The 115,343-nt window shown below is 39.4% G+C and carries 104 protein-coding genes and 5 pseudogenes (2 of these 109 running past the window's edge); 57 read left to right on the forward strand and 52 right to left on the reverse strand.

Going from position 1 to position 115,343, the window contains the following annotated elements:
* Positions 1-238 carry the 3' portion of an ATP-grasp domain-containing protein gene (locus MSKOL_RS13060; RefSeq protein WP_048156906.1) on the forward strand. The gene continues 977 nt to the left of window position 1, outside the view, so only the last 238 of its 1,215 coding nucleotides appear in the window; the start codon falls outside the window, past its left edge; it ends in the stop codon at positions 236-238.
* Between the two features lie 200 nt (positions 239-438).
* Here the strand turns inward: MSKOL_RS13060 and MSKOL_RS13065 are convergent, their stop codons facing one another.
* The gene (locus MSKOL_RS13065) at positions 439-801 is read right to left on the reverse strand and encodes an STAS/SEC14 domain-containing protein (protein WP_048121550.1); all 363 of its coding nucleotides are present in this window, start codon (positions 799-801) and stop codon (positions 439-441) included.
* Between the two features lie 567 nt (positions 802-1,368).
* On the opposite strand from MSKOL_RS13065, the gene MSKOL_RS13070 reads away from it, so the two are divergent.
* On the forward strand, positions 1,369-3,093 hold the full coding sequence (locus MSKOL_RS13070) for a SulP family inorganic anion transporter (protein ID WP_048156907.1): 1,725 nt from the start codon (positions 1,369-1,371) through the stop codon (positions 3,091-3,093).
* A 122-nt stretch (positions 3,094-3,215) separates the two neighbouring features.
* Here the strand turns inward: MSKOL_RS13070 and MSKOL_RS21145 are convergent, their stop codons facing one another.
* Together MSKOL_RS21145 and MSKOL_RS21150 are read right to left on the reverse strand one after the other, a co-directional pair.
* The gene (locus MSKOL_RS21145) at positions 3,216-4,226 is read right to left on the reverse strand and encodes a hypothetical protein (RefSeq protein ID WP_231592236.1); all 1,011 of its coding nucleotides are present in this window, start codon (positions 4,224-4,226) and stop codon (positions 3,216-3,218) included.
* A 36-nt stretch (positions 4,227-4,262) separates the two neighbouring features.
* Complete coding sequence (locus tag MSKOL_RS21150; RefSeq protein ID WP_231592237.1) at positions 4,263-5,780, reverse strand: alpha-amylase family glycosyl hydrolase; 1,518 nt, start codon at positions 5,778-5,780, stop codon at positions 4,263-4,265.
* 412 nt (positions 5,781-6,192) lie between these two features.
* On the opposite strand from MSKOL_RS21150, the gene MSKOL_RS13085 reads away from it, so the two are divergent.
* The 3 genes from MSKOL_RS13085 (at position 6,193) to MSKOL_RS13095 (ending at position 8,331) form a co-directional block, all read left to right on the forward strand.
* Positions 6,193-7,122: an ATP-binding cassette domain-containing protein gene (locus MSKOL_RS13085; protein ID WP_369799547.1), complete on the forward strand. Its 930-nt coding sequence runs from the start codon at positions 6,193-6,195 to the stop codon at positions 7,120-7,122.
* Positions 7,123-7,125: 3 nt separating this feature from the next.
* On the forward strand, positions 7,126-7,962 hold the full coding sequence (locus MSKOL_RS13090; RefSeq protein WP_048156910.1) for an ABC transporter permease: 837 nt from the start codon (positions 7,126-7,128) through the stop codon (positions 7,960-7,962).
* Positions 7,963-8,043: 81 nt separating this feature from the next.
* Entirely contained in the window at positions 8,044-8,331 is a 288-nt protein-coding gene (locus MSKOL_RS13095; RefSeq protein ID WP_231592238.1) for a UBP-type zinc finger domain-containing protein, read from the forward strand.
* Between the two features lie 134 nt (positions 8,332-8,465).
* Here MSKOL_RS13095 and MSKOL_RS13100 read toward each other — a convergent pair whose 3' ends face one another.
* Both MSKOL_RS13100 and MSKOL_RS13105 read right to left on the reverse strand, forming a co-directional pair.
* Positions 8,466-8,939, reverse strand: coding sequence for a hypothetical protein (locus MSKOL_RS13100; protein WP_231592239.1), 474 nt, complete (start codon positions 8,937-8,939; stop codon positions 8,466-8,468).
* 276 nt (positions 8,940-9,215) lie between these two features.
* Positions 9,216-9,845: a GDSL-type esterase/lipase family protein gene (locus MSKOL_RS13105; RefSeq protein ID WP_048156912.1), complete on the reverse strand. Its 630-nt coding sequence runs from the start codon at positions 9,843-9,845 to the stop codon at positions 9,216-9,218.
* A gap of 368 nt (positions 9,846-10,213) precedes the next feature.
* Here MSKOL_RS13105 and MSKOL_RS13115 point away from each other — a divergent pair, with 368 nt between their 5' ends.
* The 5 genes from MSKOL_RS13115 to MSKOL_RS13135 all read left to right on the forward strand — a co-directional run bounded on the left by MSKOL_RS13115 (position 10,214) and on the right by MSKOL_RS13135 (position 15,288).
* The gene (locus MSKOL_RS13115; RefSeq protein WP_048156915.1) at positions 10,214-10,924 is read left to right on the forward strand and encodes an SDR family NAD(P)-dependent oxidoreductase; all 711 of its coding nucleotides are present in this window, start codon (positions 10,214-10,216) and stop codon (positions 10,922-10,924) included.
* A gap of 281 nt (positions 10,925-11,205) precedes the next feature.
* Entirely contained in the window at positions 11,206-11,916 is a 711-nt protein-coding gene (locus MSKOL_RS13120) for an SDR family NAD(P)-dependent oxidoreductase (protein ID WP_048121563.1), read from the forward strand.
* Between the two features lie 52 nt (positions 11,917-11,968).
* Positions 11,969-12,637, forward strand: coding sequence for a phosphoribosyltransferase (locus tag MSKOL_RS13125; RefSeq protein WP_048156917.1), 669 nt, complete (start codon positions 11,969-11,971; stop codon positions 12,635-12,637).
* 930 nt (positions 12,638-13,567) lie between these two features.
* Complete coding sequence (locus MSKOL_RS13130) at positions 13,568-14,602, forward strand: inorganic phosphate transporter (protein WP_048156920.1); 1,035 nt, start codon at positions 13,568-13,570, stop codon at positions 14,600-14,602.
* The gene (locus MSKOL_RS13135) at positions 14,599-15,288 is read left to right on the forward strand and encodes a TIGR00153 family protein (protein ID WP_048121569.1); all 690 of its coding nucleotides are present in this window, start codon (positions 14,599-14,601) and stop codon (positions 15,286-15,288) included. Before MSKOL_RS13130 ends, MSKOL_RS13135 begins: the two co-directional genes overlap by 4 nt.
* A gap of 198 nt (positions 15,289-15,486) precedes the next feature.
* On the opposite strand, the gene MSKOL_RS13140 is transcribed toward MSKOL_RS13135, so the two are convergent.
* Entirely contained in the window at positions 15,487-15,711 is a 225-nt protein-coding gene (locus MSKOL_RS13140; protein WP_048156926.1) for a hypothetical protein, read from the reverse strand.
* A gap of 162 nt (positions 15,712-15,873) precedes the next feature.
* Here MSKOL_RS13140 and ilvD point away from each other — a divergent pair, with 162 nt between their 5' ends.
* On the forward strand, positions 15,874-17,535 hold the full coding sequence (gene ilvD / locus MSKOL_RS13145; protein ID WP_048121574.1) for a dihydroxy-acid dehydratase: 1,662 nt from the start codon (positions 15,874-15,876) through the stop codon (positions 17,533-17,535).
* Positions 17,536-17,680: 145 nt separating this feature from the next.
* Here ilvD and MSKOL_RS20365 read toward each other — a convergent pair whose 3' ends face one another.
* A complete protein-coding gene (locus MSKOL_RS20365) occupies positions 17,681-17,848 on the reverse strand; it encodes a hypothetical protein (protein WP_156151092.1) in 168 nt (55 codons plus the stop codon).
* Between the two features lie 23 nt (positions 17,849-17,871).
* Positions 17,872-18,669: a winged helix-turn-helix domain-containing protein gene (locus tag MSKOL_RS13150; protein ID WP_048156929.1), complete on the reverse strand. Its 798-nt coding sequence runs from the start codon at positions 18,667-18,669 to the stop codon at positions 17,872-17,874.
* 163 nt (positions 18,670-18,832) lie between these two features.
* Here MSKOL_RS13150 and MSKOL_RS21660 point away from each other — a divergent pair.
* The 4 genes and pseudogenes from MSKOL_RS21660 to MSKOL_RS13165 form a co-directional block, all read left to right on the forward strand.
* A pseudogene (locus MSKOL_RS21660) lies at positions 18,833-18,958 on the forward strand (hypothetical protein); the annotation flags it as partial.
* Positions 18,959-19,727: 769 nt separating this feature from the next.
* Entirely contained in the window at positions 19,728-20,015 is a 288-nt protein-coding gene (locus MSKOL_RS13155; protein WP_048156931.1) for a hypothetical protein, read from the forward strand.
* Positions 20,016-20,140: 125 nt separating this feature from the next.
* A complete protein-coding gene (locus MSKOL_RS13160) occupies positions 20,141-20,347 on the forward strand; it encodes a type II toxin-antitoxin system HicB family antitoxin (RefSeq protein ID WP_048121586.1) in 207 nt (68 codons plus the stop codon).
* A complete protein-coding gene (locus MSKOL_RS13165; protein ID WP_048121588.1) occupies positions 20,340-20,555 on the forward strand; it encodes a type II toxin-antitoxin system HicA family toxin in 216 nt (71 codons plus the stop codon). The genes MSKOL_RS13160 and MSKOL_RS13165 overlap by 8 nt, the downstream gene beginning before the upstream one ends.
* 603 nt (positions 20,556-21,158) lie before the next feature.
* On the opposite strand, the gene MSKOL_RS13170 is transcribed toward MSKOL_RS13165, so the two are convergent.
* From MSKOL_RS13170 to MSKOL_RS13180, 3 genes are all read right to left on the reverse strand, one after another.
* Positions 21,159-21,890 carry a M48 family metallopeptidase gene (locus tag MSKOL_RS13170; RefSeq protein WP_048156933.1) on the reverse strand — a complete coding sequence of 244 codons (732 nt, stop codon included), beginning with the start codon at positions 21,888-21,890 and terminating at the stop codon, positions 21,159-21,161.
* Positions 21,887-24,106: a type I restriction endonuclease subunit R gene (locus MSKOL_RS13175; protein ID WP_369799548.1), complete on the reverse strand. Its 2,220-nt coding sequence runs from the start codon at positions 24,104-24,106 to the stop codon at positions 21,887-21,889. Before MSKOL_RS13175 ends, MSKOL_RS13170 begins: the two co-directional genes overlap by 4 nt.
* 451 nt (positions 24,107-24,557) lie before the next feature.
* Positions 24,558-25,289: a sulfite exporter TauE/SafE family protein gene (locus MSKOL_RS13180; protein ID WP_048156935.1), complete on the reverse strand. Its 732-nt coding sequence runs from the start codon at positions 25,287-25,289 to the stop codon at positions 24,558-24,560.
* Between the two features lie 704 nt (positions 25,290-25,993).
* Here MSKOL_RS13180 and MSKOL_RS13185 point away from each other — a divergent pair.
* The 4 genes from MSKOL_RS13185 to MSKOL_RS13200 all read left to right on the forward strand — a co-directional run bounded on the left by MSKOL_RS13185 (position 25,994) and on the right by MSKOL_RS13200 (position 28,428).
* Positions 25,994-26,743 (forward strand): hypothetical protein, encoded by a 750-nt coding sequence (locus MSKOL_RS13185; protein ID WP_048156938.1) that lies wholly within the window; start codon positions 25,994-25,996, stop codon positions 26,741-26,743.
* 101 nt (positions 26,744-26,844) lie between these two features.
* Positions 26,845-27,087, forward strand: a complete 243-nt coding sequence (locus tag MSKOL_RS13190) for an SHOCT domain-containing protein (RefSeq protein WP_231592240.1) — start codon at positions 26,845-26,847, stop codon at positions 27,085-27,087.
* Between the two features lie 785 nt (positions 27,088-27,872).
* On the forward strand, positions 27,873-28,079 hold the full coding sequence (locus tag MSKOL_RS13195; protein ID WP_048121657.1) for a heavy-metal-associated domain-containing protein: 207 nt from the start codon (positions 27,873-27,875) through the stop codon (positions 28,077-28,079).
* Between the two features lie 100 nt (positions 28,080-28,179).
* Positions 28,180-28,428: a heavy-metal-associated domain-containing protein gene (locus MSKOL_RS13200; protein ID WP_082091139.1), complete on the forward strand. Its 249-nt coding sequence runs from the start codon at positions 28,180-28,182 to the stop codon at positions 28,426-28,428.
* A 523-nt stretch (positions 28,429-28,951) separates the two neighbouring features.
* Here the strand turns inward: MSKOL_RS13200 and MSKOL_RS13210 are convergent.
* Positions 28,952-29,308: a helix-turn-helix domain-containing protein gene (locus MSKOL_RS13210; RefSeq protein ID WP_048156944.1), complete on the reverse strand. Its 357-nt coding sequence runs from the start codon at positions 29,306-29,308 to the stop codon at positions 28,952-28,954.
* 123 nt (positions 29,309-29,431) lie between these two features.
* Between MSKOL_RS13210 and MSKOL_RS13215 the strand changes: the two genes are divergently transcribed.
* From MSKOL_RS13215 to MSKOL_RS13235, 6 genes are all read left to right on the forward strand, one after another.
* On the forward strand, positions 29,432-30,196 hold the full coding sequence (locus MSKOL_RS13215) for a P-loop NTPase (protein WP_048121653.1): 765 nt from the start codon (positions 29,432-29,434) through the stop codon (positions 30,194-30,196).
* 40 nt (positions 30,197-30,236) lie between these two features.
* Positions 30,237-30,881 (forward strand): flavin reductase family protein, encoded by a 645-nt coding sequence (locus tag MSKOL_RS13220; RefSeq protein ID WP_048156946.1) that lies wholly within the window; start codon positions 30,237-30,239, stop codon positions 30,879-30,881.
* A 589-nt stretch (positions 30,882-31,470) separates the two neighbouring features.
* Positions 31,471-31,677: a heavy-metal-associated domain-containing protein gene (locus MSKOL_RS13225; RefSeq protein ID WP_048156949.1), complete on the forward strand. Its 207-nt coding sequence runs from the start codon at positions 31,471-31,473 to the stop codon at positions 31,675-31,677.
* Positions 31,678-31,895: 218 nt separating this feature from the next.
* Positions 31,896-32,042 (forward strand): hypothetical protein, encoded by a 147-nt coding sequence (locus tag MSKOL_RS19440; RefSeq protein ID WP_231592654.1) that lies wholly within the window; start codon positions 31,896-31,898, stop codon positions 32,040-32,042.
* A gap of 42 nt (positions 32,043-32,084) precedes the next feature.
* Positions 32,085-34,952, forward strand: coding sequence for a heavy metal translocating P-type ATPase (locus tag MSKOL_RS13230; protein WP_048156951.1), 2,868 nt, complete (start codon positions 32,085-32,087; stop codon positions 34,950-34,952).
* A 74-nt stretch (positions 34,953-35,026) separates the two neighbouring features.
* Complete coding sequence (locus MSKOL_RS13235) at positions 35,027-35,290, forward strand: hypothetical protein (protein WP_048156953.1); 264 nt, start codon at positions 35,027-35,029, stop codon at positions 35,288-35,290.
* A gap of 399 nt (positions 35,291-35,689) precedes the next feature.
* On the opposite strand, the gene MSKOL_RS13245 is transcribed toward MSKOL_RS13235, so the two are convergent.
* Together MSKOL_RS13245 and MSKOL_RS13250 are read right to left on the reverse strand one after the other, a co-directional pair.
* Entirely contained in the window at positions 35,690-36,238 is a 549-nt protein-coding gene (locus tag MSKOL_RS13245) for a rubrerythrin family protein (RefSeq protein WP_048156958.1), read from the reverse strand.
* A gap of 160 nt (positions 36,239-36,398) precedes the next feature.
* Positions 36,399-36,698 carry an Hsp20/alpha crystallin family protein gene (locus tag MSKOL_RS13250; RefSeq protein WP_048156961.1) on the reverse strand — a complete coding sequence of 100 codons (300 nt, stop codon included), beginning with the start codon at positions 36,696-36,698 and terminating at the stop codon, positions 36,399-36,401.
* An 812-nt stretch (positions 36,699-37,510) separates the two neighbouring features.
* On the opposite strand from MSKOL_RS13250, the gene MSKOL_RS13255 reads away from it, so the two are divergent.
* Complete coding sequence (locus tag MSKOL_RS13255; protein ID WP_048121637.1) at positions 37,511-37,840, forward strand: phasin family protein; 330 nt, start codon at positions 37,511-37,513, stop codon at positions 37,838-37,840.
* A 40-nt stretch (positions 37,841-37,880) separates the two neighbouring features.
* On the opposite strand, the gene MSKOL_RS13260 is transcribed toward MSKOL_RS13255, so the two are convergent.
* Entirely contained in the window at positions 37,881-38,147 is a 267-nt protein-coding gene (locus MSKOL_RS13260; protein WP_048121635.1) for a hypothetical protein, read from the reverse strand.
* Positions 38,148-38,577: 430 nt separating this feature from the next.
* Entirely contained in the window at positions 38,578-39,597 is a 1,020-nt protein-coding gene (locus MSKOL_RS13265) for an OmpH family outer membrane protein (RefSeq protein ID WP_048156962.1), read from the reverse strand.
* A gap of 264 nt (positions 39,598-39,861) precedes the next feature.
* On the opposite strand from MSKOL_RS13265, the gene MSKOL_RS13270 reads away from it, so the two are divergent.
* The 5 genes from MSKOL_RS13270 (at position 39,862) to MSKOL_RS13285 (ending at position 44,647) form a co-directional block, all read left to right on the forward strand.
* Positions 39,862-40,878, forward strand: a complete 1,017-nt coding sequence (locus MSKOL_RS13270) for a MarR family transcriptional regulator (RefSeq protein WP_231592241.1) — start codon at positions 39,862-39,864, stop codon at positions 40,876-40,878.
* A 133-nt stretch (positions 40,879-41,011) separates the two neighbouring features.
* On the forward strand, positions 41,012-41,173 hold the full coding sequence (locus MSKOL_RS20370) for a hypothetical protein (protein WP_156151093.1): 162 nt from the start codon (positions 41,012-41,014) through the stop codon (positions 41,171-41,173).
* 113 nt (positions 41,174-41,286) lie between these two features.
* Positions 41,287-41,790: an amino acid-binding protein gene (locus tag MSKOL_RS13275; protein ID WP_048121629.1), complete on the forward strand. Its 504-nt coding sequence runs from the start codon at positions 41,287-41,289 to the stop codon at positions 41,788-41,790.
* A gap of 26 nt (positions 41,791-41,816) precedes the next feature.
* Positions 41,817-42,812 carry a homoserine dehydrogenase gene (locus tag MSKOL_RS13280; protein ID WP_048121626.1) on the forward strand — a complete coding sequence of 332 codons (996 nt, stop codon included), beginning with the start codon at positions 41,817-41,819 and terminating at the stop codon, positions 42,810-42,812.
* A 128-nt stretch (positions 42,813-42,940) separates the two neighbouring features.
* Positions 42,941-44,647 (forward strand): ATP-dependent DNA ligase, encoded by a 1,707-nt coding sequence (locus tag MSKOL_RS13285; protein WP_048156967.1) that lies wholly within the window; start codon positions 42,941-42,943, stop codon positions 44,645-44,647.
* 173 nt (positions 44,648-44,820) lie between these two features.
* Here the strand turns inward: MSKOL_RS13285 and MSKOL_RS13290 are convergent, their stop codons facing one another.
* Both MSKOL_RS13290 and MSKOL_RS13295 read right to left on the reverse strand, forming a co-directional pair.
* Positions 44,821-45,186, reverse strand: coding sequence for a hypothetical protein (locus MSKOL_RS13290; protein ID WP_156151094.1), 366 nt, complete (start codon positions 45,184-45,186; stop codon positions 44,821-44,823).
* A 250-nt stretch (positions 45,187-45,436) separates the two neighbouring features.
* Complete coding sequence (locus MSKOL_RS13295; protein WP_048156973.1) at positions 45,437-46,060, reverse strand: UPF0228 family protein; 624 nt, start codon at positions 46,058-46,060, stop codon at positions 45,437-45,439.
* Positions 46,061-46,656: 596 nt separating this feature from the next.
* Between MSKOL_RS13295 and MSKOL_RS13300 the strand changes: the two genes are divergently transcribed.
* On the forward strand, positions 46,657-47,415 hold the full coding sequence (locus MSKOL_RS13300) for a winged helix-turn-helix domain-containing protein (RefSeq protein WP_048156978.1): 759 nt from the start codon (positions 46,657-46,659) through the stop codon (positions 47,413-47,415).
* A 282-nt stretch (positions 47,416-47,697) separates the two neighbouring features.
* Here the strand turns inward: MSKOL_RS13300 and MSKOL_RS13305 are convergent, their stop codons facing one another.
* The 5 genes from MSKOL_RS13305 to thiC all read right to left on the reverse strand — a co-directional run bounded on the left by MSKOL_RS13305 (position 47,698) and on the right by thiC (position 52,414).
* Positions 47,698-48,039 carry a hypothetical protein gene (locus MSKOL_RS13305; RefSeq protein WP_048156980.1) on the reverse strand — a complete coding sequence of 114 codons (342 nt, stop codon included), beginning with the start codon at positions 48,037-48,039 and terminating at the stop codon, positions 47,698-47,700.
* Between the two features lie 126 nt (positions 48,040-48,165).
* Positions 48,166-48,573: a hypothetical protein gene (locus tag MSKOL_RS13310; protein ID WP_048156983.1), complete on the reverse strand. Its 408-nt coding sequence runs from the start codon at positions 48,571-48,573 to the stop codon at positions 48,166-48,168.
* A gap of 358 nt (positions 48,574-48,931) precedes the next feature.
* Positions 48,932-49,522, reverse strand: coding sequence for a UPF0228 family protein (locus MSKOL_RS13315; RefSeq protein ID WP_048158364.1), 591 nt, complete (start codon positions 49,520-49,522; stop codon positions 48,932-48,934).
* Between the two features lie 330 nt (positions 49,523-49,852).
* Entirely contained in the window at positions 49,853-50,344 is a 492-nt protein-coding gene (locus MSKOL_RS13320; protein WP_048158365.1) for a UPF0228 family protein, read from the reverse strand.
* A gap of 783 nt (positions 50,345-51,127) precedes the next feature.
* Entirely contained in the window at positions 51,128-52,414 is a 1,287-nt protein-coding gene (thiC, locus tag MSKOL_RS13325) for a phosphomethylpyrimidine synthase ThiC (protein ID WP_048121619.1), read from the reverse strand.
* 697 nt (positions 52,415-53,111) lie between these two features.
* Here thiC and MSKOL_RS13330 point away from each other — a divergent pair.
* On the forward strand, positions 53,112-55,682 hold the full coding sequence (locus MSKOL_RS13330) for a DNA topoisomerase (protein ID WP_048156986.1): 2,571 nt from the start codon (positions 53,112-53,114) through the stop codon (positions 55,680-55,682).
* Between the two features lie 162 nt (positions 55,683-55,844).
* Here the strand turns inward: MSKOL_RS13330 and MSKOL_RS13335 are convergent, their stop codons facing one another.
* The 3 genes and pseudogenes from MSKOL_RS13335 to MSKOL_RS20775 form a co-directional block, all read right to left on the reverse strand.
* A complete protein-coding gene (locus MSKOL_RS13335) occupies positions 55,845-56,468 on the reverse strand; it encodes a 30S ribosomal protein S3ae (protein WP_048121615.1) in 624 nt (207 codons plus the stop codon).
* A 639-nt stretch (positions 56,469-57,107) separates the two neighbouring features.
* A pseudogene (locus MSKOL_RS20770) lies at positions 57,108-57,290 on the reverse strand (serine--tRNA ligase); the annotation flags it as partial.
* Between the two features lie 52 nt (positions 57,291-57,342).
* Entirely contained in the window at positions 57,343-57,480 is a 138-nt protein-coding gene (locus MSKOL_RS20775) for a hypothetical protein (protein WP_231592242.1), read from the reverse strand.
* A 271-nt stretch (positions 57,481-57,751) separates the two neighbouring features.
* Here MSKOL_RS20775 and MSKOL_RS13345 point away from each other — a divergent pair, with 271 nt between their 5' ends.
* Both MSKOL_RS13345 and MSKOL_RS13350 read left to right on the forward strand, forming a co-directional pair.
* The gene (locus tag MSKOL_RS13345; RefSeq protein WP_048156992.1) at positions 57,752-57,943 is read left to right on the forward strand and encodes a hypothetical protein; all 192 of its coding nucleotides are present in this window, start codon (positions 57,752-57,754) and stop codon (positions 57,941-57,943) included.
* A 680-nt stretch (positions 57,944-58,623) separates the two neighbouring features.
* Positions 58,624-59,883: pseudogene (locus tag MSKOL_RS13350) on the forward strand (IS110 family transposase).
* Positions 59,884-60,168: 285 nt separating this feature from the next.
* On the opposite strand, the gene MSKOL_RS13355 reads toward MSKOL_RS13350, so the two are convergent.
* Entirely contained in the window at positions 60,169-61,824 is a 1,656-nt protein-coding gene (locus MSKOL_RS13355; RefSeq protein ID WP_048156994.1) for an AarF/ABC1/UbiB kinase family protein, read from the reverse strand.
* Positions 61,825-62,661: 837 nt separating this feature from the next.
* Here MSKOL_RS13355 and MSKOL_RS13360 point away from each other — a divergent pair.
* From MSKOL_RS13360 to MSKOL_RS13395, 8 genes are all read left to right on the forward strand, one after another.
* A complete protein-coding gene (locus tag MSKOL_RS13360) occupies positions 62,662-62,994 on the forward strand; it encodes a transcriptional regulator (protein WP_048156998.1) in 333 nt (110 codons plus the stop codon).
* Positions 62,995-63,190: 196 nt separating this feature from the next.
* Positions 63,191-64,267 carry a hypothetical protein gene (locus MSKOL_RS13365; RefSeq protein ID WP_052725492.1) on the forward strand — a complete coding sequence of 359 codons (1,077 nt, stop codon included), beginning with the start codon at positions 63,191-63,193 and terminating at the stop codon, positions 64,265-64,267.
* A gap of 85 nt (positions 64,268-64,352) precedes the next feature.
* Positions 64,353-65,741 (forward strand): MarR family transcriptional regulator, encoded by a 1,389-nt coding sequence (locus MSKOL_RS13370; protein ID WP_052725495.1) that lies wholly within the window; start codon positions 64,353-64,355, stop codon positions 65,739-65,741.
* Between the two features lie 873 nt (positions 65,742-66,614).
* On the forward strand, positions 66,615-66,950 hold the full coding sequence (locus MSKOL_RS13375; protein ID WP_048121672.1) for a hypothetical protein: 336 nt from the start codon (positions 66,615-66,617) through the stop codon (positions 66,948-66,950).
* A 617-nt stretch (positions 66,951-67,567) separates the two neighbouring features.
* On the forward strand, positions 67,568-68,521 hold the full coding sequence (locus tag MSKOL_RS13380) for a winged helix DNA-binding protein (RefSeq protein ID WP_048157002.1): 954 nt from the start codon (positions 67,568-67,570) through the stop codon (positions 68,519-68,521).
* Positions 68,522-69,113: 592 nt separating this feature from the next.
* Positions 69,114-69,275 carry a symporter small accessory protein gene (locus MSKOL_RS20780; protein ID WP_197078769.1) on the forward strand — a complete coding sequence of 54 codons (162 nt, stop codon included), beginning with the start codon at positions 69,114-69,116 and terminating at the stop codon, positions 69,273-69,275.
* A 197-nt stretch (positions 69,276-69,472) separates the two neighbouring features.
* Positions 69,473-71,134 (forward strand): sodium:solute symporter, encoded by a 1,662-nt coding sequence (locus MSKOL_RS13390; protein WP_048157010.1) that lies wholly within the window; start codon positions 69,473-69,475, stop codon positions 71,132-71,134.
* A 373-nt stretch (positions 71,135-71,507) separates the two neighbouring features.
* Positions 71,508-73,640, forward strand: a complete 2,133-nt coding sequence (locus MSKOL_RS13395; protein ID WP_048157013.1) for a hypothetical protein — start codon at positions 71,508-71,510, stop codon at positions 73,638-73,640.
* 436 nt (positions 73,641-74,076) lie between these two features.
* Here the strand turns inward: MSKOL_RS13395 and larA (MSKOL_RS13400) are convergent, their stop codons facing one another.
* The 3 genes from larA (MSKOL_RS13400) to larA (MSKOL_RS13410) all read right to left on the reverse strand — a co-directional run bounded on the left by larA (MSKOL_RS13400) (position 74,077) and on the right by larA (MSKOL_RS13410) (position 78,338).
* The gene (gene larA / locus MSKOL_RS13400; protein WP_048157015.1) at positions 74,077-75,336 is read right to left on the reverse strand and encodes a nickel-dependent lactate racemase; all 1,260 of its coding nucleotides are present in this window, start codon (positions 75,334-75,336) and stop codon (positions 74,077-74,079) included.
* A gap of 212 nt (positions 75,337-75,548) precedes the next feature.
* Positions 75,549-76,811 carry a nickel-dependent lactate racemase gene (gene larA / locus MSKOL_RS13405; RefSeq protein WP_048121681.1) on the reverse strand — a complete coding sequence of 421 codons (1,263 nt, stop codon included), beginning with the start codon at positions 76,809-76,811 and terminating at the stop codon, positions 75,549-75,551.
* Between the two features lie 264 nt (positions 76,812-77,075).
* On the reverse strand, positions 77,076-78,338 hold the full coding sequence (larA, locus tag MSKOL_RS13410) for a nickel-dependent lactate racemase (protein ID WP_048157018.1): 1,263 nt from the start codon (positions 78,336-78,338) through the stop codon (positions 77,076-77,078).
* A 1,113-nt stretch (positions 78,339-79,451) separates the two neighbouring features.
* Between larA (MSKOL_RS13410) and cooS the strand changes: the two genes are divergently transcribed.
* Entirely contained in the window at positions 79,452-81,356 is a 1,905-nt protein-coding gene (cooS, locus tag MSKOL_RS13415; protein WP_048158367.1) for an anaerobic carbon-monoxide dehydrogenase catalytic subunit, read from the forward strand.
* A 304-nt stretch (positions 81,357-81,660) separates the two neighbouring features.
* Here cooS and MSKOL_RS13420 read toward each other — a convergent pair whose 3' ends face one another.
* On the reverse strand, positions 81,661-82,353 hold the full coding sequence (locus MSKOL_RS13420; protein ID WP_048157022.1) for a metal-dependent hydrolase: 693 nt from the start codon (positions 82,351-82,353) through the stop codon (positions 81,661-81,663).
* 319 nt (positions 82,354-82,672) lie between these two features.
* Here MSKOL_RS13420 and MSKOL_RS13425 point away from each other — a divergent pair, with 319 nt between their 5' ends.
* Positions 82,673-83,857: a DUF2117 family protein gene (locus tag MSKOL_RS13425; protein ID WP_048158368.1), complete on the forward strand. Its 1,185-nt coding sequence runs from the start codon at positions 82,673-82,675 to the stop codon at positions 83,855-83,857.
* Here the strand turns inward: MSKOL_RS13425 and MSKOL_RS20375 are convergent.
* The 5 genes and pseudogenes from MSKOL_RS20375 to MSKOL_RS13445 all read right to left on the reverse strand — a co-directional run bounded on the left by MSKOL_RS20375 (position 83,814) and on the right by MSKOL_RS13445 (position 86,058).
* Positions 83,814-83,987: a hypothetical protein gene (locus MSKOL_RS20375; RefSeq protein ID WP_156151095.1), complete on the reverse strand. Its 174-nt coding sequence runs from the start codon at positions 83,985-83,987 to the stop codon at positions 83,814-83,816. The two genes, MSKOL_RS13425 and MSKOL_RS20375, sit on opposite strands and share 44 nt — an antisense overlap.
* A 173-nt stretch (positions 83,988-84,160) precedes the next feature.
* Positions 84,161-84,802 carry a PIN domain-containing protein gene (locus MSKOL_RS13430; RefSeq protein WP_048157026.1) on the reverse strand — a complete coding sequence of 214 codons (642 nt, stop codon included), beginning with the start codon at positions 84,800-84,802 and terminating at the stop codon, positions 84,161-84,163.
* Positions 84,795-85,166, reverse strand: a complete 372-nt coding sequence (locus tag MSKOL_RS13435) for an STAS-like domain-containing protein (RefSeq protein WP_048124048.1) — start codon at positions 85,164-85,166, stop codon at positions 84,795-84,797. The genes MSKOL_RS13430 and MSKOL_RS13435 overlap by 8 nt, the downstream gene beginning before the upstream one ends.
* A gap of 101 nt (positions 85,167-85,267) precedes the next feature.
* The gene (locus tag MSKOL_RS13440; RefSeq protein ID WP_048157029.1) at positions 85,268-85,723 is read right to left on the reverse strand and encodes a DNA polymerase ligase N-terminal domain-containing protein; all 456 of its coding nucleotides are present in this window, start codon (positions 85,721-85,723) and stop codon (positions 85,268-85,270) included.
* A pseudogene (locus MSKOL_RS13445) lies at positions 85,716-86,058 on the reverse strand (ferritin family protein). Before MSKOL_RS13445 ends, MSKOL_RS13440 begins: the two are co-directional and overlap by 8 nt.
* A gap of 508 nt (positions 86,059-86,566) precedes the next feature.
* Between MSKOL_RS13445 and MSKOL_RS13450 the strand changes: the two are divergent.
* From MSKOL_RS13450 to MSKOL_RS13460, 3 genes are all read left to right on the forward strand, one after another.
* The gene (locus MSKOL_RS13450) at positions 86,567-88,801 is read left to right on the forward strand and encodes a lectin like domain-containing protein (RefSeq protein ID WP_231592244.1); all 2,235 of its coding nucleotides are present in this window, start codon (positions 86,567-86,569) and stop codon (positions 88,799-88,801) included.
* A gap of 747 nt (positions 88,802-89,548) precedes the next feature.
* Positions 89,549-90,214 (forward strand): hypothetical protein, encoded by a 666-nt coding sequence (locus MSKOL_RS13455; RefSeq protein WP_048157032.1) that lies wholly within the window; start codon positions 89,549-89,551, stop codon positions 90,212-90,214.
* A 78-nt stretch (positions 90,215-90,292) separates the two neighbouring features.
* Positions 90,293-90,568, forward strand: a complete 276-nt coding sequence (locus MSKOL_RS13460; RefSeq protein ID WP_048157034.1) for a hypothetical protein — start codon at positions 90,293-90,295, stop codon at positions 90,566-90,568.
* 657 nt (positions 90,569-91,225) lie between these two features.
* Here MSKOL_RS13460 and MSKOL_RS13465 read toward each other — a convergent pair.
* Entirely contained in the window at positions 91,226-92,140 is a 915-nt protein-coding gene (locus MSKOL_RS13465; RefSeq protein WP_048157037.1) for a DUF2156 domain-containing protein, read from the reverse strand.
* Between the two features lie 233 nt (positions 92,141-92,373).
* Between MSKOL_RS13465 and MSKOL_RS13470 the strand changes: the two genes are divergently transcribed.
* Complete coding sequence (locus MSKOL_RS13470; protein ID WP_048157038.1) at positions 92,374-92,910, forward strand: GNAT family N-acetyltransferase; 537 nt, start codon at positions 92,374-92,376, stop codon at positions 92,908-92,910.
* A 238-nt stretch (positions 92,911-93,148) separates the two neighbouring features.
* On the opposite strand, the gene MSKOL_RS13475 is transcribed toward MSKOL_RS13470, so the two are convergent.
* The 5 genes and pseudogenes from MSKOL_RS13475 to MSKOL_RS13495 form a co-directional block, all read right to left on the reverse strand.
* Positions 93,149-93,559, reverse strand: a complete 411-nt coding sequence (locus MSKOL_RS13475) for a DUF3303 domain-containing protein (RefSeq protein WP_048157041.1) — start codon at positions 93,557-93,559, stop codon at positions 93,149-93,151.
* A gap of 345 nt (positions 93,560-93,904) precedes the next feature.
* Positions 93,905-94,087: pseudogene (locus MSKOL_RS21155) on the reverse strand (YkvA family protein); the annotation flags it as partial.
* 769 nt (positions 94,088-94,856) lie between these two features.
* Positions 94,857-96,026: an ABC transporter permease gene (locus MSKOL_RS13485; RefSeq protein WP_048157044.1), complete on the reverse strand. Its 1,170-nt coding sequence runs from the start codon at positions 96,024-96,026 to the stop codon at positions 94,857-94,859.
* Positions 96,027-96,167: 141 nt separating this feature from the next.
* Entirely contained in the window at positions 96,168-97,337 is a 1,170-nt protein-coding gene (locus MSKOL_RS13490) for an ABC transporter permease (protein ID WP_048158370.1), read from the reverse strand.
* Between the two features lie 25 nt (positions 97,338-97,362).
* Entirely contained in the window at positions 97,363-98,511 is a 1,149-nt protein-coding gene (locus MSKOL_RS13495; protein WP_048157053.1) for a hypothetical protein, read from the reverse strand.
* Between the two features lie 285 nt (positions 98,512-98,796).
* Between MSKOL_RS13495 and MSKOL_RS13500 the strand changes: the two genes are divergently transcribed.
* Together MSKOL_RS13500 and MSKOL_RS13505 are read left to right on the forward strand one after the other, a co-directional pair.
* Positions 98,797-99,435, forward strand: coding sequence for a TetR/AcrR family transcriptional regulator (locus MSKOL_RS13500; RefSeq protein ID WP_048157055.1), 639 nt, complete (start codon positions 98,797-98,799; stop codon positions 99,433-99,435).
* 254 nt (positions 99,436-99,689) lie between these two features.
* On the forward strand, positions 99,690-100,277 hold the full coding sequence (locus MSKOL_RS13505; protein ID WP_048157058.1) for a TetR/AcrR family transcriptional regulator: 588 nt from the start codon (positions 99,690-99,692) through the stop codon (positions 100,275-100,277).
* A 3-nt stretch (positions 100,278-100,280) separates the two neighbouring features.
* On the opposite strand, the gene MSKOL_RS20380 is transcribed toward MSKOL_RS13505, so the two are convergent.
* From MSKOL_RS20380 to MSKOL_RS13525, 5 genes are all read right to left on the reverse strand, one after another.
* Positions 100,281-100,505, reverse strand: a complete 225-nt coding sequence (locus MSKOL_RS20380) for a hypothetical protein (RefSeq protein ID WP_156151097.1) — start codon at positions 100,503-100,505, stop codon at positions 100,281-100,283.
* Positions 100,483-101,166, reverse strand: coding sequence for an ABC transporter ATP-binding protein (locus MSKOL_RS13510; protein WP_048121719.1), 684 nt, complete (start codon positions 101,164-101,166; stop codon positions 100,483-100,485). Before MSKOL_RS13510 ends, MSKOL_RS20380 begins: the two co-directional genes overlap by 23 nt.
* Positions 101,167-101,488: 322 nt before the next feature.
* Positions 101,489-102,658 carry an ABC transporter permease gene (locus tag MSKOL_RS13515; RefSeq protein WP_048157061.1) on the reverse strand — a complete coding sequence of 390 codons (1,170 nt, stop codon included), beginning with the start codon at positions 102,656-102,658 and terminating at the stop codon, positions 101,489-101,491.
* A gap of 164 nt (positions 102,659-102,822) precedes the next feature.
* On the reverse strand, positions 102,823-103,992 hold the full coding sequence (locus MSKOL_RS13520) for an ABC transporter permease (RefSeq protein ID WP_048157063.1): 1,170 nt from the start codon (positions 103,990-103,992) through the stop codon (positions 102,823-102,825).
* Positions 103,993-103,997: 5 nt separating this feature from the next.
* Positions 103,998-105,167: a hypothetical protein gene (locus MSKOL_RS13525; protein ID WP_048157066.1), complete on the reverse strand. Its 1,170-nt coding sequence runs from the start codon at positions 105,165-105,167 to the stop codon at positions 103,998-104,000.
* A gap of 522 nt (positions 105,168-105,689) precedes the next feature.
* Between MSKOL_RS13525 and MSKOL_RS13530 the strand changes: the two genes are divergently transcribed.
* On the forward strand, positions 105,690-106,784 hold the full coding sequence (locus tag MSKOL_RS13530; RefSeq protein ID WP_048158371.1) for a hypothetical protein: 1,095 nt from the start codon (positions 105,690-105,692) through the stop codon (positions 106,782-106,784).
* Positions 106,785-106,966: 182 nt separating this feature from the next.
* The gene (locus tag MSKOL_RS20385) at positions 106,967-107,164 is read left to right on the forward strand and encodes a hypothetical protein (RefSeq protein WP_156151098.1); all 198 of its coding nucleotides are present in this window, start codon (positions 106,967-106,969) and stop codon (positions 107,162-107,164) included.
* A 29-nt stretch (positions 107,165-107,193) separates the two neighbouring features.
* On the opposite strand, the gene MSKOL_RS13540 is transcribed toward MSKOL_RS20385, so the two are convergent.
* From MSKOL_RS13540 to MSKOL_RS13555, 4 genes are all read right to left on the reverse strand, one after another.
* Positions 107,194-107,877, reverse strand: a complete 684-nt coding sequence (locus MSKOL_RS13540; RefSeq protein WP_048121730.1) for a DUF5591 domain-containing protein — start codon at positions 107,875-107,877, stop codon at positions 107,194-107,196.
* 356 nt (positions 107,878-108,233) lie between these two features.
* Positions 108,234-109,415 (reverse strand): aminotransferase class I/II-fold pyridoxal phosphate-dependent enzyme, encoded by a 1,182-nt coding sequence (locus tag MSKOL_RS13545; protein ID WP_048157068.1) that lies wholly within the window; start codon positions 109,413-109,415, stop codon positions 108,234-108,236.
* Positions 109,416-109,495: 80 nt separating this feature from the next.
* Positions 109,496-109,987, reverse strand: a complete 492-nt coding sequence (locus MSKOL_RS13550; RefSeq protein WP_048157085.1) for an Lrp/AsnC family transcriptional regulator — start codon at positions 109,985-109,987, stop codon at positions 109,496-109,498.
* Between the two features lie 70 nt (positions 109,988-110,057).
* Positions 110,058-110,435, reverse strand: a complete 378-nt coding sequence (locus tag MSKOL_RS13555) for a 30S ribosomal protein S8e (protein WP_048157087.1) — start codon at positions 110,433-110,435, stop codon at positions 110,058-110,060.
* 573 nt (positions 110,436-111,008) lie between these two features.
* Between MSKOL_RS13555 and MSKOL_RS13560 the strand changes: the two genes are divergently transcribed.
* Positions 111,009-111,335, forward strand: coding sequence for a DUF6951 family protein (locus MSKOL_RS13560; protein WP_048121738.1), 327 nt, complete (start codon positions 111,009-111,011; stop codon positions 111,333-111,335).
* Positions 111,336-111,553: 218 nt separating this feature from the next.
* Here the strand turns inward: MSKOL_RS13560 and MSKOL_RS13565 are convergent, their stop codons facing one another.
* Entirely contained in the window at positions 111,554-111,964 is a 411-nt protein-coding gene (locus tag MSKOL_RS13565; protein WP_048121740.1) for a PaaI family thioesterase, read from the reverse strand.
* Between the two features lie 216 nt (positions 111,965-112,180).
* Here MSKOL_RS13565 and MSKOL_RS13570 point away from each other — a divergent pair, with 216 nt between their 5' ends.
* From MSKOL_RS13570 to MSKOL_RS13580, 3 genes are all read left to right on the forward strand, one after another.
* Entirely contained in the window at positions 112,181-112,882 is a 702-nt protein-coding gene (locus tag MSKOL_RS13570) for an isoprenylcysteine carboxylmethyltransferase family protein (protein WP_052725502.1), read from the forward strand.
* A 342-nt stretch (positions 112,883-113,224) separates the two neighbouring features.
* Entirely contained in the window at positions 113,225-114,316 is a 1,092-nt protein-coding gene (locus MSKOL_RS13575; protein WP_048121742.1) for a hypothetical protein, read from the forward strand.
* 387 nt (positions 114,317-114,703) lie between these two features.
* On the forward strand, positions 114,704-115,343 hold the 5' portion of the coding sequence (locus tag MSKOL_RS13580; protein WP_197078770.1) for an ion transporter. The gene runs 233 nt beyond the window's last position; the window shows 640 of its 873 coding nt (coding positions 1-640); it begins with the start codon at positions 114,704-114,706; its stop codon lies off the right edge, out of view.

The raw sequence follows: 115,343 nt of genomic DNA on the forward strand, positions 1-115,343 counted from the left end.
TTTGAAGGATGTAAAGGCTTTTGATTACGAAAAACTGCTTTCAGACTTCGAAAAGCCTCTGGAACTCAGAAAAGCGGATCATGAAACACGCGGCTACTTCGGGTACATGTTTACCGAAACCAGAGACAGTAGCTGGAGCGAGATTGAAAGGATTCTGAAATCGGACTTGAGGGAATATATCACTCTCAAAGAAGCAGTGCCTGCAAGTTCTGTGCTCAAAAATAATGTTCAAAAATAAAGATCATTAAAGAAGTAGCTATAAATTTGCTCATTCAAAATAGCGAAGAGCCTTGATTTGTAACCTATCATTTTTATGAAGGTTCATTCACTGATTTTATTCACTGATTTTATTCACTGATTTTATTCACTGATTTTATTCACTGATTTTATTCACTGATTTTATTCACTGATTTTATTCACTGATTTTATTCACTGATTTTATTCACTGATCCATGTTTCTGCTTCAAGAAGCTCTTCATTCTTATAGGTCCTCACTGGAAAAGGAACAATAAACTTAATGATTTCAACGGCGACATCCATCCAGTCCACGTCTGAAACAACTGCAATCTTTTCAAAGGCTGTAATGTTCAGTATGCCAACCTTGGCGTCCTCCAGCATGGCATTAAGGGTAAACCACTCAAGTTCCTTATCCATGTGATAAAGAATACGAACCTTACCGTACATCTTGATTTTTTCCTCAACAGCAGGAATTAACACATTTTTGTAGTCATCTCCAGTTACTTCTCCACTCACATTGACTGCTACGACATTTCCCGGCAAACCCTGCATAATCTCTATCATTTAACTCCCCCTTTAGTATACAAGAACTGTAGCGCCCCACATGTTCAAATGTTTTTTCCTGCAAATTGCTGTCCGAGAGCAATTCAATAATTTTCTTAGCCTCATGACATTAGAGTTTTGAGTTTTTGAGTTGGTTTTTGAGTTGAGTTTTTAGTTGGTTTTTGAGTTGAGTTTTTGAGTTGGTTTTTGTAGTTGAGTTTTTGAGTTAGTTTTTGAGTTGAGTTTTTAGTTGAGTTTCTAATTTATTAATTTGAATGAATATAAACTTTGACTCGGACCATTATATTCATATCATATTCAAAAGACTCATCATGATAAATGAATCGGACTTAAGCGGTTGAAATGAAAAAACAATAGCATCATAACCAGAAGTTGTTGAATGAAGAGATATACAAATCAATAGAAACGAATCGATAATTATAATTAAAGTTGTAGGTCTAAACATATGACCTGAAGGATAAGATCAAAGGTTTGCAAATCCAGGCGGATACTAGGCTGGTTTGATATATCCGTCATTCAAGGATTTCAATCAAAAAATTACCTTATTGTAAGGAGATTAGAACGAATATGAAACCTGCGCAGAATTCCAGAAGATCTTTTCATTTTTCCCTCTTTCAAGGAATATTACCCCTCAACTCCAAACAGATACCCCTGGAAATTATCGCAGGGATAACATTCGCAGCGTTTGCCATCCCCGAAGTTATGGGATACACTAAAATTGCAGGCATGCCTGTAGTTACTGGAATCTACACGATCCTGTTTCCAATGTTAGCTTTTGCCATTTTTGGTTCATCCCGTCATCTTGTCGTTGGCGCCGATTCAGCAACCGCGGCAATTATAGCAAGCGGACTGACAACGATAGCCGTGCCTGGATCTTCCCAATACGTCGCATATGCGAGCGCAATCGCCCTACTCGTAGCAATCTTGCTTTTCCTTGGAGGCCTGTTCCAGCTTGGTTTTCTCGCTGACTTCCTCTCCTACACGGTCCTGATAGGATTTCTCACAGGTGCTGGTATCTACATCTCTATATCACAGATTAGCGGGATGCTTGGGATACCTTCAGAACCGGATGGGACATCTGTGCAGATTATCTCTTTAGTAAGAAACCTCTTTCTTACAAATACCCCCACGCTCCTGGTCTCATTATCCGTAATCGGGGTTATTGTTCTTGGCGAAAGGATCAGCCACAAATTTCCAGGTTCACTAATAGCGATTATTGGCGCAATTGCTGCAAGCCGGATATTAGACTTTTCTTCTTACGGGATTAGCGTCCTTGGCACAGTACCACAAGGCCTGCCGCAAATTTCTATTCCTCAAATCCCGCTTTCAAATCTACCAGATATTTTCAACATATCCGTTTCTTGTTTTATTATTATCCTTGCCCAGAGTGCTGCAACATCTCGTGCTTATGCCATTAAGTTTTCCGACACTTTTAATGAAAATACAGACCTCATCGGATTGAGCCTTGCTAACGCAGCAGCAGGGATATCAGGGACTTTCGTTGTCAACGGCAGCCCAACCAAGACTGAAATGATTAAAAATGCAGGAGGTAGGACACAGCTTACTCAGCTCACAACGGTCTTAACTGTTATATTAGTCCTGTTGTTCTTTACCAGGCCATTCGCCTATTTACCCACAGCCGTACTTTCGTCTATGGTATTCCTCATTGGTCTGCATCTTATCGATATCGAAGGGATGACCGCCCTTCACAGACAGCGGCCTGTCGAGTTTGCTGTCGCTTTGATAACGGCTATAACGGTCGTAGTTATAGGTGTCGAGCAGGGAATCCTTATAGCTATTATACTCTCGATCATTGCTCACCTGCGCCATAGTTACAGGCCACTTAACCTTCTGCTTGTTCCAAAGGCAGGAGGGGCTATGAAGACATTTCCACTGGAAAGTGGGCAGCAAGCTGTTGAAGGACTGTTAATCTACCGTTTTGGTTCAAACCTCTACTTTGCTAACGAAGACCGCTTTGCGGAAGATATAATAGATCTTGCCATAAAAAATGGCTCACTTAAATGGTTTTGCATTTCTGCCACAAACATTGGAGATATCGATTTCACTTCCGCAGAGACGCTCAAAAAAGTGTATATCCAACTGCAAAAACTGGACATTACTCTTGTATTAAGTGAAGTAGTACAGCCTGTGATGAGTGAGCTGGATAAAGACGGCATAACCCAAATGATTGGTAAAGACCATATCTTTGAGTCAGTTCAGGATGTTATAGAAGCATATAAAAAATCAACAGATAGTTCGTCACATAGATCTACAGATAATTTTTCACAATAATTTTAAAGCTCCAACTTTTTCCAGTGCCTGGAATTTCTGCACTGTAATCCTTTTTGCACTGTAATCTTTTTTCACTGAAATCCTTTTTCACTGTAATCCTGTTTTTACACTGTAATTCTTAGTCACTGTGATCGTTTTTTTACACTGTAATTCTTAGTCACTGTGACCCTTTTTTTAGGCAGTCGCTTTGAAATTAGCACAACTACACTCCTGCCCTGCACAATGTAGCTCTTCCCGTTGACCTGGATTTCTTCTCCGGCTTTGGCAATTTCCTGAGGAGAAGGCAAGAAAGTATCGACTGCTCTATACCAGTTTCTACTTATACATTTGAGTTCCGGAATTTCGAACTCAAGAGGCTCCCAGTACATATTCATCATAACATGTATATCTTCTTCGTCTCCGGGTTCTCCCATGGTAAAAGAAAGGGCTCTTGCATGAGGGTCGTCCCAGCCTGGACTGTAGAGCTTGCACCAGTGCCAGGAAATATCTTTTAGCCCACGTTCGTTTTCCTTGCCTGTAAAATATCGGGGGCGAAGGATGGTAGTATGGCGTTTTCGAAAATCAATCATCAATTTCCAGAAGCGGAGCATATCGCGATTTTTCTCTACTAAGTTCCAGTCAAACCAGCTGGTCTCATTGTCCTGGCAATAAGCATTGTTGTTGCCTTTCTGAGTGCGTCTGACTTCGTCTCCCATGCAAATCATCGGAACTCCTATAGACAGCAACAGAATTGCAGCGAAATTTTTGATCTGCCTTTCCCGCAAGGTTTCGATCTCCAGGTCTTCGGTCTCTCCCTCAACCCCGCAGTTCCAGCTCAAATTATTGTCAATTCCATCCCTGTTATTTTCCCCGTTAGCCTCATTGTGTTTATGGTTATACAAAACAAGGTCGTTAAGTGTAAATCCGTCGTGGCACGTCACGAAATTAACACTATTGATCGGAAGCCTTGATTCGGACTGGTAGAGGTCAGGGCTCCCGGCAATCCGGCTTGCAACCCTCCTTACAAGCCCGGGATCTCCTCTTACAAAGCGGCGGATCTCATCCCGATAATAACCGTTCCATTCAGCCCACCTCGGGCCCGGGAAGTATCCTACCTGATTGAGTGCAGCTGCGTCCCAGGCTTCAGCAATCACTTTTATGTATCCGAGAGCATCGTCAAGTTCAATCTGCTATATAACAGGGGGATACTTCATAACCTTCCCATCGGTATCCAGCGAAAGGATAGAACCCTCATCAAACCGAAAACCATCAACATGCATCTCTTCTGCCCAGTATTTTAGGCAGTCTACTATCAGCTTCTGGGGAATAGGATGGTTGCAGCTCACTGTATTTTCACAACCCGAATAATTGCTGTAGTATTGCTTGTCAGGTTCCAGGAGATAATATATGCTGTTATCTATACCCTTGAAAGAAAATACCGGGCCCAGGTTGTCTCCTTCGGCTGTATGGTTAAAGACCACATCAAGAATTACCTCAATTCCAGCTTTGTGCAGAGCTCTGACCATGTCCCTGAATTCTTCCATATGAGCTCCGTACTCAGGATTCACACAATAGCTGCTGTGAGGCGCAAAAAAACATATCGGGTCATAGCCCCAGTATTGTTTTCTTCCGTCAAGGCTTGTTGCATCATCAAAATCAAAGACAGGCATTAATTCTACAGATGTAATGCCAAGTTCCTTGAGATATGGAATTTTTTCAATTACTCCTGAAAATGTACCGGGCGCTGTGACTCCTGATGTTGGAGATCTGGTAAACCCGCCTACATGCAGCTCATAGATGATGGTTTCATTCAGTTCTTGCAGCCTTTTTTTGCTGTAGAGCTTTTCGCCCATTCCGGGCATCTCATATATCTTTTCTGCAGTTATGTGGCTGTTATTTCCCCATTTGTAGTGGGACATATCAATTACCACGCTGCGCATAGAAAAAGCAAGGTTGTCTCCTGGCATGCAAGCTTTTTCTCTGTTCCAGAGTGCTTTGTTGTTTCCTTTAGAATAAGGATCTATCAGGACTTTATCCCCGTCAAAACGGTATCCTCTGGAGGGATCAAGAGGACCGCCTATCCGATATGCATAGTGGACTCCAGGCTTAAGGCCCCGCACATATACATGCCAGAAGTGAAATGTTTTATTAAGGGCAATACTTGTGGCTTCAGTGATTTCAATACTTGTAGCTTCGGTGGTTTCAAGATCCTCGGAAACTTTAACTGAATTCTCAATATTTTTAATATCCCCAGAAACCTTAACTGGATTTTCAATACTTTCAATATCCTCGGAAACCTTAACTGAGCTCGCAATATTTTCAATATCCTCGGAAACCTTAACTGAGCTCGCAATATTTTCAATATCCTCGGAAACCTTAACTGAGCTCGCAATATTTTCAATATCCTCGGAAACCTTAACTGAGCTCGCAATATTTTCAATATCCTCGGAAACCATAACTGAATTTGCAATATTTTTAGAATGAGTAAATTCTCCAACTCTGTTTGTGTAAAGGATAAGAGCAGGTTTCAGATCATCACATCTGTGAAAAAGCAGAAGTTCAACGTAATCTGCATGTTCGGAATAAATCGAAAAATTTACTCCATCTTCATCAGGCGTTGCCCCAAGAGGATGGGGATATCCCCTTTCGATAACATAGCGATACTTCTTAAAAGTCTGTTCGTGATCCGTATACAATTCTCCTAACATTTTTTGGCTCTAGAAGCATCCCTGAAGTTCTGCAAACTGTAACTCAAATCAAACTGTGGCTTAGATTATCCAGCTTTTCAGCCGTTGACAGACTACCTGCTAACTAACCTGTTTACTTTCTTTTCTCCTTTTAAGCAAATAATTTTTGCTGCCTTTATCTATTCAGGCTCGCAAAAGAGCCATTTCACGAAATATTCCTTTCCAGTAGCCCTTAAGAATTCATCTGTGGCTTTCGATACTTAGATATGGTTTTATCCATATTTATTAACCAGTTTACTTTCTACAGAAATTCAGGCAAAATACCTATTTATCAATGAAAGTTTCATTTCCTTTATAGATAGAAACAGAGGGAGTACTGGTTCTGGAAGACAATATCATAGAAGTAACTAACCTTGAATATTTTTTCGGCGAGATAAAAGCCGTCGATAACATCAGTTTTACGGTAAGAAAAGGGGAGATATTTTCTTTTCTCGGGCCAAACGGAGCTGGGAAGAGTACTGTAATTAATATTCTTACCACTCTCCTGCCTATGCAGAAAGGAAGAGTAACTATTGCAGGCCATGATTTGAGAACTGAACCTGAAAAAGTAAGGGAATCAATAGGGATTGTCTTTCAGGAGTTGACTCTTGACAGGGATATGACTGTTCGGGAGATTCTGGAATACCACGGAAGGCTCTATTCCATGCCAAAAGCTCAAAGGCAGGCGCGTGTTGACGAATTGCTAAGTCTGGTCGAGCTTGAAGCAAAGAGGGATGTTCTGACAAGATACCTGAGCGGCGGAATGAAGCGCAGGCTTGAGATTGCGAGGGGACTCATGACCCGCCCGAGAGTGCTTTTCATGGACGAACCTACAATCGGGCTTGACCCTCAGACAAGAATCAGAATCTGGGATTACGTAAAAGACATCAACCGGCAGGGCACAACCATTTTTCTGACAACCCATTATATGGACGAAGCCGACCAGCTCAGTAACAGGATAAGCATCATAGATCATGGGGAAATCATTGTCACAGGCAAGCCCTGGGAGTTAAAAAATGCACTTGGTGAAGATCTTATATATCTCGAAACAAGTGATAACAGGGAAGCTTCCAGTCTGTTAATGAAACTTGATACTGTAAAAGGAATTCGAGACAAAGCAAAAGGAATAATTGCTATGGTCAATATGGACGGTACCTACCTGCTGCCTGAGATCATGGATAAACTTCGGAACGGGGGTATTAAGATCAGGGCCGTAAACCTCAAAAAACCATCAATGGATGACGTTTTTGTTCATTATACCGGAAGGGAGATCAGGGATACGGGGACCGAAAAAACGATTGTGGCAAAACCAGGAAGGCGTTAAGAGATGCATAAAGGCTTTCTTACCATATACTGGCGTGACATGCTACGGTTTGTCCGGTTCCGAACTCTCCTGTTTACTTCCCTTGTCCAGCCTGCACTCTGGCTAGCTTTTTTCGGAGTAGCAATGTCAAACAACTTTGAAAGGCTTACTGCAACTATGCCGGTTATTCCCGGGGTGAGAGTTGTGGGATACCTGACTTTCATAGGTGCAGGCGTTATTGCCATGACCACACTTTTTACAAGCCTTTTTGGGGGGACAGTGCTGCTTTTTGACAAAAACTGGGGGCTTATGCGGGAGACCCTTTCAAGTCCTCTTCCAAGAATCCATATAATCATAGGGATAGGACTTTCAGCCATGACAAAATCCTTTATCCAGGCTACTGTGATCATGGTTTTTGGGCTTTTACTGGGAGTCCAGTTTTTTGAAGGCTACACAGTAACACAGATTCTGGTTTCACTCATCGGGATCATGCTTTTTGTAGGGATATTTTCTCTCGGGTTTCTTTTCCTTTCGGCTGCAATAGCAATAACAATGGAAAGCCCGGAAGGGATGCAGGCTGTAATAACCCTGCTTACTATGCCTTTCTTTTTCACGAGCAATGCACTTTACCCTGCAAATTCATTTCCTCCTGTGCTCCGGGCTCTGTCCACAGTCAATCCTCTCACACACCTTGTCAGCGGAATAAGGTATTTTGCAATAGGGAGTGAATTTTCGTCAATTGGACTCCGTTATACTTACACTCAGGGAGAGGTTATTGTCTCCTTCCTGGCTCTCCTGGCTTTTGCGGGAATAATGTTTCTTATTGCAAGGTGGAGGTTTACCAGGGTTACAGTTACGTAATTTCAATACTGCTCATTTTTAACGCTGTAAAGATAAAAATAAAAAGGAAAAGTGGGAGGGTAAAGTGGGAGGATAAACACTATGGTCTGTACAGGGAGGATAAACACTATGGTCTGTACACACAGAACTATGATAAAAATTAAAAACATAGAGCAGGGCTCAAAGGGTTGTGAGGAATGCCTGAAAAGCGGAGATAGCTGGATACACCTGAGGGTTTGCCTGACCTGTGGACATGTGGGCTGCTGTGACCAGTCAAAAAATAAACACGCAACAAAGCACTTTGAAGAAACCGGGCATCCTGTAATCCAATCTTTCGAGCCAGGTGAGGACTGGAAGTACTGTTATATTGATCGCCAGTATCTTGAGTAAAAGTACAACGCGAATGTCAGGTTTTCGAATAATGCTTTGCGTTGCCAGGGTGAAAAATTTTTGGTACTGTAATAACAGGAAAACATTTTGAAATACGATAACTACTATCTTTTTTGAATCCGCATTCTCTACAGCTAATCCTTTTTAGATCCAGCCTGGAAGTAATTAGAATTTTTTGCGGGAATTTTCCCTGATGCTTTTCCATCTAGAGCTTTTACCCAATTTTCCCCGTCCCATTTTTTCCAGTGCATCATTATCATTGCACGGTTTAACAAAAGTTCTTCCCCTGAGTCTATGAAATCGTTTCCATTCTTGAGTCCATGTTCGAAAGTATATCTCAGGCGTCCAGAGTACCATTCCAAAAATCGTGAGAATGCTTCGAATTTCGATATTCTCAGATTATGCATAAAGAATGTGATACAGATTTCTTGAAGTTGATCTTGTCTCGGTAGCCAGATATAATTAATAGAATTATTTCCAGGATCGAGTAAAACCTCAATTTTTTCAAAAGCTGGATTATAAACAAAATCACCGGATTGGAATACCCACTTCTGCTGAATTTCCTTCGCTAGTGAGCACATTCTGATATACTTCTCTGATGTGTCCATTTCAACCAACCTCAAAAGGAAATATCGAGTAATGGTTAAAAGGTTCACCTGAGCTATGTGAAAGTATTAACCTTAAATGGTTAATATGATCGACCTTAAATGGTTAATATGATCGACCTTAAATGGTTAATATGATCGACCTTAAATGGTTAATATGATCGACCTTAAATGGTTAATATAATAGACCTTAATTGGTTAATATAATAGCCCTTACAAGGTAATCACTATTTTTTGCAGTTGTTTTGTGTTTCAAACCTATGATGGCACCAGTTACCTCTAGTGTTTAAACAAATTGATGTCAATCGAATTTCCCATAGCAACATAACCAGCAGCGTTTGGATGGCACCCATCTCCAGAATCGTACTCTTGTCTCAGATTATCATGGCCATCATCCAGCACAGAGTTGAAATCTATCACTTTATAGCCTTGTACATTTGAATATGATAGAATCCACTTGTTCAGGTTGTTTGTTTTTATTTTCAAATTCCGTGGAACATAAGTCATTGGTGTGATTGAGCAAAGTACTGGTGTAATTCCATTTTGTATGGAATTCTTGCACATTGCAGCTAGATCATCTTCAATAACCTGTTCAGGCTGTCCAAGGAGAAGGTCATTGATACCGCCCATTATTATAACAAAATTCGGATGGTGTGATATCACATCTCTATCAAACCTGGCTAGCATCTCGTAAGTCTGATCTCCGCACTCACCAGCGTTGTGTATTACTGCTCCAGACAATCGTGATTGCAATATTGAAGGATATGAAGTCCCATTTCCACAAAAACCGTATGTGATGGAATCACCCATACACACTACAGATATTTTATTGTTATTTAGTGCATTATTTTTTAGTGTATTATTTCCGATGTCTGCATGACCAGAAAGGGATATAGATGACACAAACATGAGTTGTTATATATTCAGTGTATTCATAAATTTTCTTCTCATATTCGACTCGTAAATCTGGATTAACTTCAAAGCTTTTGCCATTTTCTCAGGGCTGATGGAGGGATCTTCACATAATCTCAGACGCACTGGAGCGTCAAAAATGGTACAACCCAAAACGAAATATTATTCGTCTGCCGGAATTCGCACCAGAATTCTGAATAAAAGGCTGACAACCGAAGAAATTGAGAATATCAAAAAGCTCATTCTCGCGAGAAGAACTTCTTTTCAGAAACTTAATTTCCAAAAATATATCCCTTTTTTCTCCGTTTTATATTTTATTTAATAAAAAATAATTATATAAATATAAACCGATAAAAGGAGTAGCAATGAGTTTAGCAGGTCAAACAGCTCTTGTAACTGGGGGGAGCAAAGGGATAGGAAGAGCTATCTGCCTTGCTCTGGCAAAAGAGGGAGCAAACGTCGTTATTGCAGCAAGGAATGAGAGTGAAATCAAAGAGATCGTAAATAAATTAAAAGCAATGGGCAGTAAAGCCATGGCTGTCCAGGCTGACGTGCAGAATGAAGAGGACGTAAGACGCCTGATTTCAATGACAATTGACAAATGCGGCAGGCTTGATATCCTTATCAACAACGCAGGAGTGGCTTACAAAAAGAAGCTGGAAGATACCACCCTGGAAGAGTACGAACAAATGATGGATACCAACTTAAAAGGAGTTTTTCTCTGCACAAAGTATGCGATTCCATACGTCAGAGAGAGCAATAATGGAAAAATAATCAATATATCCTCGGTAGGAGGATTACACGGGCTTCCGAATTTTTCCGTATACTCTGCCTCAAAATTTGGAGTAAACGGAATAACAGAATCTATTGCGTCCGAGTTAGAAGGAGAAATAAAAGTCTACGCTATCTGCCCTGGCGCTGTGGATACGGGTATGTACAGGTCACTATTTTCGGACAGGCCTTCGCTCAAGCCAGAGCACATCGCAGAAAAAGTGCTGGAACTTGCCTCGCCTGATTCAAAAGTTACATCAGGGAAGATAATCGAGATGCAGGCTCTTCCAGTCCCTCAGCTTTAATTATAAATACCAAGGAGCAGGCCTCCGACAACTATAGGACAGTTATGGGACAGTTATGGAACAGTTCTGGCAGACTTATAACAGATAGCTCTGGCAGCTTTATAGTACCTAAATCATCTTTTTGCCAGGTCTTCTGCATTCTTTTGCCGGAATTTCCTTTTCTTTTTAAGAGATAGCTCTTAATTGCAGTTTAGAAATAGTGCTTCCAAAATTATATCCTTATCCTGCTTGACAATTAATAAAATGACTGTAGAGTGACTGCTGACTGTAGAGTGACTGCTATGAGATTGAAAGGCCAGACAGCTATTGTAACCGGTGGGGGAAAAGGAATTGGCAGGGCCATCTGCCTGTCACTGGCAAGAGAAGGAGCCAACATTGTAATTGTTGCAAGAACCGAAAGAGAAATTAGAGAAACTGCCAGGCTGGTGGAGAGGGAAGGGAGAAGGGCCCTTGCAGTAAAGACCGACATTCGAAAAGAAGATGAAGTCATAAACATGATTTCAGAGGCAGTAAATGCTTTTGGAAAAATTGATATCCTCGTGAACAATGCAGGAGTGGCATACAGGAAATATCTTGTAGAGACTTCAACTGAAGAATATAATGAGATTATAGATACAAACGTGAAAGGTATGTTTTTCTGCACAAAATACGCTCTTCCTCACCTACTTAAAAGAGGAGAAGGCAGGATTGTAAATATATCTTCTGGAGCGGGAAAGCATGGCATACCGAAGCTTTCGATATATTGCGCTTCAAAATTTGCAGTAATTGGTTTTACAGAGTCTCTTGCTTACGAAGTCGGAGGTGGGCTTCAGGTTTATGCAGTCTGTCCTGCAGGTGTGGATACCGACATGTACCGCTCGCTTTTTTCAGATGAGCCTGTTCTCAAGCCTGAAGATGTTGCAAACAAAGTGTTGGAACTTTGTTTACCAGAAACCGTTCTTCCTTCAGGTTCTTCAGTAGAAATTTACAGGCGGCCTATGAGGATATTTTGATTTTAATATTTGTACGGAAAAAAGGCATAATTTTTGAATACAAGGTGGAAACATGTTCAAAAACCGTAAAGATGCAGGGGAAAAGCTTGCAAAAGCTCTTGAAAAATACAGGATCGAGAATCCTATTATTCTTGCAATTCCACGTGGGGGAGTGGAAGTTGGACTGCAGGTTGCAGCGAAGCTGAATACCGATTTTTCTCTAATTATTTCAAGGAAACTACCTTTCCCGGACAATCCTGAAGCCGGATTCGGGGCAGTAGCCGAGAACGGGAGTACGTTTATTTTAGAAAATGCACACAACTGGCTTTCAGGAGAAACCATTGAACGGATAAAACAGGAGCAAATTGCTGAGATTGAAAGGCGCATAAAAGCTCTCAGAGGAGGAAATTCCCTGTCCGAGCTTGAGGGAAGAACTGTAATTCTAATTGATGACGGCATTGCAATGGGCTCTACAATGCGGGCAGCCATTGAACTTTGCAAAAACAGGAAGGCCAGAAAAATAGTGGTTGCAGTGCCTGTAGCAGGAGTAGAGGTCGCAGAAGAGCTTCAGAAAATAGTAGATGAGCTCGTGGTGCTTGAGATTCCTGCATATTTCAGGGCTGTTGCTCAGGCTTACGAGAGATGGTACGATGTTTCGGATGAAGAGGTGCTGGACCTGCTCAGAGAGAATATCAGGAAAAAAGAACTGAAAGATCAGGAATTTCATGAGCTTGAAACCTGAAAAATATCTTCCTCTACTGTTCTATATCAAATGATCTGTATAGTTAAATGATCTATGCTGTTAAATGATCTCGACTGTCAAATGATCTCAGTGTTTGCATAATTTCTGTCAATTAATTCATATTAAATAATCCATTTGAATAACTATGGAAATATTATATAATTAGTAATCTTAAAAAACCAAATTCTCTTACATTAATACTCTGTTACATTAATACTCTATTATAGTACTCTATTACAATTAGTAATTATGCAATAACTTCTCTGCTTTTCCAGAATGAAGTTCTGGAGCAGATTTAGAATCCTTCCACAAAATATATCCAAAGACTTCTTTTTTAAAATTAAACATTTTTATTGAAGTTCTGGAGCAGATTTAGAATCCTTCCACAAAATATATCCAAAGACTTCTTTTTTAAAATTAAACATTTTTATTGAAGTTCTGGAACAGATTTAGAATCCTTCCACAAAATATATCCAGAGACTTCTTTTTCAGAATTAAACATTTTTATTGAAGTTCTGGAAAGGCATATCCGAATAAAAACTTTACGTTATTTTGAATAACGGAAAAGCTTTGTTCTCTTAGAGTTTGTCCATGTTATCTTCAGATAGGAGATTTAAAGCCGCTAACCCTGAGGTAAAGAGAATATGAATATATCAAAAATAGTTGTATATAGATCTATAGATTATATAGAGCGCTCGAAAATATATGGAAACTATAAAATATAATGAAATGGTCTGAAATAGCATACAAGCTCAGAATTAAGAGAAGTGTTCAGGAATTAATGAAAATAATAAATCTTTGGATAAATGAACAGATAAACTTATTATAATAACTAAAAATCGGAGTTTATGGTTATTATTAGTTAAAGGTTATAATTATAATTATAATTACTAAAAGATTTGAGGTTTAATATTTCTGGAGCAGAAAAAAATGGATGTACTTATCATAGCGCTTATTTTAGCGGGCCTTTATATGGCCTGGAATATAGGGGCAAATGACCTCGCAAATGCTATGGGGACTTCAGTTGGAACAGGATCCTTATCAATCAAGCAAGTGATTGTTATTGCTGCTGTTTTTGAACTTTTAGGCGCCGTATTGTTCGGTGGACGAGTAACCTCTACAATTGCCAATGGGATTGTCCCCATCAGCATCATTGGCAAAGTCCACCCAGGTATTGTGGCGGTCGGGATGTTGGCTGCGATTCTTGCGGCAAGTTTCTGGGTAACTCTCACCACTTTTTATAACCTTCCCGTTTCAACCAGCCATTCCATAGTTGGTTCAGTGCTCGGCTTCGGGCTGATTGCGGCTTACAATGGAACGATCTCTTTTTCTGAAATCCACTGGGGAGAGCTTCTGAAAATTGTCGCCAGCTGGTTTATCTCGCCAGTTCTTGGAGCGGTTTTTGCTTATCTGACCTTTTCTCTAATAAGAAAAATCTACCTTCATAGAGCTATAGACCTGCCTTTTGTTGAGAAAAAATTCATATCCTTACAACTCATTACTGGTTGTTATATTGCATTTGCACACGGGTCAAATGACGTAGCAAATGCGATTGGTCCTCTCTGTGCAGCACTTAATGTTATGGGAGTTTCAGGGACAGAATCCGGAATTCCTCTCTGGGTGCTTTTACTGGGAGGTCTTGGAATGGTAATAGGAATGGCCACCTGGGGCTATAAAGTAGTTCTAACAATTGGCTCAAAGATTACGCAACTTACTCCTACACGTGGTTTTTCTGCCCAGTTCGCAACAGCGACAGTGGTTTTGCTTCACAGTTACAGTTCCCTTCCGATTTCGACTACACATACTCTTGTCGGCTCGGTTATAGGGGTTGGACTTGCAGGCGGGATTGCAGCCGTTGACCTGCGCGTGATCTGGAAAATTATTTCTTCCTGGGTAGCAACAGTTCCTATAGCCGCACTTACATCGGCATTGATCTTTGTAGGATTAAAGGTGATCTTTTTATGAAAGACTACATCCGTTCTGTCCTTGACGTGGTTGCTGAATCTCCCTTTTTGCCTCTGGAAACACACGCAAAAAAGGGAGTGCTGGCAGTTGAAAAGCTGGCTGAAGCAATGGAAGCCTACTGTGCAGGAAACCAGTCCATTCTGGAGGAGAGAACAGATGAGATTGACAAACTGGAACATGAGGCTGATAAACTCAAACAGAAGATAAGAGCAAGCATTCCCTCATCAGTAAGGTTGCCCGTGAATAAAAAAGACCTCCTTTCCTTTCTTAAGCAGCAGGACTCTATTGCGGATTATGCTCAGACGGCTGCCTACTGGATGACCCTTCGGTCCTGTAAGGATGTCCCTGAGGAAATCAAAAAAGGCTTTCTGGAACTGATGAACACCTCCCTGAAGACTGCAAGGCTTTACGATGAACTTGCTGGCGCACTTTACAAGCTTCTCGCAACTTCCTTCAGCAAGGAAGAAATCAAAGAAACTATGACCATCATCCCTGAAGTCGAAAGACTGGAACATGATGTGGATGTGCTTGAAACCGCACTCCTGAAAAATATCTTCGAATACGAGGATGTTCTCGGAGGCGCAGGCGTCTGCCACCTTATGGGACTTGTCGAAAGAATAGGAGGCATCGCTGATAAATCCGCAAGCGCTGCTGACCGTCTGAGGACAATGATTCTCAGAAGATAACTTTTTAGTTATCATCTTTTTACAACACATTTTCCTTTTCGGCTATAACATTTACCGTATCCTCTTCAAATTGAGTGGAAATCCCTCAATTTCCATTCAATGAACTTTTTTCTCTGATGAGTTGATCCAGAGGAGCCAGAGATGGTATCTCGAATTTGTTGGCGAATCTATCACATAGAATCTGTCACATAGAATCTATTATATAGAATCTGTCACATAGAATCTATCACATATGTACTGATATGTATTTACACCCAGTCTCTTTGCTGTCTGAAAAATCGTCATAAATGTGTCATTTGCCTTTGTTCCTTTCTCTGTTATGGTTTGAAAGCTCACATCTCTTTTTCTGACCTTTGCTCTCGCCGCCAGTTCCACCACATTATTATGCAGTGGAACCTCTGGCAGAACCAGTACCTTTAACAAATGTTCCCTGCTTTCCTTCTCCTCAGCGATTCTTTCATCCAGCTGTTCATATCCTGTTTCTTTTTTACAAGTCTTTCCTCCCCAACCTGTTTATACTATGAAGTTTTTTCCTATCTATACATTATACTTAGTTTTCATCATGAAACTTTAAGGAGATTTAGAATGAGAAGCGATATCATCAAAGAGGGACCTGAACGTGCTCCCAACCGTTCACTTCTGAAAGCGACAGGAGTCACAGATTCCGAGATGAGGAAACCATTCATCGCAGTCGTTAATTCCTGGAACGATATAATTCCTGGCCATATTCATCTGAATAAACTTGCTGAGGCTGTAAAAGCCGGAATCAGGAACGCCGGGGGAGTTCCTTTTGAATTCCATACTATAGGAGTATGTGATGGAATCGCAATGGGACATGAGGGTATGAAATATTCCCTTCCCAGCAGAGAAGTTATTGAGGACACGATAGAGATTATGGTTAAAGCCCATCAGTTTGATGGGATTGTCCTTATTCCCACATGTGACAAGATTGTGCCAGGTCACCTTATGGCAGCAGGCAGGCTTGATATCCCTGCAATTGTCGTAACCGGAGGGCCTATGCTTCCGGGTTATGTTGATGACAAATATACAGACCTGATCTCAGTTTTCGAAGGAGTGGGCGCTTACAGTGCAGGCAAACTCTCAGAACTTGATCTTAAAAGGCTTGAAAATCTTTCCTGCGGAGGAGCCGGGTCCTGTGCAGGGATGTTTACCGCAAATACCATGGCCTGTGTAACCGAAGCACTTGGCCTGAGCCTTCCTGGCTGTGCAACTGCTCACGCAGTGGATGCAAAAAAGGTCCGGATTGCCAAGGAATCAGGTGAGCGTATCGTCGAAATGGTTAAAGAAAACCTGACTCCCAGAAAACTTGTCACTTTGAAGTCTTTTGAAAATGCAATTATGGTAGACATGGCAGTCGGGGGGAGCACAAATACTACTCTGCACCTTCCTGCCCTTGCCCATGAATTCGGGCTGAATCTCCCTCTTGAAAAATTTGATGAGTTGAGCAGGACAACACCCCACCTGATCTCGCTTCGCCCTGGCGGCCCTAATTTCATGCTACACTTTGACAGAGCAGGTGGAGTTCAGGCAGTCATGCAGAGGCTTTCCTCCAAACTTCACCTGGATCAGCTTACAGCAAATGGCAAAACTATCGGGGAAAACCTGAACGAGTTTGAGATTATTAACCCAAAACTCAATAAAGATATAATTGCAACTCTCGACAAGCCTATCCATGCCGAAGGGGGAATTGCAGTCCTTAAAGGCAACCTTGCCCCTGACGGTTCGGTCGTAAAACAGGCAGCCGTTGACCCTAAAATGCGCGTTTATACAGGCCCTGCCAAAGTTTATGACTGTGAAGAAGCTGCTATGGAAAGTATCCTTGCAGGCAATGTAAAACCTGGAGATATTGTAGTTATCCGCTACGAAGGCCCAAAAGGCGGCCCTGGAATGAGGGAAATGCTTGCAGCTACAGCCGCAATCGGAGGCATGGGCCTGCTGGAGTCTGTGGCTCTGATAACTGACGGGCGCTTTTCCGGAGGAACACGCGGACCATGTATAGGGCACGTCTCTCCTGAAGCCAGCGAAGGAGGGCCAATTGCTCTGGTAAAAGACGGGGATATGATAGAGATTAATATTCCTGAAAGAGTTCTGAACCTTAAAGTCCCAGAAGAAGAGCTTGCGAAAAGAAAAGCGGCATTCGTACCTCCAAAAAAGGAAGTTACAGGCTACCTTGCAAGGTACCAGCGTTCCGTTCACTCTGCAAATACAGGCGGAATAGTGGACTAAGCTTTTCAAGGTTATTTAAAAACTTTATATCGGAAGGGTTCATCCTTCCTCTTTTTTAACCCTCTTCAGCAAATGAAGAATATTTGTTCTTACAAGTAAATAAACCGCCCTGGCTCCGTTCGGCATCTTCACCATAATAGCCGCCTTAACCGCAACCGTTGCGTCGGTTGATCACAAACCGTTGCGCCGGTTTATCACGCCGATAGGGTTTGGGGATAAGGTTATCAGACTCAAACGGTTCTTGGGGTTTTCGGTCAAGCCTTTTTTCAAAAGGGTTGCGGGCAAGCAGTTGTTTGAAAAGGCTTGCGGGCAAGCAGTTTTTTGGATAGGCTTGATTTATTCATGTGGTATTTGTGTAATCTGGATAGAATTCTTGAGCAACTCATCAAAAAGCTCACTTCCAAACTGGAGGGCTGAAGGCTCGTAACTTATCAGGCTTTCCCTATCGAAATGCTTCTGACTTTTCGGGAAAAGGGAAATCATGACAAATCTGTCGGTTGCGGTTAGATTTGCGATCCGGAGTTCTCCAGAGTACAGGAAAAACTTCACGCTCTCGAATGTCAGTATATTCTGGAGGTCTTCGAAGTAATCCTTAGAATAGTGCTCAAAAACAGGGCCGGACATGAGAAAGGAAAGCTTGACTCCATCTCTGGCAAGTTCCTTACACATAGAAATAAGCGAGGGGTCAAAATAGGCTATACATTCAAGAATACTACTCGATTTAGAGAGGTTTTCAACGATCTCTGGATCAAGTTCAAACATCCTGTCCAGATCTGGCTGAATCAGGTCACACTTTCCGAGTTCTCCAAGCCGCCTTCGGAAAGAAGAGGGAATTCCCTGAAAATCTCGTTCAGCCCAGTAATCAAAATTGTCCTCGAAGACATCAATTATGCTGACAAGAGGCTGCATCTTTTCAACAAGGACTTTTCCTATAAGTGAAAGGCTGTAGATTTTGTCTTCCTGAACGACCAGGGATTTTTCTTTTAATTTTTTTATTTGAGGCAAAATGGCAGTGGACGTTACCTCAAGGGCTTCCTTGATCTCATCTATGTTTTTCGGACCGCCTTTCAGAAAGAGCAATAACTGCTTTCGCTTGTCGGAAAGAAAAATCAACTCTAGAAGTTCGAATTGCAACCCTTTTCAGTCTCCTATTGAATTATATATAGCTAAATAGATTAAAGCTGTCAAAGATATATAAGTTACTACTGTTTTCAACTTTTTAAGTGGATGACTTTATTAAAATTATATATTTGTTGGGAGGATTGGTCAAATAGACTGAACTTAAAAATTAGTAGATGAAATTGGGATTGAGATAAGAATGGCTCATTATCCAGCACATACCTCGAAATACAGCCCAATAGAGCGCAGGTTATTCTGTCATGTCACAAATGCCTGTAAAGAGTGCCGTTTTCAGCATTATTGATGTGGTCAAAAGCCTTGTTAATAAGACTTCTATATCAACAGGACTTAAAAGTGTTATCGACTATCAAGGACAAAATGTATGAAACGGGAAGAAAATTAAGTGGAACCTTCAAGGAAAACATGAAAATTGTATTTAATGATTATTTGGGGAAGTGAAATTATAAAGCAATTCCCAATGTGAAAACATGAAGTTATTTGGCATGAAAGTATCTCTAATTTCGCACTCCTGACCCTCATTCAAAATTTCTGATTATATGGGACACCAACATCACATTTTTGTCCTGTTAAATTTGGGTCAGTGTCCGGAATATGAACTTGAGAATTCTATGCCTTCATGTAATGTCAGGTTCCTCTTTCTTTACAATAATGAAGATTTCACTAATTATTTCATTAGAATACCCCGCTAGCTTGCTTGGGGTGCGCCAGCTCAACTTTGATTTGAAAATTTGCAGTGATTATCTCAACTGAAGCTTAGGAAAATGTCTTCTGGAAGTTATCAATGAAGCCAAAAGGCCAAAGAGTTTGAGAAATTTCAAAAAGATACGTTTGAGTAATCAGGGAAATTTTCAGAAAAAACGATAGCAGAAAAACATTTTGAAAATTGACAGGACATCTGCGGAGTCGGATAAAAGTAATATTAATTCCATTCTACTATTGAATTCCATTTCACTGGTTGAAAAAGCCGGCTTGACGGCTGCAAGAAAAAGGTTACTGAAAGGAATTAATAGTAGTGCCCTTATAATCAGATTTACCGAACCAAGGAGAAGATAATGCCTACAAAAGAAGAGATAGAGAGCCAGATTATGGACCTCTGGGACGAGATCTTTGATCTTGACGACAAAAGTCAGGAAGAATTAGAGGCTAAGTATGCAGAATGGCGGGAAGTAGAACCGCGACTGGACGAAGGGGTAGATGAACTCGTAATACATATTGAGTCAATGAAAGGAATCAGTGAAGAAAGCCTGCTTATCTACAAAGAGGTTAAAGAAATCAAAATAAGGTACAAGCAGCAGAAGGATGAGATACAGGCAAAAATAGATGCGCTGAAGAAAGAATAAGAAAAGATATAAAGATGTCACTGTTTGATTTTTCAGGATAAAGGTTGGAAGTCTGCCGTTTATCTACAACGCTAAAATCATCAGAGGCAGAGTATATTAAATATCAAAATTACCAATTATTCTTTATGCGGTTTACAATCAAACTTGAAGAATCTGAGGACGGAGGCTATACTGCCCAGTGCCTCGAAATTCCTGCTGCTATTAGCGAAGGAGATACTAAAGAAGAGGCACTTGAAAACATTAAGGAAGCTATTCAGCTTGTCTTGGAAGTAACAAGAGAGCAAGCTCAGGTACTGGGAGAAATCGCTACTGTGGAGGTTTCAGTTGGCTAAATTGCCTTCGACTTCCGGAAAAAAGGTTATAAAAGCTCTCGGAAAATTGGGTTTTGTCGTTGTAAGGCAGAAAGGAAGCCACGTAATTTTGCAAAGAGAATCAAACCTGGTCACCGTACCACTTCACGACCCTATTAAAAAATCTACATTAAACGCAATCCTGAAACAGGCTGATGTTTCACTTGAGGAGTTGCTTGAGCACCTTTAATTTTAAGTAACTTTTTTGAACAGCTTAATTTTGTGCAAGATTTGATTGACTGAAACGGGGATTTTCGATTGCCTTCAGATGGGACAACGCAGAGTATATTTCAAATAGAGCTCATCCCAAAACCAATTTCATTCCCAAATCGATATACTATTTTCATGTTAGAAATTAGAGCGATTATTCAAAATTCAAGGTTTTGGGATAGGCTCATAGACTACCTAATTATTTCTATAAAAATATATTTCCCGCGCGTACTGTTCCCCTCTTCCCCACCTACCGTTTTTTAGTTTTTGATCCTTCCCAAACCGATCCGCGACAGAATCTCTAGATCGTGAAATTCTCAAACCGGACCCCTGAATGTAAAATTTTTGAAAGAGACCGGGAATTCATAAGATATTTGTTAAAAGCGTCCGGAAGTGGTTTTGGAATTTACTGAAAATCTCTCTTGAGGAACTGGGTGATGTGAAGGAGGTATTTTTTACTTTCTGGGATCAGGGGGGTTGAGGATATTGAGATTGTGCAGGAGAAAAAAAGGAAGGAAATAGTGGTATTTGGTGGAAAGGAGGAGTGAAATTTAGATTAGCGTTTTTGATCTAAATTGTGACATCATAATACATATCTCCATCCTTCCTTTCGTAAGGATTCCTTTCGGAGCTCATAGTCAGGCATAATTAAACGAAGACTCTTCCAAAAATCTGATGAATGACTTTTATATTTTATATGGCAGAGCTCATGAGCTATTACATATTCGATTTGTTTCATAGGGGCCATGATTATTTGAACATTGATCCTAATTACATTGTCTTTTGAGCAACTACCCCACCGCTTTGCTTGAGATTTAACTTTTAATGAAGGGGGACTAATGTGAAGTTTTCGAGAGTAAGTCTGTGAAATTTCTCTTAGTTTTTTCTCAGCATGTTCAACGTACCACTTCCAAAGTACACCTCTTACTAACTGCTGACGGTTCTCTTGAGGTGTATCTTTAGGGATAGTAACCTCAAAGAATCTTCCTTTTAATCTGATAGAAACTTCAAAATTTTCTGAAAGAATTTTCAGGCGATATTGTCGGCCCATATATAGAAATGTCTCACCGCTAACATATTCTTTGGATGAATCAAACTGCTGGATGTGATCAAACCACTCTAACTTTTTAAGCACCCAATCAGCCTTCCTTTTCACTACCTCTCTGATGGCTTCAGGAGTTAAATTGGAAGGAGCAAGAACTTTCACTTTCTTATCTGGACTAACGGAGATGCTTACGTTTTTTCTTCGAACACTATAGGTAATTTCATAGTTTATTTTTGAAGTTCCAAAAATTACGCTGTCGTTTTCATTCATCCTATGAACCTCTTGGCTGCAAGATCCATAAGTTTCATAGCCATATCTTCAACTTGGTCTGAAGGAAAGTTAGAATCTCTAAGAGTTCTTTTTATCTGGCGCCTCATTTCTCTTTTCACGTCTTCTTTTTGCTGCCAGTCTACTACAGCATTTTCTTTAATTGTCCGATAAACTGCCCCAGCTACTTTTTTGAAAGGCTCTTTATCTAAGACATTTTCCGTGATCAAGCTATAGAAAGGAGCTACTTCTTGATCTACACCAAGATCCTTTGCGTATGTTTCTGGAGCTTTGACCTTTTCAAGAGCGTTTTTAAGACGTTTCAGTTTTTCGATGCTGTCAATTCTTTGTTTACGGGTATCTTCGATAATCTGCTCAAGCATTTCCTTTATAGAAGTGTAAAACACAGGGTTTTCATCACATTTCACAGAAATTTCGTGCTTTATAGCATGCTCAATTTCACTTGCCTTTGCTTCTGCAGAAGAGAGCTTTTCCAGTTCTTTTTCGAAGTCTGCCGAGTAGATGGAAGTAGGTTCATGCAACTGGATTATATCCTTGACTTTAATATGATCTTCTATGATCTTCCTTACCTTTTCACTGCAATCTTCTAGAGAGAGGAGACTATCCCTATACCTGTTACGTGCAGTCATCCTGATTTCTCCAAGCCATTTAAGATCCTGTAGGTAATCCAGAGCTTTAGGATCTGGGAGGAGCATATCCATATAGTTTGAAAAGAGCTTGAACCTCTGATCAAAAACGACTCTCTGATCCTCTGGCTCAAGATAGCGGACACAAAGTTCGGTATAAGATTCGTTGTAATTCCCTTTTTCCACGTCCTGAAAGAAATCAAGTGCAGCTCTATTTGCAGCTTGGAGTTTCGGAAGAATTTCTTTTTTGTAGTCTTCCCGAATCATTCCTTCGATGCCTTCCTCGCTGTACATCTTAAGGGCATTCTGAAGCTCCTCGGCAACGCCCCAGTAGTCAACAACAAGCCCGTGTTCCTTGTGGGCAAACTTTCTGTTTACGCGCCCCATTGCTTGAAGTAAATTGTGCTCCTTTAAGGGGCTATCTAGATACATGACCTGCTCAACGGGGGCATCAAAACCCGTAGTGAGCTTGTCACAGACTACAAGGATTTTTGGATCCTTTTCTTCTTTAAACCGCCTAATAATTTCTTCTTCTTCAGATTTAGTCTTCCTATAGGGCAAATAATCGGTTTCGTTATGCTCAACCGAGATCAAAAGTTCACTTGAAGGGGCATTAATATCATCAAGAATCTTTTTATATTTGATAGCAGCTCTTCGGTTTACAGCTACAATCTGCGCTTTAAAGCTATTTGGCATGATATATTCTTCATAGTGTTTAATGAGATCAAGGGCTATTGCCCTGAGCCTGGGATAGGAAGCCGCTATCTCTTCCTTAGTGATGTATTTCTTTTTGATTGCTTCTTTTTCTTCAGGAGAATAACCAGTAAAAATTCGGTCGAAAAGTTCTTCAAGCCCATAACCTTCTATCTGAAGTTCAGCCATTCGGCTCTCATAATAAATCGGGACGGTCATTCCGTCATTCACTGACTGATTGTGATCATATCTATCGATTTCGGGCCCGAAAGTTTCAAAGGTATCTCTGTTTTTCTTAGAGATAGGAGTACCTGTAAAGCCTATGAAACAGGCATTTGGAAGAGCTCTTCGCATGTTTGCTGCAAGAGACTTATACTGACTCCTGTGGGCCTCATCCACAAGTACGAAGATATTGGATTCTTCCGTCAGGACAGGGTAGATATTGTTGTCAGATGTTACATCTTGGAACTTCTGAACTGTGCTCATAATTGTCTGTCCAGTTGGCTTGCTCAAAAGTTCCTGTAAATTCTTTGAATTTCGGGCTTTGATGGGATTAGGGAAACCACAGCGTTCGAAAGTCCCGTGGATCTGGCTGTCCAGATCAGTTCTATCAGTAATGACAAAGAGGGTCGGATTTCCAAGTTCTTTCCTATGCCGTATCTTAACAGCTGTCCAGAGCATAGTAAGGCTCTTTCCGCTTCCCTGCCAGTGCCAGATAACTCCTCCTTCTTTTTCTGCTTTCGTAATATTTTTGAGAATTTTATTTACCGCTCTGAACTGCTGGTATCTCGCAAGCTTTTTTACAGTTTTTCCGCTTTCTCTTTCAAAGACGATGAAGTTCCTTATAAGGTCAAGCAGGTTTTCCTTCGAGCAGACGATTTGTCGTCAGAGAAGAGTGAAGACTGCTCATCCAGCAAAATGGAACAGTACTCTTCGAGCAAACCGAGCAAAAATTACTCATCAAGTGGATGCTAACAAGTTTCTCGAATCTAGAAAGTAAAGTCACCTATAATTAAAATTAGTGGGGGATACTCCCACTCCTATTTTTAGCTGTTTGTGTATCTTTTCGTGTTGCATTTTAAGAATAAAACTGCCTGCTTCAGTGTTTTATGATATTAACTCGGCACAATTAACTCAACGCACAATTGACTCAACGCACAATTGACTCAACACACAATTAACTCAACACACAATTAACTCAACACACACTGTGTAATTGATGAAAAAAGAGCTAAAAGGTCTTCGCAATCAACTCAACACAATCAACTAAAGATAAAAGGTACAAAAATTAAAAAACTTCAAAAGTGATAGGTTAGGATGTGCTGTAAAATTATGGAATCAGTATCAATTTCAACCCAAATAGAAATATGAAAATTGACACAAAGTTTCTGAATTTTTCCTGGGGTATTTTCTCAACTCCTTTTTTCCCGATTATTGCCCCAATTAATGACATGGGTATGAAGATCAAAAAGCCTGATACAAGGACAGGATCAAGTCTCGTACCTCCCTGGATATACGTCGCTATCCTTGTAGAGTCGATCATAAAAGATATAGCGCCAGCGGTTGCAACATAAACAGCTTTTTCCAGGTTGAAAGCGCTCAAAGCTACTGCGTTTATCTCCCCGCCTATACCAAATATACCTGCAAAAAATCCGGTAAGGGTTCCACTGGATATTGCTACTGATAACTTCTGGCTCAGTTTGAAAGTTCGGTTGAAAATAATGAAAATAACGTAGGCTATAAGGAACACCCCTAAAGCTCTTGAAAGAATTTCCCTTGAGATTCTCAAGGATAGGGATGATCCCAGGAAACTGGCAAAGATCCCTGGAAGCCCGAAGGCAAGAAGAAGTTTCCATCTTATTCCATTTCGAAATAAGAGCATCTTCCAAATATCATTAAACCAGTGAACTATGCCTACCAGGAGTAAAGTCTGAGGCAGAGGCAGGATAATCAGCAGGACAGGTACCATGATTGTGGATATTCCAAATCCGGCCATAGTCCCTATCAGGCTTGCCAGCAGTGTAAGCAGGGCTATATAGATAACTTCTTCATAGACAAACATGCTTTCCTACCGTATTCAACCGGATTCAATTAGACTTAATTAGATTTAATTAGACTTAGTTAGACTTAGTTAGACTTAGTTAGACGTAGTTAAACTTAATTAGATTTAGTTAAACTTAATTAGACTCAATTTTTCTTGCATTTGGCATCTTGAGGCCTCGCTGCCCTTGCTATGATCTGGGTTCTTCTGGAAGTGCTGTACCCCAAAAGACAGGTCACTCTCCAGAACGAGGGTGACAATCTATCTTAAAGCATTAGGTGATAATTATAAATAAATTAACATATCTTTAATTATTGGGGTATTATGGTGGTCGTTCATTTTTTGTCTTCAAGGTGGGACATTAACCGTTGTGGTTAAAAGCTGAGGTTTAGGGTCTCAAAATAAAACAGAAACCTGGCCGAAGTTCACATAAGAATACACCAAAAATTGAACAAGCTCATTCAATTGTTCAAAGCACCCCGTTTTAATTTAATTGCAGGAGTTTGACTGTATTTTTTCGTCTAAAATGAACATGATATTCTTTGAACAACATGCACAACAAATGAAAGTGCTTGCAGATGGCACATTTTCATGCTAAACATAGTTAAATCAGAGTTACTTGCCATAATTTGATAAAAATATTTAACAGTTATATAAAAAGTCCGGTTAGCTGCTGATTTAACTATCAGAACTTAATCCGATGCAGAATTTAATTCGAGGCGATCATGGCAGACAGCAAAAATATCATAATTGGTCTGTTAGTACTGGCAGTAATAGTGCTTCTTGTTTTTCTAGCTTTCAGGCCAATGACATACAGTTCAACCTACAGCCAGGGAGATTATCAGCCAGGGCAGATGGGGCCGGGAATGATGAACAATCCAGGCTACAATTATAGCTATGGACCGGGGATGATGAATAATCCAGGCTATAACTATGGCTATGGACCGGGGATGATGGGCAATATGATGGGCAATATGATGGCAATATATTATCCTGAGTCAAAACCTGTAACTCAGGATGAGGCTTTGAAAAGCCTGGAGAACTTCTCCAGCCAGTATGGCTCGAATATTCAGGTCGAGGACGTCATGATATTCAGCGGCAACTATTATGCTGTTTTAAAGGACACAAACAGCAGTCAGGATATAGCTGAAGTACTGGTGGATCGTTATTCAGGGTCAGTCTATCCTGAACCAGGACCAAATATGATGTGGAACACACGCTTTGGAGCTGGCAGAACAACGACCGGAGCGCCTGAGTATGATCTAAATGAGACTAAAAAGCTGGCAGGAGATTTCTTAATAGGCTACCTGCCGGGAGCACAGGTACTGGAATCACACGAAATGCCCGGTTATTACACTTTTGATTTTGGGAGACAAGATATTGAAGGGATGTTGAGCGTAAATGCCTACAGTGGTCAGATCTGGGTACATACCTGGCACGGACCTTATCTGGGCGAGGAAAACATTACAGGCTGAATTATAGTTATTCTAATTGACAGATTCAAGTGTAAGTGTTTGTGTCCAATAGTAAAGATAGAAATGGTGAAACGATGGATTAACTGCTATATTGGGAGGCGGTGACAATAAATGGATTCATGGATCATTACGGTTACGGCATGGGGTATGGAGGTATTTTTTTCGGGATCCTCTTCTGGATTCTCATAATTGTGCTAGCTTATTTGCTAATTAGGTGGTTTGTTGAGCAAAATAAAATCAGAGGAGGTGAAGAGAAGTCTGCGCTGGATATTGCAAAGGAAAGATATGCTAAAGGTGAAATTACTGAAGAAGAATTTGAAGAAATGAAAAAACGCCTGGTGTGAAAGCCTTCAACCTGCTTAGCAGGAACAACTTTCAACTTATTTTTATTTTCATTAAAAATATTCAAAGATATTCAAAGATATTTCATAGGGATTATGTCAAAAAAAGGATGTGGTGAGTATCAAGCCTTTTAAAAAATGCTTGAGCGAAAACATCATTATCATGGTGATAACCATTCTTAATATGGCTTGACGCAACCTTTCCGGTGGAAATCTTGACCAAAAACCCTGAACGTCTCAATGCATCCGTTTGTAGAAGGTTTGATCGAAAATGACCTTGTCGGCGTGGTCAAGCGGCACAGCACTTTTGATAATTGGCTTTGTTCTGGTTGTGACTGTGCTTCTGCGCCTTTCTGTGATTAGCGGTAGGTGAAATTCCAGTTCAGAATATAAAATAAGATCGAAAAATCTGTTTAGAGATAACTTGGTTAGAAATAATCTGGTTAGAAATAATCTGGTTAGAAATAATCTGGTTAGAAATAATCTGGTTAGAGATAATCTGGTTAGAGATAATCTGGTTAGAGATAATCTGGTTAAAAATAATCTGGTTAGAGATTTTTGGCTCTTCACCATTCCTGATGGATACGATGATTTTCAATTCTCCAAAATTTTCCGAGTTTTGTTTCTTTCATTATTTAATGTAGTGATAATCTCAGTCTCATTATCCTGAATTTGCGCAAAGAATTTGTGGTAAATAGGACATACTATTATTCAATTATAAAATATTCCAGGAAATTATTAGATTAATTTATTATGTTACCAGGTAAAGTTATACGGAGATTGAAACCATGACTCAAGAAACCATAAAAGTTGAAGGCATGTCCTGTATGCACTGCCAGTTGAGGGTTAAAAAGGCAGTTGAAGCTGTAGAAGGGGTACAGAGGGCGGACGTAAACCTTCAGACCAAACAGGTAACTGTTGATTTCAAAGAAGGGGAGGAAAACCTCGAAAAGGTCAAGGCTGCAATTCGTGAAACCGGATATGAGCCTGTTTAATGTAGTCTCACGCAAATAATATCTGGTACTGGTTTCAAAGAATATATAGTAAAAGATACAAATTTTACATATGGGTGAAGCACCTGTTTGAAAAATATAGTTGTGCTGCGGGGGTGAACACATCGGAGAGACAACATTCATAGTAGATGATCTGGTATGCAGGTACTGCAAGGATATGGTCGCAAGACTCGTTACATCTATCAATGGGGTTTCCAGAGTAAATATCAACATTCCTGATAGAACAGTAAATGTAGCCTATGATAGCCGGATAACTGACGCGTACGTTATACAGATGACTTTGCTTAAAGCTGGCTATAAAATCGTAGAAGAACCCGGAAGAATCTTTTAAGCGCAGGGCAATCTTGAAAAATATGGATAGTGGCAGATCCAGCATCTGGATAGTAGCAGATTCAGCATCTGGATAGTGGCAGATCCAACATCTGAATAGTGGCAGATCCAACATCTGGATAATGGCAGATCTGATGGAAGGCACTATTAGAGCCTACAGTATGGCCTGCGTTCATTGTCAAAAAAGAATAGCGAATGCTATTTAGAATTGAATAGCATGTTCTATTTTTTTCTCTTGATGAAATGAAAACTGATTAAGTTCGAACTTGATTTTTAAAAGTATATTAAACAAATTGAATTTTGAAGGGATTTTAAACTTAAAAAGTACAGTTATGAAAGCCATCATCCATATGATCAAGCAGCTACGTTTTCTCTTTCATACACAGAGTCGTTTTGAGGAAAAAAGGAAAAACTGTGTTTTTGCAGATGGAATTACGAGACTTTTGATTATTTCCGGGTTTTTTGAACGATGTAGGTCAAATGTCATCGAAATCAATGTCAAATTTCGGCTATCCCAGAAGATATTAAAAAGTCTTTGAATTAAAGATTTCCTTATGCAGGTTGTCCCGTTTCTCTGCCCATTGTATTAAGGGGATTATTACTTTACAAAGCTCTTTTCCATCGTCTGTCAAAAAGTATTCAACTCTCGGAGGTATCTCGGGAAATGCTTCTCTCTGGATAAGGCCTTCTTTTTGGAGTTCTTTTAACAGGTCGGTAAGTGACTTTGGGCTGATACCCTCAAGAGTGTTCATGAGATCATTGAATCGTAATCTATTGTGATGCCCAAGGGCACTGATCGCCTGAATGGCCCATTTTTTGGATATTATGGTGATAATCCCTTCTATGGGGCACAAACAAATTCCGTTACTATTCTTTTTCATAGTCACTTTATCACTATTAACTTTATAGTTTTAATACTATAGAAAAGTATCCTATTTATTAATATTTTATGTTATTATTTCAGTTATTTTTAATACTAAACATTATTAAACAGAGGTGAAAAGATGAAAGTCCTTGTATGTGGAAAAGGTGGAAGCGGCAAGAGTACTATCACTGCTCTGCTTGCAAAATCTATGGATAGAAAAGGTTACAATGTTCTTGTGGTGGATAGTGACGAGTCAAACTTCGGGCTTCATAAACAGCTAGGTCTTGAAATGCCCGAAGATTTCATGAATTATCTTGGAGGGAAAAAAACCCTTGGAGAAAAGTTAATGCAGGCATATCAGAAGGGAGACACTGTCAGTATTTTTGAGAACACATGGCAAATTTCCGACATTCCCGAAGCTTATACTGTAGAAAAAGGAAACATCAAAATGATAACTATAGGCAAAATCCATGACTTTGGAGAGGGATGTGCCTGTCCGATGGGTGCTCTTGCAAGGAATTTTCTAAAAAACACGGAAACTACTCCTGAAGATGTTGTGTTTGTGGATACTGAAGCTGGTATAGAGCATTTTGGAAGGGGAGTTGAAGAAGGTTGTGACCTTGTGTTAATGGTACTTGATCCATCTTATGAATCCATAAGGCTTTCAGAAAAAATAAGTGAACTTGCCGAGAAAGCCGGGAAACCTCTATATTTTATTCTAAACCGCGCAGACAAAATAGGGACTCAGTTAATGACGGAAACCGTGGACAAAAACCGTATTCTAACTTCAGTCCCGTCAAACACGGAGATCTTCCTGGCAGGGTTTGAAGGAGATGAATTAAAAGTAGAACTTCCAGAAATCGAGTCAGTTGCTGATTTTCTAATCTCAGGAATTCATTCTTGAAATCGAGAAAGAAGACAATTGTAGATAGCGCAGTGGTAATATGATATTAGAAAACTTCAAAAGAGAATCGATAGTACCCTTGCCAGTGGCATTCATATCAACAATCAGTGAAAATGGAATTAGAAATATAGCACCATATTCTTGCTTTATGCCTGTTTTACGTCCATTAGATTTAGTTTGTGTAGCTTCAGCAATAAGGAGAGATACGTTAGACAATTTAAAAAGCACAGGGGAATTCGTTATTAACATGCCTGGTACTGATATGGCAGATAAAGTGATACCAACGGCTTCACATGTCCCTCCTGATGTTGATGAATTCGAATTAGCCGGTCTAAAGGAGAAACCTTCAAAAAAGATCAGGGCTCCAGGGATTGAAGGATGCTACGCCTGGATGGAATGTAAACTAGACCATATAATTACTGAAGTATGCAATGGCTTTCCTTACGCATTGATTCTTGGTAAAGTAGTGTATCTTGAGGTGGAAGATAGCGTCTACAAAAAAGAAAATGGTTCATGGGACGTAGAAAAAGCTAAACCATTAATGATGACAGGGTCAGACGAGGGCATGCATTTCTGTACTGTCAATGATATCGGTAAATTTGAGCCTTATGGAGCTATGTTTAAAAACGGTAATGACCCTCTCAAAAGGATATATAAAAAAGAGGAGGGTCAAGAATGCAAGTAATGAGTATGGAAGATTTTAATGAACTAGAACTAAATAAGTTCAAAAAGCTCGTGTTTTAAACTGCTGAGAATCTATAGTCACGCCTGTAATTGTTGCAACAAAAAAACTTCATTCTACCATTTAGGTAGTTGCATTATTTAGCCTCGTGACTACAATATTATTTTTCTCAGTTATTACTGTTTTTTCAGTCAGTACTGCACAGTTCAACTGAAAAAACAACGTTCTCAGGTACATTGATCTCTATTGATAGCTAACTATGTGTTTAGCTTAAGCCTACTAACCCAGGAATCCAGTTTCATGGAAATTTAATTATTGAGCAAATCTTTGATAGCTTTTCATCAACAGATAGCGATTCAGAGTTAACATGTGACCAATAACTGAATTTTCAAGATACTGGTTTTAAAACCATAATGATTTAACGTGAGAAACTCGTGAATAATGATTTAACGTGAGAAACTCGTAAATAATGATTCAGCGTGAGAAACTCGTAAAAACAGTTAACGGTTTGATGCTGTTGATTTTTTAGTTCAACTGCATAAGTTCTATTTATATTAAAAAAGTTTTAGGTTTATAGTTGGAGATAGAAAATATGACTCAAGAAACCATAAAAGTTGAAGGCATGTCCTGTATGCACTGTCAGATGAGAGTTAAAAAAGCAGTCGAAGCTGTGGAAGGAGTACAGAAGGTGGACGTAAACCTTCAGACCAAACAGGTAACTGTTGATTACGAAGAAGGAAAGGCAAACATTGAAAAGGTTAAAGATGCGGTCAGAGAAGCCGGATATGAACCTATCTAATGTGGCTACATATCTCTTACCGGTCTCAAGATTATGTCTCAAGATTATTATACTAAAAAGTTATACTAAAAAGTACAAGCTTTCACATATGGGTAAAGCACCTGTTTGAAAAACGTAATTGTGCTTTGGGGGTAAACGTATAGGGAAGACTGCGTTTATAGTAGGCCAAACTTTCATGCAGGCATTGCAAGAATAAGATTTCAAGACAGTTTACCTCTATCAATGGGATTTCCAGAGTAAATACCAATACTCTTGAAAGAACCATGAATGTAGCCTATGGCAGCCGGATAACTGATACGTGTTTCATACAGATGATTTTGCTTAATGGATATAAAACTGTAGAAGAGCTCGGAAGAATCTTTTAAACGCCGGGCAGTCCTGAAAAATCTGGATAGGCGGCAGATCCAATGGAAGTTACTATAAAAGTTTATGACATGACCTGTGGTCACTGCCAAAAAAGAGTAGCGGATGCAATTTCTTCTCTTGAGGGGGTAGAAATCGTTGACGTAAACCTTGAATCCGAAAGTGCAACGGTTAGCTTTGATCCTGAAAAAGTAAGCCTGGATGACATCAAGGCAGCTATTCAGAAGGCAGGATACCCAACAGAAAGTGAAAACGAAGCTAAGAAAGAGGCTGGAGTAGAAGTTCCCGAAATAACGGAGGTCGAAGGGGAGACGTCAAAAACTGCGGAGCCTGTTTTAGAGGGACCAGAGGGACCTGAAGAGGTTCCTCAAACCTGTCCCCTCACTGAAACTTGTGAACTGCCAGAAGAGGAACCAGGGGTCTCAAGCCTGAAAACCGGTCAAAAAGAAATCACGCTTGGAGTTTCCGGCATGACCTGTTCGGCCTGTGCCTTAAATATTGAGAGAGTACTGAAGAAAAAAGCAGGAGTATACTCAGTAGTTGTTAACCTTGAACTTGGAAGGGCAAATGTTAGTTTTGAGCCCTCGCTTATCTCTCCAAAAGAAATCGGTGAAACCATCGAATCTATTGGATATAAGGTAGAAAAAGACACAGTGACTCTGAATCTTGAGGGCATGAGCTGTGCTTCCTGTGCTGCAAATATTGAGAAAGTCCTTAACAGGACTGAAGGCGTAATTTCAGCGTCTGTGAATTTCCCACTTGAAAAGGCAGTTGTAGAGTTTGATTCCTCCCGCGTCTCTGTCAGAGAAATAATTGCCGCAGTTCAGGGAATTGGCTATGGAGCATTTGTAAAAACCGAGGCTGTTGAGTATGAAGACAGAGAGCAGATGTCCAGAGATGCTGAAATCAGGAGGCAGAGAAATAACCTGATAATTGCTCTTGTTCTGGGAATTCCAATAGGGCTGGGAAACATGAGCATGATGTTTCCTTTCCTGTCCTTTGTACCTGATTTCCTTTCCAATCATATTGTTCTTTTTATACTATCCACTCTTGTCCTCCTTTTCCCTGGCAGACAATTTTTTGTCGGGACTATAAAGGGATTCAAGTATGGGGTAACTGACATGAACCTGCTGATTGCAGCAGGGACAGGGTCAGCTTACCTTATCAGCGTAGCAGCAACATTTCTTGATCTTGGCCCCGGATATAATAGTCTTTACTATGACACTGTGGCTTTCCTAATCATTTTCATTGTCCTTGGCAGGTATCTTGAGGCAAGGGCAAGAGGCCAGACCTCTGCAGCAATTAGAAAACTGATGGGCCTCAGGGCAAAAACCTCCAGAATCCTTGTAAACGGCATTGAAAAGGAAGTTCCTGTTGAAGAAGTAGCAGTTGGAGATATTGTTGTTGTCCGGCCCGGAGAAAAAATTCCTGTTGACGGCATAGTAGTTGAGGGGAGTTCTGCAGTAGATGAGTCCATGCTCACAGGAGAAAGCATCCCGGTAGAGAAAGTCCCGAATGATACCGTTATAGGAGCTACTCTTAACAAGACAGGGTCTTTCAATTTTCGGGCTACAAAGGTTGGGGCTGATACTGCCCTCGCCCAGATAATCAGGCTTGTTGAGACTGCGCAGACTACAAAAGCTCCAATCCAGAGGGTTGCAGATGTTGTTGCCGGGAACTTCATAGTAATCGTGCATATTATTGCGCTTCTGGCCTTTTTCTTCTGGTTTTTCATAGGTTACTGGCGCTATGGAGTAGGGGAATCCGCAACTCTAGGTGGGATCAGTCCATTCCTATTTTCCCTGCTTATAGCCATTACCGTCCTTGTAATCTCGTGTCCATGTGCAGTCGGGCTTGCAACGCCTGCCGCTATCATGGTCGGTACCGGTAGAGGTGCGGAAAACGGGGTCCTTATAAAAGGTGGAGAGGCTCTCGAAAGAGCGCATAAACTTGATACTATCGTTTTTGACAAAACAGGCACGCTTACGGCAGGCACTCCGAAGCTGACAGATCTGGTTGCCGTTCCCGGTCACAAGGAAACGGACGTACTTTTTATTGCAGCAACGGCTGAGAGAGGGTCCGAGCATCCTCTTGGGGAAGCTATTGTAAACGGGGCTGAAGAACAGGGAATCAGTCCCGGAAAAGCAGAAAACTTCCATTCCATTCCTGGAAAAGGAGTAGAAGCCTATTTTGAAGAAAAAAGAATTTTGCTTGGTACGCGCAAACTTATGGAAGAAGAAGGTTTTTCCTTTAAAGAATTAAAAGCTGAAATGCGAGTATTTGAAGAGAGCGGAAAAACTGCAATGCTCGTAGCTTTCGGAGAAGAAATTATTGGCCTTGTTGCAGTTGCTGACACCCTGAAGGAAACCTCAAGAGAGGCTATTGAAACTCTTAATAAGATGGGTCTAGAAGTAGTTATGATCACAGGCGATAATGTTGTTACAGCCAATGCAATAGCAAAAGAAGTAGGTATTCCCAGAGTGCTGGCAGAGGTACTTCCTGAAGACAAAGCAAATGAAATTAAGAAGCTTCAGGAAGAGGGCAAGCTTGTCGGAATGGTGGGTGACGGCATTAACGATGCTCCTGCGTTGATTCAGTCTGATGTTGGAATTGCAATGGGAGCAGGTACGGATGTAGCAATGGAATCCGCAAAAATTGTGCTTATCAAAAATGATCCAAGAGATGTGGTCGTAGCTATTAAGCTGAGCCGGCTTACAATAAACAAGATCAAGCAGAACCTTCTATGGGCTTTTGGATATAACACGATAGGTATTCCTATTGCAGCCGGGATTCTTTATCCCTTCTTCCACAGCATCCTCATTACACCTGAACTTGCCGCCGCTTTTATGGCACTCAGTTCGGTCTCAGTGACTACGAATTCCCTGCTAATGAAAAGAAGCAAACTCAAATAAAAGGGGCAGATAACTTAAAATTTAAAAATACAAATCTGGACAGATTACAAAACAATAGAAAGACTGGAGGTTATATGATGAAAGCTGGTTCCATAGATAGCAGGCCAAGAGTAATGTTTCTGTTAAGCCTTACCACTTCGATAGTGCTTGTTATCCTTTTTCTTTCAGGATCTTTTTTAACCAACGCGTCTAGAGGGGAAATTGCCTACACCAGGGTCGATATGGCTGCGGGCTCAATTTTTGTTTTTGTGATTTCCATGATAATTTCACTGTCTCTTTGGCCCAGAATTGCAGACAGGGTTGAAAGCAAGGAGAAAAACAATAAAATTCCAGACTGATTTTTTTCTGGTATTGAGGGCTTGAAGAACTCTCGTGAAACTTCTTGTGAAACTGTTTGTGAAACTGCTTGTGAAACTGCTTGTGAAACTGCTTGTGAAACTGCTTGTGAAACTGCTTGTGAAACTGCTCGTGAAACTGCTTGTGAAACTGCCTGTGAAAATTATAACTCACTCAAATTTCTTAGCGATTTATTTTTTTAATATCTTAATCAAGTTTCTTCTCTTACATTTCCATAATAGATGCTTTTCAGTAAGGAAAATAAACGAAAAATCTATTCTAAAAAGAGGGCTTTCCAGTTAAAAAATTAGCCCAGATTTAGCTTTTTAGAAAATAGTCTGGACTTAATAAATAGAAATTTGCCTGTTTGCATTAGTTAGTGAGGATTTCAGAATAATTATTCATTTAAACGTAGTAAATTTGTTTATTGGGGCGCCACAAATAGGACATCTGTCGAGTGCTTCTCCTTCAAAGGTATATCCGCACACTTCACAAACCTGGACAGGACCGAGTTCAATGTCTTTTCCTGAGTTAACCGAGTCTAATGCCCTTTCAAAAAGTTGTTTATGCATTTTTTCACTGGCATATGACCATTCAAAGCTTCTTTGTGCTCTTTTTTCTCCCTGGAATTTTGCAACTTCAATGTATACGGGATACATTTCTTCAATCTCGTATGTTTCGCCATCAATGGCCAGCTTAAGATTCTTTAAGGAATCGCCAGGGCCAAAAGCTGCCATACTATTTGCAACAAATCCTCCATCGAGATGTCTTAACTCGCGGTAATGGTCTCCTGCATGTACATATTCTGCATGGGCAATTGCACGAAATAAGCGGGCTACATTATAGAATTTTTCTTTTTCGGCCTGGTTTCCGAAATGTAAATATCTCATATGTGCCTGGCTTTCTCCTCCGAATGCGTTGATAAGATGCTGTTCTGTCATTTTTTTCATTTAAAAACCTCTTTTTTTATGAAACTGAACATTATACTTTTGGGCTCACGCAGTTGAAAAAAATCAATTATGAAAACATATTTCAAAAATATCCTGGTTTAAACTGTTTGAGGTTTAATTTGATTGATTTTTCGGCTCAACTGCGTGAGTCAAAATTGCCTTACTCAATTTTTACATCTACCGCGTTCTCAAATGGCTGCTGATAAGGTACTGTAACTTTAAGTACACCATTTGAGTATTTGGCCACTGCTTTTTCCGGGACTATCGGGCAGCAGACTGCGTAACTGTCCGTATATTCAACCCCTTCCTTGTTGGCTCTTACATAAAAACCGTCTTCGGTAATCTTAAAAGAAATATCTTTTTTATCCACCCCAGGAAGTACTACTTCAATTTCAAGGTTTTCGTATTTGTCGTCAGGATATGCGCATATAGATGGTGAGACTTTTAAAGTTTCTGCCATAGAACTACCCCCAAATGACATTATCAATTAACATATTTATATATTTTCATTCGGTTAATTAATTTGTTAACGTTAAACACGCAAATTCAGCGGCGCTTTATCACTCCGGCTTACGAAATTTTGGCCGGATTTGAATGCAAATTAATACAAACAAAGGGTGTTTAGATACTCTGTATCTCTGGGTTTTGACCGGATGTATATAAATAAATTAAAAAAGAATCTTGATACATAGTTTCCTTAATGGTAATCCTGTAATGACTCTGGTCCAAAATCTAGTGATTTTTGTATTTTTCGATTGAAATCATGAACTTGCAGGAAGAATTCGTTCTTCAATCAAACTCAATATTTGATATCGAAAGACTTCCATCGAGAGGACGTATTTAATGGATTATAACCAATTATAAAATCTAGTGATTTTCAATTTCACGTTTATCACTGGATTTTGGTACTGAGTCCCTGTAATTCTAAAAATATTAATTTGAAGGGAACTCAAGCCCATGTCACGTAAAGTAAGAATCCTATAACTATATCAGAAAACATTTATATGAAACACAGACAAATAATATAAGAACAGAAAACTTTCATATGATGTAGATCAAAACCTAAAACTGTCATATAGGCGCGGGTCAAAATAGAAAATTGTAATAGAAAGTAGATCGCACAAGACATCTCAAACAAAGCCAGACATTACCTACTTCCTATGATAGGGAATTTTTAATATATCCGTGAGATCATATCATTTAACTATTTTCATGTAGAATTATTTCATGTGAACTTTTCCAGATTGATAATTCAAAAGTGAGTGTTAATACATGAGGGAATCCGTCAGAAAACTCGGGCTTATAGGAGCCGGCCTCTGGGCAATAACCGAAGATAAGATAAACGACCTTGTAACGGAACTTGTTGACAAAGGGGACATCAGTAAGGAAGAAGGCAAAAAAGCTGTCCAGGATATGCTTGAAGAAAGAAAAAAACAGAAGCTTGATCTTGAGAAGAAAATCTCTGAGAAGATTCAGGAATCTATATCAAAAACCGATAATATCTTTACTAAAAAAGATCTGCATGAACTTGAGTCCAGGATAGAAACGCTGGAAGACGAAATTCAAATAATCAAAAACAAAGAAAAGATGTTTTTTAAGTGAAAACAATTTTTAACAACTTTTCACTTCTTTCCTTTCTATTTCACAACTCTTCAATTTCGATCTCTTCTTCAGGGCTTGCCGATTTAAGCAAGTCTTCGAGATCTGCCATATCAGAATCAACCTCCTGGATTTCTGCCTGTGTAAGTTCCATTTCCATATCTGTAGCTGGTACACCATTCCCTGCCCCAACGGCGTTTGAGTTTACTCCTGACTTTTCTATTTCAGACGTATTGTTCCCGACGCAACCGGATGCTGCAAGCCAGATAATTAAAGCTGACAGTACAAGCAGGTGAACGAATTTAACCATTTTCTACCTCCTTAATTATGTAGTTTTTTTTCAATAAATTTTCCAGTCTCATCCCCTGAGCTAGATTTTTTCCCTTTATTAGAAACCGTAATTCTTTTGGGGGAATACACTTAATTTCTTAACTAATAATAGTATTACGTTTAGTTATAAAAGTATCACATTCATAACTAGGAATCTCCTATTTAGAACCAAATGTATTACTTTTAAAACTAAATATATTATACTTGGTTATTACTCACATTAATTTTAAAATTATAGACGTTACTATTAATTATGTTAAATTTAAAATTAACGGTGTTACGTTTATAATACTAATGATATTATATTTAAATATTTACTATATCTACGATATTTTCGGTACTTATGATAATTTTAAGGCTGTTTTGTCTAACTATTATCTGGTTCTGGCTTCAGTTCCGTTATCCTCTTTTTATCCAGGTGTTGTTAGGTTTCTAACCTTAGTTCCGTTATCCTCTTCGGTTTCGTAATTTTTGAGCTCGCCGAAAATTACTCTGAGTAACTTGTTAGCTTTACTAATATCAGTGAGTGACTGACGAAGGTAATTATTCGCAGTTTGCATATCTTGCCGGGTTACATTCTCACCACTGTATAGGGAATCTGCCATTACTTTCTTTTCCTGCGCGGATTTTATGTAAGAAGTGTAACTGGCAAGCTTGATCTCAAGTTCAGATGTATCAATGCCGGTCTCTTTCATATCCCCAATTTTTACATTAAGTCTTTCCGAGAGGTTTTCGGATTTTTCAAGAAATTCTCCGATTTTCTCACTTACAGTCTGCCCTGCGCTTGAAAGGCTGATTTTCTCGGCATCATTCCATATCCCACGCACAGACCTGACCACAACCAGAAGCTCTTTCTGGCTTGACACGTTTGCAACGTTTGCCTTTTCAATTTCAAGCAATTTTATCTTTTCATTTATGGCAATAACGTTTTCGTCAGTTCTGTTCCCGTTTGAATATTCCATATTGCTCTCTACATTTGCAAGGTGAGCTATCATATAGTTAATACTCGAGTTAAGGTAGGACTTTGTGGCATTTCGAGCCTCTTCGGAGTTAGGGTCAAGTTCTTTTGCCTGAATGCGGTTTCTTATTTTGAGAAAATCTTCTTTTGCTTCATTATACTCCTGTTTCTGAAGCTGGAGTTCTTCCTCTAATTGTTTTCTTTCCTGTTTGTATTCGGAAACTTTATTCTGGTTTTTTGTGCTGAGATTCTTTTGCTCTTGTTTCACATTGGATTCAGAACTGTTGTTCTCACTTACGTTGTCAGTTTCATTATATGAAACGAGAATATCTTCACGCATATACTGGTTCTGATTGCTGTTTACATGATCAGAAGAGTTTCTGGCAGCGAGGGAGCCTCCTGACAGTAAACTGAGCAAGGTTAATAGAATCGTAAAACAAGCCAGATCTTGAACAATTCTTGATTTTTTCATCTGACTTCCTCCCTTTATGAGTTATTACAACGTTATAAGGATCAAGTAAATATAATTATTCTTTTCGGAATTTATCTTATTAAAACTTAGATATGGGATTTCAAGCTTGATACATTTCTCGACTCCTTTACAAAGCTTTAATAGGCGTGCGTTATTTTTACAAGCTCTTTACAAAGAAAAGTAAAAGATTTATGCTAAAAACCCATTTAACATCTCGTGAATTTTAGAAAGCTATGCAGTTTCTCACTTATTTTCTTTCTCATTATGGTCTTTCAGGGAAATGCAATCGCGGCCACAATTCACGGGACAGTCTATGAGTGGGATACTTTCAAGCCTCTTAATAACTCAGTTGTAGAGATCAATTCTACCCCGGAACAGAACGTTATTGCAACGGATTCAGAGTATTCTTTCAACCTCACCCCCGGAACCTATACAATAAATGCCAGCTATCTTGAAGGAAATAAGGTCATTTATACGGCTCAGGAAAAGGTTGAGGTATCAGGTGAAGGAGAGTATGTACATGATCTCCTCCTTTTCCCGCCTTCTCATGAAGAGCTTCTGGATCAGGATAACTTTGAAGCCCCTTATCTGGATTATGAAGAGGAAGAGCCTGTATCTCAGGCAAACTCTAGCTATGCCTTTTTAGCTCCTGCTTTCCTGGTTTTTATAGTCCTGATGCTAGCCCTGCTGCTGGCAGCCTACCTTTTAGGGAAGAAACATCAAAAATCGGCAAAGCCTTCTTTTTCTGAAGGTTACCGAGAGCCATATTTGTTGGAGTCTGAAAACCCAATAAAGGATGCAATATTTTCTGAAGAGGCCGCAACCAACTCAGCCGAAAATACGGCCGATTCAGCAGAAAACATAAGTGAAATTTCGGAACTGAGCTCTGAGCAGTTTGCTGAAAAGTTCGAAAGAACATCCAGTACTGACAGACCTATACAGCAGAAAAGGCCTATAGAAGAGGGTCAGAATATATCGAGTTTTCCTTTCCATGAGAGGGAGCCTAATAAATCGAGTTCTGAAACTAAGGAACATTCAAAGCTCAATCTTCCTGAGGATCTCAAGGAACTTCTGGAGATGGTCCGAGCTAGTGGAAACCGAATCACCCAGAGAGAACTACGAAGAAAATCCCCCTATTCGGAGTCAAAAGTCAGTCTTATGCTCTCTGACCTTGAGGAACGCGGGCTAATTGAGAAATTCAAAAGAGGAAGAGGAAATATAATCCGTATCCCGGACGTGCATATCTCCAAGCAGACCAAACATGACAGCAAGAAGGAATAAGCAGATGCTGTACCCTAAAGTTTTTTTGTAGGATTATAAAACAGTAAACTATATAACTGAATTCATTGACTAAGCAACAGAAAAGGTTAACAATAGAGTACGCGGTATATTTGAGCACCCTTTTTGATCTCTTATGCTAAAATTGCTTACCAATATAAATGTCCTGATCGCAAACCTGAGTAATAAGGCCCTGCTCCGCGGGAATGGATTTGAAACTCAGGTTATGAAATTCAAATTCAAGAGGCTAGATGGCTTGATTAAAGCCGGATATCCTGATATACCATCTCAACCCTGACAGTAAGCTGTTTAATAATGCGTGAATGAACATTGTATACTGGTAAAATTATTATTTAAATCATGATTATTTAAATCGCACAAGGGATTATTAAAAAATGCACGAGGGACAACATGCGAGTTTCCATGGACATTGAATTAAAAGATGTACCCGGGCAGATGCTTTTAGCCCTCCAGCCCCTTTCGGAATGTAAGGCTAACCTGATAACAGTAGTACATCACCATCAGAAGAGAACCCCACGAAAAACAGTACCTGTACAGCTTGTACTTGAAACCAGGCCTGAAAGCATTGAGACAATAAAGGCTAAACTTGAAGAAAATGGAATTCGAGTTGTAAGAGTCGGTGAACACCGTTTCAGGGAAAGCATAAATGTAGTGCTCATAGGGCACGTGGTCCATACAGGGATCCAGGATACGATTGATGAGATTGACAGGACAGGGTTTGCTGAGGTTGCAGACCTTTCCCTTTCTATGCCCGGTATCAATATGCTTTCTTCAGCCCTCATGAGAATCGATGCTGTCGGTAAAGAGGACTTGCATAAGGCACTCGCCATTCTCAAAGAAGTCTCGGCAAAAAAAGACCTGCTTATGGTTCTTCCAATTGATATCCAGGCCTGAAAAATAGTTTTAGGAGATTTGAAAACATGAAAACAGTGTGCTGTTCCATTCTCGGGTTCGGTGCAATCGGACAGGGCGTGGCTGAAGTACTCCTTATGAAAAAAGAGTATCTGGAAAGTATCGGGCTGGAAGTGAAAGTAGTTGCTGTTGTAGACTCAAAGGGCGCAACTGTTAATCCTGAGGGTGTAGATCTTGCCGACTGCCTTGCCAGGAAGAGGACAGACGGAACGGTAGCTCTTAAGAATATCTCTGGAGTCGAGGTTATCCAATCCGTAGCTCATGATCTTGTAATCGAAACTACCCCGACGAATATACTAACTGGCGGGGCAGGTTTGCAGAATATGTTTGCGGCCTTCAAGACCGGAAAAGATGTTATTACTTCCAATAAAGGGCCTCTTACCCTTAAGTACAGAGCACTCATGGAAGCCGCAAAGGCATCAGGCTCTCATTTCAGGTTCGAAGCTACCGTTGGTGGGTCAATGCCTATTATCAACCTGTCAAACGAGGTACTTGCAGGCAATAAGGTTAAAAGTATCAAAGGAATTCTAAATGGGACCTGTAATTATATCCTGACAAGAATGCTGGAGGAAAGGGCAAGCTACAATGACATTCTTGCCGAATCCATGCAGCTCGGTATTGCTGAAACCGACCCTACATACGATGTGGAAGGAATTGATACGGCCTGCAAACTTGTCATTCTTGCCAACGCAATTTTCGGACTTGATGCTATCTATAGCGACGTTGAGGTTACGGGAATCACGAAAGTTACACCTGAAGCCCTTGAGATGGCTTATGAAAGAGGGCATGTGATCAAGCTTATAGGGGAAGTAAGCAGGGAAAGAATTCATGTAGCCCCCAGACTCGTACCTATCAACCATCCCCTTGCAGTAGGAGGGACGCTGAATGTGGCGTCGGTAGAAACTGAACTTGCAGGAGAAATTACGGTTACTGGTAAGGGCGCAGGCCCAATTGAAACTGCAAGTGCGATTCTCAGCGATCTGATCGCAATTTATGGAAATTGATAGGTTAAAATTCAGGCTAAGAATTCAGGCTAAGAATTCAGGCTAAAAATTCAGGTTAAGAATTCAGGTTAAGAATTCAGGTTTTGTCCCGAATTCGGAAAAAATAAAATTAAAAAGCTGCGTTGATCATGACAAGTTTCAGGGAATTTGCAGAAACCTGCCAGGCGATTGAAAAAATCTCGAGTACAATTGATACTACAAGTAGGGTTGCTGACCTTCTTAAAATGGTTGATGTTGAAGAGTTGCCCATTGCAACTCATTTTATTATGAGTGAGGTTTTTCCTGCCTGGAGTGGAGAACAATTGGGAATTGGCACGAGCCTGCTGTATGTTTCCTTATCCAAAGCTTCCGGAATGCCAGTAAAAAGTATAGAATCTCTTATTCGGACTACCGGGGATATAGGGGACACAGCCCTTCTTATCCTCAAGGAGAAAAGGAAAAATCAGGTTACTTTTTCCTCTTTCTTCGAAGAACAGCCCGAGCTCTCAATAACCGAAGTTTATAACCGTTTTAAAATTGCCTCTGAAGCCTCAGGAAAAGGCTCACAGGACATTAAGATAAAGAACCTTCAGTTTCTCTTCAATTCCTCGACCCCAAGGGAAGCAAAGTATATTTCCAGGCTTGCGCTTGAGGAACTCCGCATAGGCGTCGGAGAAGGCGTTGTAAGAGATGCAATTGCAAAAGCTTTTTCCGTGCCTGCGGGTGTTGTTGAGCACGCCTTTATGGTTACGAACGACCTGGGGATAGTTGCTGCAACTGCCAAGGAAGGCGGGGTGGAATCCCTTGAACACCTGGGAATTGAAATCAATCGCCCGATTAAGATGATGCTCTCGCAGATCAGCCCTGACATAATTGACGATATCAAAGAAATGAAGGAGGCTGCGATTGAATGGAAATTCGATGGGGCAAGAATCCAGGTCCATAAGGATGGAAATTCAGTTACGCTTTTCTCACGAAAGCTTGAAAATGTTACAAATTCTCTCCCTGACCTTGTGGATATCGTGCGCAAGCATGTAAAAGCCGAATCTGCCATCCTTGACGGAGAAGCCGTCGCAGTGGACGAGAATGGTAAGCCCAGGGCATTTCAGGAGATCCTTAAACGCTTCCGGCGCAAGTACGATGTGGAAGAAAAAGCCCTTGGCATCCCTATTCAGCTCAACCTTTTTGACATAATGTACTTAAACGGAAAAACGCTGATAGACCTGCCTCTTATTGAGCGGCGAAAAGCGCTTGAGTCCTGCGTGGAAAGCTCGGTTGAGGATTCAAAATCCATCTGCGTGGACAAACAGGTAATAACAGGAGACCTTGAGCTTATAGAGAAAATCTATAAGGAAGCCTTAGAAGCCGGACATGAGGGAGTTATGGTCAAAAACCCGAATTCGATTTATTCCCCTGGTAAACGCGGCAAAAACTGGCTTAAGAAAAAGCCTCTTATGGAAACTCTTGACCTTGTAATCGTAGGCGCCGAATGGGGCTTTGGAAGGCGCGCAAATCTCATAGGCTCTTACACACTTGCCTGTTATGACCCAGAAAATCTGCATTATCTTCAGATCGGGAAAGTAGGCACGGGCCTGACCGATGACCAGCTAAAGGAGCTCACAGAGATACTTGCCGGGCTTATGGAAGGTGGAGAGGCAGGTGGGGTATTTGCAATCCGGCCAAAAGTAGTCCTGGAAATCGCCTTTGAGGAAATCCAGAAAAGCCCCAATTATGATTCCGGTTTTGCGCTGCGTTTCCCTCGCTTTATCCGCATCCGGGATGATAAAGACCCCGAAGAAGCCGATACGATACAGAGAATTGGAAAGGTATATAGCCAGCAGTTGAAAAGGCTGTAAAAGGTTGCGGTTGCCGTTTCTTTTTGCGGTAACCTCTCAACTTTTTAACTATTTTTAATACGATTTAAAGCTTTTATCTCGTTTCGCTGAAAAGCAACCCTTTTAAAAAAAGGCTTGACCGAAAAATCCCAAAATTATCAACATAATAGTTAGTTTCCTGCGGGTTCAATAGGTTACACGGTTACTACTCTTATACGCATTGGAGAGTCAGAATTATTCTTTTTATCTATATCTATCACTACAGAACTCCAGGCATGTGGCAGTGTTCTGCAGGTGTCCGTAGTTTCGCCATCTAAAATAACTTTAAACTCATATTCTCCCTCTGCAAAATATGTATATTTTCCTTTAGACCATGGCATTGACCATCTCAGCAATAGCCAGAATGATTTCGGCTGTGCGATTTGCTCGTCAGGAGATAGTTCATAAGTTCCTTTGAATATAGATTCATTATACGAATCAAATACTTCAACTGTTACCTCATGATTCTGGAGATCATTATTATATATATAAAATAAAGGGTCAGGAGAGCCAACTAACAAATATGGGAAAACGACGAAATAATTCAGCAAAATCAGTATTAGAATTCCTAAAAAGATGAATATTTTTTGGCGACTTTTAATATTTAGGCCCCCTCTAAAATCAAATAATTTATATAGTCAAAAAATTAAAAGGAAGTCCTTATTCCCCATGTTTAGCTCCGTTTATAATCTGTAACAGCTCACAGAAAGAGTTTCTCCTTAGTCCAGAGCTTTAGTTTTCATTCTAGAAGTCAAATCATTATTTCTCTTTTTACTCTACAACACCGTCAAAATTTACAATAAAGACTTTTTCATTTGCTTCAAGCTCATTTCTTATCCTGATTGCGTCACTCTCTGGAATCCAATTTTTTGGTTCATTTCCAAAAGAAACATAACATATAGTTGTCATTTTCACCTGAAGATTATTTCTTTTCATCACATTAAGAAAATTTTCGTTTTCAAAACCTTGTTCGGATACAATTATGTAATAATCTCCTTTTTTGATATCAGGAGGAAACCCGGGTTCAGGAATTTTTTCTCCTTTATTAAATTCATCTACTACAGCCGTTTTTTTGTCTTTTTCTACTTTTGCATAGTTCCTTCCTGCGCTAATGTCAGTATTGTAATCTATACTATAGTTTACAGGTATATTGGAATTTTCAAGAATAGTTTTAACTTCCTGATCAGTAGTTCCATTTTCAAATTCAATAAATAAACCAGTTATCTGTTGTTCTTGGACAGGTGTTTTTTCGTTAACTGGCGTTTCGTTATCCACCGGCGTTCTTGTATCAACTGGATCTTTTGTATCAACGGGTGTTTTTATGAATAATACAGCAAGCACTAAGAGAATTAGAAGAAAAATAAAAACAACAATATTCTTATTGAATTTACTCACGCCAACCACCTAAAAAATGAGGAGTTTCAGCTCCTCACATATATACGATCAAAGGCAGTCACGCTATACTTGTTTTCTTCCTGTGCGTTAGCAGCTGGTACTAATACCATACCAAGCAGCAGCATTGTCAAAAATAGTGTTCCTATTTCAAATTTCCTTGTCATCCAGTTACCTCTTGGTTTAGTTTTCCATGAGGCAGGATCAAACAATCTTTAAGTACTCTCAAGGCTATCATTTCCTTGCCTCAGGGCATGTGGAGTTCAAATCTACTCTGGAACGTTTGTTTGAGCTTCACATTCAAAAGCAGTTTTAATCTTCTTTTATACATTTATTACGTCGACGAATTTTAATCAGTCTAATTAACATTCATTAAACCGACACTTTTTTTATCGAAAATTCAGAAGTTTCAGGGTTTAAACTGACAGAGTAATTTTGACCTAACTTTTAACAAAAAATCTCAATGCTTGTCTCTTCACTAAGCAAGAAATTAGCAAAATAAATACCAACATACGTGCCCCAACAGGAAATAAAAACATATATTGTATTAGAAGAATTCAATAAGAAAGAAGAAAAAATCTGTAGATTCGGCGGCGGAAATGAATAGCTTTGAAATTTATAATGAAATGGAAGAGAATCTACAGGCCATATACAGGTCAAGACTTCTAACCGAGATACTTCTATCATTGAACGAAAGCAGCAGAAAACTTTCCCAACTGCGTGAAATTACCGGAAGTACATCCCAGGCAATAATTCCAAAGCTAAGAAAACTGGAAGAAGATTATCTGATAGAAACAAAAGAACGTGAGTATTGCCTAACTCCTGTAGGAAAGATTGTTGCTTCTGGAGTGGCTGACTCTTTTGCAACAGTTGGGACAGTTAATAAATTCAAATATTTCTGGTCTACGCATTATATAGAGAGAATTCCCACTCTATTGCTAAAAGAAATTGGATGTCTTTACAATTCTAAAATTCTCCATGACAAAAGAACAAAGATTCTTAGTGTCTACTGCAATCAGTTAAAAATGATTAAAAATGCAGATCATGTATACGGCATATCATCCGTAATAACTGAAGGATACACTGATTCCATCTATGAAAGAGTTAAGGAAGGAATTCCTGTTGAGCTTATAGTTCCTCTTAATGTTGCAGAAGAATTAAAACAGTTGCCTTATGCGGAAAAACTTGAGGTACTGAAAAGCTATAAAAATTTTCAGTTAAAATTTACGAATGAAAATATTAAAATGGGGCTAATTGTTACGGATAAATGCCTGGCCTTAAGCCTGTACAAAAAAAGCGGCATTGAATATGACATAACTACAGGTTTGTTCAGCTCTGATCCAAAGGCTATTGAGTGAGGAGAGAGGCTTTTTGGGTATTATAAAAAGGGGGCAGGGTTAACAAAAACATAATAGATTCAAAGCGCGTCAGTGAAAATAGACGAATATATTATTGAAATATACAAACTAGTCTAAGAATTCAAAGATATGCTTGTCTCTATATCTATATTATTTTTCCAATGTAGTCAATACCAAGTGCTTTAACTGTTAAACACCAAATTATCCAGTTTCTGTGCTATAAAGTTATAGCCCCCATTAATTTAAGAAAAACATCAAAATCTTATATTTTGTATTTACTGATTAGTCAGCGGATTCATAATGCATATCATAATACTCATTATTAATTTTTATATATTCAGTCTCGTTATTATACATAATATTAGCAAACTCTGTCATATTTCCGTCGTCGTTATCGAAAGGGAGCTTAATTTCTTTTCCTGGATTTTTTACTGCTTCTTCGACATAGGGATATTTTTCGATATCTACTAAACTGAATTCCACATATTTCTCTGGTGGGTTCTGAAGTTTATCTGCGCGAACATACATACCTGCACCAGGCTGATAAATCACTAAAAAGAAAACCAGCAATAGTGCAAGGATTCCAAAAGAAATAATCATTAGAGCTATTGTCTTTGATTTCATACAACCCTCTTCAAGCGACAATGAAATAACAATTAAACTGTCAACGTGCAACATAAATAAAATATTCTAAACTTGTTTTGGGCTCAAATTAAGGATTTCTACAAAGCCAATACTTTTGTATTTCGGTTAAACTTGGAGACTGTCAATAAAAATAGACTCGTTTATTACTGAGATATGCAAGCTAGTCCAGGGATTCAAAGATACGCTTTCCTCTGTGCTTATATTATTTTCCAAAGTTGCCTTTATCGTATAATTATTTTTACTTAATGGAAAAGACATCTTGAGTAATAACCATAAACTTTTAGATTCTTTTGCTTTTTCGTGAGGAGACAGTTTATAATTCTCTTCAAATATTGGTTTGCTATTTGAATCAACTATTTTGATAAGTAATGTGTGATTGGTTTCGTCTCCATTCTCAACAGAAAAAAAAGATGTAGGGGGACCCATGAAAAGATATGGTAAGATTATAAAAAATCCTGCTAAAATCAGAAGGGCTATTCCTAAATGGCGAAGTTTTTTATTGACTTCTTCCATGTTTCCACCTAATTTCTTTTCTTAAAATTATTAATTATCTATCCCATAATCTACGGTGTTACGGCAGGAAGTACACCATATATTTGTAGAGCCTATCCCAAAAGTCACTTTATTCTTAATCGTTGGGAATTTTCAAAATTGTTTTCATGATCAGAAACTTGATTGCTTATTCAAAATCCGAGGCTCAAGAAGCGAATTTCAAGTTTTGGGATGAGCTCGTACTCTGTTGAGCATAAACATAATTCATTTTCCAGGGAATTTTGGAGGGAATTTGGGTGAAATCTGGTAACCCAAGGGCAAAATATAGAAATTTTGGGAAAGACTATGCTTATGGAATCCAGTAATTTTCCCCTTACTATCACCATTCTATATATTCAGGCATCACGATCCAAACTTTTTCACTCATTTCGAGTTCATTTTTAATTCTAACTGCATCTTTCTGAGTAATACAATTTGTTCCCAGAATATCATCCCTAGAATTACCTCTATAACTAACTAAACACCAAACGAACGTTTTCACCTGAAGATTATTTGTTTCCATTAGTGCAAGAAAATTTTTATCATGGATGGCTTGCTCTGTTACTGGATATATAATATAATCTCCTTTCGTAATGACTAGAAAACCAGAATCAGTCCAATTTTCTTCTTTCCTTAATCCATTCTCTTCTATCTCCTGCACTTCATCTTTGTTCACCTTTATGTAGTATTTGTAACCTCCATTATCTGCATTGCAATCTATGCTATAGTTCAATGTCATATTGTAATTTCCGAGAATGGTTTCAACTTCTTGCTCAGTTGTTCCATTTTCAAACTGGATCAGAAAACCAGATATTTTAGGGGTTTGAGTTTCTTTTATCATGTCAATTGAAGTTTTTATAGCCAATCCAAATAATATTGCTAAAGTCAGAAAAAAGATAAAAGCAGCAATTTTATTATTTATTTTGCTCATATACTTCATCCCAAAAAAGATGAGAGTTTTTAACTCCCCATATATATACGATCACTTTCAGAACCAAGTGCTTCCCAGTAAGCCATACCTAACGACGTAGGAGACGGATCGCAGATACGCAAATATTGTGCTGAGTCAACTTGTTTGTATCCTCGACAAACTCTAGCATGTGTCGGAGTCCCACTCATGAAAGGTCTATAGTTATTAATTTCAGTAGCAGCTTTATAGTTATTAATTGTCTATTCTAATCTACAGCGTTACTACAGGAAAGAAAGAGGTCATCCTTAGTCCAGCGCTTTAGTTTTTCTAGAAGTCAAATCATTACTTCTCTTAATATGCAACACCGTCAAAATTTACAATAAAGACTTTTTCATTTGCTTCAAGCTCATTTCTTATCCTGATTGCTTCACTCTCTGGAATCCAATTATTTGGTTCATTTCCAAAAGAAACATAACATATAGTTGTCATTTTCACCTGAAGATTATTTCTTTTCATCACATTAAGAAAATTTTCGTCTTCAAAACCTATTGAGGATACAACTATGTAATAATCCCCTTTTTTGATATCAGGAGGAAAATCAGGTTCAGGAATTTTTTCTCCTTTCTTAAATTCATCTACTACAGCCGTTTTTTTGTCTTTTTCTACTTTTGCATAGTTCCTTCCTGCACTAATGTCAGTATTGTAATCTATACTATAGTTTACAGGTATATTGGAATTTTCAAGAATAGTTTTAACTTCCTGCTCAGTAGTTCCATTTTCAAATTCAATAAATAAACCAGCTATCTGTTGTTCTTTAACAGGTGTTTCATTATCAATTGACATATTCGACTTAACGTGTGCAGGTGTAAACAGTACTGAGGGTACTACGATAATCAGAAAAATAATAATAATGACAATAACCAATATTTTATAAACTGATTGTTTCATCATGAAAAATTTGCCACCTATACCACCCGGGTATATATAGTTAAAATGGGTCCTGTAGAGTAAATTTGAACTCCATTAATTACTATCAAAACAAATTATATAAACTGTAAAGGTTTTAACCAGATTATTAAACTATTAAACTATCAAACTATATGTTTAATTTATGATTTCCTTTTAGAATAGTATTACTTAATATTAACAGTCATTTGATGTATTATGTATAACTCGCAGGAATAGTTGACTCTTTTGGAATAGTAGGAACAGTCAACAAATTCAAATATTCTGGTCTACGCATTATATAGAGGGAATTCCCACTCCGCTGATAAAAGAAATAGGATGTCTTTAAAATTCTAAAATTCTCCATTTATCCATTAAGTTTGATCAGTTGTTTTCTACCAAAACGCACATGAAATTCTTCTAATCATCTTCGAATCACAGGCACAAAGAAATGAAAGTACTTTTCACCTTACCCTTTTTGACTATCGATTTCGTCATTACCCTGAGTAGTAAGATTGTCCTAATTTTGGTTTTTCAAACAATCGCTAAACTCATCAGTAAATCAACTCATTAGAAAAAAAAGTTCATTAAGTGAAAATTGAAAGTGAGAGATCTCCACTCAATTTGAAGAAGATACAAAAAAAGAGTTAAATGAGAAAAGAATTGGAAAATGGAAAAAATTCATTCTTCCATTTTCTTTTTCTCAAAAGCCTCCTTTACAATTTTCAAGGCACAGAGATTCCCACACATCGAGCAGGTATCGCTTTCAGTTTTTCTGGCATCCCGGATTTTGCGGGCCCTGTTGCCATCGATTGCCAGTTCGAACTGTTTTTCCCAGTCAAGGTCCCTGCGGGCATATGCCATTGCCAGATCTTTTTCCCAGGCGCGTTCTCTCGGGCCTTCTTTTATAAGGTCAATAGTGTGGGCTGCAACCTTTGTTACGAGGAGGCCCTCTTTTATATCCTCAAGGGCTGGAAGGGCAAGGTGTTCCGAAGGAGTTACCATGCAGAGGAAATCTGTGCCGTGCATCCCTGCAACTGCTCCTCCGATAGCGCCTGTAATGTGATCAAAGCCGGGAGCAATATCAGTCACAAGCGGGCCCAGAAGATAGAGAGGAGCACCATTACAGAGCTCTTTCATGCCCCTAACGCTGAGTTCGATTTCGTTCAAAGGCACATGGCCCGGACCTTCTACAAAGGTCTGGACATCGACAGCTCTTGCCCGCTTTACGAGTTCACCGAGCGTGATAAATTCCATAAACTTCGGGCGGTCAGAGGCATCGGCAATACAGCCGGGACGCATGCCGTCTCCAAGGCTCAGGGTCATATCATATTCTTTTGCGATTTCAAGGAGATAATCAAATTCGGCATAGAAGGGGTTGTCTTCTCCGTTATGCAGCATCCAGGCAAGGGTAAAAGAGCCTCCACGGCTCACGACATTCATGATCCTGTCGCTCTGGCGCAGCCGTTCAAGTGAGTTTAAGTTAACCCCGGCATGAACGGTAACAAAGTCAACTCCCTGTTCGGCATGTTTCCGGACGGCATTGAACATATCATCCGAAGTCATTTCCACAACAACTTTCCTGGAAGCTGCAGCCTGGTAGATTGGGACCGTTCCGACTGGAATGTTAACAGATTTCAGGATTTGAGTGCGAATTTCGTCCAGATTTCCGCCTGTAGAAAGGTCCATTACGGCATGAGCGCCGAAAGTTTCTGCGGCCTTTGCTTTTTCGATTTCGGCATCAATGTCTATATAGTCTCTCGATGTCCCGATATTGGCATTGATCTTTGTGCTCATATACTTGCCAATACCTATAGGAAGGGTCTCTCGCCTGTTATTTACAGGGATAGTGATTAGCCCTTTTGCCACGCAGGAGCGGACAGTCTCAGGGTCAATTCCTTCAGCTTTTGCCACGGCTTCTATAGAGGGTGTGATGATTCCCTTCTTCGCATCTTCCATCAGTGTCATTGTTACTCCAGACTGCAGGTTAATGAAAAATTATAATATTATATTAATTAACAGATCTCGATGAAAACATGTCAAATAACAGCAATATCATTGACTGCAACTAACCGACATTTCATAAGCATATTATAAGGTTGACCAGAATAATAAGGATAAAGATAAATCCGGTACTTATATCTTGCAGACTAGAACAGACAACTCATATATATCTTTTCATGTCTGGTAAGTCATATAATATGTATAATCAGTCAAATATATAAATAATGTGTGTATATTATTCAGAGCATGCGCAGAAAGAAAACCACGGAAACTGTTTTTAAAGTAAAGGTTTTTACAGCTTACCGGTATAATTGAACCTGACCAGTAAAATAATTGAATCTAACCAGTAAAATAATTGAATCTAACCAGTAAAATAATTGAATCTAACCAGTAAAATAATTGAGTCTAACCAGTAAAATAATTGAATCTAACCAGTAAAATAATTGAATCTAACCAGTAAAATAACTGAACTTACCAGTAAGATTAAGCCGATGCACATAAAATAAACGAGAAAAAAGAAGAGAAATCTTTCAGGTGCATTTCCTAATTCACTTCATTATGTGTTTCAATTAGCTTCATTATGCGTTTCCGTACACACATTTCTTATTAATACTATTTTAGATCCCAATATAATCTCAAGAACGGAATCAGGGTATTTTATATGACAGTTGTCGCATTTGCAGAAAAGAATAAGGCAGCATCCCAGATTGCCAGCATTCTGGGCGAGGGGGAAGTTGAGAGGATAACAGTTGAAGGGCTGCCAGCATATGAATTTAAGTGGAAAGGTGAAGAGTGGCTGGTAATGGGACTTTCCGGGCATATTATGAATTATGACTTTCCGGAGCAATATAACAAATGGAATGAAGTCAATCCGGGTGTGCTTCTTGGAGTCGACCCGCAAAAACTTGTAACGCGAGCTGAGTATGCTGCTGCAGTAAAAAATCTGGCAAAAAGAGCAAATAAGATCGTCCTTGCCTGCGACTATGACAGGGAAGGAGAAAACATAGGATTTGAAGCCAAGACACTTGCAGAAGAAGTAACAAATGTGCCGGTTGAAAGGGCACGTTTTTCGTCTCTCTCCCCAAAGGAGGTAAAAAAAGCTTTTGAAAGCCTGATAGACCCGGACTACAACATGGCAATGGCTGCAGAAGCCAGACAGATTCTGGACCTTAAAATGGGAGCAGCTTTCACCCGCTTTGTCACGCTTTCGGTCAGGGAAAGAGCAAGAACAAAGGACATACTTTCTATCGGTCCCTGCCAGACGCCTACCTGCGGGTTTGTATACGAAAGGGAAAAGATAATCCGGGCTTTTCAGGCAAAGGACTTCTGGAAGATAACAGCGATTTTCTCGGCAGAAAGTGGAAAAGAAAGAGAAAAAGAAGGAGGAAAAGAAGGAGAAAAAAAAGGAGGAGACTTTGAAGGCACTCACAGAGCAGGAAATATTCATGACAAAGAAAAAGCTGTTGAAATCTTCAAACGGCTGAAAGGGGCAAAAGAAGGGTTAGTTGCAAAAAAGACCGTAAAAGAAACAAAAACCAGCCCTCCTAATCCCTTAAATACTACAGAATTCCTTAAAAGGGCCTCCAAGTTCCTCGGAATAAGCCCGGAGCTTGCCCTTGAGGTTGCAGAACAGCTTTACCTTGCAGGGTTTACCAGTTACCCCAGGACCGAGACAAACAAATACGCAGACGACTTTGATTTCAAGTCCCTTGTCTTTGATTTTGCACGCCAGAAGGAATACAGGCCTTTTGCAGAGTCTATCCTTATAGCCCCAATTGTCCCGAAAAACGGGGAAAAAGATGCACACGATCATCCTCCTATCCACCCGATAAGAGCGGCTTCAAGAGGAGAGGTTAGCTCTGCAGTAAATATCCCTCAGGCACCTGAAGTCTATGACCTTATAGCAAGGCATTTTCTGGCAAACCTTATGCCTGCAGCCGTTTTCGAAAAAACGCATCTCCATTTGCTCGTACATGAGGAACCTTTTGACTCATCAGGAACCGTGCTCAAGGATTCGGGATGGCTCGAAGCCTATCCTTTCGAAAATAAAAAGGATAAACTTCTCCCGTTTGTAGAAGAAGGCCAGAAAGTGGGCATAAAAAAGCTCAGCAATACAAAGTCCAAAACCAGCCCGCCAAAGAAACTGACCGAAGCCGAACTTTTGACCCTTATGGACAAAAACGGAATAGGGACAAAGGCCACAGCTCCCACTCATATTGAAACAAACAAGAAGCGAGGGTATCTTGAGACAAAGGGAAAAACCATCTCTATTCTGGATACAGGCTTTACCCTTATGGATGGCCTCTCTCTGACCGTTCCGATTCTAGTAAAGCCGGAAATAAGGGCAAAGATCGAGGCTCTTATTCAGGAAGTAGAAGACGGAAAAAAAGAGTTTGAAACTGCCCTTGACGAAGGCACAGCCCTGATCAAGGAGATGTACGCCCAGCTTGAGGCAAATAAAAAGGAGCTAACTTCAAGCATAGCAGGCACGATTAAGGATGAAGCTGCACTTGAAGACAAGAAAAACTACATCGGAACTTGTAAAGTTTGCGGGCACGTACTCAGGATTGTGCAGACTGACTCAGGCCGCTTTGTGGGCTGCACAGGTTATCCCGATTGCAGAAATTCTTATCCTCTGCCAAAAGCCGGGGCTTTGACCGTACTCAGGAGCAAGGAATGTAAAAAGGAAGGAGTAGCTGTCCTGAAAGTAGGAAATAAGTATAACTGGGCTGTGGGTATAGGCCCCTGCTTTACCTGCGACCTTGAAAAAGAATGCTATCCCCCAGAAACGGTCGGCTCCTGCCCTGAATGTGACGGAAATATGTTCCTGATCACCTTTAAAGACACCCGATTCCTGGGCTGCACGAAACGCTGCGGATATACTCATTCAGTCCCAAAAACCGGAAAACTGACCCTGCTTGACAGAACCTGTGAAACCTGCGGTTGGAAGCTGTTCAGGTTGAAAGAAGAAGACGACAGCCCTGAGAAAGAGTTCTGTGTAAACCGGCGCTGTCCGGAAGGCAGAAAATACTGGAAAAAACCAGGTAAAGGAGCCGAAACAAGGATCAGGGAAAAGGCTTCTGTACGCCGTCCTGCAGCAAGTTCAGCAGCAAAACCGTCAGCGAGTTTAGAGACAAGTTCAGCAGCAAGCCTGTCAACAAGCTTGCCATCAAGCCCAATAACAGAAAAAACTTCAAAAGTATCGGCTGCGGGCCTGAAAAAGAGTAAGTAAAACAGTAAGAGAGAGAAACTCGTATACTAAAGAAACTAAGAAAATAGATAAGAAAATAGATAAGAAAATAGATAAGAAAATAGATAAGAAAATAGATAAGAAAATAGATAAGAAAATCCTTTCGGATTTTCCCCTGCTTCTTGGTATTGAACCAGAACGAAATTACGCTGCTGCAGGTTCGGGTGCAGCGGATGTAGCAGGTGCAGGTGCTGCTTCAACCTGGGTTTTGCGGATTTCGACCCTGCGGAGCGGGTAGATGAACTTGGCCTGCCTGTAAATGGCTGCTGAGAGCCTGCCAAGGATTGCTTCCTGCATAAAGGTCTCGAAATCGGCTTCTGATGCACGCTTTTTGACGATTTCGACCATCATTTCTCTGATGGCTTTGATCTGGCTTGAACGTGCTCTTTTGATGGTGAAGCAGGTAGGCTTTACACGGATGACATAGCCGTCTTTGGTTTTAACATCGATATTTGCGTCAATCCTGGAGGTCTGTCTCTTCACGATTGAGCGGATATAGTCGGTTGTAAGTTCGTGGCCCATGAGGTCAGTAGTTGCAACGTCTCCTACGACATTGTTGATCCTGAGGATGACCTTAGTGTTATTCTTGGTCATATCGTTGGTAAGTTCCCCAACAGTGGTTTCAATATTGCGCCCTACGAGCAGAGAAGGGTCTCCTGCCATAGTGTTACCGACAATAGCTCTGTTTAAGTAAGCAGGAGCTTCAATATTATACCATTCCTTGGATTTCCATCCGTCAAGCTTTCTCTGTACTTTCTTTCTTGCCAAGTGATTCCTCCGAAGTAATATTCCTTTTATGATTTTGTATTATTTCTAGTACTTAGTTGAATTTTCTATGCTGCTGGTTTATCCTGCGGCCCTCAAGCCTTTCAGTTTCTTATTCCGGATGCTCGGGTGAGCTTTTTCCTTAATCAATGAGCATGAATGACCTTCAGCGCTTTTGCACAGACTTTGCGCTGCCAGGCGCAGTTTGTGGTGCTTTTTGCACTAGCGTTTCCCTTTCAAGATGAAACTTCCGAGCTTCAATAGGCTTCCGAACCTGGACCCGTCCCCTATATTCCGGCAACTACAGGCTCCTGATAATCAAAAAATATGATCCGGAAAATCGCCAGAAGATCTCAGAAATTAGCGGCATCTAACTAGTTAATGGCTCACTATACATATCATATCAGTATATAAACAAATCGGTTAGAAACACTTTCTGCCTATCTGCTAAAAAGAGAAAATAAAAAAGTTTGAAGAAAAAGTTTAAGAAAATTTTGAAGAAAGTTTAGGGAAGAAAGTTTGAAGAAAAATTAGGGAAAAAAGTTTGAAGAAAACTGTAAGGAAAAAAGTTTGAAGAAAACTATAAGGAAAAAAATTTGAAGAAAAGTTTGAAGAAAAATTTGGGAAAAATTAAAGAAAAGTTTAAAGGAAACGGATGCCATTTGGCATTTCGCCTACTCTCTTTCTGAACTCCTCAGGCCAATTTGCAGGGTCAAGCCCTTTCTGCGCAAGGAAGACCGCAGCCCATCTTTCAAGCCCGACTCCGGAACAGCCAGACCAGAGTTCTTCTCCGGACTGAAGTTTCACATTGAAGCCTTTGGGATGGGAGAGGACCAGGTAATCAAGATCCAGAAGTGAAAACCCCATTTCCGGACATTTATATGGAAGATATCAGAACACTGGTATCAAAAAGAAATCGTATGCCTGAATCCTCCAGCAGAAAAGACAAACCGGGCTCGGCAAAGAAATACCTGTCAATAAGGGTGTTATTATCAACAAGGACGGCGAGTTTCATAGAGTGTTTATTTTGCCTGCGGGGTATAATAGCATTATTATCGAATATTCGAAAAATATTTAGAGTTGAGTTTACCCTCAAGTTTTTCCATTGCGGGTTTTAAGAATTTTTTATTATTTTTTGCCTGCATGCAAGTGTTTTAACTCATGTGATACTTTGCTGTCAATGATAGATTCGAATTTCAAATCAATCCTTTTGAATTACAGATAAGTTATAAGTTTTTAATCATAACTTATAAATCCTTATAGTTTTAATAACTGAATAGAGAATTATGAGTGATGTGACGACAATTCCGGTAACTAAAGAAGTGAGGGATAGATTAAAACTATACGGAAAAAAAGGGGAAACTTATAGCGATATTCTCAATCGTTTGATGGACGAAGTTAGTTATGAAACATTTATGGAAAAACAGTACAAAAGACTTGAAGAAAAAGATAAATTTGTATCCCTTGATGATATTTAATACTTTATGAATTAAGGTTGTTAAGGAATAGTAGAGGTTATTTTGATCAAAAATAAGATATAAATAAATAAGTTATTTTTGAAACGGGCGTACAAAAAAGTGATAACGATAGCTGTACTATAATCTTCATAGTAAAAAATTATTGACTACTTACAAACTGAAGAAGAGGAATTTAAACTAATTACCTAAGTTTGTCTACTAATAGTGAGGATAAAGTTGAATTGCAGAAAACATGAAGAGCTGTTTCCATTTCATAGAACCTTCAAGCTCTTTAAATGTAAATTTTATTTCTTTTTAACTAGGACTTACGCACTTGAGGAACAAAATCAATTACGTCAAAGACTGTGGATTAAAGTCACGTTTTAAACAGTTGGCGGTCTAATGCTGTTGATTCTTCAGTTCAACTGCGTAAGTCCTATTAACATAAAGGACTCAGTACCAAAACAAACATGAAATTCTTCGAATAACAGGCACAAATAAATGAAAGTACCTTTACCTTACCTTTTTTGACTATTGATTTCATCATTACCTTGGGCAGGAAGGTTGTACTAGATTTGGTTTTAAAAACCTTTCCAAAACTAATCAGTGAATTGTCATCGAAGGCTTAAATGTGACTTTGATCACGGATGCAAAATTGCCTTTTAGGCAATTCCACTGCCCAAAAAATGGGGTGATTTAAGTTGATTGGAATTGTAAACAAATCTTGTGGTTTAGATATCCATAAACGTTTTTTAATTGCTACTATTCTTAGTAAGTCGGGTGAAAAACAGCAACAACGTTTTGATAGGAATGATGAAGGAATTTTAGCTCTTAAAAATTGGGTTGTATCAGAAGAATGTGATGTTGTTGCATGCGAATCAACCAGTGACTTTTGGGTACCTATTCATGATTCATTGATAAAGCATCTACCTGTTATAATTGGAAATGCTCGAGATATGAAGGCATTTACGCACAAAAAAACAGATAAAATTGACTCAGAAATTATTGCACAACTTGCACTTAATAATATGATTCAGCCATCAAGAGTTTTCCCAAAAGATCAGAGGGAATTTCGTTCATACATTCGACTTCGTTTAGCACTTGTTAGAAAAAGAACAGATATAAAAAATGAAGCTCATGCTATTCTTACATCTGAAATGTTTAATTTACATGATGTACTGGCAGATATTTTTGGTAAAAATGGCGTAGCAATTTTATCAGGAATCTCTTCAGGTAAAACTGTTGACCAAATTATAGAAAGCCTTTCTCCAAACGTTCGTAAAAAAAGTTCTCAGATAAGAGAGACTCTGGATAGAGAAATATCTCAAAGTGCAGCAATAAGGCTTCAAATATGTCTTAAATTAATAAAGCACCTTGACGATGAAATAGAAGTTTTGGAAAAAGAAATCTTCATTTAAATCTTCATTTATTCTTATGGAAAGCATAAGCGTGAAATGGATATTTTGATGTCAATTCCAGGTATTGGAGAAATAGGTGCAGCAACTCTAATTTCTGAAATTGGAAATTTAAGAGATTTTCCTTCAGGAGATAAACTTGCTTCATGGCTTGGAATAGTTCCAAATGTGTATCAATCTGCTGATAAATACTACAAAGGGAGAATCACAAAGAGAAGGTCGAAAGTAGCAAGGTGGATTCTAACACAGATAGCTCATCAGGCAGCAGCAAGAAAGAAAAATAGCAGATTAAAAGAGTTTTTTAACCGGAAAATGAAGTCTATTGGGTATGCTAAGGCAATTATTGCGTTGGCAAGAAAAATAGTTACGATAATTTGGCACCTTATCACAAACGATGAGATGTATCAAGATGAAACAGGGTATCAAAAAGGAGAAGTTCATAAGAGGAAAATTGTTGAGACTGAAATCTTTTCGGTTGATGAACGCATAAAAATTATTAGTGGAATAATCGCGATTATGGAAAAAAAGGAAGAAGAGAGTACTTGAGGAAGATGTCCTCATGTACTTTCATGCAAAATCTAGTGATGAACGTAAAGTTCAAAATCACTAGATTTTGTAATTAGTCACAATCCTTGTGATACGACTTAAGAATTGAAGTCTTTAGATGTCGAATATTGATTTTGATGATAACTGGCTTCTTCTTGCTAATTCAGATTTTCAATCCAAAAATGCAAAAATCACTAGATTTTGGAACAGAGTCATTTTCAGTCGTTATCTATCAAAGTCAGTGATTAACCATTAAAACCTGTGTTTGCTGAAAGTTTTTGATTCTTATTTATCTCGAACTACAAGAAGAAGTGCTATCAGAACCGAACCTCCAAATCCAGCCATTCCGACCCAGGAAAAATTACCTCCATTTAACAGGATGTAAGTTGAAGCAATAAGCAGGACAGCCAGATAGAGTTCTTTTGAAAATGTAGTTTTCCTTGTTTCTTTCTGCTTTATGGAAAGAAACTTATCCCCCATTCCTTCCATTTTATCGGCGACTTCTCGAATCGCAGCCCTCAATTCAGCTTTTTCGTCCACTGGCTCGGTAGAAAATTCGATATGAAGAGCAGCCCCTTTAGAAGCATTAAGCTTTTTATAAGCATCCATCAACACAGGAATAGCAATGGTTTTAATGTTGTATCTCGGGTCCAGCTCCAGGCAGACCCCTTCTATGAGCAGGATCGCCCTCTGCAGGGTTGAAAATTCACCGGGCAGCCGAATATCATATTTCAAGCCGAGTTTTGCATAATTGTCACTCTGTCTGCCTTCAAGCCCGTAGTTCTGGTTTGCAATCAGGCTATCCATATCTTTCCTGAGCCTGCGGATATCCACCTCCCGCGCATCCGCACCCCCGATTTTCAGGAAACCCTGAGTCGCTCCTTCCACATCTCTGTTATTGATGGCGTAATAAAACTCCAGCATATTTTTTTTGAGTTCGTCATCGATACTTCCTACAGCCCCGAAATCGATAAAGGCGATGGTATCGTTTTCCTGGACCAGCATATTGCCCCCGTGAGGGTCGGCATGATAAAAGCCATCAATATAAACCTGTTTAAGATAACTTTTGGTAATGGTGCGCGTATATTCCGATTTCTTGCTCTGGGGCACAGGCATATTGATTATGTCCTTAATCTGGATTCCCTGGATGAACTCCATTGTAAGGACATTAGCTGAACAGTAGTCGGGATAAATTCTGGGCACAGACACGTTTTTCACGTTCTTGAAATTGTCCTCAAAACGCCGCATGTTGACGGCTTCGGTTCTCAGGTCAACCTCGCGGGTAAGCATTTCCCGGATCTCAAGCAAGAAAGCATCGATATCAAAATTACTCCCCAGGCCGAGAACCTTTCTCATAACAGGCCTGAAATCGTCCAGGATAGAGAGGTCAATGTTTATAGTGTCAATCAGGTTCGGGCGAAGAATCTTTACAGCAACAGGTTTCCCTTCCATAACTCCTTTATAAACCTGGGCAATCGATCCGCAGGCAATGGGGTCCGTATCAAAGCTGTCAAAAATATTAATAAAAGCCTTTGCTCTCCTTTCCCTGGAAGCCTTAAGCTCGGCTTCCGTTTTTTTTCGGTTTCGCTCTTCAGGTGGCTCGAATTCGCAAACGCAGGCAAGGTCAAGAGATTCAGCCATTTCTTCAAAAGGTATCGGTTTAACTTTGTCCTGAAGGTTTGCCATTTCTATAACATAAGTCTGCGGAACAAGATCAGGCCGCTTGCTCATAGTTTGTCCCATTTTGATAAAAGTAGGCCCAAGCTCTTCGAAAGCTTCCCGGAGTTTTACAGCCGTCTGCCTGTTTTCGAGATCAAAAGTACAGGTGCACTCAGGATTTGAAATATAATTTTTGCGCAGATCCCGATAGAGTTCCGGAATAAGGTTGTATTTTAAAAGAACCCTCATAACCTCAAGGTAGCGCTTTGTTTTCCCCAGCATCCGTAAATAACAAAGATCTGTTAATTTATATAGTTATTTTCTGCAGTTTTGGATTTAAGTTGAAATTTGTGAGCTTTAGAGAAAAGTTAATCCATGAGATCCAAAGAGGTAAAAATAAGGCTTTTCGTTGTTTTGTGTGGATATCCCCATAATATTCTCATAAAAACCAGTGCGGTCTTGAATTGAAAATCATCTTATCCACGAGAATGACGAAGAGCCATCATTATAATCATCTTAAATATAGTGATGTTGCACTAAATGTGTATGTGACTATATATTGTTCGGATCATATGTAAACCTGATAACTACACACAATAAGGGAACATCATTTTAAAATCACCATCAATAAAACTGATCATAAATAAACTGTCGACCTGCCGAAAGCAGATATTGTAAGAAAAAACCCAATTTTGGCCTTTAAAGGAAAATAAGCATTTAAAATAAACTATTTAAGGGTTATAAAGGATTAAATCCCAAAATAGTATCATTTAAAGTGTAAATTGTAAATTTAATCCATTAATACTCCTAAAAAAGTAAGTATTCTTTTATTTTTAAATCCAGATATAGCATCTTTGTCAGGAGCATATCGATAAATAACATCCACCCAGAGACCCAGAGATACGCTATCACAATGCAATTTTGTGACGTAATCAAAAAACGATCAAAGCATTTATAAAAGCATCGAAGAAGATTACGAGGAAACCATGTGTGTAATGAAACCATGTGTGTAATAGACCTGCAATACCAATTCGATAGTTCCTGACTAATCTATTTAATGAGTTAATTAAAAGGATTTCGAAAATACTTAAATACGAGAAAAATGTAGCAGGGATAAAAATGCCTGATAACCCGGAGGAAAAATTGCTGATTTTGCAGCTTTCCGAAGATTCCAGAAAAATTGCCAGACTTCTTTCAAGTGAAACTTCAATCAGAATACTTAAATTGCTTAATAAGAAATCAATGTCGGCAGGAAACCTTGCCGATGAACTTGGAGTGCGCCTGAATACTCTCAAATACAATCTGGACTCCCTTCTGGAAGCCGGAATGATTAGAGTAAGGCACGTAAAATGGAGCCAGAAAGGAAGGGAAATAAAAATTTATGAGGCATCGAAAAAAGTAATTGTTTTTCTGCCCGCAAAAGAGAATGTGGAAACTCCTATTTTCATATAAAGTCCGAGTAAGACAATATATAAAATATTAAGGAGTAATAACCCCCAAAATTGTTCTGAAGTTAATTCCCGACTTCAGTGTTTCGGAACGATTCTATTCTGAGAAAGACTTTTAAAAATAACCAAATATTAATATACGAACTCGATTAAAAGATACAGTCCAGCAATGAGTTCTATTCCGTAGGACGTGGCCCAGTATGAAAATCAAATTTTTGTCCTTGCTCCTTATAATAGCAGCCATTATCGTGATCTCAGGCTGTGTTGATGAGGAGGCTCAGGGCTTTAATGGTAAAGCTCAAGAAGATCTAGCTAGGACTATTTTTTTCCCTTATGTAGGGCTCCTGGACCATGGGGAATCTGAAATACCAGGCTCATACCCCCATGAGTTACCTCCAGATAAGTTTAATTCAGATCCTGATATCCATACGCTAAAAGATGCAACATCCCTTCTTGACAGAAACATCGAAAAAGCAGAAACGATTTCATTAAAGCTTGAAACCGGAATTGAGCGCTACAAAGCAGAAGGAGAAGATGTTAGCAGACTTGAAACCCTGCTTGAAGAGTATAACCGTCTTATAAATGAAGCAAAGCAGTATCGAGCCCTTGCAAATGCAACCTCAGGCGGAGAAAATAACAGCTCAATCGCGAATTCGAGTCAATATAATGGTTCATCCGAAAATATAAAAGTAGATTATTTGGTTCAGTCTCAGAAGAGTATGATGCAAGCTAATAATGTCCTGAGAAATATTTTCGAGGAACTTAACTCCTTAATGGGAAGTGAAGAACTCAACAATACATCCCGGCTTATTTCGGCAGGAGAAGGAAAAGCTATTCTTATGGGCAATTTTACCCTGAATATGCACCTGGAAAACGGAGAAATGGTAATAATGGGCCTTTCTAAGGATTCCGAGATAGATATAAATGGGGATTATACATTTGAGGAAAATACCGACACGCATGATACGGTGCGCCTTTACCATATAAATTCTGCCGATGTGAAGATCTCCGGTTCCCGTAAGACAGTAATGTTAAACAATGAAAACATTACTCTCACTGCAGATGGCGAGGGTTATGTAGCTTTCCAGGGAGACGGCACCTATAGTGTTGAAGAGGCAGGCAGAGTAATAAAAGAAGATGAATGGGCGAAACCTTTCTTTGAAGAAGGAATGAATCCCCAAAAGCATGGGCCTGACGAAAAGTACAATAATACCGGATATGGGCCTGATAAGAATGACAATGGTATAGTAATCGGGCAAAGGAAGAATATGAAGTAATATCACACTAACAGAGCTTCTCCGGAAATCGAATGCAGGAGAGATATTCTGGAGACGCGGTGAAGGTTCCAGGAGACTATTAAAAATGCCTGGAAAAATTGAAAATCAATATACAACTCTGGGTTTATCGAAAATGAATCTAAGGCTCTATATTATTTGTATCGCTACCGTACTTGCTTTAGCAGGACCTGCTTTAGCAGATAGTACGGCCAATGTTCACGGGACGGCATACAGATGGGATACCTTCGAGCCTCTAGATAATGCAGTGGTCGAGGTAAATTCTACTCCCTCACAGTCCATGGTAGCGAAATACGGTGTGTATTCTTTTGATCTGATACCCGGAGATTATAATATTACAGCCGATTACTATGAGAACAGCAGTGTTAAATATTCAACAAGTGAGATTATTACAGTTAAAGACCAAGGAAAATATTTACTCGATCTCCTGCTCTTCCCAGTTTATTCGGAAGAACTCATGGGCGACTCCAAACTAAATGGATATTCCGAAGACCAGAACGGGACTGCAAAAAGCTCTTCTAATACAACAAATTCGCTAACAGACACATCCACAGGTCCGACGACAAGTAAAAGTAATTCTAGCAGCATGGATCTGGCTGACCAAAACATAACTGGCAATATAAATGCAAATTACCTGTTGATAGCAGCTCTTTTACTTTTTATCCTGCTTTCAGCAGGCTACCAGGTATCCAGAAAGGATAAAAAACCAGAGAAAAATCAGCCTTTAAAAAGTGCACATAAAATCTCAGGCATCGGAGCAGATGAAAAAGGACATACTACGGGAGGTTTTATCAAACCAGTTAAGGTGCCCGAAATCTCGGTAGAAGTCCATGATGGAAGGGTAGAAGTCCCTCAAGAAAGCTTAGAGCCCGAGCTAAAACAGGAGTATCAGGCACAGGAATCTCAGGTAAAGCCCCTCGAAGCTGCACCTTCAACAGGACCAATAGTAAATCCTGTAGAAGAGCCTGTGACAGAGGCTGTAAAGGAATCTCTACAAGATCCTGTAAAAGAATCAATAAAAGAACCTGTGAATGAACAGATAAAGCCGGTAGTAACAGCATTATCACCTAGAATCCCGGAAGAAAAAGGTCAGGAAGACTGTGAAGAAATTAAAGTGGACTCTCAGGAGAACGAAATAAAACTGGTTGAATCTGAGCCTCAAAAAGAGAAACAGGAAACCGTCTCTGAAGAAGCTGCTGATAAACCCACAGAGAGTCCCGAAACTGAAACTACTGCTTTCAAAAAGAAGCTCCCTCTTCCCGCAGACCTTCAGGAAGTCATGGATATAATTCGAGGCCAGGGAGGCAGGATTACACAGAAGGACTTGCGCAGCAAACTGAAGTACTCCGAAGGAAAAGTTAGCCTCATGCTTGCAGACCTGGAAAGAAGAGAATTGATTGAGAAGTTCAAGCGAGGGCGTGGAAATGTTGTTATCCTAAGAGATGAGGAACGCTGAAAGTCAGTATTTTTTCCAATTCTCTGAGTATTTTTCCAATTCTCTTAGTATTTTATTCAATTCTCTGGTATCACAGGAGATTCCAGAGGAAAAAACATATTGAGGCCATTCCAAAACCAACTTTATTCTCAAAACTATAAAATTTTCAGAATTGTTTTCATTATCCGAAGATCAAATAATAATCACAAATTAAGGGATCTGTAATTTAATTCTGTCAATGTCCATGTCTTCTTAGTAATTTCGGATTCCTGTGCAGACATCTTTTTTTCGACTGTTTTCCTTGAGATTCTATTGTTATCCTGTCTGAAAGTCAAATTTTGTCTTTCGAGTTTTATTATAGTTTTTTTGAACTGGAAGCCACAGTTAACCAGTATAAGCTGTGAAAAACCGGTATTTTAATTGAATCTCATAAAAAAGGGTTTTTACTATCCTGATATAAATTTTACGGAGTATACCAAGTTTAATATTAAATTAAAGCTTTAAAAATAATTATTTTATTAATTTAACAGTTTTCAAGCCAGGCATATTATAAGTATACTTATATTTAATCCGGCCAATATTAGAATTGTCAGTTAATATCTACCGGTAAAACAGTTAGGCAATTTCTTCCAGAGCTGAGAGATCAAGTAGAGTGAGATATCAGGTAGAAATTGCATACGCATGAAGATCTCAAGTTAGCTTAGCAATTCAAGTTAGCTTAACAATTAATTTCATGTTGGGGAGTTTAAAAAAGAGTTCAGGCTGGTGAATTTAAGTATCGAGTTCAGGGGGGAGTATAGGGAGTTTAAAAATTGAATTAAGGTTGGGGGTTTAAGGATTCTTTTCACACACATATAAATTATTTTTTCAATCAAACAGGTCAGGAGTTAATTTATGGTAAATACAAAATTTGATAGATTAAAAAAGATTTGTGCCGTTTTTCTGGTACTTTGCTTTGTATTATCAGTAACGGCTGCAGCAGCAAGCGCAGCTGACAATAGCAAGAATAAAGATGGATACAGAGACGGTTATAAAAAAGGCTATGGAGATGGCAGAAAACAGGGTGAAAAAGATTGCAATAAATATGGCAGCAAAGATGCCCTCTCAAAAATACCTTCTCCACCAAATGATAAAAGAGAGAACAAAAAATACAAAGACAGTTATAGTAGAGGGTATCAAAAAGGATACATCGAAGGTTACAATGGATATAGGTATACGTGCCTGAAATAAAATACGTGCCTGAAATAAAGGATAAAAACCTTAAAATCCAGAATGAATAAAGGTTGTTTCTGAGATAATACAAAATTATCAGAGTAGAGGATTTTGTGTAAGAACTCCTGTTTTCGTGACCCTGTCCGGTAACACTGCCAGTCTTCCTGTTTAACGATACAGTTTTGAGCTTTCTGGCGATTTTGTTTGGAAATTTTTAAAAATTTATCCGTTTTAATAAAAAAGAAAGGCTTCGCAAAGAAGGATTAGAGCACTGTATCGTTTTTTTGTATTATTTAAAATTGTAATAAATAATAACCGATATATTTATTTATCATCTATACTTACTTAATTGTAATTTATAGCCGTAATAGTCTATAAACGTGGGGAGGGTGCTCAGTGAGCCAGCTTCAAAATTCTGTATTTGACTTTCAGAAGCAATTTTGAAACATGCTCATTATAGCAAAATTAATTTTAGGCCTGGGGGCAAGCCATTGAAATTATCCAAAAAAGCGGATATATATTCTATATTCGGAAAAATTTAGAGAAATTTTATGCTCACAACTTTTAGCAGCTGATTCCCATAGCCTCGACTTACAACACCGGATTAACCGGTAACACTGAATTAACTGGTAGAGATGAATTTGAGGTTCTACATTCTGTGTATTGCTGCTCTACTCGCTTTAGGGATATCTCCTACTTCAGGAGTACCTTTCTTAGCAGATAGCAACATCACTGCAACAATCCACGGGGCAACATATGCATGGGACACTCTTGAACCCCTAAATGATACTGTAATTAGTATCAATTCCAATCCTCCTCAATCAGTACTGGCAAAAAACGGCATGTATTCCTTTGAACTCGGGCCCGGAGACTACGTTATTACAGCCAGGTATTACCGGAACAACACTGTAGTCTATTCAAAAGAAACAACTCTGAAGATTGAAGAGGAAGGAAACTATGTCTTCGACCTCCTGCTTTATCCGGTCTCCGAAAATCCGGTAAAGGAAAAAGCCGAAGACAAAATAAGTAATGTCAATAATGTAAATAGTGTCAATCCCACCGAAAAAGCCAGAACTGACCTTTTTACTGTAAGCTTCCTGCCAGTAGCCTTTATGGTTCTTTTTCTGCTTGGCGGAAGTTATAAACTATCCAGAAAGCAAAAAACGATGAAAATAAACAGGTTTCAGGAAGGGAAGTTCTATGCATCCGGGATTCTGGCAAATGCCCTCGCTAGAATCCCTGGTTCTGGAGTGAAGCTGGAGTTCGAAAACGCCCAGGAGGCAGTCTCATCAAAAGAGCCGGTAATAGAGCCTGGAGAAACAGAAATAGAAATTGCAGATAATTCCAAAATCGAGCCTGCTGATTTAAGAAAAGCTCCTCTTACTAAGGATCTCCGGGAGGTCCTGGATGTGATTAGGGGCCACAGGGGTAGAATTACGCAAAAGGATCTGCGCAGCAGGTTGGAGTATTCCGAAGTAAAAGTCAGCCTCATGCTTTCAGACCTCGAAAAGAGAGGACTGATTAAGAAGTTCAAGCATGGGCGTGAGAATATTGTGATTTTAACAGACGATGAGCGAAAGGGAAGCTAAGGAGTTCCCACATAATAAACTACGCACAGATCTTGATTGGGCGCTTTGATTTTCATGATTTACGTCACAAATTGTTGTATCCTTAAAGGATTTTACTGTTCTTAAAGGATTCCACTGTTTGAATTTTTTATTGTCGAGAGATATCGTGTACAAATGACTCACTATTTTACTTCAACTTCGAATTTTGTTCATTTTACATGATCATTCTATAGTATCAAAATGGAAGTGGAATTAACTCAAGTTTAATTTTTTGAGTCGCCTGCTGGTTGTATCGTATATTAACTTTCAAATAGTCTTGAATCTGCGAAATCATTTCACGACACAACAGAAAAAGAAAAATAAGACAATAAGGCTGGCTTTTAATAATCTTAGTATAAAAATCCCTCCAGATTTTGGAATTAAGTTCACGATCCAGTTAGATCTGTGGCAGAAATGCATAAAATTGATTATTTGGTTTGAAGAATTCACTTCGTTACTTTCTGCTGGAGTTTTACCTTACTCAATATATTTAAATAACAATAAGCTTAATGTACAATGCTAACAAGTATCACGTTAACTATTATCAGGATATTTTCCAAGAAGGTTGTTGTAGATGGTACTAGGAATAAATGATCCGCAAATTTGGCTTGCATATCTTGCTTGTATATTTAGTGCACTCGGATGCATGGTTTATGGAGCATTGAACTGGAGAGAGGAGAAAGAAGAACAGGCAGTAAAAAGCAGTACTCAGAAACAGGTGACTCAAGATCAGTAAACTAGTGTCTAAGCAATTTAGTTATGAATAATTACAATTAAGAAAGTGACTACGGATGAGATGTTGTCCACGTATTAACGTATTATAATTAAATTGCCATGTCACTGGTGAGTTACTCTAAAGAGCTCACATTAATCAAACCTTTTTGGTAATGCCTGAGAAAAAACAGTAGTCGAAACTATTCTGGAGTAATTTTTATGGCAGTCAGTACTTCAACTCTAATCCTCCTTGTTGTTATCTACTTTACGTGCACCTTCTACGTTGCCCGGCTGGGGTATAAAAAAAATTCCCAGACTGATGGGTATATGCTTGCAGGCCGACGCGTACCCCCGGCAATTATGGCCCTCTCCTATGGAGCTGCGTTTATCAGCACTTCTGCAATTATAGGGTTCGGAGGAGTAGCCGCTTCCTTAGGAATGGGACTTCTGTGGCTTGTCTTCATGAATATCTTTTTCGGAATTTTCATTGCCTTCGTGGTCTTTGGACCTGGAACCAGGCGCATGGGGCTAAACCTTGGAGCCATCACTTTCCCTGAATTTATAGGAAAACGCTTCCAGTCAAGGTTTATCCAAGCCTTTTCCGGGCTTCTTATAGCTGTTTTTATGCCGATCTACGCAGCAAGCGTGATTATAGGGGCAGGCCGATTTCTTGAGACCACTCTTGGGATAAACTATAACTTCGCTCTTCTGGTCTTTACTGTTATCATTGCTTTTTATGTGATTAAAGGTGGCCTTCTCTCAGTAATGTATGTGGACGCAATGCAAGCCACTATTATGTTGATAGGAATGACCTTTTTGCTGATATTTACTTACAGCAAACTGGGAGGAGTCGTAGAAGCTCATCAGGCCCTTACCAATATGGCAAACCTTGTGCCTCAGGCGCTTGCTGACCAGGGACATCGGGGCTGGACTGCAATGCCAGCTTTCAATTCCCCAATCTGGTGGACAATGGTTTCCACAATTGTTATGGGAGTAGGGATAGGAGCACTTGCACAGCCACAGCTTGCAGTCAGGTTCATGACTGTAAAGGACGACCGTTCCCTGAAAAGAGCAGTTGCCGTTGGGGGTCCCTTCCTTCTTATGATGGCAGGAGTCGCATATGTTGTAGGAGCTCTTTCTAATGTATACTTCTACAAGACCACAGGAAAGATTGCCCTTCAGGTTGTCCCGGGTGGAAACACTGACCTTATAATTCCCGCATATCTGAACCACGCAATGCCCTCGCTGTTTGTGGCAATCTTCATGCTAAGCCTGCTTTCGGCAGCAATGTCTACTGCAGCTGCCCAGTTCCACACCATGGGTACGGCCATAGGGTACGACTTTTATCAGAACGGCCTTATGAAAGGCAAGTCAAGTTCGAGCACTGTCCATGTTACAAAAATAGGAATTGTCTTTACCATCGTGGTAGCAGTTATTCTGGCTTACATTCTTCCTGTAAGTATCATCGCAAGAGCTACTGCCATGTTCATGGGACTGTGCACATCCGCTTTCCTGCCCCTCTACATTGGAGCCCTGTTCTGGAAACGTACAACAAAAGCCGGAGCAACTGCAAGTCTTGTTATAGGGTCGATAAGCAGTCTTTTCTGGCTGGTCTTTGTCCATGCAAAAGAAGCAGTGCCTCTAGGGATCTGCCAGGCAATCTTTGGAAAAGAAACTTTACTTACAGGTACCTGGCCCCTTGTAGACCCGATTATGATCGCAACTCCACTGTCCTTCCTTGTCCTGATTGTAGTAAGCCTTATGACACCCCGGTTCTCTCCAGAGTTCCTCAAGAAGGCTTTCAGGCTCAGGTATGAAGATGAAGAAGAAGAAGCATCGGAAGCAACATCACACAGTGCAGCAGATTCGGCAGGCGTTTAAGCCTGCGCCCTTATTTCCGTCTTTATAATTTTATTTCTTATTTCATTTATCTTGGATCATCCGTTCTTTTTTATTGGCAGTGTGTCAATTTTTCCATAAAATCATAAATCTCAAAGTTACTGAGTAAAAAGTCATATATAATTATTAATTTTTTCATAATATACAAAATTTGATCTCAGATTTTCAGTAAATTCACGACATTGCCGAAAAATTAGTCATGGTAAGAAAATTATATGGAATATCTTAATATGATACTATTTTTAGACCACATAGTTTCCGTTTTGTGAAATGATCCTTTGTAGTTGAGTTAAATTGGTTTTTGAGACAACCTGAATATGTATATATTTCTAAAACTATCCGGAAGTTTGCAACAATGGACGCAAATGAGATGACTGTTTATTTTGAACATAGATCAGATAGGAGTATCTTTGAAATTGAAAAAGAACTTGAACGTTTCAATAAAAATGAACTCTACTCATATGCTAATAAATTACTAGAGAAACCTAATGAAATCAATGAAATTCTACTAATCTTATTGAGAAAATTGTTTGAAGACAAGAAAGAATTTGTGGATATATTCTGCAAATTTTTAGAAGAGGCTTACGAGTATTATCTTAGTGGATCTAAGATTGAAACAATCATAGCCGAGGTAACCGAAAGAATAGATATTTCATTTAATTTTGTGAAAGCTATGGTAAATATGGGAGACGAAAAAGGAATATCATCTGGAATTCTTTTATTTATGATATACGATAAGATGAAAGAAGCTGATATTTTTTTAATGCAGGGCTTTAAAAGTGAAAACGAGAACTATCAAAGATGTTCTTTAGTCTCACTTTTAAATATTATCCACAATGACGCTCCTAACATTGAGAAATATTTAGATATTTTGAAAAATGCCGCGCCAGATATATTATATGAAAACGAGGACCGTCTAATTTTTTGTCTTCAACAAGCTTTTAACAAAAAACCTGAAATGTTTCGCCAACTTCTTGAAAGCGAAATAGAAAGAAGAGGAGCTAGTGCAGCTCGTAGTTATATTTGTATAAAGAGGACAAGTTCTGAAAATTCGATCTCAGTTTTGAAAAAAGCGATAGAAATTTTAGAATCTAAAAGCTGCTATGAAATGTACGTCGATTGGGGACTTAGTGAAGTTTACCAGTCAGATCCGAGTTTTGTTGTTAAGAAAATTAAGGATAGGTTGCATGAAAAGAATAGATTCAAGCTTATGGACGATCACTTGAATATGGAAATTAAAAAGGTTGGGAATGATCCTATAATTGAACTTATTGAATCAGAGATTGATGTAGGCAAACAAATCTCCATAAATATATTGAAAGATGTGTTTTCATCTGAAGAAGATTGGATTTCTTGGTGTGAAAAATGGAAAGAAGATTCTCGTAAAGAAAGTATAATCCTAAAATCATTAGGTGTAGTTTTGACGGAATTAGTAAGATACAAACATACTGATCTAAGAGATCAAGCTATAAGTTTGGTGAAATGGTTTGCTGAAAACAAAAGTTTAGATTATGAAAAAGAAACAAAAGGAATCAATTACGGGAGCAATAAAAACAAAGAGAATATAATGAAAGCTTTACATATATTAGACAAAATTTTGAATCCAGTTGTGAGTTTTGATATCAACAAACTTAAACAGAATTTAAAAAACGCTAAGTGTTTATGTAATACTATTGGCTATAATAATATAATTAAGAAAGCTGAGTTAAACCAAGACAACCCGGGCATTATAATAAAAAGTTTTGGAACTTGCAATCCTATATATCAATGTTATCTAGAAAGTCTATTCCAAAATATAAACCGCTATCATATAAAGTATCCCAATCCCATTAGAAAACTTACAGAAGACCTATTGAACCCCGACAAAGATTTTCCCACAATTTCGGAAATTGAAGTAGCTTCTAGACTAGCACCTAATTTTAAAATAACAACAGAATATAAAGTACCTAATACAAAATCAAACTTGGATATGTTAATTGAAGATGTAAAAAGTGGAGAAAAAGCCCTAATTGAAATAGCTACAATACGTTATGATTACAAAAGCCATATGTACCCAGAACGAGCGGCAGAGTGTCGTTTTGTAGGGGGTAAAGGTAGTAAAGGAGACAATATAAACAATGCGCTTGATAAAAAATTAAAAAAGCAATTAAAGGGTCTTCTAGATGCTGTAAAAAATGGGAAAAAGCCTTTGGAATACCCATTAATAATTTTGTTTAATGTTGAGAGTCCTTTTGCCATTGACACACTTTTCAATCAGGGAGAAATTGAAACTTGTTTAATTGGATTTTTCCAAAAAGATAATATAGAATTTATCAGCAAAATAGGTATTTATAATCTCAAATTCGATGAAAAATACAAAATTTTTGGTAGATTATACGAACCTCTTAAACCTCCTCAACATAAAATGAGTTCAGAATTTGAAAAAAAGCTTAAATATTCACTCTATGACTATATAACAGAACCATTTTTTAAAATTCGTAGTGCATAAAATCGCTTTTTATTAATTTTTCAAAACTGTTGACACACAAACTACATATTAGAAAATTTATCATATTCTCTTAAAATTGTATGGGTAAAAGTAAATTTCATGTATTTGCTGGAAATTTTAATAATTTTAATAAGTCAAATAAACAATACCAAGTGACGTATTTAACTTTACAACTATATTATAAAATTATTTTATTTTTTGGAGTTGGAAAATTCTCCATTGAATTTGAAGAGGATACTACATATGTGATAGAGTCGGCGGCATATTTGAGATGTCGTCTCTGGCTCAATTAATAAGAGAAAAAAGCTTAGTGAGTGGAAGGTGAGAGATTTCCACTCAATTTGAAGAGGATACAAAAAATGGAATGTTTCAAAGATTGTAAAAGTGCTTCATAGAGGCTAACTTGAAGTTTGAAAACAGGCGTATTAAAGGTTCATCACTTATCTTTTCTAACAGGCAGGGTCTGCCCTCCATGAGGCATAAGGTGAATTTTTGCGTCAGGATTTTCAAAGAGCACTGCAGACAAGGCATCCTCTACACTTGCCATCGGAGTAAAGAATGCGTTTCTTGTTTGCTCGTTCGAAAGCTTTGAAACCAGGTAAAGCTTAAATCTCTTTGAAATTCTTGCAATGATTGCAGTCTTATGCCCCCCGAACTCAAAACATTTTTTGAAACGTTCAATTGCTTCATCCGGGTTTTGGCACTCCCTGTTCCAGCATTCATAAACCTGGTTTCCTATCCCTTCAGCGCATTCGGCTACAAGGATGATGGAACCTCCTGCTTTCACAGCCTGAGTTGCATTATCAAGCGCCTTATTTGCCTGGAAGAGATTGATATCTTTAGGAAAGCCTCCGCAAGAAACAATTACCGCATCTGCTGGTTCTACAGGCACCTTATACATAGAATCCACAACTTCCACACCTTTTCTGTGTGCCTCGATAAAATCGCCTGCAACAGCAGTAACTATCTCTTTTTTGCTGTCAAGAACCACATTCAGGATAAAATCAAGGCCGAAAATTTTTGCGGCTTCTTCCATGTCCTGCCTGACAGGCCCATCAACCCTTCCGGAAACAGCTTTTTCGTCAATCATCATTTTATGGTTTGTGAGAACTGTTTCTTTCGAGCTTACACCAGGCAGAACTGATTTTGCCCCTCCGCTGTATCCCGCATAGTAATGGAATTCGATGCTTCCGGTCCCTATAACAACATCAGCACCCATAATGCCTTCAAATATCTCAATAGGGGTTCCACGGGAAGTTATCCCAATGCGTCTGCATCTGCCGGTATCATGCTGAATGCAACGAATTTTTTCGTAGACGTCTTCTCCAACCAGTATTCGTGATTCCTCTTCAGTCTGGTTTCGGTGAAGCCCGAGTGCAAAGACAATAGTAATATTTTCGTCCTTTGCTCCTCCAAGGTAAAGCTCTTCAAGTAGAGGAGGAAGAAGCTTCGCAGTTGGAGTTGGACGTGTAACATCGCTTACAATAATTGCAATTCTCGAATCCGGGTTTACAATCTCAGAAAGCCTTTTTCTTTTAATGGGATTTTCAAGAGCTTTTTTAATTAAAGAAGTTGGATCTTCCTTTTTTTCAGGCTCTGAAGGCAGAATAATACTGGATATGTTTCTTTCCGGGATATCCAGCTCAAGTGCCATGCTTCCAAAAGCTAATGATACTGTTTTTGTGTTTTCAATCATATTTGGCACTTCACTTGACCTTTTTTCGATATTTGTTTTTATAATTGTCTTCTTTTACAGCTATCATTTCATATCTGTCTTTTATAGCTGTCTTTTATAGCTGTCTTTTATGGCCATCTTCTCATAGCTATCTTTTATAGCCATCTTCTTTTAGCTGTTTTTTATAGCTGTTTTTTATAGCTGTTTTTTATAGCTGTTTTATAGCTGTCTTCTTACTTCATTACAGGCAGAGTCCATCCGCCATTGGGCATAATATGGATTTTAGCATCAGAATTTTCGGAAAGAATATTTTCAAGCGCTTCTTCTACGCTTTTTACAGGAATAAAGAAAGTATTTCTGCTTTCCGTGTCCGGAAGTTTAGAGACAAGATAAAGTTTGAAGGTTTTTGCAGCCCTCCCAACAGTGGCAGCTTTGTGTCCCCCAAACTCAAAACATTTTCTGAATTTCTTTATTGCCTCATCTGGAGTTTTGTATTCTGTACTCCAGCGCTCATATACCTTATCCCCGATCCCTTCAGTACATTCAGCCACAAGCACTATTGAGCCTCCTTTTTTTACGGCAAAAACTGCATTTTCAAGGGACTTTGTCGCCTGGAAAAGGTTAATGTCTTTTGGAAAGCCTCCGCACGAGACAATTGCTGCATCCGCAGGCTCTACAGGCACCTTGTACATGGAATCAACAACTTCTACGCCTTTCCTGTGAGCTTCGATGAAATCTCCAGCAACGGCAGCAACTATCTCTTTTTTGCTGTTAAGCACGACATTAAGGATAAAGTTAAGGCCCGCAATCCTTGCAGCTTCTTCTATATTTTGTCTTGCAGGACTGTCGGTTCTGCCTGAGAGAGGGTCACCTTCAAAGAGTTTGCTATAAAAACTATGATAAGAAAGAATAGATTTTTCCGAACTGACTCCCGGAAGAACAGATTTCCCTCCTCCACTGTATCCAGCATAATAGTGAAATTCCAGGGTTCCTGTGCTTATGATAACGTCGGAGTCTGCTACTTCTTCAAAGACCTCTACAGGCGTTCCGAAACTTGTCTCTCCGAGATGCCTGCACCTTTTCCTGTCGTGCTGGATGCAGCGAATTTTTTCGTAAACCTGCTCTCCAACCAGTTTTCGTGATTCCTCTTCAGTCTGGTTTCGATGGAGCCCGAGGGCAAAAACAATAGTAATATTTTCATCCTTTGCCCCTCCAAGATAAAGCTCTTCAAGCAGAGGAGGAAGAATCTTTGCAGTAGGAGTTGGCCGAGTAACATCACTAACTATGATTGCAACCTTCGAATCAGGGTTTACAATCTCAGAAAGCCGTCGGCTTTTTATGGGATTTTCAAGCGCTTTTTTAACAAGGGAAGATCCTTCTTCCTTTATTTCAAACTCCGAAGGCAAAATAACACTGGCAAGATTTCTTTCAGGAATTTCAAACTCAATTCCCGTACTTCCAAAAGCAAGTGATATTTTTTTTATGTTTGCAGTCATGTTTATGCCGATGTTTTATCTTGATATTATTTTTCTTTTTATTATTTTACAACAATAAGGTTAAACAAGTATAAAAAGAACTAGAAGACAGTTTCAAATGGCAAGGTAGTTTTAAATGAAAAAGTAGTTTTAAATGAAAAAGTAGTTTTAAATGAAAAGGTAGTTTCAAATGGAAAGGTAGTTTTAAATGAAAAGGTAGTTTCAAATGAAAAGGTAGTTTTAAAGGCGGTTTACACCTTCATCTTTTTATCCATAACACCTTTTTCATCGCCTTACAGGCAAAGTCCACCCACCATTTGGCATAACATGGATTTTAGCATAAGGATTTTCAGAAAGAACCTTTTCAAGCGCTTCATCTATACTTTTTGTCGGAATAAAAAAAGCGTTTCTACTTTCCGTCTCTGGAAGTTTTGATACCAGATAAAGTTTGAATTCTTTTGCAGTCCTCCCGACAATAGCAGCTTTATGCCCGCCGAACTCAAACCGGTTCTTAAAACGTTTTACTGCATCTTCAGGAGCCCTGCATTCCCTGTTCCAGCACTCATAAACTTTGTTTCCTATTCCCTCAGAACATTCTGCTACAAGGATAATTGAACCACCCCTTTTTACGGCAGAGGTAGCGTTTTCAAGGGATTTTGTTGCCTGGTAAAGATTGATATCCTTTGGAAAACCGCCGCAGGAAACAACTACAGCATCTGCAGGCTCTACAGGTACTTTATACATGGCATCGACATACTCTGCACCTTTCCTGTGGGCTTCGATGAAATAGCCTGCCACGGCATCAACGATCTCTTTTTTGCTGTCAAGTACAACATTCAGGATAAAGTCAAGACCTGCAATCCTTGCAGCTTCCTCTATATTCTTTCTTGCCGGGCTATCAGCTCTACCTGAAAGAGGATCTCCTTCAAAGAGTTTGCTATAAAAACTATGGAATGAGAGAATGGATTTTTCGGAACTTACCCCTGGAAGGATGGACTTTCCTCCTCCTCCGTATCCTGCATAATAGTGAAATTCCAGGGTTCCTGTACTTATGATAACGTCGGAGTCTACTACTTCTTCGAAAACCTCTACAGGCGTTCCGAAACTTGTCTCTCCGAGATGCCTGCACTTTTTCCTGTCGTGCTGGATACACCTTATTTTTTCAAAGATATCTTCTCCTACAAGCTGGCGGCACTCTTCTTCAGTTTGTAAACGATGAAGTCCGAGGGCAAAAACAATAGTGATATTCTCGTTTTTTGCTCCTCCAAGGTAAAGCTCTTCAAGTAGTGGAGGAAGAATTTTTGCAGTAGGAGTTGGCCGTGTAACATCGCTAACTATGATTGCAACCTTTGAGTCAGGGTTTACAATCTCAGAAAGCCGTTGACTGTTTATAGGATTTACAAGCGCTTTTTTAATAAGGGAAGTCCCTTCTTCCTTTATTTCTAATTCTGAAGGCAGGATGATTCTGGATAGGTTTTTCTCAGGTATATCAACCTCCAAAATCCCGCTTCCAAACGCAAGTGGAATCGTTTTTACATTCATAGTCATGGTCATTCCGATGTCATAGTATTAATTATATAAAATCGTATAGGTAAACAATAGAGAATCAAGTTTTAAAAAAATCCGAACTGTCAGTTAATATTACTGTTATATTATAATTAGGTCAATTTAGTGTAATTAGTTTTTCTATTATATTTTGTTTCCGCTTCTTTTTTCCAGAAGCTTCAACGAAATTTTCGGTAACATTTGCAGTGTTTCATTTCCTGCTATTAATTTACACGCGGTTTTAAAACTTGGCAGGTGGTGCTTTTACTCATCAATCCCATTCTAAAAACGATCAGATTTGCACATAATTAAGAATTTTAAAACCCGTTTCATAATCAGAAGATCAATTGACCATTAAAAATTAGAAATTCAAGGACATAGTTCTGAGTTTTACGTAGTTCTAAGTTTTACGTAGTTCTGAGTTTTGGGATGAACTCACAATATCTGCTTTGTAATGAACATTCCAATTTTTGATACTTTTGTATAATTTCAAAATCACAAAGACTCAGTACCAAAATCCAGTGATAAACGTGAAATTGAAAATCACTAGATTTTGTAATTGGTTATAATCCATTAAATACGTCCTCTCGATGGAAGTCTTTCGATATCAAATATTGAGTTTGATTGAAGAACGAATTCTTCCTGCAAGTTCATGATTTCAATCCAAAAATGCAAAAATCACTAGATTTTGGACCAGAGTCATCACAAAAGTATAATTATAATTGTAATTTATTGGCAGAATAATCAATATAAAGTGAATATTGCTCTATTTTTATGGGTTTCTGAATTTTATTGATAATAAAATGTCAATTGTAAGATATACTTTTTTACATTTCAAAGCATTGAGTCCTAAAAAGTAAATATTTCCTGCACTGAATAATCACTGAGTATAATTAAAATAATACGAACTAAAGTAATACAAACTAAAGTAATATAAACCAAAGTAATAAAAAATAAAGTAATACAAAATAAAGTAATACGAACTAAAGTACTACAAACCTGCATACCACCTATAATATATTTAAAAAAGATTTAGACGTATAAGTACCGGAAATAGCTTTTTTGGTGCTTAAGAAGAGGCCGGAGAAGGGAAATCATAATGGGGAAATGATTACAATGGACAAAGAAAGAATTTCTTATCACGAATCTGTTCTGAATATGTACGAGCGGATAAAAAAAGATGGGATGACAAATGTCTGGGACCGCTACGAAGCCCAGGGTATGGGAGGAAATCCGGACAAAAGATGTGCTTTCTGTATGGGAGGAGTACGCTGCGACCTGTGTTCCAACGGACCATGCCGTTCGGATGCTGTGAAAGACAAAAGAGGAGTATGCGGAATCACTGCCGATGGTATGGCGATGCGGATGATGCTTCTCAGAAATGTAATGGGAGCTTCTACTTACCACTATCATACGGACCAGACTATCAGGACTTTGAAGGAAACTGCCAGAAGCAACACTCCTTACACGATAAGGGAACCTGAAAAGTTAAGGACGTTTGCAAGCCGGCTGGGGCTCAAAACCGAAGGGTCTGACTCAGAAGTTGCTCTTCGCCTCTGTGAGTTTGTAGAAAAGGAGTTTAACAAACCTGCCTACGAACCGAGCCAGATTGTTGAGCTCCTCGCCCCTCCCGAAAGAAAAGAAAAGTGGAGAGCACTGGATATATTTCCAGGCGGAATCTATGGGGAAATGATGCTTTCCACAAGCTCCTGCCTGACAAATGTGGATGGGTATTATGCGAGCCTGGCACTAAAAGCCATGCGTCTGGGAATTGCAATGGGATACCAGAGCCAGATTGTAAACGAATATTGCCAGGATATCCTTTTTGGAATTCCCAGTCCCCATACTATGAGGGTAGACCTCGGTGTACTTGATCCCGAGTACGTGAATGTGCTCCCTAATGGGCACGAACCATTTATCGGCTTTGCCATGGTCCAGCTTGCCCGAAAACCGGAATGGCAGGAGAAAGCAAAAACTGCAGGAGCAAAGGGCCTGAGGGTTATTGCCAGCATTGAAACAGGGCAGGAAATGATCCAGAGATGGGAGGAAGATAATGCTTTCTACGGATTTACCGGCAACTGGATTTCCCAGGAAGCGGTATTTGCAAGCGGAAGTGTGGATCTCTTTGCAGCAGATATGAACTGTTCTCTTCCTGTTGCTCCCCTTTATGCCGAGAAATACAATTTTAAACTCATGCCTGTGAGTGAGCTTGTGGCCTTTGAAGGCATAGGGGAACGCCTGAACTATAATCCCACCGAAGCCGAAAAGCAGGCAGCACAACTCCTGGATATGGCGATTGAAAATTTCAAAAAACGAAAAAGCTCGATAGAATCGGTTTCCAAGCTCCCTATGAAAGAAGCCATGGTAGGCTTTTCAAATGAGAGCATCCTTGCAGCGCTTGGAGGCAGCTTTGATCCTCTCCTTGATGCTATAAAAAACGGAGCAATTAAAGGAATTGTGGGGATGGTGTCCTGTACTACCTTAAGGGACTACGGTCAGGATGTACACAGCATTGCTGTAGTAAAAGAGCTGATCAAAAGAAATATCCTTGTTCTGTCCCTTGGTTGCGGGAATGGGGCCATGCAGGTGGCAGGCCTCTGTATCCCTGAAGCCAGAGAATTTGCAGGAGACAGTCTAAAAGCCGTATGCAAAGCCCTGGGCATCCCACCAGTACTCAGCTTTGGGACCTGTACTGACACGGGTAGGCTTGCCGACCTCCTCGGAGCCATCTCCGGAGCTCTAGGAGGAGTTCCAGTTCCGGATCTGCCGGTTGCGGCTGCAGCCCCTGAGTATATGGAACAAAAAGCCACAATAGATGCGATCTTTGCTCTGGCCCTCGGGCTCTATACTTATGTGAACCCGGTCCCGACAGTCACAGGCGCCCCGAATCTGGTCAAACTGCTTACCGAAGACTGCCGGGAAGTTACAGGCGGGGTCATGAATGTGGAAAAAGATGCAGTAAAAGCTGTTGATGGGATAGAACAACATATCATGGAAAAGAGAAAAAAGCTTGGAATCTAATCACGGAATATAAGCTTGGAATCTAATCACGGAATATAAGCTTGGAATCTAATCACGGAATATAATCTTGAGATCTAAGCATGGAATATAAGCTTGGAGTTTGAAAACCAGAGAATAACAGATTTCTAAGAAGAATAGGTCTAATAAGAAGAATAGATCTAATAAGAAGAGAGCCGAAAAATCCGGATTTATCTGCCCTCTTTTACATTTTGTTTTTAAATAGGATAGACCAGAAACTGAGAAATCAAAGATCAAATCTAAGACCAAATCAAAGATCAAATCAAAGATCAAATCAAAGATTAAATTAAAGCTTTATTGATTCTCCGGGTTTCATGATAATGACTTTTGTGTCGACTTTTGCCTCAACTGCTCTTTTAAACTCTTCAGGGTCCTGTTTTATTACGTCAAATGTGCTATAGTGCATAGGAATTACAATTTTGGGCTGAATTAGTTCTACGGCTTTTGTAGCTTCTTTTATGCCCATTGTAAATTTGTCGCCTATGGGCAGGAGGGCCAGTTCAGGTTCATAGAGTTCACCTATGAGTTTCATGTCCCCGAAAACCCCAGTGTCTCCGGCGTGGTAGATGGAATGTCCGTTGATTCGTATAATGAAACCTGCCGGGGAGCCACCATCGAAACTAAAACCCGAGGCATCGATTGAAGAGGAATGGAGCGCTTCGGTCATGGTCAGCTTCATGCCTTCTACATTCACTGTACCTCCCTTGCCCATACCCTCTGCAAAAACTCCTTTTGATTTGATATAGTTTGCAACCTCATGAACGGAGATTATCCGGCATCCAACCCGTTTTCCGATTTCGATTGTATCTCCAAGGTGATCGCGGTGTCCGTGAGTCACAGCTATTATATCGGGGTTCAGTTCTTCAGGGCTGCACGGAGCCAGTGGGTTCCCTGAAATAAAAGGATCGATCAACAATTTCTTATCAGCTTCGAACAAAAAAGCCGAATGCCCGAGCCAGGTAATCATTACGCCAGCCATCTTTTTGCCTCAAAAGTATTACTTTTATTAAAATAATTAAATGTTGTCAAGAAATTAAGTTGTCAGTAATTTAGCTATAGTGAGTAATTTAGCTATCAGTAAGTAATTTAAAATTTAACTATCAGTGAGTAATTTAGCTATCAGTATTTTCGCAATCAATAATTTAATTTTCGATAATTCTTGACTGGCCATGAAATAGTAACAATAGAGAATGAAAGATAAAGCAAAGATAAAGCAAAGATAAAGCAAAGATAAAGGAAAAATAAAGAATTGTACTGAGGATCATGTTAATATGCTTCTTCTGTCAAACGGAGGGAAAATGAAAATCGGTCTGGTAATTCATGGTCCCGAAGTGATTGATTCGGGAGAGGCTAAAAGAGTTTTTGAAAAATTTTCCTGTGTGGGCAAAGTCGAGGTGAGGCTTGGCGGAACAATGGGAAAAGTAGCTGTCCTTGATGCCGGACTTGAAAACATTATAGACATAAGTCAGCACCAGAAGCCAAGTGTCTGCATTGAATCGCTTTTCGAACCATCAGACCTTGTATGCCTCCTGAACCGAGGAAAAACCATTGAAACCGGGAAGGCATTTGGAGAAATGGTTACTGCCCGGCTTAGAGAGCCGGAGATAAAACCTCTTATCCAGATCGAAAGCCCGGAAAGTACCGATGGAATTCTGATACCTCTTAATAAAAAAGCAGGAGAATACGGAGAATATCTTGAGAAGCTTTCTGAAATCCTGGGGCTTCCTGTGGAAAGTCCTTTGCCCCTTCAAAGTTCGAGAGTTCAAAATTCTGTTCTTGTAGAAAAGTGCCCGGCAACAGGCAAAATCCAGGTTATACGCAAGCTTTCAGGCGTTTTTCCAGGAGAAAATATTCTGGTAAACGGAATCGTGATTGGAAAAGCCTTTTCTTCCAGAGTAAGCATAATTTCAGAAAACGGCTTTATTGTCGCAATCGAAGGGGGAGAAATAAAAGAGCATGGGCTCGAAAAACTTCATAATTATGAAAAAAGAGACCCTGTTGACCTTGCAAAAGCCTGGGTAAAAAGCGGCGGCCTGAGAAGAAGCAATTTCTCTCCCCTGCAAGCCCGGAAACCTAACGTGTGCGGCAGAGTATCGGTTTTTCCTTCCAGGCCAGCCGCAGGAAGAGTCGTACTTATAGACCATGCTGCAGAAGATACTTTTGAACTGGCTGTTGATGCCGAACTTGTAGTTACCGTGGGAGATGACACCACAACAATAGCAGGTGACATTCTCTCCAGGCTTGGAATCCCCATTCTCGGGATCACGGATGGAGATTGTGACAGGCTTGCTTGCCAAACGGCCATTTTTCCAGGTTCTATTGTGCTCAGGCTGGCAGCGGGAAACGATGACATTTTGGGTAAAAAACTGAAGCAGGAACTTCTAGGGGGAGAAAACTCTGCGGTTTTAGGAGATATATACGCTTTTAAAGAAGATGTGATTAAACTTGCCGAGCCCTTGATTGAAGCTGTTTTTGAATATTGAGAAGTCCGGCATCGCAGAAAGTTTTCTGAGCTTCTAAAAACAAATATACGGATAACTCCAGAGCGTTCTCAAAAGTCTCTATAGCTTCCTCAAGCCTGCCGGCGGCATCAAGAGTTTCACCCTTTACCATCAGTGACCAGTGAATAAGAGCCGGCGCTTTTACTTTTTCCGCAAGTTTTTTGGCTTTTTAGACTTTTTCAAAAGCTTGTGAGTAATTCTCATTCTCAATAAGGTTAGGGATAGACTCCAGAATTCGCATAGCAGAATCTATCGCCTGTCTGGACATAGAAACTAAAAGCTGACTTATTCTCTCCCCCCTCTCCCCACATCCACCAGTCTCTCATTTGCGGTCAGAATCTCGACTCCGAGTTCGCTGAAATCTTTGTCATGGGTTACGAAAACCATATTTTTTGCTCGGCAGATCTGGGCAAAGAGAAGGTCGTTGAAATCGTATTTTCCCTGCTCGAACATGTCCATGATTTCAGGAAGGTCTATAGCTTCCATTTCGGGGTCGCACGCAAGGGTACTTTTGAGAATTTTTCTTACATTGTAAGCTATATCCTGAGCGATTGCCCTGAAGGGCAGAGAATTTCGAAATTCCTTGAACCTCGTAAATTCGGTCTGCTGCTTGAACTCGATTCTGGCGAAGGTGTTTATGAATTCTGAAATTATCATGCAGTTTATATAGATCGTGCCGTCGGAATTCATTATTTCTTTCAAAGCCTTTGAATAGGCGTCCGACCGCTGGTCAGGCCAGCCGATTGGGCCATAGATATACAACCAGATGTTGGTGTCAAAGAAATATTTTTTGCCTTCTGGAAAATCATATTTCTCTATGGAATGTACCTTTACAGGAGCAGGTTTTGCGGGTCTTGGCCCTCCGGCGCGAAGCCTTGGGCGGCGCCTAACCGGAAAAACAGTTGCTTGGTGAACGCTCTTATGCATCTTCTCCTCCAAGTACATCTTTCAGCGCCTTTCTGCAGGTATACGCATGTTCAAAATAGGTTTTCGCCCGCTCGATTACTCTCTTAAGGATGATCTCATCTTCTTCGGAGATATCCATGAATAAGAGGTTGCTCTCAATCTGCTCTGCAGGAAAACAGCCATAAAGCTGCCCTATTGCCGAATTCAAAAAGGTAGGCGTAAGCTCATTCACGTATGCAAAAGAGAGTTCGATTTTCTTATTTTCACAGAGCGCAGCCTTAATAATCTCATAAACTTTCTGTCCGTCACAGGCGGCAACGCAGCAGTTTTCCCCGGCAGTTTCAAAAACATTGATCTTTACTCTTTCTTCCGTAAGTATCCCCATATGCTTATACTCACAATGATTTAAAAAGATCAGGGTCTGACCCATGTTTCACTCTTGAGACACAGGCTTCGTGTTCAGAAATATTAAGTTAAAGTCTGCTTTTAGCTGGCCTTTTTAAAGAAGAGCCAGCCCTTTTCGCCTTTTCCGTACTTTGTCCGTATTAAAACATAAATCCCTTTCAATTCTTCTCCTTCAAGTGCCACTACAATTTCCTTTTCCTCACGTTTCAAAAGCTCAAAAGTTCCCTTATCCCATATCTCAACCTTGCCGGCTCCGTACTCCCCTGCCGGGATTTCTCCCTCAAAATCGGCATATGCCAGCGGATGGTCTTCAGTCTCGATAGCAAGCCGTCTGATGCCTGCCTCCTTCGGGGGCTCCTTTGGCATAGCCCAGCTTTTCAAAACTCCATCCATTTCCAGGCGAAAATCATAGTGAAGCTTACGCGCATCATGTCGCTGAACCACAAAAATCGGTTTGTCGGAGATTTGTTTAAAATCACTGGTCAGCGGTTCAGGAGTCTTTTGAAAGTGTCTTTTCTTCTCATATTCGTCAAGCATGGAGGATCAATAGAAAATATGGTTTCAAACGGATTTCAAGCTTATTTCTGCTCCTGGCCAGAGCATAGTCCGAATAAATTTTCAAAAACTCAGTATCAGTTTGCAGGAGTACGGTTTCAAATATCGCTACATGGATTTTTCTTCTCTGGCAATGTCAAGCAATGTCAAGCAATGTCAAGCAGAACTTTACGAATTTCTTCGCTTTTTGCCAGATTTGCCATTTGCTCATAAATGTTGATAGCACTCAGTTCAGCAATTATGGCAGCTCTAAGGATCTCTTTATCAAGGTCTTCGGGTCTGGTTTTTTCAAGGATTACAAATGCTTCCGAAAGCAGGTTTCTGCCCTTCCTTAAAGTTTCCATATGAAGTTTCCATATGAAGTTTCCATATGAAGTTTCCATATGAAGTTTCCATATGAAGTTTCCATATAAAGTGTCCATATAAAGTGTGGACGGATAAAAATAATGTTTCTTTCTATCGGAAATTACAGCCTCAATAAAGTAGTTTGTAAAAATTAAATGAATGAAATTAAAATTAGATAAGTGAAACTAAATAGAGAACTAAATATAACATTGTAATTATTTATACTAATTAATATGTTTTTAGTAAGGATAAGATGAGATTAATTTGATAGTTTGCAATCGATATTTAGCTTTTGTGAAGAAAAAATAGTTCATAAAATATACTAAAAAATTATACTCAGTTGGAAAAGAACTTATAGACAAATCTCATAAATAGTTTTAGAAGTCAATTGCAAAATAATGATAAAGATATATATTCCGGCAAGCTCCAAAAAAGCTGATACAGGCTCGCCAGGAAACGATCTCACCGAGGCTAAAGATCTTGAAAAGAATAAAACATTCCCTGCTTAAAAAAATAAAATCTTTTCTGCTTGTGTTTATGGTTTTGATTTTGTGCCTGCCAGGCAGCCTGGGGTTTGCCGCCGGAAATACCGAAGAACCTGAAACGCTGCAAAACTTCACACCTTCTGCTGATTCAGTGGTTGAACCCGTAATCAAAACAGCCCCCATGAACCCCGATTTTCTGGAAGACCAGCAGACTGACTCAATTGAAGCTTTTTCTTTTGTGGGCAATTACGGACAGCTTTCAAATACAGGGTATAAACCCTCACCTGTAGACCTGTCAGAACTTGCAAGTTCTGAAGGAAGACTTTTACTGGGAGCTTCAGGGTCAGACCTTCCGGCTGTTTATGACCTGCGCAAGGAGGGAAAAGTAACATCAGTAAAGAACCAGGGAAAGGATGGAAGCTGCTGGGCTTTTTCAAGTATTGCTTCCCTTGAATCTTACCTCCTGGGAACAGAAGGAAAAAGCTATGACTTTTCCGAAAACAACATGAAAAACCTCGTCTCAAAGAACTACTCGCAGGGATTTGATCTTACTACTGATGACGGTGGCAATGCATTCATATCAACAGCATACCTTTCTCGCTGGAGCGGGCCTGTAAATGAATCTGAGGATCCTTATGATGATTCATCTTCTTATTCACCCACAGGGCTTTCTGTACAGAAACATGTTCAAGAGGCACTTTTCCTGCCCGACCGGACAGAATCCCTGGATAACGAGGTTATCAAGAATGCAATTCTGGAGTACGGAGCTGTATACACCACAATATACTGGAACTCCGGATATTATCAGCAAAGAAACTATGCTTATCGATACCCAGGAAGCCTGTCTGTCAATCATGCTGTAGCCATTGTGGGCTGGAATGATTCTTTTGACAGGAATTACTTTACGCAGATCCCTCCAGGAAACGGGGCTTTTATAGTGAAAAATAGCTGGGGCGACACCTGGGGAGAGGAAGGGTACTTTTATATTTCCTACTATGACACAAAACTCGGATACAATGAAAACGCCGTGTTCACATCTGAAAGTCAGAACAATTATGACCACGTCTACCAGTATGACCCTCTTGGATGGACAGTATCAAAAGAATATGAAGGAAGCCTTGTTGCCTGGGGCGGCAATGTTTTCTCCTCTGAAAGGGACGAAACCCTCAAGGCCATAGGATTCTATACTACGGACCTTAATACAGCTTACGAGATATACATATATAAAAATCCTGTTTCCGGGCCTGTGAATTCTGGACAGGGGTACCTTGTACAGGAAAGCGGCAGATACTCTTTCCCAGGATACCATACACATGTGCTGAATTCGGCAGTTCCAGTACATGCCGGAGAGAGATTTTCAATAGTTATAAGATTCGCTAATCCTTCAGCTTCAGGGCCTCTTGCAGCCGAACAACCTGTAGCCCGTTACAGCAGCAAAGCCCAGGCCAATGCCGGAGAAAGTTATGTGAGCCCTAATGGAGTCACTTGGGAAGACATATCAAGCAATTCGGAAGCAAACCTCTGCATTAAAGCTTTCACAACCAGTGCGCCCCTTGAAGCTGACTTTTCTTCAAACGTCACAACAGGAATGTATCCTCTTACAGTCCAGTTCACAGACCTTTCCAGTAATGCCCTTTACTGGAAGTGGGATCTAAACGGAGATGGGAAAATCGACTCAACAGCCCGGAACCCGATATATACCTACGGGTCTTATGGGAATTATGATATTTCTCTGACTATCGGTAACAGTAACGGATCTGACACCGAAACTAAAATCGCTTATATAAAAGTGGTCCCCCTTTCAATCAACTCAGCCAGCCCCGTAGAGAATGTAACAACCTACAAAGGAGAGAAACAGGAATTCAGTATCAGTACAAATTATGCCTGCGATATAAGCTGGTACCTTAACGGAGAAAGTAAAGGTTCCGAATCCAGCGTTAAGGATAGCTCATACACGGAGACCATTCGCTCTCCAGGCTTTTATAATGTCACAGCAATTGCCAGAACAGGAGACGAAAAAATTGCACGGAGCTGGAACTGGACAGTCCTCGCATGGAATCCCTGGGATAGCTCGGATTCCCGGGAAGGGGAAAATATAAGCACCGAAGAGCTGCAGGAAGCTATCCATATCTATCGCAGTGGCATACAAATCCCTGAAACCGGAGCAGAACTCACGGACGAAAGGCTTAAAGAACTGATACAGCTCTGGCGGGAAGGTTCAGGGAATTAATGGTTACCGCGATAATAAATGGAAAGGAATAGAAAAAAGAAAAAAAATTAAAACCGAAAAAGAGAAGGAAAAAAGAAAAAATGACTCTTCGTCATTCCCTGTGGATAAGACGATTTTCAATTCAAGACCGCATTGGTTTTTATGAAGACATTATGAGGATATCCACACAAAACAACGAAGAGCCTCCTTTTATTTTGTCATATTGCACAAAATGCCTTATTTTTCAGCAATATTGAACTATAAAATTTATTTTGTAGAAAAAGTTTCTTAAAGCAATTTATAACATATTTCATGGATTTTTAGAATATGAATATTCTTAAAGAAGATTTTTGATTGTGCAATAACGCAAAAAGCTCTATTTATAGCTCCAAAACATAATTAATAGTTATATATTTATGAAAATTGAAAAAATAAAACTTATTAAATGTTATTTTAATATATATATATTAATTAAGCTCTTATTATTTAATTTTATATTCAGTGGAATTCCATGGTGAAATTTTAAGTCATTAAATATAATTTTTTGATTAAATAACCAATTTTAGTCCATTATTTTGCATTTAAAGCATTTTCAGCAAATTTAATAAAACCTCTCTGTCATGTTTTTGAACCACAATATCGATATTATAAGCCGGTTTTTAATTATTGTGTTATTTGTATATAAGATTAAAGATATTTATTTTTATTATAAAATTAGCTAACTTAGCTAAATATATTCTAAAATATTGAGCAGAGATTCTTGAAAGGATGTCCGAGATAGAGCTAATCAAAGACGAACCCTTGAAAGTCATGGATAATATGTTCGATGATATTGAGCAACAAATATTGGGAGAATATCCCGAGCTAGAGCTAATCAAAGGCAAACCAGTGATAGTTACCGATAACATGAAGCGAGTTGCATGGTCTATCATGCCGCGTTGGCTGTTTGACGAAGTGATTCATGAGCTGTTCTCAAAGAATATCTCGGATTTCTTTTGGCCAAACCAGAATGAAATGTTCTTTGCGCCTAACATGCAGGAAGGTAATAATATTCGTAAATATACATCAGTTGGTCTGGCAAGGAAAATCGGAGCCGATCGCATAGCACAGTGTTTTACACTCACATGCTGGGGTCCCGCATTTGACTTTCAGGCCATAGGAAGGATGATAGATGATATTACTGCTCTAAAACCTAAGACTGAAGAATTGGACGATAGATATGGGCGAAGCCTGCTACGAACCGTTGTCGGCGATCGATATGTGATTACCCATGCTGTAACGATAGAGCCCGCATTTCCAACAGAGTATATCCGGCAGCTTGGCAGGCTCGGATATGACGTTCATTATATAGATTCTGAACAGGAACAGCTTGAAGCTTTGAAAACAATTGCAGAGGCTAAAAATGAGGAGGTGTTTAAAGACACCTTCTATTAATTTTATATATTTATTCACAACCCTACGATTTTTAAAAACAACTTATTCCAGTTGAATACCCCGCTAGCTTGCTGGGGGGTGAGCCAGCGCAACTTTAACTCTATATATCTCCTTGATTTGCTTGAAACAGAAAACACAAACTTGAAAAATACAATTATTGGTCACAAACATTTAGCAAAGCCTGGTATAAGATTTCTTTTTGAAGAATACCCTCAAACAAAAAAAAGCAAGGAAAAAATTAATTGTATTGGCTCGCAAGGACCTGGAGTTTTTGCAAGAACAACTGAACAATTAGTTTTAATTTTCCTATACGGAGCCTGTGCAAAATTTTATAATTATTTAAAACAATTTTAAAAGCATGTAAACAATAAGTTCCAGCGTCATAACTTAATTTTGAACCCCTGTAATCGATGTTATATTTGTTATTATTTTTATATGTGTTTTATGACTCTGGTCCAAAATCTAGTGATTTTTGTATTTTTCGATTGAAATCATGAACTTGCAGGAAGAATTCGTTCTTCAATCAAACTCAATATTTGATATCGAAAGACTTCCATCGAGAGGACGTATTTAATGGATTATAACCAATTATAAAATCTAGTGATTTTCAATTTCACGTTTATCACTGGATTTTGGTACTGAGTCTGTTTTATATTTAATTTATAAAAAATTTGGAAAATACCATGTCTCCTACATTACTATTCAAGAGTTTCACTGAATTAGGAATCCCTGAAATATACACAACGATTTTTATTATTATCTTAATATATTTATTTTTTAAAAATTTAGATAATAAAAGGTAAATCGGCACAAACGTAGGAATGTATCTTTTAAAGAATCTTGAATTATAATCACATAAAAATCACGTAGATTAAGCTTTAATAGACTGATCCTTTTTAAGTTCAAAAAGTAAATGGATTCCGTTATTGAATTGTCGGACAACCTGTTTATCTTAAGGGTAGTTCACATGTCGGCATGTATTAGAGTGCAGACATTTATTAGAGTGCATATTCACGTGACAAATGGAAAACCTGTTCGTCGTTTGAGCGAATAAACCTCTACCATGTGGTGCGGATGATATCTCAGCTTAGCCTCTCGAAGTCCACTGACGCCAAGATCGCTTTCCCTATTGATGTATTCCACCTCACTGGCAAGAACCGCTGCAGTTTCGGCATTGATTACCTTGTATATTCCATCATACTCCGGAAGCCCTTTCTCAAAATGGATTATCGCCGTATTACTATCGAGGCGCTCAAAAAGAGAGATGGCACTTACCTGTAAACCGACCCTTATCAAAAGGCCTCGCAAGCGTAACTCGGTCAAGTGCTCGATCGCATAAAAGATAGCCTCTATCTCGTGGGCAAGAATGAAATTATCTTCGCAGTTTTTGCTCTCACACCACCTCACCAGGAACTCCATTATCTCTTTTTGGTTTTCTGGGGTTATCGGCTCGACCGAGTACTGGTAATTCTTCCGAAATTTGTTAATCTGGTTGCGGATCTTAAGATATTTCTTTCCAGGAAGCTCAGCAAGGTCGTGAGCCCTGTACACATACTCAAAATGGTTCAGATCTGGAACAAAAAGAAGATCAGGATCGATTTTCTTCATCAATTTTGCAGTCTCAGGTTCAATGAGCATAAGGGGCTTATTATTGTCACCCATGTCCAGCGCCAGCCGTATTACTTCCCGCATGAGTTCAGGATCATGGGGACCTATAGGCGGGTGTAAGCGTGTCACTCCTGCGGCAGTGCATACAAGAATTACGTTCCCTCTCACGTATGCATACCTGTAATGCATGAAATGGTTCCAGCAGATTATGCTCGTGAAAGTGTTGTCGCTGTGGGTTTGCGGGTAGAGTGCGTAATGGTTCTCGAAAAAAGCCCGATCTGCAAGCGTGACCGGTTTGAAATCTTTTTTATCAAGCATTTTAAACAAGACTTTTTGGCTTCATACTTATTGCTTCATACTTATTTTTGTTGGATATATCAGGCTAGCAAAAATTACATACATTAGGAGTGGATTCAAATAAACTTAGTCTAATATTCAGTTTCATAAGTTCAGTTTCATAAGTTCAATTTTCTAAGTTCAGTTTCATAAATTCTGTTTCATTAAACCTATGAAATTATCTATATCTATCGATTCAATAAAGGAATCAAAAAATGCCAGTGTGTAAAAAATTTACAAGAGATGACATAAATCCCGCAGAGGATGGAGTAAAACCCGGGTTGAAAATCCGCGCCGCAGAAATCGAGGATGTTCCCCTGATTCTTAAGTTCGTCAAAGGCATTGCCAGGTTTGAAAACCTTTCCCACCTTGTCACAGCTACAGAAGAATCCCTGGCAGAGGCTATGTTTGGAAAAAGACCCTATGCTGAAGTTTTCTTTGCAGAACTGGCCGGGGTTCCAGCCGGGTTTACTGTCTTTTTTCACAATTTTTCTACTTTTCGAGGAAAACCGGGGCTCTATATAGAGGATATATTTGTAAGACCCGAGTTCAGGAAAAAAGGGATTGGAAAAGCAATGTTTCTCCACTGTGTAAAGCTTGCAAAAGAAAGAAATTGCGGAAGAATGGAATGGGCAGTTCTTGACTGGAACCCTGCAAGGGAATTCTATGAATATCTTGGAGGAAGCCCTGCCGCTGGGTGGCAGATCTACCGTATGGACGAGGAAAAATTTGAAAGCGCGCTTGAAAAATAAATTTGAGGTAAAAATTCTCAACCGGACTAAAATACGCTTTCAGATCACGGTTTTTTCATTGGGACCAGGGCTTTACGTTGTAGCCGGGTCTTTAGGTTGAACTAAGTTTTTTAGGTTGAACTAGGTTTTTAGGTTGAACTAGGTTTTTAGGTTGAACTAGGTTTTTAGGTTGAACTAAGTTTTTAGGTTGGATTAAATTTTGGAGTTGGATCTAGATCTTCATGACCGATCTAAGTTTTTAGGTTATATCTTCCTGTTGAACAAAAGAATGGTGTTCAAGGCGTTCAATTCTCTTTTCAAGGTTATCTATTTGCTGAAAAAGTTCTTTTGAGACTTTTCCTCCTTCTTCCTGCTCAGCACCTGGACTATTTCCTCCGGTTTTCTCGGCAAGTTTTTGGGCAAGCTGCATAAACTTATCCAGTTTCATAACAGGAAACGTTTCGAATTTGCACAGCCCTATGAAAGGAAACACGGAAGCAGCGTATGTTTTTTCATCTTCAGTTTCATAAATTATAAACGTGCGATAGCCAGTAAGGTCAGTCCACTCGTCGATTACTTTTATGCCCTTCGGGTATTCATAATTTGCATAGAATTCCGCAACTTTCAGTGAGTCTTTAGGCTCCCAGGTTATTATATCCATGAGTAACATTTCCTCATACCCCTAATATTAAAACGTGGTTTGAATCCCATTTAATAGAAATCCTGTTCTACTAAATTCGAATCGACTTCAAAAATACATCTGGTAAAGTTAAGTATTGTTTCTCTTCAGATGGGCATATACTTTTAGGAATAAATGTTCAGCAAAACAGATCCGAAAAAGGCTTTTTATTTGTTAGCTAAAGCTCAAGCTGTCTCGAGTTAAAATATTAAGAAATTTTACAATCTTGTGCCTGAATTGAACCTTAATAGAGCCTGAACAGAATTTTAAGAAATGAAAATCTAAAAAACACCGTGTTTTCTGGATAACGATTTACTTTCTTAAAATCTGAACATAATTTTCGATATACACATCTTTAGGTACTGATCTAATTGCAATGTACAAAAGCACAGGGACGACTATCATATCATCAAGATAACCAATTACAGGTATGAAATCCGGTATTAAATCTATTGGTGATAAAGCATAGCCTATGGCAATCCATAATAGTATTTTTGCAGTTTTGGGAGTTCGAGGATCTACATATATAAGTTTACATAGTTCTATGTACTTTTTTGCATTATTCTTTATTTCTTTTAGTTTCAACATAACTAATATAAATACAGAACTGATTGTTTATAAATAATTATCTGTATTATTTAATATGTATATTCAGTAGTCTGTAAAAACAATACTCTGATCAGCGAATATTGAATAAAAGCGAACAAGTCTAACCTTACGAGTATTTTAAAAGAGGACTCTACAACTTCGAAGCAGGTGCATTCTATGGCACACTCTTTTTTTGGGATTCAGGAGTGTAAGGAATCTTCGTTTAGGAATGTAAGGAATCTTCGTCTAAGTGAGTTACTATAGTAATATTTTTATATTTTTTAAACTGACCTTATAGATAAGAAAGTACAACTTTCGGAGACGAAATTCAGATAAATAGTTAGTTTAAAAATAAATGAGAGCGTCGTAAAAGCAACGACCATTTTCCATACAAGATTAATAATCTCGAGGAAAATGCCTCCAAAAATTGAAGAGATTGTTGGAAGGAATAAATTTTACACTGAAATTTTTTTGATGGCTAACCATTAGCTACTTTTACGACTCTATTACTCGATTTTAGTTTAAATGCGCAATTTCTCAAATTTTATTGGATGACTGCTAGGTAACTACTAGGTGACTACTATGTCAATATTAGGCGACTGCTAGGGGACTGCTAGGCGAACAATCTTAAATTCATAAACAAATTATACGCTAAAACCAAGAGCAAACAGCTTTTTTACACCCGGAAAAAGTGATTGTATCAAGCACTTTCTATGGCTGTTACAGGGTCAAGCTTTGCAGCTTTCCTTGCAGGGTAAATACCTGAGATTATGTTGATTATGAAAGCAAAGAAAGCAGCATATACGAAGTTGAGAGGTTCGACTTCAAGAGGAAGTGTCTGGAGCCCGAAATACATCTCCTGAGGGACTGCGATTTTATAACTCTGTAGAGTAATGGTTGCAATATAACCCAGAATAGTACCCAAAACCAGCCCAATAGCTCCAAGAATTACAGACTGGAAAAGAAAGACAATCATTATACTTTTTTGAGAGGCTCCCATAGCTTTTAAGATGCCTATTTCTCTGGTTCGCTGGGCAACAATGGTGATAAGTGTGTTTGCAATCCCGAACCCTGCAATCCCGTAAATAAGGACGTAAAAAACGTTTACGAAAACCTTCTGAGTGTTTAGAAGATTAAGGATTTCTGCATTTGCTTCTATCCAGCTTACTGCGTTAAGCTCGGTTTCCCTTTCAATTGAGCCCGCTATAACGTCAGCTTGGTACGGGTCTGCGACCCTGATCCCTATTGTACTTACAACACCCGGTTCATTGAAAAAATCCTGCACCGAGTCCAGCCTTGAATAGGCCGTTACTTCATCTGCCTCAGTTCCTGTATGTATCAGACCTATAACCTTGAAAGAAGTTGTTTTTGAGCCCGGAAACACTGCATCTACCCGGTCCCCAGGCTGAACTCCAAGATTTTCCGCAAGCTTATCACCAAGTATTATTCCGTGCCTTGTATGGGTAAGCGATAGAAAGCTCCCTTCTACTATGTCCCTGCTTACTCGCATAACCTTATCTTCAACCTCAGGTTCAACCCCCTGAAGTGAAATACCTTCTGCATTATCCTTATATTCCAGAGCTGCCTGACCCAGATATTTTGGAGAAACCGCTATAACTCCTTCTTTTTCAAAAATCAGGGCCGAATTGTATTTGTAAAGATGAATGAACCCGTCTTTTTCATCCTGAGGATTGATAACAATATGGGGACTGTTCTCAGTGCTGGACTTTATAAGCTCTCCTTGAAAGCCTGAAAGCATTGCCATCATCACAGTAATTACGGCTACGGCAAGGGCAACTGCAAGTATGGCAAAAAAAGTTTGCCTTCTTCTGGAAAAAACTTGCCTTAATGCGATTTTCAATTCATACATATGAATTAGCTCCTGGAGATGATACATCTTAGGGTTCTTGGTCAGCAGGGAATCTCATAATTTCCAGAATATCCAATCTGTTAAAATAATTTATAACATAATTTAATCTGAACAAGACAGGGAATAATCTGAAATCTGTATTTACTTTGAACTGATAGCCTTCACTGGATCGAGTTTAGCTGCCTGCTGGGCAGGGTAAATCCCGGCAATAAGGTTCAGCAGAAAAACTGCAATAATAATGACCAGAATATCTCCGGTTCGGACTATGATGGGAATAGTTGCCATGCCACCGTAAAGTTCTGAAGAAGCAGATGGCATTTCGTACTGGCCTAATCCCAGAGAAATTGCAACTCCTGTAAGTGTCCCGATAAGTGCACCTAGCAGACCCAGAATGCCGCTTTGAAGTACAAAAATTGTCCTGATACTGGAAACTGTAGCTCCCATAGCTCTAAGCATGCCAATCTGGTTTGTAGCGCCGATAACTGAAAGATTAAGAGCGCTAACAACTCCAAAAGAAGCAATAACTACAATCAGACCAAGGACTACATTGTTGGAAGTGCTCTCAATGGCAATCGTCCTGAGGATTTCAGGATTGGTTTCGGTCCAGCCTTTTGCCTTATAACCGGTCTTTTCTATCTTAGCAGCAATTTCCCTGTCCCTGTTAAAATCTTCAAGCCTGACAGAAAGACCGTTAATCACATCCGGAACATCGTAGAAATTCTGGGCGGTATCCAGAGATGTATAAGTAAGGGACTCGTCCAGAGGCGAGCCAGTATTGAAGATCCCAACTACTCTCAGGGACAGAGGGTTTGCATTGGGAAAAGATACATCAACCGAGTCTCCGGGATTAACCTCAAGCTTATCTGCCAGTTTCAAGCCGATTACCACTGTATTTCTGGAATATTCAAGCTCCCTGAAATCCCCTTTAACCATATCAGCTTCAATAGCACTGATATTGTTTTCCTGTAGAGGGAGAACGCCTTTCAGCTCGGCATTAAAGGAATTTGTCTTGAACCTGAAGGAAGCTTTTCCCGTAAGAAAAGGAGAAACTGCCGAAACACCCTGGATTTTGTCGATATCGTCAATAAGGTTTCTATAGAGGTAAATATAGTCTTCACCTTCTTGCGGAGATACCGAGACATGAGGAAGCTTATTTACCGTAGTACTATAGAGTTCGCCAGTGAAACCAACCATAAGAGCCTGGGAAACGGTTAGTACCATCACGGCAAGAGCTATAGCTACAACTGAAAGAATTGTCTGGAATTTTCTTGCCCGAATCTGCCTGAGCGCGATAAAGAGTTCATAACGCATGGGACTCACAGCCTTTAATCTGGTTTCAAATTTTATTCCTGAAAAAGATAAAAACCGTTGCAAGCCCTGAAACTAATGCTGCTGCAGAAAAACCTGGGAGTCCATTATCATCTGAAGTCTCGTTTTCTGAAGTAGTATTATTTACCAGACTAACACTGGAATTCTGAGATAGATCGGATTCGATGACTGTTTCCCTGTGCTCAGTAACGTCACCGTCGTTTCCCAGAAGCTCGATCTCAAGCCTGTATATCCCTTCAGGAAGCCTGTGGCTCCAGGCCACTTCAACTGTTTCGTCGTCGTTATTCAGCAACACTGGAACCCTTTGCTGGACAGATTCAACAAGACTGGAGTTCCCTTTTTCAGAATTTGCTTTCAGTTTGTATACAGAAAAAACCAGTTTTCCTTCAAAAGGCACCTGAGAACGCCCATAAACAGTTGCACTTGCTCCGGTTTCATCTTTGTAGATATCGGTAATCTCTGCATCATCTCTGGCAGTAAATCGCTCGGCTGAGCTTATAACCTCTTTATCAGGAGAATAAACCTGAATCTTTACTCTTCCAGCATACTCTTTATTGTTTTCAAGAAGTGTACCCCAGGGAGCGGAAAAAATATCCGGAACGCTGGTAAGTGATAATTTTTCAGCTTTTGTTGCATAAACGACATCCGAACCATTTACAAGCATATATTCGATATCAAAAAGTGAGGCTTCTTTTGGAGAGAGTGCAACACTGATTCCCTGGGAGTTAGCAACCAGGTCATTGACCTGAAGCCTTGACGCAGAATTGGTGCCGTAAGCAAAATTATATTCAGACTCTGAAAGAACTTCGTTTCCTTCAAGAAGCCTGGCCTTTATCTTATAAGCTCCGCGTTCGGAACTTCCTGCATTCCAGAAACCAACCTTTATTACCTGTTTATTTACAGGAATGCTATCTATTGAAAATACCTGTCTGTCAAGTGTTTTCTCATTTGTTCCCATGGGTCTGACAAGAAGCACCTCAAGATTCAAGTTGTCTTCTGGCTTGTCCGAGTAGAGGGTTACATCAAAGGACTCAAGATCGCTATAAAGGTCGGCTATGTGGGCTGTACTCGTTTCTTCAGTGTGAGAATTCTCGGATGCAGAGGCCGGAAAAACGGATATAAGGTAAAAAGTAAGTAAGAAAAGTGCAGCTTTCATTGTCTTTTACCCCGGTTCTGTGATAACAATTATTAAAATATATTTTTATAAAAATCGTTTAACTGCGTTTCAATTAGAGACATTGAATTATTTCTGGACTTTGTATAAAATTCTATTAATCTTTTATGCATACAACTTATTAATAAAGATTTTTGAACATTGTTCACTTATGGCATTACTGCATACAACTTATTAATACCAATTTATGAACGTTGTTCACTTATGAATTAATGCATACAATTTATTTATAGAAGTTTTGAATATTGTTCACTTAGGAGATATCCGATGCAGGACAAAAAAACTGTTCAAGAAGATCGAAATAGCACAAAACGGGATAAAAAAGCAAAAATCATCTCCATCCAGGATGCCATGTGCATGCTGATTGAAACAAAAGGTTATGAAAACGTGACTATCCGGGACATAACTGAGGCTGCCGGTGTGAGTATAGGACTGATCTATAAGTATTTCCCGGAAGGCAAGTATGACATCCTTAAGGAGATCAGTTATAGATACATGGATAAGTTATTAAGGATAAAACAGCCAGAAACTATTGATTTTAATGATTTCCCGGGTTACATGAGGGATGTTATAAAAAATATGCAGCAATTCTACAAAGATAACAGTCCTTTGATAAAAGCGTTGACCATGGCCACACTGAGCGATAGTGAAATAGTGGACGAAATCAAAAAGATGGATGTCAAAGACTACAAAGCCGCATCCGAATTTTTTTGCAGTTTCAGTGGCGTTGAGATAAATGATAAAGATCCTCTGGCAGTTTTTGTGTACTGGGGGATCACGGTAAAAAGCATTCTCCTCTTCAGTATGATCTACCTCTACAGCACACCTCTCATAAACGAGGAAAACCTGACTGATCTGATGGTTGACCTATCTTTGAAGATCTGGGGTTATCAAAAAGGAGCGTGAGTTTATCCCAGGTACACACCAACCAGAGTCGACAGTGGAAATGCGTGACAGTGGAAATGTGTGACAGTGGAAATGTGTGACAGTCCAAGTGTGTGACAGTCTAAATGAGCGACAGTGCAAACATCACAGAAAGTATCAGACAACTTCATGGATCAGTTTTTTGTTAACATCCTATATTTTTGATGATAAATATCTTTTTATGATATAAAAATAACATATGTTATATAACAAAGGATATTTTGAGAAAGATCTGTATGCCACCCAAAACAAAATTTGACAGAGAAGCTATTGTAGAGGCCGGTTTTGCCATCGCAAAAGAAGAAGGCTTTGCCGGCATCACCGCTCGCAGCGTAGCAAAACGTCTTCATAGCTCTGTTGCGCCGATCTATATCAATTTCGAAACAATTGAGGATTTGATTAAAGCTGTGATCGAGCGTGTTTTTGCCCTTTCGGAGGAATTGCTGAAAAAACAAGAAGGTTCGGACCTTTTCGAAAATATAGGGAAAGCCAGTTTGGTGTTTGCGCGAGAGTACCCAGTCTTGTTTCGTGAAATGGTAATGCAGAAAAATCCATACGTGGCTTCGTACGAAACCTTTCAGGATACTATGGTTGAAGCACTGGCTGAAGACGAAAACCTGCGTGGTTTGACATATGATGAACGCAAGCGCCTGCTTTTAAAAATGCGGATATTTCAAACGGGGATCTCAGTCATGACCGCAACCGGTAATCTGCCTTCCTGGATTGATGACCAGGCTGCTGAGGCGCTGCTTCTGGAAATGGGTGAGGATCTCCTGCGTATACAACAAATAAAACAAAAGGAGATGGATCAATTAAAAAAATAATTATTATAGGTGGGGTATCACCGGATTGATGTATATAGCGAGTACAAGTTTTTCAGTAGACTCCCGCCAAATACCCAGGACTGGATGCGGCAAGTAGCTTGTCTGTATGAAGTAGGCAGAGTAAAGTTTCCACGCGGCTGGAATGCCTGAAATGTCCATAAGTCTTCCTTTTGCATTCTTTATTTTTCTCCTTACTGAACTATAATTACTGAACTGTAATTTTTCCATCTACAAGCCTGATAATTTTATCAGCTTTTGAAGCCAGGCTTTCGCTATGAGTAACTACGATAAATGTCTGATTATACTCCCTGTTCAGCTGCCTGAGAAGTTCATAGATCATGTCGCCCGTTTTTGTATCAAGGTTACCTGTAGGTTCATCCCCGAGCACGATTGCAGGAAAACAGCTCAACGCTCTTGCTATTGCAACCCTCTGGTTCTGTCCTCCTGAAAGTTCATTAGGTTTGTGATCCATTCTCTCTTCAAGCCCGACTTCTTTCAGAAGTTTTTCGGCAATTTCCTTTGCTTCTTTCCTCTTTTTCCCAGAAATCAAAAGTGGCATCATTACGTTTTCCAGGGCTGTGAAATCAGGGAGCAGGTGATGATACTGGAAAACAAAGCCAAGTGTCCTGTTCCTTATCTCAGAACGTTCTTTATCCGACATTTTTGTTACATCGTTTCTGTCTATCAGGAGAGTACCTGAACTAGGGGTGTCCAGCAGGCCTATCAGGTGCATGAGTGTACTTTTGCCTGAACCCGATGGTCCGACAATTGCAACGAATTCTCCTCTCTCAATTTTCAGGTTCACATTATCAAGGGCATTAAACTCCACTCCGTTTTTATAGGTCTTTGTCAGGTCTTTAAGCTCGATAATTGGGCTTTCTTCTGTCATACTTATTCATCTCCTCACTTAAATTATAATGATTTAGGCAGTAAGTGTTTAATCTGCTGTGTATGCTATTTTCCAGTTCAACTGAGTGAGTTTTACAAAATTTAAGTCAATATACAAAATTTAAGTCAATATACAAAATTTAAGTCAATATACAAAATTTAAGTCAATATACAAAATTTCGGGATAAAACACAACGAAATTACAAGCGAAAGTCAAATATTACAGTTTATTTCACTCCTATTACGGTTTATTTCACTCTTATTACAGTTTATCACCCCTTTTACAGTTTATTTCACCCATGTGAAATGCGAGTAATTTATATTCAGGCACTTTCAATGGCTTTTACAGGGTCAAGTTTTGCAGCCTTCCGCGCAGGATAGATTCCTGAGAAAATGTTGACAATAAAAGCAAAGAAAGCCGCATACACGAAATTGAACGGTTCAATTTCAATAGGAAGGGTCTGAAGCCCGAAATACGTCTCCGGAGGGACTTCTATTTCATAGTTATGGAGTGCAATTATCGAAATATAACCAAGAATTGTACCGAACATCAGGCCTATTACCCCAATGATCGTGGATTGGAAAAGAAAGATAGCCATAATACTCTTTCTCGAAGTTCCCATAGCTTTCAGGATACCTATTTCCCTGGTTCTCTGAGCAACGACGGTGATCAGAGTGTTTGCAATTCCAAAGCCTGCAATTGCGTAAATCAGGAAATAGAAAATATTTACAGATACCTTTTGGATATCTAAGAAGCTGAGGATTTCAGAGTTTGCTTCACTCCAGCTTACAGCGTCAAGCCCGGTTTCTCCTTCAATCGAAGATGCAATGGCGTCTGCCTGGAAAGGGTCTGCTACTCTGACTCCTATGTTGCTTACAACTCCCGGTTCATTGAAAAAATCCTGCGCCGAATCGAGCCTTGCATAGGCTGTTACCTCGTCTGCAGAAGTTCCAGTATGAAAAAGGCCTATGACCTTGAAAGAAGTTGTTTTTGAGCCCGGAAAAATAGCATCAACCCGGTCTCCCACATTGACTTCAAGGTTTTTTGCAAGTTGATCCCCGAGTAGAATCCCGTATCTTGTATGAATAAGGGCCGTGAAGTCACCTTCCGCAACATCCTCACTTACCCTCATAACACCCTCTTCAGCCATTGGGTCAACTCCCTGAAGAGAAACCCCTTCGGCATTGTCTCTGTATTTAAGCGCCACCTGGCCAATATATTTGGGGGATGCAGCTATAACTCCCTCTTTTTCGGAGATCAGGGCCGAGTTGTATTTGTAGAGGTGAATAAACTCCTCTTTTTCATCCTGAGGGTTGATAACAATATGTGGATTGTCCTCAATACTGGACTTTATAAGCTCTCCTTGAAAGCCAGAAAGCAACGCCATCATTAATGTGATTACGGCAACTGCAAGGGCAACGGCAAGTATAGAAAAAAGGGCCTGCTTTTTTCTGGATAATACCTGCCTCAAAGCGATTTTCAATTCATACATCTGAATAAACTCCTGGATATGAATATGTATCAGAGTTTTTAGGAACTGTAATTGTATAACTTTTAAAATATTATATTGAATAAGATTTTTAGCCAACTGGATACTTGCATTTTCACCTTTACAATTAATTATGAAACGGGCTGTGAAATTGCATTACGCTGCACTCACCTTGAAGTGATAGCTTTTATAGGGTCCACTTTTGCCGCATGCCGTGCAGGATAAACTCCTGTAATCAGGTTAAGTAGAAATACGGCAAAAATGATGAATAAAGTATCCAGAAGGTGCACGGCAACAGGGATAAAGGAAATATTTCCGTAAACATCGGATGGATCTGGCTGGATCTCATACTGTCCTATTGCCAAGGCTATAAGGACTCCTGCAAAAGTGCCGAAAAGAGCGCCCAGAAGACCTAGAATCCCGCTCTGGAAGACAAAAATTCTCTGGATGCTTGAGACCGATGCGCCCATAGCGCGAAGCATACCTATCTGACTCGTTGCACTGATAACCGAAAGATTAAGTGTACTGACCACGCCAAAGGAGGCTATGACAACAACAAGCCCGTATATGATGTTGTCTGTTGTGCTTTCGATAGCAAGGGTGCGGAGGATTGCAGAGTATGTCTCTGTCCAGCCCTCTGCATTATAACCAAACTTTTTGATCTCGTTTGCGACTTCCCTATCCCGGTTAAAATCACTGAGACGGAGAGAAACCCCATTAACCACATTCGAGGCATCATAGAATTGCTGGGCAGTATCCAGGGAAGTATATGTCAGGGACTCGTCAAGAGAAGACCCGGTATGAAAGATCCCCACAACTCTGAGAGAGAGAGGATTCGCATTTGGAAAAGACACATCTATAGAGTCCCCCAGATTAACCTCAAGTTTTTCCTCCAGTTTTGAACCTATAACCACTGTATTTCTCGAGAATTCCAGTTCCTGGAAACTTCCCTCAACCATATCTTCTTCGATAGATCCAATTTCATTCTCCTGTGAAGGGATTACACCTCTAAGCTCAGAATTAAGGGAATTGTCCTTGAATTTCAAAGAAGCCTGCCCTGTAAGGAAAGGAGAAACTGCAGTAATTCCTTCAATTGAGCTAATCCTTTCTATCAAAGTATCGTAGAGGTAGATGTAATCCTCACCTTCTTCTGGAGAGACCAGGACATGAGGAATTTTGTCCACCGATGTGTTATGAAAATCCTCTGTAACACCTACCATAATGGAATGAGAAATTGTAAGTATCATTACGGCTAGAGCTATTGCTCCTACCGAAAGTAGGGTCTGGAATTTTCTTGCCCTGATCTGTCTAAGAGCAATTAAAAGTTCATAACTCATGGGGTTCACGGCCTTTTTGATTTTTTATTATGTATTTTAAAAAAGGCAAAAACCATAGCAAGCCCTGTAGTTCCTGCAATAACAGAAGAGCCAGTGATACCATTCCCATCATTTTTGTCTGAGGTTTCATTTCCTGTATCAGGAACTGTCTTACTTTCATTTATAAGCGAAAGATCAGACTCAATAATGGTTTCCTTGCGTTCTATAACATCTCCGTCGTTACCGATAAGTTCAATCTTAAGCCTGTAAACTCCTTTAGTGAGCCTTTCTTTCCAGGCAACCTCAACGGTTTCGTCATCGTTATTCAGCAACACTGGAACTCTTTGCTGGACAGACTCAATAAGATCGTCATTTCCTTTTTCAGAATTTGCGTTCAGTTTGTATGCTGAAAAAACCAGATTTCCTTCAAAAGGTACCTGGGAACGCCCTAAAACCGTTGCACTTGCCCCTGTCTCGTCTTCGTAGATGTCAGTAATCTCAGCATTGTCTCTGGCAGTGAAACGCTCTGTTGAAACTATAAACCCCTGGTCTGGAGAGTAAACATGGACCTTTACTCTTCCGGCATATTCATTATTATTCTCAAGAAGAGTACCCCAGGATGCAGAAAAGGCTTCAGGAACACTTGTCAAGGATACCTTTTCGGTTTTTGTTTCATAGATTACGTCGTGCCCGTTTACAAGCATATATTCGATATCAAAAAGTGAAGCCTGATTTGGAGAGAGCACAACAGAGATTCCTTCGGAGTTAGGGACAAGATCATCTACCTGAAGTCTGGAAGCTGAGTTGCTGCCGTAAACAAATTCATACTTAGATTCTGAGAGTACCTGTCCCTGTTCCATAAGCCTTGCTCTCAGAGTATAAGCTCCGCGTTCGGGATTCCTTACATCCCAGAAGCCAACTTTCGTGACTCTTGTATTCGCAGGAAAACTGCCAGTTAAAAATTCCTGTGTAGAAATAGCTTCTTCACTCCCTCTTCCCGGCCTGATAAGGGATGTCTCAAGGGTCAGGTTCTTTTCCGGCTGGGCTGAGTAGAGTGTTACATCAAAGGACTCGAGATCGCTGTAGAGTTCGACTATGCGGGCTGGACCTGTTCCATTGGTCTGTGTGGCATTTGCTGCAGAGACCTGGAAGGCCGATAAAAGAAGCAAAGCAAGTACGATAAGTATTGATTTCATGATTTTACCCCGATTCGATAACAAAACATTGTTTTAATCTGAAAGACTTTTTACTATTTTTTGAGCTGCGCACAAGTTTACTAAGATTCCATGAATACAGCACATTATTCTTCAGTCAGTGATTCAATCACAGCACCCTGAATGGTTTCATGCTAAGTCACGTATGGATTTTCTGCATTGCCAGTTCACGAAACAATACCGGACACTTCCGTGCAAACACTGAACTGTGTTTCATATATTTTCGAAAAGTTTCGATACGTCTTGTTTTTTCATCATTTTTTTTAGATGGCAGATAGAATCTCATTAAATAACATGTGTTATCTAACAATTGTTAGTTATCGTATATATAAATTTGCTTACAATTAATGAACAATATTCACTTAGACTATTTCATATACCTGCTAAAAAATGTGTTCAGAACAAAAAGACAAGCGTCAAACGGACAATAAGGCGAAATTCATAACTTCTCAGTTCTGAAAACACATGGAAACTGTTATAAATCCCCAAACAGATAGCAGTCATATGGATCATGATGAAGACCGCAAAATTGGTGAAGATGAATTATCCCTGTCCGAGTTTCTCGTGCCGGATACTCCGGAGATAAAGGAACTGAAAAGCATTTACACGAATGAATACGAGTACAGCGAATATCTGAGTGAAATCGAGTTTTCAATTGCTGAATATTACCACAACGAAAACCGGAAAGTAACGGACAAAGATGTTATAAAGGCATTGAAGAATATCAAGCTAAACCGCAACAAGCCAATTAGTTTTTTTGAAAGGCCTCTTGAAAAGAAAATTGCAGATAGCCTGGTTGAACCTCTTGAGGAAAGCCCACTTACCGACCATGAATTTACCCTTGTCCTTGACTACGTTTTGTGGGTCATTGACAACAGGTCCTGGCTAAAGGACAAACAGGCCTATATAAAGTGGATTACGTATGTGCTTGGCTTTTTTTCAGAGGATGAAGAGAAAAAATACGAAAGTCAATTCAAAAAATTTGCAAGTAAAATGGGCGTATCCGGAGCTCAGGTTGATATGCTCCTCATGAAAAGAGAAATGACCGATGATTTCTTTGATGAGGAAGATCTTTTTGAAGATGAAGGCTTATTGGAAGTACTGGGGCCAGACGAAATTTTTGAAAATGACAGGACGGCAGAAGATCTTGAAACCGGTTTCTTTTTAATGGAGGACGATGAGAAATTTGATTTCTTACTGGAAAATGGCCCGGATTATGTTAACCTTGTTCAATCCTATGTCCTGGAACTTATGGAAAAGGATGGTTTTGAAAAAATTCAGGAATTTTACCAAAAATTCAATGAAAAATACGAAAACTTTTTCCCTCTGCATTTTATTATGGGGACCGTCTACATTGAAAATGATCCGACCCTTGCAAAGTTCTATTTTGAGGAAACTTTGAAAGCTGTTGAAAATTACGGCGACCTTCCAAAAAGTTATAAATATGAAATAAAACAGAACCTCGACTCTCTTATAAAATACATTGAAGAACCCGCTGAGAAACCAGAGGAAAAAGCCCGTTCAAGCAAAAAAGGTAAAAGGAAAGGGGTATCAAGAAAAAAAGCTTCAAATGAGGACGATGAAATCAAATGGCTCTAATGTCTTCAGTTTGAATCCTGTCCTGTATTGTCACGCTCGACCCAGGAATATTAACATCCTTTTCTTTTCCCCATTTCTCATTTTAATTCTCTTTCCTTGGCTTTCTTTTTTTAAGAAGGACGCTCAGCAGGCTGGTTTCGAATGCAACATCAATGCTTTCTGGCAAGAAAATTCCTTAACCGATGACCGATGTGAAGAAAAGGAATACACCTCCTATAAACAATATGATGAAAATAAAATCGCCATTACTACGTTCAACAAGGTCTGGAAAAGCTGGAAAAATCTTGCTTGTATTAAATATAAATCTGGCACTTGAAGATGTTTTTCTTAGATACAAAAAAGAGATACAGTCAAAAAATATTATGACGCATATAAATTAAAAAAGAAAGAGAAAAACAGAGATTTCATTTTAAAGGAGGTACCAATCAGCATCATCAACTGATAGATCTTCTTTAAGTCCTACTTTTCTCTTTGGGAGCTTAAGAGCATCTGTAATTGCGTCTGAAAAGTCCTGAAGATACTCTTTTGAGGAGAGGCTGTTATAAATAAAAGGCTTATCTGGCTGGATCATTTTCTGGATAGTTGATTCTCTTGGCACGATGTCAACTTCTATGTCAACCATTTCTACGGCTTTTTCCATTGCAGTCCGAAAGTCTCCGATACAGTAAGCTATTCTGTGTTTGTAATTTTCCCTTGTCTTTTCAAGATAAGCGGCAAGTCTTTCGCTTTCCATTTTTATAAAATCTCGTTTGATTTTCGTCACGTTACATTTGCCCATCATAAATGTGTAATGCATGAAAGGGTACTGCGTATCAAGTTCCCTGGGGGTAATTCCACAGGTTCCGAAGGTTACTATATGTACATCCTCAGGTTTTGCAATCCCAAAGATTATTCGATCGAATTTTTTGTGAGAGGGACTTTCGTGATAGGGTTTCCTTTTGGCACAGGGAACAAAAATACATAGTTCCCTATACGGAGCCTCATATTCGTTCAGGACCCATTCGTTAGCCCTTATCATATCCGGGTGATAAATTACCCTATCAGTGTCAAGAGGTTCTTTAGAACGCTCATCTTCAGGAATAATGGGTTTCATAAACGTCAAGCTAATTGAGCCTGGAAATTATATATATAGTTAACTAACTTCGGCAGTTTCAGGGTTTTATGAGCTTTGGAAATGTCCTCAAAAATTGAATTGGACGTTAGTATAGTAATCAAAAGTAATGAATAATAAACAGAAGTTGTCATCGATACTTGAAAATGAGCAAATATTGTTAAAAATACACAAACGTTATTAAAAATAAGCAAATGTGAACAAATAAGCAAAAAAAACAAAGTTCTATCGAACTTTAAGCAATAAAGCAAATAATGAAGAACAGGTTAATAAAGAGACCCGAATAAAAAAAGATTTGATGAAAATTTTGAAAAGTGACTGGAGATCACTTTCTGAGTTTACTGCTTTAACCCGTCCACAAAGTCTTCCATTCTATCTAACGCTTTTCTAATGTCATTTATGGATGCGGCATAGGAGCAGCGCAGAAAGCCTTCACCAGCCCCACCAAAAACATCTCCCGGAATTGTCACAACTTTCTTTTCGTCCAGAAGGCGCTCTGCGAATGTTGAAGAAGAGAGCCCGGTGTTTCCGATATAAGGGAAGGCGTAAAATGCCCCTTTAGGGTTGCAGCATTCAAGCCCTATCCTGTTAAATCCTCTGACAATAAAATGCCTGCGTCGGTCATATTCTCGGATCATCCGCCCCATTTCATCTTTACCGTGACGGAGTGCTTCAATTGCTCCAATTTGAGCCGTTATAGGAGCACAGAGCATGGAGTACTGATGGATCATCATCATTGAATGGATAATCTCTGGAGAACCCATTGCAAAACCAAGCCTTAGCCCTGTCATTGCATAAGCCTTGGAAAACCCATTAAGCATCACAGTCCGCTCTTTCATGCCATCAAGGGAAGATAACGGAACATGCTTGCCTTCATAGGTAAGGCACTCGTAAACTTCGTCCGAGATAACAAACAGATCATTCTCCACAACAAGGTCGGCAATATCCTCGAGGCCTTCCTGTGTCATGATCGCTCCTGTAGGGTTGCTAGGGAAGTTGAGAATTATTGCTTTTGTCTTGTCCGTGATTGCAGGTTTGAGGGCTTCTGCAGTCAGGCTAAACTCATCATCCCTGTGGGTGGAAACGATAACCGGCTTACCTCCTGCAAGAACAACAGAAGGTACATATGCCACATAGGAGGGCTGGACGATAATTACTTCATCGCCAGGGTTGACCACTGTCCTTACTGCTATATCCAGAGCTTCACTCACACCTGTGGTGATGAGTATCTCAGATGAAGGGTCATAATCCAGACCATAACGCCTGTAATAAGTTCTGGTAAGTTCGTCCCTGAGCTCAGGAAGCCCGTAGTTTGAGGTATATGAAGTTTGCCCTTTTTCCAGAGAATGAATACACATCTCACGGATATGCCACGGAGTAATGAAGTCAGGCTCTCCTACACCAAGGGAGATTACATCCTCAAGTCCGGAAACCAGATCAAAAAAACGGCGTATTCCCGACGGAGGAATTTCTTTCACAACGTCGGCAACAAACTTAGAAGAATCACATGAAGGTCTCAAGCAAAACACCCTTTAAAAAGTATATATGTATTATGAAACATAAAATCGGATAGGGATATCAGGTTCTGAACCGGCTCGTATCAGGATGATACTGGTAGCCTTTGAATCGTTTCAGGTTCATGAAGAATGACCCCATCTTCTTTATACGTTTTCAGTACGAAGTGGGTTGAAGTGCTCTGTACCTGATCAAGGGTTGCAATTTTCTCTGCTACGAAAAAGGCCACGTCCTTCATCGATTTTCCCCGGACAGTAAGGGATATGTCGTAGTTTCCAGATAGGAGCCTGACTGACCTGACTTCCGGAAACTTGTAGATTCTTTCTGCAATTGCCTGATAGCCCTGATTGCGCTCGAGAGTAACCTTCAGCTCAATAACGGCATAAACGTAGTTCTCCCCGACCAGATCCCAATCAACTATGGTTTTGTAGTGCCGGATAACTCCCGTGTCTTCAAGTTTTGCAATTGCCTGGGAAACCTCCTCTGCAGACATATCTGTAAGGGATGCTATTTCCTCTGGACTCGCTCGTGCATCATTCTCAAGAATTTCCAGTATATGTCGAATCTTTTCATTCATGTTGGTCACCGGCACAAAATTATGGGAATTTGACAAATAATCCTTGTCTCGGGGATAAATCATATTTTATTTATTCAATTAATACAGCATTTACAACTCCGTCTTGCCCTGGTCTGCTTGTAACTTTAGCAGTTCCAAGAGGAGTCCTTATTACTGAACCTTTTGTCAGAATGTTACGCCTGATATAGTGTTTGTTTGCAACGTTATCGATAACTGTCTCAATGGGAGCAGAAGTGGTTTTTCCGTCTTTGGGATTGGTTATGTTTGCAATATCGCACTGAAGAAGTCTTACCTTCCTGTTGCCTCCCATAGTGTGAACGTTTTTCCTCTTTATTTCACTTATACGAGTTTCTGCAGACTCACGGCCCATTTCAAACTTGCGCTTTCCGCGGGCAGCAATAACTTTCCCACCGGTCACTTTTCTTCTGGAGCTACCTTGCCATCTCATATTAAAACCTCATTGTGTATTGAAATTATGATCAATGCATATCTTTAATGATTATTTATGTATTTTGCTATTGTAATTCTGTACTTTCCGATTGTAAATATACTGTAATCCTGATTATCCTGGTCTGGTGATCGTGTCAGGTATAAGTATAATTATCGCTTATGCTCTGATTATATATTAATTTATTAGCAGGAGTACCTAACTAGCATATTTGCTATGGACTAATCAATACAAATAGAATCGTATAAGAACTTTGCGATCAGCCAGCCAGAATCAAACTCAATTTTACACCCTGCCTGTATCTGTAAAAGGAGATTAGATTTAGAGAGTTGTAAATAAAAATATGATAGTAAGTTCACAAGTGCAGGCGAAGAAAAAAGGCATATGCTAAAAATTATATAAAAATAAGGTGAATGAATCTGGCAAATAAATCTAAAGTGAATGAATCCAAGGTGAATGAATCCAAGGTGAATGAATCTGTTTGCAGGTTAAAGTTAAAATATTAATTTTCTATTTAAAGTTTAATGCTGAAAAAGGACCCGACGTTCCAGGAAATAACGAGGAGAGATAACAATGGTTACAGAGATTTCATTGAATACAATATGCGGACATACGACAAAGATAATTGCCACTAAAGAGGGAAAGAGCACTCACATACATATTAAATCTACATGTAAAAAACTTCGAAAATGGGGCACGCATTTTGATATGGAAATGAAAGACCTTATGGGAGGTCCCGAAAATATTCTTAGCCAGAAATCAGCTAAAGCGCCCCTTACACCTACCTGTCTTGTCCCGGCAGCAGTAATGAACGCTTGCTGGCTCGAAAATGGCATGATTTCAAAGAATCTCGCCCGAGAAATGGGAAAAATGGAGATTATTTTTGATAAATTGGAGTGAATTTTCCGTACTCCAAAAACCCCTAAATTTCCTTTGGTCAGTCTTGGATCGCATTATTAGTACCCTGCTGATTTGTTGAGATTGGGACTTACGCGGCTGAACTGAGAAATCAATAGCATCAAACCCTCAACTGTCTAAACCACTAAACAAGTCACAACGCCTAAAGTGCTTGATTCTGTACTTCAGTGCGTAAGTCCTGGAGATAAACTCATCTGGATTCAAATGCTGGAAAGCTCATCAAGTGAAATCTTTTTCCTGTAGCCCATACCATGGAATATTGCTACAAGATCTCCTTTATCATCAGTTATATTTACAGTATATGTTGAAATTTTGGGGTTTATTGAGGTTTCTTTTGCTTCCGCTGTGAGAGTCTTGCCTGTTGCGGCTTTTACAAAAGAAATATTTGCATTGATAGCAACAGCAACATTGCCGTAAGCATTTGACGCTGCAGCAAAAGTGAGATCTGCAAGGGTAAATATTGCACCTCCCTGAACGGTTTTCAAGGCATTAAGGTGCTTTTCCTCTATATTCATGCGAGCTTTCGCATATCCTGGAGAGGCTTCTAAAATTTCGATTCCTGAAATTGCAGCAAAATTGTCATTCTTAAGAAAGTCTTTAATATTTTTCATGTAATAACTCCAGTTATTGTCAGTAAAGTCGTGCTCTATTCTGCTTATTTTTAATTAAAGTTATTCTTCTGAATGTAAACTTACTTCTGAATCTACCATTTTTAGAAGTTAATTTTTAGAAGTTCATTTTTAGAAGTTATTATTCCTGCCGAGCCCCTAATGCAACTATCAAAATCTTTTTGAACACTAAAACTAATTTCACCTGGGATTGAAGTGGTGGAAAAAAATGCATTATTCTGGAAGGCAGTTGTCAAAAGGGCTGTACAGGTTATTGCAGGCCTATTCTTGTTTATGGTAGCGTTTTTTCTTTCTGCCGGTATGATTGATCTGCCCAGAGCATGGTTTTTCTTTAGCCTTTATTTCATCTCGGTGCTCTTTAACATGGTTATTTTCCTCAAATTCAATCCTGAGATCATAAGAGCACGGAGTGAAATGAGATGGGGAGAAATGAAGTGGTGGGATAAGCTATTTGCAGTGCTTTATATCATATTTCTTTTCATAATGTTTATTGTGTGCGGACTTGATGTGGGAAGGTTCCAGCTTTCAAGCCTTGGGATGGAGTTTCTATCTGTCGGCGTGGTAATTTTCATAGTGGGCTGGGGTTTTGTAACGTGGGCAATGGTCGAAAACAAATTTTTTGAAACTACAGTCCGCATCCAAAAGGAAAGAAAACATAGGGCTGTTATCACAGGGCCTTATGCTATCATCCGGCACCCGGGCTATGCCGGCATGATACTGTATTACGGCTGTGCTCCGTTAGTCATTGGTTCTCTTTACGGTCTGATCCCTGCACTGTTACTTGCTGTTGCTTTTGTTTTCCGCACATACTTCGAAGACAGGATGCTCTACGAAGAGCTTCCAGAATATAGAGAATACACAAAGAAGGTAAGGTATCGGCTTGTGCCGTTTATCTGGTGAGGAATAAAAGAATCACTTTTATTCTCGACTTTATTTTCAACTAGAATAGTTTCATAACTATTTTCATGACCATGTGCCCGATAATTATTCAGAAAATAAGATTCAGAACTACAGCTTTGATTTTTGGGATGAGCTCTATGGATATGTGACAGAGAACTACTTTTAAAACGCCATCTGACCCTTAAAACCAGACTAATCTGTATAGTTGATAGAGATTAATTATTTATAAGCGGGCCGTTTATTATTTACTGGATTTATATTAAATTATGTTTTATTTAATTTGACATATATAATAACATATATAATCGACCTGCTGGTCGAGCTCGTATACGGGGGTTAAGAATGAAAATGAAATTAATCGTTTCTCTGTTAGCTTTATGCCTGACATTGTCCATTGTGTCTGTGCAAGCGCAGACTGACACAGACATGGCCGGAAATATGAACAATATGAGTGCGATCCTGGCCGGAAATATAGATGAAACCATTACCTGCAACATGACCGGAAACGCGGCTATAGTCGGTATGGATAATATAAGCGGAGAAATGGGGAACATGACCAAAATTGGGAACATGACCAAAATTGGGAACATGACCAAAATTGGGAACATGACCAGACCCATGACATCTAATATAGTCGGAAAGGTAGTCATAGTCAAAGATGTTGGAAATATGACCGAAAAAGCGCTTATAATCGGCAAAATGGAGAATCTGCCCGGAAAAGTGGTTATTTTCGGAAAAATGGATAAAGGTGTAATGGCCGCAAGAATGGAGAACATGTCCGGAATATCAGAAACTCTGCAAAACATGACCATAGTCAAGGTCGGAACCATGACTGGGACTGTAACATGCAATATGACCACAGATATGGAAAACATGACCGGAATGGCCACAAGAATGGAGAACATGACCGGAAGAATGGAAAACATGAATGTGCTCGCGGCTGGAGATATGACTGGAACCATAACATGTGATCTAACTGGAAAAATGATTATAATCAGAAACATGGGCAGTATGGAAGAAGTGGCCGGAAAAATATTTAGTATTCCCGGAATGGCCGAAAAAATGGATAACATAACCGGAAAAATGGAAAACATAACCAGACCCATGACGTGTAACATGACCGGAGGCATGATTATATTTAAAGATATGAATAACATGACCTCAATGGTCGAAAAAATGGATACTATGCCAGGAATGGCCGAAAAAATGGATTATCTGAGAGGAATGGACGCAAGCACAGTTGTACTCGAGGATATGGACATGACTGGAATGGCCGGAGAAATGGGAAACATGACCAGAATGCACGGAAAAATGGGTGTAACCGGAAAAAAGATTATGATCCGAAATATGGATGACATGACTCAAATAATAACCAGAACCGTTACATGCAACATTACTGGAAACACGACTACGATTAAGAACATGGGGGCATGACCGAAAAATTGGGTTGAATAGCTATTGATCAGTAAAATGTTCGTGTAATGAAGCATGAATAAGGAAAGGATTACCTGTCAGCTTGATTAGAAAATCCTACTCAGGAAGTACTGCAAACATATAGTACTTACAGTTCTTTCCTCCTTTATTTTTCTAGTTTTTATCGTTCATTATCTACTTGACATGTTTGCCTGATCTCCAAAATCATCCTTCCAATCTATTTCTGCTCTTACTGGAGATTCGGGCGTCAAACAAACTTCCAGGCTAAAATAGATTTATCAATAAGTCTATGAATGCCCTAAGAATACTTATTATAATTATAGTTCTTTTTTACAATGGAAGTACACTAATCTGCATGTGATCATATACATTGATGAGAGTAAACACATGGATAAAGAGCAATTAAAAGAAGAACGAATGGAATTACTTTCCCAGATTGATTCTCTTTTTGATTTTCCTCTCACGTCACTGTCAATTTTATGGCTGATTCTTATTATTATCGACTTAGTGTCTGGTCTTTCATCTACATTGCAAACATTAAGTTTTTTTATCTGGGGAATATTTATAATTGATTTTTTTGTCGAACTGGTAGTTTCCCCGAAAATGAAGGATTATTTAAAGGAAAACTGGCTTGTCGCTCTTTCCCTGTTTTTGCCTGCATTGAGAATTCTTAGGCTATTTAGCGGACTCAAAATGGTCAGGTTTGCAAGCCATGTCAGATCTCTTCATCTGGCCAGTGTTCTCTCTTCTTTTTATCGGAGTTTAAGAACAGCCCGGCAGATAATAGAGCAGCGGGGTTTGGGATATATCCTGCTGCTTACGACTTTGATAACTCTACTTGGAGCCGCGGGGATGTATGATTTTGAGCGGCAAGGTTTTACTTCTTATCCGGATGCTCTCTGGTGGACGGCAATGATTATGATTACAGCAGGAAGCAATTACTGGCCAAAAACCATTGAAGGAAAGATACTGGCCTTTCTATTATCTGCTTATGCTTTTTACATTTTCGTCTATGTAACTGCGGCCC

Origin of the sequence: Methanosarcina sp. Kolksee (genome assembly GCF_000969945.1) — an archaeon.
Classification (GTDB): domain Archaea; phylum Halobacteriota; class Methanosarcinia; order Methanosarcinales; family Methanosarcinaceae; genus Methanosarcina; species Methanosarcina vacuolata.

What these genes read in the sequence shown, in the direction of transcription:
- MSKOL_RS20375 (WP_156151095.1), bottom strand. Translation starts at nt 83,987, where the DNA reads ATGGTAAAGGGTGAAACTCTTGATGCCGCCGGCAGGCTTGAGGAAGCT.
- MSKOL_RS13490 (WP_048158370.1), bottom strand. Translation starts at nt 97,337, where the DNA reads ATGCGTTATGAACTCTTTATCGCGCTCAGGCAGATTCGGGCAAGAAAA.
- MSKOL_RS13135 (WP_048121569.1), top strand. Translation starts at nt 14,599, where the DNA reads ATGAAAGACTACATCCGTTCTGTCCTTGACGTGGTTGCTGAATCTCCC.
- MSKOL_RS13550 (WP_048157085.1), bottom strand. Translation starts at nt 109,987, where the DNA reads ATGAATGAAAAGATTCGACATATACTGGAAATTCTTGAGAATGATGCA.
- MSKOL_RS13100 (WP_231592239.1), bottom strand. Translation starts at nt 8,939, where the DNA reads ATGGACACATCAGAGAAGTATATCAGAATGTGCTCACTAGCGAAGGAA.
- MSKOL_RS13360 (WP_048156998.1), top strand. Translation starts at nt 62,662, where the DNA reads ATGCCTGATAACCCGGAGGAAAAATTGCTGATTTTGCAGCTTTCCGAA.
- MSKOL_RS13470 (WP_048157038.1), top strand. Translation starts at nt 92,374, where the DNA reads ATGCCAGTGTGTAAAAAATTTACAAGAGATGACATAAATCCCGCAGAG.
- MSKOL_RS13070 (WP_048156907.1), top strand. Translation starts at nt 1,369, where the DNA reads ATGAAACCTGCGCAGAATTCCAGAAGATCTTTTCATTTTTCCCTCTTT.
- MSKOL_RS13440 (WP_048157029.1), bottom strand. Translation starts at nt 85,723, where the DNA reads ATGCTTGACGAATATGAGAAGAAAAGACACTTTCAAAAGACTCCTGAA.
- MSKOL_RS13095 (WP_231592238.1), top strand. Translation starts at nt 8,044, where the DNA reads ATGGTCTGTACAGGGAGGATAAACACTATGGTCTGTACACACAGAACT.
- MSKOL_RS13435 (WP_048124048.1), bottom strand. Translation starts at nt 85,166, where the DNA reads ATGGGGATACTTACGGAAGAAAGAGTAAAGATCAATGTTTTTGAAACT.
- MSKOL_RS13375 (WP_048121672.1), top strand. Translation starts at nt 66,615, where the DNA reads ATGGTAAATACAAAATTTGATAGATTAAAAAAGATTTGTGCCGTTTTT.
- MSKOL_RS13555 (WP_048157087.1), bottom strand. Translation starts at nt 110,435, where the DNA reads ATGAGATGGCAAGGTAGCTCCAGAAGAAAAGTGACCGGTGGGAAAGTT.
- MSKOL_RS13515 (WP_048157061.1), bottom strand. Translation starts at nt 102,658, where the DNA reads ATGTATGAATTGAAAATCGCTTTGAGGCAGGTATTATCCAGAAAAAAG.
- MSKOL_RS13390 (WP_048157010.1), top strand. Translation starts at nt 69,473, where the DNA reads ATGGCAGTCAGTACTTCAACTCTAATCCTCCTTGTTGTTATCTACTTT.
- MSKOL_RS13370 (WP_052725495.1), top strand. Translation starts at nt 64,353, where the DNA reads ATGCCTGGAAAAATTGAAAATCAATATACAACTCTGGGTTTATCGAAA.
- MSKOL_RS13195 (WP_048121657.1), top strand. Translation starts at nt 27,873, where the DNA reads ATGACTCAAGAAACCATAAAAGTTGAAGGCATGTCCTGTATGCACTGC.
- MSKOL_RS13420 (WP_048157022.1), bottom strand. Translation starts at nt 82,353, where the DNA reads ATGGCTGGCGTAATGATTACCTGGCTCGGGCATTCGGCTTTTTTGTTC.
- MSKOL_RS13160 (WP_048121586.1), top strand. Translation starts at nt 20,141, where the DNA reads ATGCGGTTTACAATCAAACTTGAAGAATCTGAGGACGGAGGCTATACT.
- MSKOL_RS13255 (WP_048121637.1), top strand. Translation starts at nt 37,511, where the DNA reads ATGAGGGAATCCGTCAGAAAACTCGGGCTTATAGGAGCCGGCCTCTGG.
- MSKOL_RS13485 (WP_048157044.1), bottom strand. Translation starts at nt 96,026, where the DNA reads ATGTATGAATTGAAAATCGCATTAAGGCAAGTTTTTTCCAGAAGAAGG.
- MSKOL_RS13285 (WP_048156967.1), top strand. Translation starts at nt 42,941, where the DNA reads ATGACAAGTTTCAGGGAATTTGCAGAAACCTGCCAGGCGATTGAAAAA.
- MSKOL_RS21150 (WP_231592237.1), bottom strand. Translation starts at nt 5,780, where the DNA reads ATGTTAGGAGAATTGTATACGGATCACGAACAGACTTTTAAGAAGTAT.
- MSKOL_RS13495 (WP_048157053.1), bottom strand. Translation starts at nt 98,511, where the DNA reads ATGAAAGCTGCACTTTTCTTACTTACTTTTTACCTTATATCCGTTTTT.
- MSKOL_RS13430 (WP_048157026.1), bottom strand. Translation starts at nt 84,802, where the DNA reads ATGCATAAGAGCGTTCACCAAGCAACTGTTTTTCCGGTTAGGCGCCGC.
- MSKOL_RS13365 (WP_052725492.1), top strand. Translation starts at nt 63,191, where the DNA reads ATGAAAATCAAATTTTTGTCCTTGCTCCTTATAATAGCAGCCATTATC.
- MSKOL_RS13170 (WP_048156933.1), bottom strand. Translation starts at nt 21,890, where the DNA reads ATGAATGAAAACGACAGCGTAATTTTTGGAACTTCAAAAATAAACTAT.
- MSKOL_RS13425 (WP_048158368.1), top strand. Translation starts at nt 82,673, where the DNA reads ATGAAAATCGGTCTGGTAATTCATGGTCCCGAAGTGATTGATTCGGGA.
- MSKOL_RS13575 (WP_048121742.1), top strand. Translation starts at nt 113,225, where the DNA reads ATGAAAATGAAATTAATCGTTTCTCTGTTAGCTTTATGCCTGACATTG.
- MSKOL_RS13380 (WP_048157002.1), top strand. Translation starts at nt 67,568, where the DNA reads ATGAATTTGAGGTTCTACATTCTGTGTATTGCTGCTCTACTCGCTTTA.
- MSKOL_RS13455 (WP_048157032.1), top strand. Translation starts at nt 89,549, where the DNA reads ATGTCCGAGATAGAGCTAATCAAAGACGAACCCTTGAAAGTCATGGAT.
- MSKOL_RS13130 (WP_048156920.1), top strand. Translation starts at nt 13,568, where the DNA reads ATGGATGTACTTATCATAGCGCTTATTTTAGCGGGCCTTTATATGGCC.
- larA (WP_048157015.1), bottom strand. Translation starts at nt 75,336, where the DNA reads ATGATTGAAAACACAAAAACAGTATCATTAGCTTTTGGAAGCATGGCA.
- MSKOL_RS13320 (WP_048158365.1), bottom strand. Translation starts at nt 50,344, where the DNA reads ATGTCAATTGATAATGAAACACCTGTTAAAGAACAACAGATAGCTGGT.
- MSKOL_RS13185 (WP_048156938.1), top strand. Translation starts at nt 25,994, where the DNA reads ATGGCAGACAGCAAAAATATCATAATTGGTCTGTTAGTACTGGCAGTA.
- MSKOL_RS13305 (WP_048156980.1), bottom strand. Translation starts at nt 48,039, where the DNA reads ATGAAATCAAAGACAATAGCTCTAATGATTATTTCTTTTGGAATCCTT.
- MSKOL_RS13065 (WP_048121550.1), bottom strand. Translation starts at nt 801, where the DNA reads ATGATAGAGATTATGCAGGGTTTGCCGGGAAATGTCGTAGCAGTCAAT.
- larA (WP_048121681.1), bottom strand. Translation starts at nt 76,811, where the DNA reads ATGACTGCAAACATAAAAAAAATATCACTTGCTTTTGGAAGTACGGGA.
- MSKOL_RS13525 (WP_048157066.1), bottom strand. Translation starts at nt 105,167, where the DNA reads ATGAAATCAATACTTATCGTACTTGCTTTGCTTCTTTTATCGGCCTTC.
- ilvD (WP_048121574.1), top strand. Translation starts at nt 15,874, where the DNA reads ATGAGAAGCGATATCATCAAAGAGGGACCTGAACGTGCTCCCAACCGT.
- MSKOL_RS13115 (WP_048156915.1), top strand. Translation starts at nt 10,214, where the DNA reads ATGAGTTTAGCAGGTCAAACAGCTCTTGTAACTGGGGGGAGCAAAGGG.
- MSKOL_RS20385 (WP_156151098.1), top strand. Translation starts at nt 106,967, where the DNA reads ATGACCGATGTGAAGAAAAGGAATACACCTCCTATAAACAATATGATG.
- MSKOL_RS13245 (WP_048156958.1), bottom strand. Translation starts at nt 36,238, where the DNA reads ATGAAAAAAATGACAGAACAGCATCTTATCAACGCATTCGGAGGAGAA.
- MSKOL_RS13120 (WP_048121563.1), top strand. Translation starts at nt 11,206, where the DNA reads ATGAGATTGAAAGGCCAGACAGCTATTGTAACCGGTGGGGGAAAAGGA.
- MSKOL_RS13520 (WP_048157063.1), bottom strand. Translation starts at nt 103,992, where the DNA reads ATGAGTTATGAACTTTTAATTGCTCTTAGACAGATCAGGGCAAGAAAA.
- MSKOL_RS13540 (WP_048121730.1), bottom strand. Translation starts at nt 107,877, where the DNA reads ATGAAACCCATTATTCCTGAAGATGAGCGTTCTAAAGAACCTCTTGAC.
- MSKOL_RS20370 (WP_156151093.1), top strand. Translation starts at nt 41,012, where the DNA reads ATGCTAAAATTGCTTACCAATATAAATGTCCTGATCGCAAACCTGAGT.
- MSKOL_RS13230 (WP_048156951.1), top strand. Translation starts at nt 32,085, where the DNA reads ATGGAAGTTACTATAAAAGTTTATGACATGACCTGTGGTCACTGCCAA.
- MSKOL_RS13510 (WP_048121719.1), bottom strand. Translation starts at nt 101,166, where the DNA reads ATGACAGAAGAAAGCCCAATTATCGAGCTTAAAGACCTGACAAAGACC.
- MSKOL_RS13465 (WP_048157037.1), bottom strand. Translation starts at nt 92,140, where the DNA reads ATGCTTGATAAAAAAGATTTCAAACCGGTCACGCTTGCAGATCGGGCT.
- MSKOL_RS13105 (WP_048156912.1), bottom strand. Translation starts at nt 9,845, where the DNA reads ATGTTTGTGTCATCTATATCCCTTTCTGGTCATGCAGACATCGGAAAT.
- MSKOL_RS13090 (WP_048156910.1), top strand. Translation starts at nt 7,126, where the DNA reads ATGCATAAAGGCTTTCTTACCATATACTGGCGTGACATGCTACGGTTT.
- larA (WP_048157018.1), bottom strand. Translation starts at nt 78,338, where the DNA reads ATGACTATGAATGTAAAAACGATTCCACTTGCGTTTGGAAGCGGGATT.
- MSKOL_RS13275 (WP_048121629.1), top strand. Translation starts at nt 41,287, where the DNA reads ATGCGAGTTTCCATGGACATTGAATTAAAAGATGTACCCGGGCAGATG.
- MSKOL_RS13180 (WP_048156935.1), bottom strand. Translation starts at nt 25,289, where the DNA reads ATGTTTGTCTATGAAGAAGTTATCTATATAGCCCTGCTTACACTGCTG.
- MSKOL_RS13270 (WP_231592241.1), top strand. Translation starts at nt 39,862, where the DNA reads ATGGTCTTTCAGGGAAATGCAATCGCGGCCACAATTCACGGGACAGTC.
- MSKOL_RS13235 (WP_048156953.1), top strand. Translation starts at nt 35,027, where the DNA reads ATGATGAAAGCTGGTTCCATAGATAGCAGGCCAAGAGTAATGTTTCTG.
- MSKOL_RS13530 (WP_048158371.1), top strand. Translation starts at nt 105,690, where the DNA reads ATGGATCATGATGAAGACCGCAAAATTGGTGAAGATGAATTATCCCTG.
- MSKOL_RS13355 (WP_048156994.1), bottom strand. Translation starts at nt 61,824, where the DNA reads ATGCTGGGGAAAACAAAGCGCTACCTTGAGGTTATGAGGGTTCTTTTA.
- MSKOL_RS13250 (WP_048156961.1), bottom strand. Translation starts at nt 36,698, where the DNA reads ATGGCAGAAACTTTAAAAGTCTCACCATCTATATGCGCATATCCTGAC.
- MSKOL_RS13260 (WP_048121635.1), bottom strand. Translation starts at nt 38,147, where the DNA reads ATGGTTAAATTCGTTCACCTGCTTGTACTGTCAGCTTTAATTATCTGG.
- MSKOL_RS13280 (WP_048121626.1), top strand. Translation starts at nt 41,817, where the DNA reads ATGAAAACAGTGTGCTGTTCCATTCTCGGGTTCGGTGCAATCGGACAG.
- MSKOL_RS13310 (WP_048156983.1), bottom strand. Translation starts at nt 48,573, where the DNA reads ATGGAAGAAGTCAATAAAAAACTTCGCCATTTAGGAATAGCCCTTCTG.
- MSKOL_RS13345 (WP_048156992.1), top strand. Translation starts at nt 57,752, where the DNA reads ATGAGTGATGTGACGACAATTCCGGTAACTAAAGAAGTGAGGGATAGA.
- MSKOL_RS13210 (WP_048156944.1), bottom strand. Translation starts at nt 29,308, where the DNA reads ATGAAAAAGAATAGTAACGGAATTTGTTTGTGCCCCATAGAAGGGATT.
- thiC (WP_048121619.1), bottom strand. Translation starts at nt 52,414, where the DNA reads ATGACACTGATGGAAGATGCGAAGAAGGGAATCATCACACCCTCTATA.
- MSKOL_RS13125 (WP_048156917.1), top strand. Translation starts at nt 11,969, where the DNA reads ATGTTCAAAAACCGTAAAGATGCAGGGGAAAAGCTTGCAAAAGCTCTT.
- MSKOL_RS13395 (WP_048157013.1), top strand. Translation starts at nt 71,508, where the DNA reads ATGGACGCAAATGAGATGACTGTTTATTTTGAACATAGATCAGATAGG.
- MSKOL_RS20380 (WP_156151097.1), bottom strand. Translation starts at nt 100,505, where the DNA reads ATGGAAAAATTACAGTTCAGTAATTATAGTTCAGTAAGGAGAAAAATA.
- MSKOL_RS20775 (WP_231592242.1), bottom strand. Translation starts at nt 57,480, where the DNA reads ATGAAACTCGCCGTCCTTGTTGATAATAACACCCTTATTGACAGGTAT.
- MSKOL_RS13220 (WP_048156946.1), top strand. Translation starts at nt 30,237, where the DNA reads ATGATATTAGAAAACTTCAAAAGAGAATCGATAGTACCCTTGCCAGTG.
- MSKOL_RS13330 (WP_048156986.1), top strand. Translation starts at nt 53,112, where the DNA reads ATGACAGTTGTCGCATTTGCAGAAAAGAATAAGGCAGCATCCCAGATT.
- MSKOL_RS20780 (WP_197078769.1), top strand. Translation starts at nt 69,114, where the DNA reads ATGGTACTAGGAATAAATGATCCGCAAATTTGGCTTGCATATCTTGCT.
- MSKOL_RS13475 (WP_048157041.1), bottom strand. Translation starts at nt 93,559, where the DNA reads ATGTTACTCATGGATATAATAACCTGGGAGCCTAAAGACTCACTGAAA.
- MSKOL_RS13315 (WP_048158364.1), bottom strand. Translation starts at nt 49,522, where the DNA reads ATGAGCAAAATAAATAATAAAATTGCTGCTTTTATCTTTTTTCTGACT.
- MSKOL_RS13215 (WP_048121653.1), top strand. Translation starts at nt 29,432, where the DNA reads ATGAAAGTCCTTGTATGTGGAAAAGGTGGAAGCGGCAAGAGTACTATC.
- MSKOL_RS13500 (WP_048157055.1), top strand. Translation starts at nt 98,797, where the DNA reads ATGCAGGACAAAAAAACTGTTCAAGAAGATCGAAATAGCACAAAACGG.
- MSKOL_RS13300 (WP_048156978.1), top strand. Translation starts at nt 46,657, where the DNA reads ATGAATAGCTTTGAAATTTATAATGAAATGGAAGAGAATCTACAGGCC.
- cooS (WP_048158367.1), top strand. Translation starts at nt 79,452, where the DNA reads ATGGACAAAGAAAGAATTTCTTATCACGAATCTGTTCTGAATATGTAC.
- MSKOL_RS13565 (WP_048121740.1), bottom strand. Translation starts at nt 111,964, where the DNA reads ATGAAAAATATTAAAGACTTTCTTAAGAATGACAATTTTGCTGCAATT.
- MSKOL_RS13155 (WP_048156931.1), top strand. Translation starts at nt 19,728, where the DNA reads ATGCCTACAAAAGAAGAGATAGAGAGCCAGATTATGGACCTCTGGGAC.
- MSKOL_RS13225 (WP_048156949.1), top strand. Translation starts at nt 31,471, where the DNA reads ATGACTCAAGAAACCATAAAAGTTGAAGGCATGTCCTGTATGCACTGT.
- MSKOL_RS13560 (WP_048121738.1), top strand. Translation starts at nt 111,009, where the DNA reads ATGGTTACAGAGATTTCATTGAATACAATATGCGGACATACGACAAAG.
- MSKOL_RS13505 (WP_048157058.1), top strand. Translation starts at nt 99,690, where the DNA reads ATGCCACCCAAAACAAAATTTGACAGAGAAGCTATTGTAGAGGCCGGT.
- MSKOL_RS13265 (WP_048156962.1), bottom strand. Translation starts at nt 39,597, where the DNA reads ATGAAAAAATCAAGAATTGTTCAAGATCTGGCTTGTTTTACGATTCTA.